General features: G+C 73.2%; 87 protein-coding genes, 4 tRNA genes and 1 pseudogene. 28 read left to right on the top strand and 64 right to left on the bottom strand.

Annotated features, from left to right (window positions below; genetic code table 11):
• Window positions 1–115: 115 nt before the first annotated feature.
• Window positions 116–1,879 (bottom strand): malate synthase A, encoded by a 1,764-nt coding sequence (gene aceB, locus KVS67_RS05875; protein WP_135040325.1) that lies wholly within the window; start codon window positions 1,877–1,879, stop codon window positions 116–118.
• Window positions 1,880–1,912: 33 nt separating this feature from the next.
• Window positions 1,913–3,220, bottom strand: a complete 1,308-nt coding sequence (gene aceA, locus KVS67_RS05870; RefSeq protein ID WP_036384372.1) for an isocitrate lyase — start codon at window positions 3,218–3,220, stop codon at window positions 1,913–1,915.
• 268 nt (window positions 3,221–3,488) lie between these two features.
• Between aceA and KVS67_RS05865 the strand changes: the two genes are divergently transcribed.
• Window positions 3,489–4,955 (top strand): helix-turn-helix domain-containing protein, encoded by a 1,467-nt coding sequence (locus tag KVS67_RS05865; protein WP_063189668.1) that lies wholly within the window; start codon window positions 3,489–3,491, stop codon window positions 4,953–4,955.
• 58 nt (window positions 4,956–5,013) lie between these two features.
• On the opposite strand, the gene fbaA is transcribed toward KVS67_RS05865, so the two are convergent.
• On the bottom strand, window positions 5,014–6,036 hold the full coding sequence (gene fbaA, locus KVS67_RS05860; protein WP_063189670.1) for a class II fructose-bisphosphate aldolase: 1,023 nt from the start codon (window positions 6,034–6,036) through the stop codon (window positions 5,014–5,016).
• Between the two features lie 196 nt (window positions 6,037–6,232).
• Here fbaA and KVS67_RS05855 point away from each other — a divergent pair, with 196 nt between their 5' ends.
• On the top strand, window positions 6,233–7,588 hold the full coding sequence (locus KVS67_RS05855; protein WP_063189672.1) for a lipase family protein: 1,356 nt from the start codon (window positions 6,233–6,235) through the stop codon (window positions 7,586–7,588).
• Window positions 7,589–7,639: 51 nt separating this feature from the next.
• Complete coding sequence (locus tag KVS67_RS05850) at window positions 7,640–8,536, top strand: SMP-30/gluconolactonase/LRE family protein (protein ID WP_102708215.1); 897 nt, start codon at window positions 7,640–7,642, stop codon at window positions 8,534–8,536.
• A 127-nt stretch (window positions 8,537–8,663) separates the two neighbouring features.
• On the opposite strand, the gene KVS67_RS05845 is transcribed toward KVS67_RS05850, so the two are convergent.
• Window positions 8,664–9,272: an RNA methyltransferase gene (locus KVS67_RS05845; RefSeq protein WP_317676951.1), complete on the bottom strand. Its 609-nt coding sequence runs from the start codon at window positions 9,270–9,272 to the stop codon at window positions 8,664–8,666.
• Between the two features lie 29 nt (window positions 9,273–9,301).
• Window positions 9,302–9,670, bottom strand: coding sequence for a hypothetical protein (locus KVS67_RS05840; RefSeq protein ID WP_036316791.1), 369 nt, complete (start codon window positions 9,668–9,670; stop codon window positions 9,302–9,304).
• A 63-nt stretch (window positions 9,671–9,733) separates the two neighbouring features.
• On the opposite strand from KVS67_RS05840, the gene KVS67_RS05835 reads away from it, so the two are divergent.
• Window positions 9,734–10,825, top strand: coding sequence for a magnesium and cobalt transport protein CorA (locus KVS67_RS05835; RefSeq protein WP_323662797.1), 1,092 nt, complete (start codon window positions 9,734–9,736; stop codon window positions 10,823–10,825).
• Window positions 10,826–10,851: 26 nt separating this feature from the next.
• On the opposite strand, the gene pyrE is transcribed toward KVS67_RS05835, so the two are convergent.
• Complete coding sequence (pyrE, locus tag KVS67_RS05830) at window positions 10,852–11,448, bottom strand: orotate phosphoribosyltransferase (protein WP_041103612.1); 597 nt, start codon at window positions 11,446–11,448, stop codon at window positions 10,852–10,854.
• Between the two features lie 58 nt (window positions 11,449–11,506).
• On the opposite strand from pyrE, the gene KVS67_RS05825 reads away from it, so the two are divergent.
• The 6 genes from KVS67_RS05825 to KVS67_RS05800 all read left to right on the top strand — a co-directional run bounded on the left by KVS67_RS05825 (window position 11,507) and on the right by KVS67_RS05800 (window position 18,321).
• Window positions 11,507–11,950, top strand: a complete 444-nt coding sequence (locus KVS67_RS05825; protein ID WP_036340247.1) for a MarR family winged helix-turn-helix transcriptional regulator — start codon at window positions 11,507–11,509, stop codon at window positions 11,948–11,950.
• 58 nt (window positions 11,951–12,008) lie between these two features.
• Window positions 12,009–12,917 (top strand): ammonia-dependent NAD(+) synthetase, encoded by a 909-nt coding sequence (gene nadE, locus KVS67_RS05820; protein WP_141843958.1) that lies wholly within the window; start codon window positions 12,009–12,011, stop codon window positions 12,915–12,917.
• Between the two features lie 44 nt (window positions 12,918–12,961).
• Window positions 12,962–13,789, top strand: coding sequence for an exodeoxyribonuclease III (locus tag KVS67_RS05815; protein WP_217565079.1), 828 nt, complete (start codon window positions 12,962–12,964; stop codon window positions 13,787–13,789).
• 18 nt (window positions 13,790–13,807) lie between these two features.
• The gene (locus KVS67_RS05810) at window positions 13,808–14,710 is read left to right on the top strand and encodes a hypothetical protein (RefSeq protein ID WP_060973769.1); all 903 of its coding nucleotides are present in this window, start codon (window positions 13,808–13,810) and stop codon (window positions 14,708–14,710) included.
• 114 nt (window positions 14,711–14,824) lie between these two features.
• A complete protein-coding gene (locus KVS67_RS05805) occupies window positions 14,825–16,648 on the top strand; it encodes an alpha-amylase family glycosyl hydrolase (protein WP_158184156.1) in 1,824 nt (607 codons plus the stop codon).
• A 206-nt stretch (window positions 16,649–16,854) separates the two neighbouring features.
• Entirely contained in the window at window positions 16,855–18,321 is a 1,467-nt protein-coding gene (locus KVS67_RS05800) for an amino acid permease (protein WP_134416819.1), read from the top strand.
• 82 nt (window positions 18,322–18,403) lie between these two features.
• Here KVS67_RS05800 and KVS67_RS05795 read toward each other — a convergent pair whose 3' ends face one another.
• Window positions 18,404–20,263, bottom strand: a complete 1,860-nt coding sequence (locus KVS67_RS05795; RefSeq protein WP_217565077.1) for a BCCT family transporter — start codon at window positions 20,261–20,263, stop codon at window positions 18,404–18,406.
• Between the two features lie 201 nt (window positions 20,264–20,464).
• Between KVS67_RS05795 and KVS67_RS05790 the strand changes: the two genes are divergently transcribed.
• Window positions 20,465–20,731 carry a hypothetical protein gene (locus KVS67_RS05790; RefSeq protein WP_049147831.1) on the top strand — a complete coding sequence of 89 codons (267 nt, stop codon included), beginning with the start codon at window positions 20,465–20,467 and terminating at the stop codon, window positions 20,729–20,731.
• Between the two features lie 7 nt (window positions 20,732–20,738).
• Here KVS67_RS05790 and KVS67_RS05785 read toward each other — a convergent pair whose 3' ends face one another.
• The 4 genes from KVS67_RS05785 to KVS67_RS05770 all read right to left on the bottom strand — a co-directional run bounded on the left by KVS67_RS05785 (window position 20,739) and on the right by KVS67_RS05770 (window position 21,856).
• Window positions 20,739–21,353, bottom strand: a complete 615-nt coding sequence (locus KVS67_RS05785; protein ID WP_217565075.1) for a cysteine hydrolase family protein — start codon at window positions 21,351–21,353, stop codon at window positions 20,739–20,741.
• 92 nt (window positions 21,354–21,445) lie between these two features.
• Window positions 21,446–21,521: transfer RNA gene (locus KVS67_RS05780), tRNA-Phe, on the bottom strand.
• A gap of 72 nt (window positions 21,522–21,593) precedes the next feature.
• Window positions 21,594–21,667 (bottom strand) — tRNA-Asp (locus KVS67_RS05775).
• A gap of 116 nt (window positions 21,668–21,783) precedes the next feature.
• Window positions 21,784–21,856 (bottom strand) — tRNA-Glu (locus KVS67_RS05770).
• A gap of 118 nt (window positions 21,857–21,974) precedes the next feature.
• On the opposite strand from KVS67_RS05770, the gene KVS67_RS05765 reads away from it, so the two are divergent.
• Window positions 21,975–22,364 (top strand): metallopeptidase family protein, encoded by a 390-nt coding sequence (locus tag KVS67_RS05765; RefSeq protein ID WP_217565073.1) that lies wholly within the window; start codon window positions 21,975–21,977, stop codon window positions 22,362–22,364.
• A gap of 7 nt (window positions 22,365–22,371) precedes the next feature.
• On the opposite strand, the gene KVS67_RS05760 is transcribed toward KVS67_RS05765, so the two are convergent.
• The 7 genes and pseudogenes from KVS67_RS05760 to KVS67_RS05730 all read right to left on the bottom strand — a co-directional run bounded on the left by KVS67_RS05760 (window position 22,372) and on the right by KVS67_RS05730 (window position 28,431).
• The gene (locus KVS67_RS05760) at window positions 22,372–23,346 is read right to left on the bottom strand and encodes a universal stress protein (protein ID WP_036383528.1); all 975 of its coding nucleotides are present in this window, start codon (window positions 23,344–23,346) and stop codon (window positions 22,372–22,374) included.
• Between the two features lie 60 nt (window positions 23,347–23,406).
• Entirely contained in the window at window positions 23,407–24,336 is a 930-nt protein-coding gene (locus tag KVS67_RS05755) for a spermidine synthase (RefSeq protein WP_036383529.1), read from the bottom strand.
• On the bottom strand, window positions 24,333–24,896 hold the full coding sequence (locus KVS67_RS05750; RefSeq protein ID WP_036383531.1) for a GNAT family N-acetyltransferase: 564 nt from the start codon (window positions 24,894–24,896) through the stop codon (window positions 24,333–24,335). Before KVS67_RS05750 ends, KVS67_RS05755 begins: the two co-directional genes overlap by 4 nt.
• Before the next feature lie 107 nt (window positions 24,897–25,003).
• Window positions 25,004–25,381: a thiamine-binding protein gene (locus KVS67_RS05745; protein ID WP_063189969.1), complete on the bottom strand. Its 378-nt coding sequence runs from the start codon at window positions 25,379–25,381 to the stop codon at window positions 25,004–25,006.
• A gap of 31 nt (window positions 25,382–25,412) precedes the next feature.
• Window positions 25,413–26,753 carry an Nramp family divalent metal transporter gene (locus tag KVS67_RS05740; protein ID WP_036383535.1) on the bottom strand — a complete coding sequence of 447 codons (1,341 nt, stop codon included), beginning with the start codon at window positions 26,751–26,753 and terminating at the stop codon, window positions 25,413–25,415.
• 84 nt (window positions 26,754–26,837) lie between these two features.
• Window positions 26,838–27,499: pseudogene (locus tag KVS67_RS05735) on the bottom strand (ATP-binding cassette domain-containing protein); the annotation flags it as partial.
• 8 nt (window positions 27,500–27,507) lie between these two features.
• A complete protein-coding gene (locus KVS67_RS05730) occupies window positions 27,508–28,431 on the bottom strand; it encodes a glycerophosphodiester phosphodiesterase family protein (RefSeq protein WP_036383537.1) in 924 nt (307 codons plus the stop codon).
• Between the two features lie 100 nt (window positions 28,432–28,531).
• Between KVS67_RS05730 and KVS67_RS05725 the strand changes: the two genes are divergently transcribed.
• Window positions 28,532–29,809 carry a DUF445 domain-containing protein gene (locus KVS67_RS05725; RefSeq protein WP_044658638.1) on the top strand — a complete coding sequence of 426 codons (1,278 nt, stop codon included), beginning with the start codon at window positions 28,532–28,534 and terminating at the stop codon, window positions 29,807–29,809.
• Window positions 29,810–29,937: 128 nt separating this feature from the next.
• On the opposite strand, the gene KVS67_RS05720 is transcribed toward KVS67_RS05725, so the two are convergent.
• The 3 genes from KVS67_RS05720 to KVS67_RS05710 all read right to left on the bottom strand — a co-directional run bounded on the left by KVS67_RS05720 (window position 29,938) and on the right by KVS67_RS05710 (window position 31,718).
• The gene (locus KVS67_RS05720) at window positions 29,938–30,825 is read right to left on the bottom strand and encodes a hypothetical protein (protein ID WP_095695214.1); all 888 of its coding nucleotides are present in this window, start codon (window positions 30,823–30,825) and stop codon (window positions 29,938–29,940) included.
• A 33-nt stretch (window positions 30,826–30,858) separates the two neighbouring features.
• The gene (locus KVS67_RS05715) at window positions 30,859–31,584 is read right to left on the bottom strand and encodes an alpha/beta hydrolase (protein ID WP_041103593.1); all 726 of its coding nucleotides are present in this window, start codon (window positions 31,582–31,584) and stop codon (window positions 30,859–30,861) included.
• A 61-nt stretch (window positions 31,585–31,645) separates the two neighbouring features.
• A tRNA-Lys gene (locus KVS67_RS05710) sits at window positions 31,646–31,718 on the bottom strand.
• Window positions 31,719–31,876: 158 nt separating this feature from the next.
• On the opposite strand from KVS67_RS05710, the gene KVS67_RS05705 reads away from it, so the two are divergent.
• The 3 genes from KVS67_RS05705 (at window position 31,877) to KVS67_RS05695 (ending at window position 34,358) form a co-directional block, all read left to right on the top strand.
• On the top strand, window positions 31,877–32,551 hold the full coding sequence (locus tag KVS67_RS05705; protein WP_002856103.1) for a hypothetical protein: 675 nt from the start codon (window positions 31,877–31,879) through the stop codon (window positions 32,549–32,551).
• 139 nt (window positions 32,552–32,690) lie between these two features.
• Entirely contained in the window at window positions 32,691–33,317 is a 627-nt protein-coding gene (locus KVS67_RS05700) for a hypothetical protein (RefSeq protein ID WP_036314859.1), read from the top strand.
• Window positions 33,318–33,332: 15 nt separating this feature from the next.
• Window positions 33,333–34,358, top strand: coding sequence for an inorganic phosphate transporter (locus KVS67_RS05695; RefSeq protein ID WP_036384207.1), 1,026 nt, complete (start codon window positions 33,333–33,335; stop codon window positions 34,356–34,358).
• Between the two features lie 92 nt (window positions 34,359–34,450).
• Here the strand turns inward: KVS67_RS05695 and pstB are convergent, their stop codons facing one another.
• The 4 genes from pstB to pstS all read right to left on the bottom strand — a co-directional run bounded on the left by pstB (window position 34,451) and on the right by pstS (window position 38,703).
• Window positions 34,451–35,230, bottom strand: a complete 780-nt coding sequence (gene pstB / locus KVS67_RS05690) for a phosphate ABC transporter ATP-binding protein PstB (protein WP_036384205.1) — start codon at window positions 35,228–35,230, stop codon at window positions 34,451–34,453.
• 86 nt (window positions 35,231–35,316) lie between these two features.
• Entirely contained in the window at window positions 35,317–36,498 is a 1,182-nt protein-coding gene (gene pstA, locus KVS67_RS05685; RefSeq protein ID WP_036384203.1) for a phosphate ABC transporter permease PstA, read from the bottom strand.
• Between the two features lies 1 nt (window position 36,499).
• Window positions 36,500–37,456 (bottom strand): phosphate ABC transporter permease subunit PstC, encoded by a 957-nt coding sequence (gene pstC, locus KVS67_RS05680; protein ID WP_044658633.1) that lies wholly within the window; start codon window positions 37,454–37,456, stop codon window positions 36,500–36,502.
• A 134-nt stretch (window positions 37,457–37,590) separates the two neighbouring features.
• Window positions 37,591–38,703 carry a phosphate ABC transporter substrate-binding protein PstS gene (pstS, locus tag KVS67_RS05675; RefSeq protein ID WP_036384202.1) on the bottom strand — a complete coding sequence of 371 codons (1,113 nt, stop codon included), beginning with the start codon at window positions 38,701–38,703 and terminating at the stop codon, window positions 37,591–37,593.
• Between the two features lie 226 nt (window positions 38,704–38,929).
• Here pstS and KVS67_RS05670 point away from each other — a divergent pair, with 226 nt between their 5' ends.
• Window positions 38,930–40,099, top strand: a complete 1,170-nt coding sequence (locus tag KVS67_RS05670) for an aromatic acid exporter family protein (RefSeq protein ID WP_182488542.1) — start codon at window positions 38,930–38,932, stop codon at window positions 40,097–40,099.
• A gap of 88 nt (window positions 40,100–40,187) precedes the next feature.
• The gene (gene radA, locus KVS67_RS05665; RefSeq protein WP_036384198.1) at window positions 40,188–41,624 is read left to right on the top strand and encodes a DNA repair protein RadA; all 1,437 of its coding nucleotides are present in this window, start codon (window positions 40,188–40,190) and stop codon (window positions 41,622–41,624) included.
• 13 nt (window positions 41,625–41,637) lie between these two features.
• Here the strand turns inward: radA and KVS67_RS05660 are convergent, their stop codons facing one another.
• A complete protein-coding gene (locus tag KVS67_RS05660; RefSeq protein WP_036339123.1) occupies window positions 41,638–42,501 on the bottom strand; it encodes a hypothetical protein in 864 nt (287 codons plus the stop codon).
• 41 nt (window positions 42,502–42,542) lie between these two features.
• On the opposite strand from KVS67_RS05660, the gene KVS67_RS05655 reads away from it, so the two are divergent.
• Window positions 42,543–43,475, top strand: coding sequence for an A/G-specific adenine glycosylase (locus KVS67_RS05655; RefSeq protein WP_169577770.1), 933 nt, complete (start codon window positions 42,543–42,545; stop codon window positions 43,473–43,475).
• 37 nt (window positions 43,476–43,512) lie between these two features.
• Here KVS67_RS05655 and KVS67_RS05650 read toward each other — a convergent pair whose 3' ends face one another.
• The 7 genes from KVS67_RS05650 to KVS67_RS05620 form a co-directional block, all read right to left on the bottom strand.
• The gene (locus tag KVS67_RS05650) at window positions 43,513–44,028 is read right to left on the bottom strand and encodes an amino-acid N-acetyltransferase (protein WP_036314832.1); all 516 of its coding nucleotides are present in this window, start codon (window positions 44,026–44,028) and stop codon (window positions 43,513–43,515) included.
• Window positions 44,029–44,124: 96 nt separating this feature from the next.
• Entirely contained in the window at window positions 44,125–44,307 is a 183-nt protein-coding gene (locus tag KVS67_RS05645) for an Rv0909 family putative TA system antitoxin (RefSeq protein WP_041104640.1), read from the bottom strand.
• Between the two features lie 326 nt (window positions 44,308–44,633).
• Entirely contained in the window at window positions 44,634–47,189 is a 2,556-nt protein-coding gene (locus tag KVS67_RS05640) for an ATP-dependent Clp protease ATP-binding subunit (RefSeq protein WP_166437726.1), read from the bottom strand.
• A gap of 156 nt (window positions 47,190–47,345) precedes the next feature.
• A complete protein-coding gene (locus KVS67_RS05635) occupies window positions 47,346–47,648 on the bottom strand; it encodes an Lsr2 family protein (protein ID WP_036314827.1) in 303 nt (100 codons plus the stop codon).
• Window positions 47,649–47,812: 164 nt separating this feature from the next.
• Window positions 47,813–48,052: a hypothetical protein gene (locus KVS67_RS05630; RefSeq protein ID WP_036384193.1), complete on the bottom strand. Its 240-nt coding sequence runs from the start codon at window positions 48,050–48,052 to the stop codon at window positions 47,813–47,815.
• Between the two features lies 1 nt (window position 48,053).
• Entirely contained in the window at window positions 48,054–49,568 is a 1,515-nt protein-coding gene (lysS, locus tag KVS67_RS05625; RefSeq protein WP_036384191.1) for a lysine--tRNA ligase, read from the bottom strand.
• A 32-nt stretch (window positions 49,569–49,600) separates the two neighbouring features.
• A complete protein-coding gene (locus tag KVS67_RS05620; protein WP_063189122.1) occupies window positions 49,601–50,590 on the bottom strand; it encodes a D-glycerate dehydrogenase in 990 nt (329 codons plus the stop codon).
• A 165-nt stretch (window positions 50,591–50,755) separates the two neighbouring features.
• Between KVS67_RS05620 and KVS67_RS05615 the strand changes: the two genes are divergently transcribed.
• Window positions 50,756–52,624, top strand: a complete 1,869-nt coding sequence (locus KVS67_RS05615; protein WP_069941094.1) for an MDR family MFS transporter — start codon at window positions 50,756–50,758, stop codon at window positions 52,622–52,624.
• Entirely contained in the window at window positions 52,617–53,126 is a 510-nt protein-coding gene (locus KVS67_RS14020; protein WP_036380863.1) for a MarR family winged helix-turn-helix transcriptional regulator, read from the top strand. The genes KVS67_RS05615 and KVS67_RS14020 overlap by 8 nt, the downstream gene beginning before the upstream one ends.
• 40 nt (window positions 53,127–53,166) lie before the next feature.
• Here KVS67_RS14020 and KVS67_RS05605 read toward each other — a convergent pair whose 3' ends face one another.
• The 11 genes from KVS67_RS05605 to KVS67_RS05555 all read right to left on the bottom strand — a co-directional run bounded on the left by KVS67_RS05605 (window position 53,167) and on the right by KVS67_RS05555 (window position 65,272).
• The gene (locus KVS67_RS05605; protein WP_036380860.1) at window positions 53,167–55,230 is read right to left on the bottom strand and encodes a M13 family metallopeptidase; all 2,064 of its coding nucleotides are present in this window, start codon (window positions 55,228–55,230) and stop codon (window positions 53,167–53,169) included.
• Window positions 55,231–55,379: 149 nt separating this feature from the next.
• Complete coding sequence (locus KVS67_RS05600) at window positions 55,380–55,862, bottom strand: SRPBCC family protein (RefSeq protein ID WP_166437727.1); 483 nt, start codon at window positions 55,860–55,862, stop codon at window positions 55,380–55,382.
• 47 nt (window positions 55,863–55,909) lie between these two features.
• Entirely contained in the window at window positions 55,910–56,608 is a 699-nt protein-coding gene (locus KVS67_RS05595; protein ID WP_217565071.1) for a DNA-3-methyladenine glycosylase, read from the bottom strand.
• The gene (gene panC, locus KVS67_RS05590) at window positions 56,605–57,636 is read right to left on the bottom strand and encodes a pantoate--beta-alanine ligase (protein WP_217565069.1); all 1,032 of its coding nucleotides are present in this window, start codon (window positions 57,634–57,636) and stop codon (window positions 56,605–56,607) included. Before panC ends, KVS67_RS05595 begins: the two co-directional genes overlap by 4 nt.
• 154 nt (window positions 57,637–57,790) lie before the next feature.
• Window positions 57,791–58,489 carry a DUF3618 domain-containing protein gene (locus tag KVS67_RS05585; RefSeq protein ID WP_069941095.1) on the bottom strand — a complete coding sequence of 233 codons (699 nt, stop codon included), beginning with the start codon at window positions 58,487–58,489 and terminating at the stop codon, window positions 57,791–57,793.
• Complete coding sequence (locus KVS67_RS05580) at window positions 58,486–58,953, bottom strand: phage holin family protein (protein WP_217565061.1); 468 nt, start codon at window positions 58,951–58,953, stop codon at window positions 58,486–58,488. The genes KVS67_RS05585 and KVS67_RS05580 overlap by 4 nt, the downstream gene beginning before the upstream one ends.
• Window positions 58,950–59,765: a hypothetical protein gene (locus KVS67_RS05575; RefSeq protein ID WP_217565059.1), complete on the bottom strand. Its 816-nt coding sequence runs from the start codon at window positions 59,763–59,765 to the stop codon at window positions 58,950–58,952. The genes KVS67_RS05580 and KVS67_RS05575 overlap by 4 nt, the downstream gene beginning before the upstream one ends.
• A 157-nt stretch (window positions 59,766–59,922) precedes the next feature.
• A complete protein-coding gene (locus tag KVS67_RS05570; RefSeq protein WP_217565052.1) occupies window positions 59,923–61,149 on the bottom strand; it encodes a glycerophosphodiester phosphodiesterase in 1,227 nt (408 codons plus the stop codon).
• A gap of 174 nt (window positions 61,150–61,323) precedes the next feature.
• Window positions 61,324–62,793, bottom strand: a complete 1,470-nt coding sequence (locus KVS67_RS05565) for a GntP family permease (RefSeq protein ID WP_101965649.1) — start codon at window positions 62,791–62,793, stop codon at window positions 61,324–61,326.
• A gap of 39 nt (window positions 62,794–62,832) precedes the next feature.
• Window positions 62,833–64,326 (bottom strand): CoA-acylating methylmalonate-semialdehyde dehydrogenase, encoded by a 1,494-nt coding sequence (locus KVS67_RS05560; RefSeq protein WP_230277961.1) that lies wholly within the window; start codon window positions 64,324–64,326, stop codon window positions 62,833–62,835.
• Window positions 64,327–64,366: 40 nt separating this feature from the next.
• Entirely contained in the window at window positions 64,367–65,272 is a 906-nt protein-coding gene (locus KVS67_RS05555) for an NAD(P)-dependent oxidoreductase (protein WP_101965651.1), read from the bottom strand.
• 126 nt (window positions 65,273–65,398) lie between these two features.
• Between KVS67_RS05555 and KVS67_RS05550 the strand changes: the two genes are divergently transcribed.
• Window positions 65,399–66,274 (top strand): LysR family transcriptional regulator, encoded by an 876-nt coding sequence (locus tag KVS67_RS05550; protein WP_254629237.1) that lies wholly within the window; start codon window positions 65,399–65,401, stop codon window positions 66,272–66,274.
• Between the two features lie 35 nt (window positions 66,275–66,309).
• Here the strand turns inward: KVS67_RS05550 and KVS67_RS05545 are convergent, their stop codons facing one another.
• Together KVS67_RS05545 and KVS67_RS05540 are read right to left on the bottom strand one after the other, a co-directional pair.
• Complete coding sequence (locus tag KVS67_RS05545; protein ID WP_217565050.1) at window positions 66,310–68,454, bottom strand: alpha/beta fold hydrolase; 2,145 nt, start codon at window positions 68,452–68,454, stop codon at window positions 66,310–66,312.
• A 95-nt stretch (window positions 68,455–68,549) separates the two neighbouring features.
• Window positions 68,550–68,999, bottom strand: a complete 450-nt coding sequence (locus tag KVS67_RS05540; protein ID WP_020625300.1) for a DUF3806 domain-containing protein — start codon at window positions 68,997–68,999, stop codon at window positions 68,550–68,552.
• A gap of 261 nt (window positions 69,000–69,260) precedes the next feature.
• Between KVS67_RS05540 and KVS67_RS05535 the strand changes: the two genes are divergently transcribed.
• Complete coding sequence (locus KVS67_RS05535) at window positions 69,261–69,737, top strand: low molecular weight protein-tyrosine-phosphatase (protein WP_020625299.1); 477 nt, start codon at window positions 69,261–69,263, stop codon at window positions 69,735–69,737.
• A 157-nt stretch (window positions 69,738–69,894) separates the two neighbouring features.
• On the opposite strand, the gene KVS67_RS05530 is transcribed toward KVS67_RS05535, so the two are convergent.
• The 9 genes from KVS67_RS05530 to ftsH are packed head-to-tail and all read right to left on the bottom strand — an operon-like array spanning window position 69,895 to window position 78,234.
• Window positions 69,895–70,845 (bottom strand): Rossmann-like and DUF2520 domain-containing protein, encoded by a 951-nt coding sequence (locus tag KVS67_RS05530; protein ID WP_020625298.1) that lies wholly within the window; start codon window positions 70,843–70,845, stop codon window positions 69,895–69,897.
• Complete coding sequence (locus KVS67_RS05525; protein ID WP_020625297.1) at window positions 70,842–72,533, bottom strand: PH domain-containing protein; 1,692 nt, start codon at window positions 72,531–72,533, stop codon at window positions 70,842–70,844. The genes KVS67_RS05530 and KVS67_RS05525 overlap by 4 nt, the downstream gene beginning before the upstream one ends.
• Window positions 72,530–73,042, bottom strand: a complete 513-nt coding sequence (locus tag KVS67_RS05520) for a PH domain-containing protein (RefSeq protein WP_020625296.1) — start codon at window positions 73,040–73,042, stop codon at window positions 72,530–72,532. Before KVS67_RS05520 ends, KVS67_RS05525 begins: the two co-directional genes overlap by 4 nt.
• Window positions 73,023–73,550, bottom strand: a complete 528-nt coding sequence (locus KVS67_RS05515; protein WP_060974197.1) for a DUF3180 domain-containing protein — start codon at window positions 73,548–73,550, stop codon at window positions 73,023–73,025. Before KVS67_RS05515 ends, KVS67_RS05520 begins: the two co-directional genes overlap by 20 nt.
• Entirely contained in the window at window positions 73,547–74,191 is a 645-nt protein-coding gene (gene folK, locus KVS67_RS05510) for a 2-amino-4-hydroxy-6-hydroxymethyldihydropteridine diphosphokinase (RefSeq protein WP_166437730.1), read from the bottom strand. The genes KVS67_RS05515 and folK overlap by 4 nt, the downstream gene beginning before the upstream one ends.
• Window positions 74,188–74,568, bottom strand: a complete 381-nt coding sequence (folB, locus tag KVS67_RS05505) for a dihydroneopterin aldolase (protein ID WP_002858274.1) — start codon at window positions 74,566–74,568, stop codon at window positions 74,188–74,190. The genes folK and folB overlap by 4 nt, the downstream gene beginning before the upstream one ends.
• The gene (folP, locus tag KVS67_RS05500; RefSeq protein ID WP_002858273.1) at window positions 74,565–75,479 is read right to left on the bottom strand and encodes a dihydropteroate synthase; all 915 of its coding nucleotides are present in this window, start codon (window positions 75,477–75,479) and stop codon (window positions 74,565–74,567) included. The genes folB and folP overlap by 4 nt, the downstream gene beginning before the upstream one ends.
• Before the next feature lie 26 nt (window positions 75,480–75,505).
• The gene (gene folE / locus KVS67_RS05495) at window positions 75,506–76,126 is read right to left on the bottom strand and encodes a GTP cyclohydrolase I FolE (RefSeq protein WP_002858272.1); all 621 of its coding nucleotides are present in this window, start codon (window positions 76,124–76,126) and stop codon (window positions 75,506–75,508) included.
• Between the two features lie 17 nt (window positions 76,127–76,143).
• The gene (gene ftsH / locus KVS67_RS05490; protein ID WP_166437731.1) at window positions 76,144–78,234 is read right to left on the bottom strand and encodes an ATP-dependent zinc metalloprotease FtsH; all 2,091 of its coding nucleotides are present in this window, start codon (window positions 78,232–78,234) and stop codon (window positions 76,144–76,146) included.
• A gap of 394 nt (window positions 78,235–78,628) precedes the next feature.
• Here ftsH and KVS67_RS05485 point away from each other — a divergent pair, with 394 nt between their 5' ends.
• Window positions 78,629–79,693, top strand: a complete 1,065-nt coding sequence (locus tag KVS67_RS05485; protein WP_036316222.1) for a type IV toxin-antitoxin system AbiEi family antitoxin domain-containing protein — start codon at window positions 78,629–78,631, stop codon at window positions 79,691–79,693.
• 35 nt (window positions 79,694–79,728) lie between these two features.
• Here the strand turns inward: KVS67_RS05485 and hpt are convergent, their stop codons facing one another.
• Genes hpt through dacB form a run of 4 tightly spaced genes read right to left on the bottom strand, consistent with a single transcriptional unit; the run spans window position 79,729 to window position 84,075 of the window.
• Window positions 79,729–80,280, bottom strand: coding sequence for a hypoxanthine phosphoribosyltransferase (gene hpt, locus KVS67_RS05480; protein ID WP_002858265.1), 552 nt, complete (start codon window positions 80,278–80,280; stop codon window positions 79,729–79,731).
• Window positions 80,281–80,329: 49 nt separating this feature from the next.
• Window positions 80,330–81,511, bottom strand: a complete 1,182-nt coding sequence (tilS, locus tag KVS67_RS05475; protein ID WP_102708240.1) for a tRNA lysidine(34) synthetase TilS — start codon at window positions 81,509–81,511, stop codon at window positions 80,330–80,332.
• Entirely contained in the window at window positions 81,498–82,730 is a 1,233-nt protein-coding gene (locus KVS67_RS05470; protein ID WP_069941983.1) for a zinc-dependent metalloprotease, read from the bottom strand. The genes tilS and KVS67_RS05470 overlap by 14 nt, the downstream gene beginning before the upstream one ends.
• A 34-nt stretch (window positions 82,731–82,764) precedes the next feature.
• Window positions 82,765–84,075: a D-alanyl-D-alanine carboxypeptidase/D-alanyl-D-alanine-endopeptidase gene (dacB, locus tag KVS67_RS05465; RefSeq protein ID WP_336627747.1), complete on the bottom strand. Its 1,311-nt coding sequence runs from the start codon at window positions 84,073–84,075 to the stop codon at window positions 82,765–82,767.
• Window positions 84,076–84,295: 220 nt separating this feature from the next.
• Here dacB and KVS67_RS05460 point away from each other — a divergent pair, with 220 nt between their 5' ends.
• Both KVS67_RS05460 and KVS67_RS05455 read left to right on the top strand, forming a co-directional pair.
• Window positions 84,296–84,883: an inorganic diphosphatase gene (locus KVS67_RS05460; RefSeq protein WP_002858260.1), complete on the top strand. Its 588-nt coding sequence runs from the start codon at window positions 84,296–84,298 to the stop codon at window positions 84,881–84,883.
• Between the two features lie 89 nt (window positions 84,884–84,972).
• Entirely contained in the window at window positions 84,973–85,602 is a 630-nt protein-coding gene (locus KVS67_RS05455) for a hypothetical protein (RefSeq protein ID WP_002858258.1), read from the top strand.
• A gap of 27 nt (window positions 85,603–85,629) precedes the next feature.
• Here the strand turns inward: KVS67_RS05455 and KVS67_RS05450 are convergent, their stop codons facing one another.
• Window positions 85,630–86,439: an HAD family hydrolase gene (locus tag KVS67_RS05450; RefSeq protein ID WP_036337172.1), complete on the bottom strand. Its 810-nt coding sequence runs from the start codon at window positions 86,437–86,439 to the stop codon at window positions 85,630–85,632.
• A 115-nt stretch (window positions 86,440–86,554) separates the two neighbouring features.
• On the bottom strand, window positions 86,555–87,838 hold the full coding sequence (gene serS / locus KVS67_RS05445; RefSeq protein WP_036337171.1) for a serine--tRNA ligase: 1,284 nt from the start codon (window positions 87,836–87,838) through the stop codon (window positions 86,555–86,557).
• 43 nt (window positions 87,839–87,881) lie between these two features.
• On the opposite strand from serS, the gene KVS67_RS05440 reads away from it, so the two are divergent.
• On the top strand, window positions 87,882–89,060 hold the full coding sequence (locus KVS67_RS05440) for a diacylglycerol kinase family protein (RefSeq protein WP_122054846.1): 1,179 nt from the start codon (window positions 87,882–87,884) through the stop codon (window positions 89,058–89,060).
• A gap of 313 nt (window positions 89,061–89,373) precedes the next feature.
• Here KVS67_RS05440 and pheA read toward each other — a convergent pair whose 3' ends face one another.
• Both pheA and KVS67_RS05430 read right to left on the bottom strand, forming a co-directional pair.
• Window positions 89,374–90,324, bottom strand: a complete 951-nt coding sequence (gene pheA / locus KVS67_RS05435; protein WP_020625278.1) for a prephenate dehydratase — start codon at window positions 90,322–90,324, stop codon at window positions 89,374–89,376.
• A complete protein-coding gene (locus tag KVS67_RS05430) occupies window positions 90,321–90,647 on the bottom strand; it encodes a rhodanese-like domain-containing protein (RefSeq protein WP_010079684.1) in 327 nt (108 codons plus the stop codon). The genes pheA and KVS67_RS05430 overlap by 4 nt, the downstream gene beginning before the upstream one ends.
• Before the next feature lie 83 nt (window positions 90,648–90,730).
• Between KVS67_RS05430 and KVS67_RS05425 the strand changes: the two genes are divergently transcribed.
• Entirely contained in the window at window positions 90,731–92,239 is a 1,509-nt protein-coding gene (locus KVS67_RS05425) for an amidase (RefSeq protein ID WP_217565039.1), read from the top strand.
• 9 nt (window positions 92,240–92,248) lie between these two features.
• On the opposite strand, the gene KVS67_RS14015 is transcribed toward KVS67_RS05425, so the two are convergent.
• Window positions 92,249–92,798: DUF4190 domain-containing protein (locus tag KVS67_RS14015; RefSeq protein ID WP_254629236.1), on the bottom strand; the 550-nt coding region annotated here is incomplete at its 5' end.

Here is a 92,798-nt window from a genome sequence, read left to right as displayed (position 1 = left end):
GCCGCCCCGGCCCCCCCCCCCCCCCCCCCCCCCCCGGCGGGGGGCCGCCCGCCCCGCCGGCACGCGGGCCGCCCCCCGGGGGGGGGGCCCGCCCGTCGTCGTGGGGCCCGGCGGATCAGGCCTTCGCCGCGGCGTCGTCCTGACTGGCGAAGTGCCGGCGGTACGCGCCCAGGGTGAGGAACGCCGGGTACTCCGGCGGCAGGGCCGACTCGCAGAACACGCGCACCGCGTCCTCGAACCTGTGGCCCTCGGGCAGCGGGCCGGCGAGGATCCGAGCGTGCTCCTCGCGGATCAGCTGCTCCATCCAGCCGCGGTTGGCGGTCCGCACGCCGCCCTCGGTCAGCTGCACACCGGTGCCGTTGTGGGCCCACTGCCAGATCTGGGACCGGGAGATCTCCGCCGTGGCGGCGTCCTCCATGAGTCCGTGGATCGCGGCGGCGCCGTTCCCCCGCAGCCAGGACTCGATGTAGCGGATCCCGACCTCGATGTTCATCCGCACGCCGGCCTCGGTCACCGAGCCCGTGGTCGCGGCGACGTCGAGCAGGGCGGCCTCGTCCGGCACCACGTCCTCGCGGCGGCGGGTGCGGATCTGGTTCGGGGCCTCGCCGAGCACGGCGTCGAACTCCTCCCGGGCGACCGGCACGAGGTCCGGGTGCGCCACCCACGAGCCGTCGAAGCCGTCGCCGGCCTCGCGGGCCTTGTCCGCGCGCACCTTCTCCAGCGCGGCGGCGTTGGCCTCCTCGTTCCGGCGGTCCGGGATCACGGCGGACATGCCGCCGATCGCCGAAGCGCCGCGCCGGTGGCAGGCCCGGACCAGCTGCTCCGTGTAGGCCCGCATCATCGGCTGCGTCATGGTCACCTCCGAGCGGTCCGGGAGGACGAACTCGGCCCCGCGGTCCCGGAAGTTCTTGATGATGGAGAAGATGTAGTCCCAGCGGCCGGCGTTCAGGCCAGCGGCGTGGTTGCGCAGCTGGTACAGGATCTCCTCCATCTGGAATGCCGCGGTGATCGTCTCGATCAGCACGGTGGCCCGGATGGTGCCCTGGGGGATGCCCAGCTCGTCCTGCGCCGCCACGAACACGCAGTTCCACAGCCGCGCCTCGAGATGGGACTCGAGCTTGGGCAGGTAGAAGTACGGGCCGTGGCCGCGGCGGATCAGCTCGTCGGCGTTGTGGAAGAAGTACAGGCCGAAGTCCACGAGGGCACCGGCCATCGGCTCGCCGTCCACGCGGATGTGGTCCTCGATGAGGTGCCAGCCGCGGGGGCGGACGATGATGGTCGGCCGGTCCGTGAGCTCGCGCTCGCGCAGCCGGTACTCCTTGCCCTCGGGGGAGGTGAAGTCGATCTGGTCGCGGATCGCGTCGAACAGGTTGACCTGCCCGTCCAGCATCCGGTCCCAGGACGGCGTCGAGGAGTCCTCGAAGTCGGCGAGCCAGCCCGAGGCGCCCGAGTTGAGGGCGTTGATCGTCATCTTCCGATCCACGGGGCCGGTGATCTCCACGCGGCGGTCCTGCAGGCCGGGGGCCAGCGGCGCCACCCGCCAGGAGTCGTCCTCGCGGACCCGGCGGGTGGACCGCAGGTAGTGCGGGTTCCAGCCGTCGGTGATGCGGCGCCGGGTGTACTCCCGCTCCTCGAGCAGCCGCCGGCGGCGGTCCTCGGCCAGCCGGTGCAGGCGGCCGAGGAACGCCAGCGCCTCGTCCGTGAGGATCTCGGCCTGCCGCCCGTCGACCGGCCCGTGGACGGTCACCACGGGGGCGGCGCCCTCGGGGATGACGACGGGGATGGCCTGGGTGCTCACGTCATGCGGCAGGGGCGTGTGCTCCCGAACGTCGTCGGCATGGATCTCGTGCAGGGTGGGGGTCGTGGTCTGCGGGCTCATGGGACTGCCTCCTCGCGGTCTCGGCTGAGCGGATCAGTGGAACTGGCCGGACTCCGTGGAGCCCGCCAGGGCCACCGTGGAGCTGTCCGGGTTGATGGCGGTGGACACGGCGTCGAAGTAGCCGGTGCCGACCTCGCGCTGGTGCTTGGTCGCGGTGTAGCCGCGGGCCTCGTCGGCGAACTCGCGCTCCTGCAGCTCGACGTACGCGGACATCTGGCGCTCGTGGTAGCCCTTGGCCAGGTCGAACATCGAGTGGTTCAGGGCGTGGAAGCCGGCCAGCGTGATGAACTGGAAGGTGTAGCCCATGGCGCCCAGCTCGCGCTGGAACTTGGCGATGGTGTCGTCGTCGAGGTTCTTCTTCCAGTTGAACGACGGCGAGCAGTTGTAGGCCAGCATCTGGTCCGGGAACTCGGCCTTGACGGCCTCGGCGAACTTCCGGGCCAGCTCGAGGTCCGGCGTGCCGGTCTCCATCCAGATCAGGTCCGAGTGGGGGGCGTAGGCCTTGGCGCGGGCGATGCAGGGCTCGACGCCGTTGCGGACCTTGTAGAAGCCCTCCGCGGTGCGCTCACCGGTGATGAACTCGGCGTCGCGCTCGTCCACGTCCGAGGTGATCAGGGTGGCCGCCTCGGCGTCGGTGCGGGCGATGATCACGCTGGGCACGTCGGCGACGTCGGCGGCCAGGCGGGCGGCGTTGAGCGTGCGGATGTGCTGGCCGGTGGGGATGAGCACCTTGCCGCCGAGGTGGCCGCACTTCTTCTCGGAGGCCAGCTGGTCCTCCCAGTGCACACCGGAGGCGCCGGCGGTGATCATCCACTTCATGAGCTCGTAGGCGTTGAGCGGGCCGCCGAAGCCGGCCTCGGCGTCGGCCACGATCGGCACGAGCCAGTCCTCGACGCTGCTGACGCCCTCGGCGTGCTCGATCTGGTCCGCGCGCAGCAGGGCGTTGTTGATGCGGCGCACCACCTGCGGCACGGAGTTGGCCGGGTACAGGGACTGGTCCGGGTACGTGTGGCCGGAGAGGTTGGCGTCCGCGGCGACCTGCCAGCCGGAGAGGTAGATGGCGCGCAGCCCGGCCTTGACCTGCTGGACGGCCTGGTTGCCGGTGAGGGCGCCGAGGGCGTTGGTGAACTCACCGCGGGCGTTCTCGTCCTTCAGCTGGGTCCACAGCTTCTCGGCGCCGCGGCGGGCCAGCGTGTGCTCCTCCTGGATGCGGCCGCGGAGACGGACGACGTCCTCGGCGGTGAAGCTGCGCTCGACGCCGGCCCAGCGGGGGTTGTTGTCCCAGTCGTGCTGGAGCTGTTCGGCGGAGGCGGGAGTGGAGTGGTGGGGCTGGGTGGTCATGACGTCCTCCTGAGGATCGGTCCGGTTCGTGAAGGGTTCGGTGCGACGTGTCCGTCGCTGCCGTTGACATCCACCTTGGCCCCGGGCAAGGCCCTCTGGAGCACAAAATCGGTGGAAACTCCGGCCGTTCCTGCCACTGGGTCAGAACGTGACAGTCCTTGCACCCCCATGTGGCCTGGATCACGACAACGGCCCCCCGGTTGTCAAGAATGTGACTTTCTTTCCGTCACACGTGATCTCCTCCCCGGTTCCGTCTACAGTTCCGCGCATGATGACCCGCCCGCTTCCCGAGGACAGCGCGACCGTGGACGCCGTCGCGCTGGGCCGCCGCGTCCGGCACCTGCGCAAGCAGGCCGGCCTCACCCTGGACCAGCTCGCGGAGCGCACGGGAGTGAGCGGCTCTCACCTGTCCCTCGTGGAGAACGCCCGCCGCGAGCCGCGGCTCTCGCTGGTCCAGCGGATCGCGGAGGTCCTGGGCGTGCCGGTCGAGGACCTGCTCACCGGCCGGGCCCCCACCCGTCGGGCCGAACTGGAGATCGAGGTCGAACGGTTCGCGCGCTCGGAGCACTACGCCTCCCTCGGCCTGCCCCCGCTGCGCATCGGGCCCCGCACCCCCACCGAGGTCCTCGAGGTGATCGCGGGGCTGGAGGCCGAGCTGCGCCGTCGCCTGGAGGAGCAGGCCGCCACCCCCGAGGAGGCGCGCCGCGCCAACGCCCAGCTGCGCGCGCAGATGCGCGCGGTGGACAACCACTACCCCGATCTCGAGGCCGAGGCGCATCGGCTGCTCGACGCGATCGGCCACACGGGCGGGCCGCTGGGCCTGCACGCCGTCTCGGAGCTGGCCGAGCACCTCGGCTTCACCCTGCGCTTCGTCCCGGACCTGCCGCACTCCACGCGCTCCGTCACGGACCTCAAGCACGGGCGCATCCACATCAGCGGCTCCCGCTCCTCGGACCACGACCGCCGCACCGTGGTGCTCCAGGCCCTCGCCGCCGCCGTCCTGGGCCACGGCGAGCCGCGGGACTACGAGGACTTCCTCGCCCAGCGTGTGGCGGTGAACTACCTGGCGGGCGCGCTGCTCATGCCGCAGCGGGCGGCATCGTCGCTGCTGCGGGCCGCCCAGAAGCGCCGGGACCTGTCCGTGGACGACCTGAAGGACGCGTTCGGCGTCTCCTACGAGGCCGCCGCGCACCGGTTCACCAACCTGGCCACCGTGGACCTGGGCATCCGCTGCCACTTCCAGAAGGTCCACGAGACCGGGGTGATCCACAAGGCCTACGAGAACGACGGGATCGTGTTCCCCGCCGACCACACCGGTGCGATCGAGGGCCAGCAGGCGTGCCGGAAGTGGGGCGCACGGCAGGCCTTCTCCCGCAACGACCGGTTCCGCGCCCACACGCAGTACACGGACTCGCCCAACGGGACGTTCTGGTGCACCTCGATGATCGAGAACGGCCCCGACGGGCTGTTCGCCCTCTCCGTGGGCACCCCGTTCGAGCATGCCCGGTACTTCCGCGGCGCGGACACCCGCCACCGGGTCACCTCCACGTGCCCCGATCCGCGCTGCTGCCGCCGCCCCGACCCCGAGCTCGAGGCCGCGTGGGGCGGGCACGTGTGGCCCGCGGCCCGCATGCACGCGCATCTGCTGGCGGCCATGCCCACGCAGACCTTCCCCGGTGTGGACGAGCGTGAGGTCTTCGAGTTCCTCCAGGCCCAGGAGGAGCGGGAGGGCTGAAACGACGCCGGCCCGCACCCTCACGCGAGGGTGCGGGCCGGCGCGGCGGACGGCGGGGTCAGCCGATGCTCTTGCCGGCCGAGTTCAGCTCGGTGCAGGCCTGGACCACGCGGGCGGCCATGGCCTCCTCGGCCTTGGCGCCCCACACGCGGGGGTCGTACTGCTTCTTGTCGCCGACCTCGCCGTCGACCTTCAGGACGCCGTCGTAGTTCGCGAACATGTGCCCGGCCACGGGGCGGGTGAACGCGTACTGGGTGTCCGTGTCCACGTTCATCTTCACAACGCCGTACTCCACCGAGTCGGCGATCTCCTGGGCGGCGGAGCCGGAGCCGCCGTGGAACACGAGGTCGAACGGGCGCTCCCTGCCGAACTTCTCGCCCACGGCCTGCTGGATCTCCTGCAGGATCTCCGGGCGCAGCTTCACGTTGCCCGGCTTGTAGACGCCGTGCACGTTGCCGAAGGTCAGCGCGGTGAGGTAGCGGCCATGCTCCCCGAGGCCGAGGGCCTCCACGGTGGCGATGCCGTCCTGGACGGTGGTGTAGAGCTTCTCGTTGATCTCGTGGGCCACGCCGTCCTCCTCGCCGCCCACGACGCCGATCTCCACCTCGAGGATCTGCTTGTTGGCGTGGGTGCGCGCGAGCAGCTCGCGGCCGATCCGCAGGTTCTCCTCGAGGGTCTCGGCGGAGCCGTCCCACATGTGGGAGTTGAAGATCGGGTCGCGCCCGGCCTTCACCTCCGCCTCGGAGGCGTCCAGCAGGGGCAGGACGAAGCCCTCGAGCTTGTCCTGGGGGCAGTGGTCCGTGTGCAGGGCGATGTTCACGGAGTACTTCTTGGCGACCTCGCGCGCGAACGCGGCGAAGGCCAGCGAGCCGGCGACCATGTCCTTCACGGAGGAGCCGGAGAAGTAGGCGGCGCCGCCGGTGGAGACCTGGACGATGCCGTCCGAGCCGGCCTCGGCGAAGCCGCGGATGGCGGCGTTCAGGGTCTGGGAGCTGGTGACGTTGATCGCCGGGAAGGCGAAGGCGCCGTTCTTGGCGGCGTCGATCATCTCGGCGTACTTCTCCGGGGATGCGATGGGCATGCTGCAGCTCCTAGGCGTCGTCGACTCGGGCAGGCGGGGGAGCGCGGCGGACGCGCCGCCCTCGGGCTCATCCTATCCGCGCGGCCGGACCCGCCCCAGGGTCCCGGACCCGACGGCGCCGCCGGCCTGGGCACGACCCCGCCGTTTGCCTAGGGTGAGCGGCGTCACATTTGCATCCGAGAGACCGGAGACCGCCATGGCCCCCGCCCACCGCCCCTCCCGCCCCCTCGCCCTGGCCGCCGCCCTGGCTGTCGTCGCCGGGTTCGGCGCGCCGCACGCGGCCCTGGCCCAGGAGTCCGCCCCAGCCCCGGACGCGCCGGAGGTGAGCTCCGCCGTCGCGGACCTCTCGCAGCCGGCCACGACGGCCGAGGACGCCCGCTGGAACGCGGCCCGGGACGCCCTGGCGGCCGCCTCGGCCGACGACCCCTTCTACCTGCCGCCCGCCACCGTGCCCGCGACCCCCGGCGCCCTGATCCGCACCGAGCCCACCGCCTTCTACCTGGACCCGGTGCGGCTGGTGCAGGTGCCGGCGCACGCCACGCGCATCATGTACGCCTCGCAGGACGCCCAGGGCCGACCCATCGCCGTGACCGGCACCGTGCTGACCCCCACCGCCCCGTGGACGGGCGGCGGTGAGCGCCCCGTGATCGGCTACGCAGTGGGGACCCAGGGGGCGGCGGACCGCTGCGCCCCCTCCCGCACCCTCTCCACCGGCGTGCAGTACGAGGGCGTCGGGATCACGTCCCTGCTGAGCCGCGGCCACGCCGTGGTCGTCACCGACTACGAGGGCCTGGGCACCCCGGGCGCTCACACCTACATGGTCCGGGAGGCCCAGGCGCACGCCGTCCTCGACGCGGTGCGCGCAGCCGCCCAGGTCTCGGGGTCGGGCGTCGCCGCGACCGCGCCGGTCGCGCTCGCGGGCTACTCGCAGGGCGGCGGGGCGTCCGCGGCCGCGGCCGAGCTCGCGTCGGAGTACGCCCCGGAGCTGGACCTCAAGGGCGCCTACGTGGGCGCCCCGCCGGCCGACCTCGTGCAGGTCGCGGACCGGATCGACGGCGGCCTGTACGCGGCCTTCCTGCTCTACGCGATGGCCGGGCAGCTCGCCGCGTACGACGTGGACCCGGCCACGCATCTCAACGAGACCGGCCTGACGGCCCTCGCCGGCGCGGCCGAGACCTGCATGGTGGGCAGCCTCGCCTACGCGCACCTCGACTCCGCCACACTGACCCACACGGGGCAGGACTTCCCTGAGCTCGTCCGCTCCGATGCCGAGCTGGCCGGGATCCTCGCCGAGCAGCGGATCGGCGCACCGGGCCGCCGTCCGGACGTGCCGGTGATGATCGCGCACTCCGTCACGGACGACGTCATCCCGTACCGCACCGGCCGCGACCTGGGCCGCCGCTGGTGCGCGGAGGGCGCGCGGGTGCGTTTCGACCCGCTCCTCACCCCGACCCACGTGGGCGGCCACGTGGCCTCGCTGCCGCGGATGGGGGCGTTCCTGGACGCGACCCTCGCCGACCGCTGGACCGCCGACTCGTGCGGGTGGTTCTGAGCCTCGGCTAGCGTCGGGGCCAGGACCGTCCCGCCCACCGAAGGAGCAGTCATGCGCGCCGAGCAGGTCACCGATCCCATCGCCTACCACGGCGAGGGCCCCGTCTGGGCCGCCTCGTGGGGCAGCGCCGCCGAGGGCGTGACCGCCGGCGGCGGCCTGCGCTGGGTGGACATGCTCGCCGGGGACGTCCTGTCCCTGCGCGCCGACGGCACGGTGGACCGCACGCACGTCGGCGACGTGGCCGCCGCGCTGCGCCCGCGTGCGGGGGGTGGCGCCGTCGTCGCGGTGGAGCGGGGCTTCGCCCTGATCTCGCCCGAGGGCGAGCTGACGACGCTGCCTGAGCTGTGGGGCGCGGACGCCGGGATCCGGATGAACGAGGGCGGCTGCGACCCGGACGGCCGGTTCCACTGCGGCACCATGGCGTACGCCAAGACCCCCGGCGCCGCGAACCTCTACCGGCTCGCCCCCGGACCCGACGGCGGCGCCGGCGAGGTGGACGTCGTGCTGACCGGCGCGACGACGTCCAACGGCCTGGAGTGGAGCCCGGACGGCACGCTGGCCTACTACAACGACACCCCCACGCGGCAGGTGGCCGTGTTCGACTACTCCCGCGAGGAGGGCCTGACGAATCGGCGCGTGCTCGTGGACGTGCTCGACGGGGAGGGCAAGCCGGACGGACTCACCGTGGACGCCGAGGGCGGGATCTGGGTGGCCGTGATCAGCCACGGGCAGATCCACCGGTACACGCCCGAGGGGACGCTCGACGAGGTGGTCGAGGTGCCCGTGCAGAAGACCACGGCGTGCACCTTCGGCGGCGACGACCTCGGCACCCTCTACATCACCACCTCCTGGGAGAACCTGGAGCGCGGCGAGGACCCGCTGGCCGGGGCCCTGTTCGCCGTCCGCCCGGGGGTGACGGGCCTGCCGGCCCGCCCCTTCGCGGGCTGACGCCGTCACGCCGCACGTCATCGGCGGCGCGGTCCTGCGCGGTCCTGCGCCATCCTGCGCCGCGAGCCAGACGAATCTGCGGTCCAGAGGCTCCTTTCAGCGCGGAATCGTCTGGCTCGCGCCGGACTCAGGGGACGGCCGCGTGCTGCCGGATCCACGCGTGCATCGCGATGCCGGCGGCCACGCCCGCGTTGATCGAACGGGTGGAGCCGTACTGCGCGATGGACAACACCGCGCTCGACGCCGCCCGCACCTCCGCCGAGAGCCCCGGCCCCTCCTGCCCGAAGACGAGCACGCAGGCACGCGGGAAGTCGAAGGTCTCCACCGGCACCGACTCGGGGAACAGGTCCACGCCGAGCACGGGCAGCCCCTCCCCCGCCGCCCACTCCGTGAACGCCGCCACCGTCTCGTGGTGGCGCACGTGCAGGTACCGGTCGGTGACCATGGCGCCGCGCCGGTTCCAGCGGCGCCGCCCGATGATGTGCACCCCGGCGGCGTTGAACGCGTTGGCGGTGCGCACGACGGTGCCGATGTTCAGGTCGTGCTGCCAGTTCTCGATGGCCACGTGGAACGGGTGGCGCCGCGCGTCGAGGTCCGCGACGATCGCCTCGAGGCTCCAGTAGCGGTAGCGGTCGAGCACGTTGCGGCGGTCGCCGTGCGCGAGCAGCTCCGGGTCGTAGCGGGGGTCCTCCGGCCACGGGCCGGTCCACGGCCCGACGCCGACCTCGCGGGGCACGGCGCCGTCCTCGGCCGGCGCGGGCTCGCTCAGCGGCCGGCCTCGGACCGGTCGACGGCGGCCCAGGCGGCCCCGGCGGACACCGCGGCCACGGAGAGCACGGCCGGCCACGCGCCGATCTTCTTGGCCAGCGGGTGGGAGGCGCCGAAGCCGCCGAGGTACAGGGCGGCCAGGCCCCCGGTGACGGCCGGCCCCCGCGTGGCCAACCACGTCCGGCCGGCGTACAGGCCGGCGGCGGCCAGCACGACGCCGCCGAGCGGCCGGATGCCGGTCTCACGGGCGGTCAGGTAGCCGCCGATCAGACCGAACGCGGTGACCGGGGCCGTGGAGACGGCGTGGGCGGGGAGCAGGGTCTTGCCGTCACGGACGACGGGCGGGGCATGACGCGGAGTCTTCATGGCGCCACCGTAGCGCGCGCATCCTGGAATACGCCGGGGGCCGCCGTCGGGGAGAATGTCCCAGTGAGCATGATCGACAACGCCGTGTACGTGGACGGGCGGCGCGTCCACGCCCCCTCCACCCTCGAGGACACCTGGGGGGAGTGCGAGCGCACCGGCGGCATGGCCTGGCTGGGCCTGTACCGCCCGGACGTGGCCGAGCTCCAAGCGGTCGCGGAGGAGCTGCGCCTGCACCCGCTCGCCGTCGAGGACGCCCTCGCCGGAGGCGAGCGCGCCAAGCTGGACCGCTACGGCGAGGACTCGTTCATGGTCCTGCACCCGGCCCGCTACATCGACCGCACCGAGACCGTGGAGTTCGGCGAGCTGAGCGTCTTCACCGGCGAGCACTACGTGGTGACGGTGCGTCACGCGGAGGAGCCGGACCTGGCCGCCGTGCGTCGGTCCCTGGAGACGGAGGGCCGCGAGCGCCTCGCGATGGGGCCGTGGCAGGTCACCCTGGAGATCCTGGACCGGGTCGTGGACGACTACTTCCCGGTGGCCGACGGCCTCGAACAGGACATCGCGGAGATCGAGGACCAGGTCTTCGCCGGCGACGGGCACGTCTCCCGGCGCATCTACGAGCTCTCCCGCGAGGTGCTGAACTTCCAGCACGCCATCCGCGCGCTGCCGCACATCGTGGAGCAGCTGCAGGAGGAGGTGCGCACCCGCCTGCACGAGGACACCCGCCGCCTCGACGCCGACGGCCTGCCCCGGCGCGACGACGCCCACGCCTGGGAGGACGAGGAGCTCAGCGAGCAGGCGCGCCTCGAGGTGGAGAACCTGCGCCGCCTGCGCGACGTCCACGACCACGCCGTCCAGATCAACGAGCGCGTGACGACCATGCGCCAGATGCTCAACAGCGCCCTCGAGCTGGACTCGACGCTGGCGTCGAAGCGGCTGGCCGAGCAGTCGATCGCCCAGAACGAGCAGGTCAAGCAGATCTCGTCCTGGGCGGCGATCATCTTCGCGCCGCAGCTGGTGGGCTCGGTCTACGGCATGAACTTCGACGGCATGCCCGAGCTGCACTGGGCGTTCGGCTACCCGTTCGCCCTGGGACTCATGCTGGCGGTGGCCCTCACGCTGTTCGTGCTGTTCAAGCGCGCGGACTGGCTCTAGGCGGGCGGCGCGGGGCCGGCCGAGGCTCAGTCGAGGCCGAGCTCGTCCTTGCCGAACGCGTACAGGTACGGCACCCCCGCCTCCTCGGCCACGCGCTCGGCGGCCCCGGTCGCGCGGTCCACGATCACGGCCACGGCCTGGACGTCGCCGCCCGCGTTGCGCACGCCCTCGACGGCGGTCAGCGCGGAGCCGCCCGTCGTCGAGGTGTCCTCCAGCACGACGACGCGGCGACCGTCCACGCCCGGGCCCTCCACCTGCCGGCCCATGCCGTACGACTTCTGCGCCTTGCGCACCACGAAGGCGTCGAGCGCGCGGCCTGCGGCGCCAGCCTGGTGCATCATCGCGGTGGCCACGGGGTCCGCACCCATGGTCAGCCCGCCCACCGCGTCGCACCCGATCCCGTTCTCCTCGAGCAGGCGCAGCATCACGCGGCCGATCAGCGGGGCGGCCTCGTGGTGCAGGGTGACCCGACGCAGGTCCACGTAGTAGTCCGCCTCCTTGCCGGAGGACAGGGTCACCCGGCCGTGCACCACAGCCAGATCCTGGATGAGCTGCTTGAGCCGCTCGCGGTCCTGCTCGGGCGTGGGGACGGTGGGGGTCTGCGCGTCGGTCATGCCGCCCATGCTAGTGCGGGCCCGACCGCCCCTGCCGCTTCCGTCCCGGACTGGCTAGGCTCAGGCCATGAGCGAGATCCAGCACGACGACGCCGTCCAGCATCCCTCCGGCCTGCCCCTGGCGCACTGGCTCACCCTCACCGAGGGCCTGATCGCGGCGCGCGTGGCCGAGAGCCTCGAGGAGCACGGCCTCACCCGCGCCCAGTGGCAGTTTCTGAACACCCTCACGGTGGCCCCGCAGTCCCGCGCCGAGCTCGAGGCCGGCTTCGAGGAGGAGCAGCGCGGCGCGGTGTCCGGTCAGATCGAGGAGCTGGTCGAGTCCCGCTGGGTGACGGTCGAGGGCGACCTCTACACCCTCACCGCCACGGGCCGCACCGCGGGCGCCCGCGTCGGTGAGGCGGTCGAGGCCCTGCGTGCCGAGGCGACGGCGGACGTCCCGCGGGACCAGATCGACGACGCCGTCCGCGTCCTGCGCCGCATCGCCCGCAACCTGGGGCACCCGGACGCGTGAGCCGTCGTCGCCGACCGACCCTGTCCCCGTGCGCGGGGCCGGTCCTACGCTGACCGGCATGCGTGAACTCCAGCAGCGGATCATCGCCCAGCAGGGCGTCCTCCCCGAGATCGACCCGGCGGCCGAAGTCGAACGGCGCGTGGCCTTCCTCGCCGACTACCTCGCGGCCACGGGCGCGTCCGGCTTCGTCCTGGGCATCTCCGGCGGCGTGGACTCCACGGTGGGTGGCCGGCTGGCCCAGCTCGCCGCCGAGCGTCGCCGCGCCCAGCTCGGCGTCACGGACGCCGTCGCCCTGGGCGGCCCCGGCACCGCCCCGCCGGGTGAGGCGGGGGTGGGCGCCGACGTCGTGCCCTCCCGCGAGAACCCCCGGTTCACCGCCGTGCGCCTGCCCTACAAGGTGCAGCACGACGAGGCGGATGCCCGGGCCGCCATGGACTTCGTGGGCGCGGATCAGGACGTCACCCTGAACATCGCGGAGGCCGTGCAGGGTCTGGCCGCCGCCTTCGCCGAGGCCGTGGGGGAGCCGATCTCGGACTACAACCAGGGCAACGTCAAGGCCCGCATCCGCATGACGGCCCAGTACGCGGTGGCCGGCGCCCACGGGCAGCTGGTGATCGGCACGGACCACGCGGCCGAGGCCATCACCGGCTTCTACACGAAGTTCGGCGACGGCGGCGCGGACGTCCTGCCGCTGGCCGGCCTGAACAAGCGGCAGGTGCGGGCGCTGGGCCGCGAACTCGGCGCCCCCGAGCCCCTGTGGAACAAGGTGCCCACCGCGGACCTGCTGGACGGCACGCCGGGCCAGACGGACGAGGCCGAACTCGGGATGACGTACGAGGACATCGACGACTACCTCGAGGGCAAGGACGTCCCCACCGAGGTCGCGGAGAAGCTCGAGGGCATCTGGCTCCGCAGCCGCCACAAGCGCACCACGCCGGTGACGATCCACGACGACTGGTGGCGCTGAGGCGCCGATCCCACGGTGTCCGCGCCCTTCGATAGCCTGGCCGGGTGAAGATCGCCACCTGGAACGTCAACTCCCTCCGTGCCCGCGCCGACCGCGTCGAGGCCTTCCTCGAGCGCCATGACATCGACGTCCTGGCCATCCAGGAGACCAAGTGCCGGGACGAGAACTTCCCCTGGGAGCTCTTCGAGCGCGCCGGCTACGAGGTGGCGCACAACGGCACCTCGCAGTGGAACGGCGTGGCCATCGCCTCCCGCGTCGGCCTGAGCGACGTGCAGCGCGGCTTCCCCGGCCAGCCGCACTTCGGCAAGGGCGGCGTGGACCCGCAGGAGGAGTCCCGCGCCATCGGGGCGACCGTGGGTGCCGAGGCGGCCGACGGCGTCGCCCCGGTGCGCCTGTGGAGCCTGTACGTGCCCAACGGGCGCGGCCTGGAGAACGAGCACATGGGCTACAAGCTCGAGTGGCTGCGCGTGCTCCAGGAGCACGCGGCCGCTCGCCTCGCCGAGGACCCGGACACCCGGCTCGCCCTGGCCGGCGACTGGAACATCGCTCCGCAGGACGAGGACGTGTGGGACATCGAGCTGTTCCAGCGCGAGGGCTACACGCACGTCTCCCCGGCCGAGCGCGCGGCGTTCCACGCGTTCGAGGACGCCGGGCTGGTGGACGTGGTGCGCCCGCGCCACCCCGGCCCCGGCGTGTACACGTACTGGGACTACACGGGCCTGGCCTTCCCCAAGAAGAAGGGCATGCGCATCGACTTCCAGCTGTGCTCCCCCGCCCTCGCACGGACGGTCACGGACGCCTGGGTCGACCGCGAGGAGCGCAAGGGCAAGGGCGCCTCGGACCACGCGCCCGTGGTCGTCGAGCTGGGCTGAACCACGGACGAGCCCGCGATGACCCACGACGACGGCGGCCCGCCCCCGGGTGTCGCGCGCGGCACCGCGCACCTGCGCGTCTTCCAGCCGCTGGCCGCGTTCCCGGACGCGGTCCAGGCGCGGCTGATCGCCGGCGGCCACCGCACCCGTGCCGAGGTCGAGGCCGAGGCGGCCGAACGGGCCCGGCGTCGCCTGGCCCGGCCCGTGGCCGACCCGTTCCCGGAACCCGGTGAGGACGACCTGGTGCGGGTCCTCCAGGACGAGCACCGCTCCGCCTTCTACTGCCCGGACGAGCGGGGCCTGCGCGCCGAGATGGCCGCGGCCATGCTCGAGGAGACGATGCTGCCGCGGCTGCACGAGGCCGCCATCCCGCCGGCGGCGCGCGCCATGAACCGCGGCCGCGCGCTCGTGGCGCTCGAGGACGAGTGGGGCCTCTCCCCCGACCCGGACGCGGCGGGCCAGGACCCGCAGGACGAGGGCGGCGCGCCGGAGCACCACCGCGTGCAGACGCGCACGGCCACGTGGGGTGTGCCGCACGGCTGGCTCACGGTGTTCGACCCCGAGGAGCCGGTGAAGCGCCTCGTGGACGGCGAGCGCACGGCGTACCGGCGCGCCCCGATCGTGGCCGCCCGGGAGCGGGCCGGGCACGCGGCGGCGGTGCTCGCGCGGCACGCCCCGGATGCGGAGCTGATCGGCGAGCTCACGGTGATGGTGGAGTGGCTCGGCGCGTTCCACCCCGACTCGTGGATCGAGCTGGACTACGGCGGCCTCACGCGGCACGTGTGGCCGGACGACTCCGTCTTCGACCTGTGGACGCTCATCGACGCCCTCGAGGAGGGCGACGAGGCGACCGCCGGCGTCGCGCAGGAACGGCTGAACCGTCGCTGGGCCGCCGTCGGGATGCTGGCCCGGCTGACCTGAGCCGGCCGCCGGCGCACCGGGGTGGGGCCGACCCGGGTGCTCGAGACGCACACCACGCCGCCGACGCCGCTCACGCGGGGCGCGCGCTCCCGCGTCGGGCCTAGGGTGGATCCCATGACCACGCAGCGCCTGAGCACCCCGCCCTCGGAAGCCCGGAACCGGCCCGTCACCCCGTGGTGGGTGGACGCCGTGATCTACCAGGTGTACCCGCGCTCCTTCGCGGACGCGGACGGGGACGGCATGGGCGACCTGCGCGGCGTCACCTCGCGCCTCGACTACCTGGCCCAGCTCGGCGTGGACGCGATCTGGCTCTCACCCTTCTACCTCTCCCCGCAGCACGACGCCGGCTACGACGTCGCGGACTACCGCGCCGTGGACCCGCGGTTCGGCACGCTCGCGGACGCGGACGAGATGATCGCCGCCGCGCACGAGGCCGGCATCCGCGTGGTCGTGGACCTCGTGCCGAACCACACCTCGTCCGAGCACGCGTGGTTCCAGGCCGCCCTGGCCGCCGGCCCCGGCTCCCCCGAGCGCGCCCGCTACCACTTCGCCGAGGGCCGCGGCGAGCACGGCGAGCTGCCCCCCAACAACTGGGAGTCCACGTTCGGCGGCGGGGCCTGGACCCGCGTGACCGAGGCGGACGGCACCCCGGGCCAGTGGTACCTGCACCTGTTCGACACCACGCAGCCGGACCTGAACTGGGAGAACGAGGAGGTGCGCGAGGAGTTCCGCTCCATCCTGCGGTTCTGGCTGGACCGCGGCGTGGACGGCTTCCGGGTGGACGTGGCCCACGGGCTCATCAAGCAGCCCGGCTACCCGGACGCCGAGCACTCCCGCATGGGCATGGTCACGGACGCGGGCGAGGACGCCGACCCCACGTTCGACCCGGACACCTTCGAGCCGCTCACCCCGTTCATGGACCAGGACCGCGTCCACGAGGTCTACCGGCACTGGCGGCGGGTCCTGGACTCCTACGACCACGAGCCGATGATGGTGGCCGAGGCGTGGGTGGCCCCGCTCTCGCGGATGTTCCGGTACGTCCGCCCCGGCGAGATGCACCAGACCTTCAACTTCACCTACCTCATGGCCGGCTGGGACGCGGAGTCGCTCACCAGCGCCATCGACCGCTCGTTCGAGCACGCCGAGCGCGTGGGCGCCCCCAACACGTGGGTGCTCTCCAACCACGACACGGTGCGCCACGCCTCCCGCTACGGCCTGGCGGACCCGAGCTCCTACCCGGCCGGCATCACCGCCGAGGACGAGCAGCCGGACGAGGAGCTGGGCCGCCGCCGGGCCCGCGCCGCGGCCCTGGTCGAGCTGGCCCTGCCCGGCTCGGCGTACATCTACCAGGGGGACGAGCTCGGCCTGCCCGAGCACACCACCCTGGCCGCCGAGCAGCGCACGGACCCCTACTTCTTCCGCACGGACGGCAAGGAGCCCGGCCGCGACGGCTGCCGCATCCCTCTGCCGTGGGCCGCGGACGAGACGTCCTACGGCTTCTCGACCCCCGCGGACGACGACGGCCCCGCGTCCGCCGCCGAGGGCGTCGCCGCGCCGTGGCTGCCCCAGCCCGCGTCCTTCCGGGCGCTGGCGGCGGACCGGCAGGTCGGCGTCGAGGGCTCCGTGTTCGAGCTGTACCGGCGTCTGCTGCAGATCCGCGGCGAGCTCGACCTGGGCACGGGCACGTTCGCGTGGTCCGAGCACCACGACCCCGCACGCGGGGTGCTGGCGTTCACGGTCACCTCGGGCGGTGGCCGGCACCTGGGCTCGGGCGAGCCGATCCCGGCGCGCACCGTGCTCGTGATGGCGAACCTGTCGACCGATCCCGTCGACCTGCCCGCGGGCCATTCCCGGGCCCTGTTCTCCCTCGAGGAGGCAGAGGCCGTGCAGGACGGGCAGCTCGCGCACGACGCCGCCGCGTGGCTGCTCATGGACTGAGCCGGGCACGCCCCGGGACCCGCCGGGGCGCCACAGATCTTCCGCGAGGAATCAGCGGTGGCCGAGGCCACATCATCCGGCACGGTCGGATGAACTCGACGTAACGTCCACGATGACTCGCATCACACCGGACAAAGTGGCATGAACGCTGTGTCACGAGTCACCATGGCGTGTCCTGATCCACCCCCTTCGAGCGGAGACTTCACGTGAGCACCTCCCCCTCCGGCTCCCGCGTCGCCGAGCCCGACGCGGCCACCACGGACCGCGGGCAGCTGCACCGCGGCCTGAGCCAGCGGCACATCATGTTCATCGCCCTGGGCACGGCGGTGGGCACCGGCCTCTTCTACGGCTCGGCCGGCGGCATCCAGGCCGCCGGGCCGGGCGTGATCCTGTCCTTCCTCGTCGCCGGCGCCGCCGTGTTCCTCGTGATGCGCGCCCTCGGCGAGATGACGCTCCGTGAGCCCGTCTCCGGCTCCTTCGCCGCCTATGCCTCCCGTTATCTCGGCCCCTTCGCCGGCTACGTGACCGGCTGGACCTTCGTCTTCGAGCTGGCCGTCGTGATCATCGCGGACACCGCCGCCATCACCACGTACATGGCGTTCTGGTTCCCGGGGGTCCCGGCCTGGGCCTGGGTCGCCGCCACGATCCTCGTGGTCGGCCTGATCAACTTCACGCACGTCGGGAACTTCGGCGAGGCCGAGTTCTGGCTGACGCTCGTGAAGGTCGGGGCCATCGTGGCGATGATCTTCGGCGGTGTGATCCTGCTCTTCACCGGCGCCTCCACCGCGGACGGCACCCAAGCCAGCCTGGCGAACCTCGTGGACCACGGCGGATTCCTGCCGCACGGCATCCTGGGCGTGCTGACCGCGCTCACCATCGTGACGTTCTCCTTCGGCGGCATCGAGACCCTCGGCGTGGCCGCGGGCGAGGCCAAGAACCCGGAGAAGGTGCTGCCCAAGGCCATCAACACGGTGCCGATCCGCATCCTGTTGTTCTACGTGCTGACGATGGCGGTCATCATGGCCCTCGTCCCCTGGAACCAGGTGGACGGCAAGGCCAGCCCGTTCGTGCAGATCTTCGAGGGCCTCGGCGTCCCCTTCGCCCCGCACCTGCTGAACTTCGTGGTGCTCACGGCCGCCGTCTCCGCGATCAACGCCTGCATCTACGCGTCCGGTCGCCTGCTCTACGCGATGGCCCATGACGGCCAGGCGCCCCGGGCCTTCACCCACACCAACCGCGGCGGCGTGCCGTGGCTGTCCGTGGCCGTGACGCTGGGCGTGATGGTGCTCGGCGCGGTGCTGATCACCGTGGACCCGAACGCCTTCAGCCTGGTGGCCGGCGTCGCCTCGTTCGCCGTGGTGCTGACCTGGGCCATGATCTTCCTGTCCCACCGCGCCATGCGCAGGCGCGTCGCGGAGCAGGGCGCGGAGCCGTCCCCCTTCCCCATGCCGCTGGGCAACGTCGGCACCTACCTGGGCCTGGCGTTTGTGGCCACCGTGGTGATCACCATGGCTACCATCCCGGATTCGCGCCGCGCGCTCATCATCGGTCTCGTGTGGGTCGCGGTCCTGACCCTCGCCTGGTTCGTCACGGGCACCCGCACGTCGGCCGCGGCCCACAGCCGCACCGGCACCCTGCCGGTGGTCCGCACCCGCCAGTCCCACGAGGACTGACCCCCACGACGACGACGGCCCCTGTCCCGCGCGGGACAGGGGCCGTTCTCGTCGGGGCCGGGAGGGCGCCCGGGGGCGGACGTCAGTGCTCGTGGCGGCGCAGCCGGGTGCGGCGAGGCCCCTCCGAGGCCGGGACGCCGGCGGCCGCATCGGCGATCCGCTGCTGGTGGTCCCGACTGAGCGAGGCCCACCACTGCGAGGCCGCCACGGGGCCGGAGTCGACCACCTCGTCGTCGTCGGACTCGAGGCCCAGGCGGTCCTTGATGGAGGCCAGCATGGCCTGGCGGCGCACCGCCTCCACCCGCGCTACGGAGTAGCCGAGCGAGCGGAACGTGGCCAGGCAGATCAGCAGCATCATCACGGAGAACGGCAGGCCGATGGTGATGGCCAGGACCTGGATCGCGGACAGGCCGCCGGCGGCCAGCAGGGCCGCGGCCATGAGCGAGGTGGCGATGGCGAAGAAGATCTTCACCGTGGCCTTCGGGTTCACGTCGCCGCCCGTGGCGAGCATGCCCATCACGAGCGAGCCCGAGTCGGCGGAGGTGATGAAGAAGATGCCCGAGAGGATGATGGCGCCGACCACGAGCATCGTGCCCGCGGGCAGCTGCTCGAGCACCTGGAAGAGCGCGGTGTTCGAGTCGATGGCGCCGTCCGCGCCCACCACGGAGGTGTACCCGGCCGGGCGGGTGGTCTCGAGGAAGATCGCGGTGCCGCCCAGGATGCCGAACCAGACCACGCCCACCATGGTGGGCACCAGCAGCACGCCCGCGATGAACTCGCGCACGGTGCGACCGCGCGAGATGCGGGCGATGAAGATGCCGACGAACGGCGTCCAGGACATCCACCAGCCCCAGTAGTACGCGCTCCAGCCGGCCTGCCACGCGTCGCCCTCGGCGCCGTAGAACGCGGAGACGTTGAGCGAGTTCGCGAAGAAGTACTGCATGTAGGAGCCGAGGGACTGCACCATCTCCTTGAACAGGAACGCGGTGGGTCCCACGATCGCGATGAACAGCAGCAGGCCGGCGGCCAGGATCAGGTTGGTGTTGGACAGCCACTTCATGCCGCGCTCCACGCCGGAGACCACGGTGTAGAGCACCACGCAGGTGACCGCGCCGATCATGGCGTACTCGAGCCAGGGGCTGTCCTCGGGCACGATGCCCAGCGCGCGCAGGCCCGCGGACATCTGGGTGACCCCGAGGCCCAGCGAGGTGGCCACGCCGAAGACGGTGCCGATGAGGGCGATGTTGTCGATCAGGTGGCCCCAGCCGCCGCGCACGCGGCGCTCGCCGATCAGCGGCTCGAAGGCCCAGCGCAGCGCGAGGGGACGGCCGCGCCGGTGGATGGCCAGCGCGACCGCCACGCCCACCACCGCGTAGATCGCCCAGGGCTGCAGGCCCCAGTGCAGGAACGTGGTGGCCAGCGCCGACTGGGCGGCCTCCGCCTGGGTGGGGTTGGCGGCCGCCACGTCGGGCCGCGGATCGGTGAAGTGCATGAGCGGCTCGGTCATGCCGAAGAACACGAGGCCGATGCCCATGCCCGCCGCGAAGAGCAGGGAGAACCAGGACAGCGTGGAGAACTCGGGCTTCTCATCGGGCTTGCCCAGCGTGATCCCGCCCTTGCGGGAGAACGCGAGGTAGCCGCAGAACAGCACGAAGAACAGAGCGACGAGCGCGTACCACCACGAGAAGTTCGTGATGATGGCCTGCTGGACCAGGCCGATGCCCACGGTCATCTGGTCGGGGGCGAGCAGCGTGGCCCCCACGAAGGAGAGCACGATGACCGCGGAGGGCCAGAACACCCACGGCAGCAGGACGCGGTCGCGGGCGGCCGCGGCGGAGGTGGCAGGGGCGACGCCGGCGTCGGGGGCGGTCGCCGAGGACGGATGGTTCCCGGGTTGCTCGGGGATCATGGGCTCGGTCGAGGGCGGTGTCGGATCGCTCATCCTCCCGACCTTACGTGGTCCCGCACGCCGGCTCCCTGCCTGAGACGCGGCCGAGTGGACGGTCTCACCCGGCGGGGTGACCGCGCCCACGGCCCCGGCGCGGGCGTCCCCTGGTGAGGCGTGGGCGGCCTCACTAGGGTGTGGGACACCACGACGACGGCGGCGCCGGACGGGCCCGCCCGCGAGAGGAAGGACCGCACCATGACCGACGTCCCCTTCGAGGACCGCGAGGACGAACGAGAGCTCGAGACGGACCTGCTCGCCGATCCCAACGCCGCCGGCGACCCCGCGCCGCAGGACGGCCGCGACGGCCAGCCCGTGCGCGGCGGCTCGGACGACCCGCAGCACTGGGCCGGGGAGGGACGTGCCCCGGACTCCCTGCGCAATGCGGAGTCCGCCGCCATGCACATCGAGGAGGACGCCCAGGACCGCACGCGTGCGGACGAGGGCGACGTCGAGATCCTGTGACCGCCCCTCAGCCCCGGTCGGGGACGAGGCCGGTGCGCAGGAGGGTGAGTGCCTCGTCCTGCCCGAGGAGCGGCTGACGCATCTCGTCGCGGAGGAAGTCGAGCATCGCCGAGGCCAGCGCCGGCTCTTCGGAGGCGATCGCGTCCGTCGCGATCGCGGCGTGGAAGTCGAGGGCGAACGCGGCCGTGGCGGTCGCGGCGATGCAGCTGTGGGTGGAGACGCCGCACAGCAGGAGCCGATCCACCCCGCGGCCCCGCAGCTCGGCCGCCAGTCCCGTGCCGTGGAAGGCGGAGTCCCGGGTCTTCACGACCTCGACGGCGTCCGGGGCGGCCGCCGCGACCCCGTCGAGCAGAGCCGCCTGCCGGGTGCCCGGGAAGGCGAAGCCCTCGCCGTCGGCCAGCATGTTCAACGTCCACGTGGAGCGGTCCCGCGCGTGCTCGGTCCGCACCAGGAAGACGGGACGGCCGGCCTCGCGGGCGGTCCGGAGCAGTTCCACGACCGCCGCCGTCAGCTCGGCCTGATGGGCGGCCAGCGCGGGATGCTCGAAGTAGCTGTGCTGGACGTCGATCACCACAAGCGCGGTCTCGCCGCCGGTCGCGCGGGCGGAGGGGGAATCGGGCATCGACCCAGTGTGCCCACCGCGTCGCCGCCTGTCAGTGGCTCGTCGCCCCGGACGACGAAGGCCCCCCGCGTCTGCGGGGGGCCTTCTCGAAGTGGTGGCTCCGACCGGCGTCGATCCGGTGACCTTACGATTTTCAGTCGTACGCTCTACCAACTGAGCTACAGAGCCCGGCGACCTTCGTCACCAGGACCATGCGTCACCGGACTCCATTTCCGAATGCCGGTGATCGGATGATCCGAGCGACCCTGACGGGACTTGAACCCGCGACCTCCGCCGTGACAGGGCGGCGCGCTAACCAACTGCGCTACAGGGCCATGTTCTGTTGTTCTCGCCGCTTTCGCAACGAGTGGAAACTCTAGCAGAGCCTCCGCGCGTCGTGCAAACCCAGTCGGCGAGTGCCGTTCCGGCCGCCGAGGGCGGCCGGCCTGCGTACCCCCAACGGGATTCGAACCCGTGTCGCCGCCGTGAAAGGGCGGTGTCCTAGGCCTCTAGACGATAGGGGCAGGTCCGGTTCGAGATTCCCGAGGTGGACCCTGGGAGTCTATGGTGGCCGCACGCCCCCCGGCAAGTTCCCGCCGGAGCCGGTCCGCCGTCGTCGTGCCCCGCCGTCAGGAGCCCTCCGTGAGCCATCGCCCCGACCGCCCCGCCGCCACGTGGATGAGCGAGCAGGAGTTCGACGACGCCGTCTCCGCGGCCCTCACCCGCATCCCGGACGAGCTGGCACGGCTGCTGACGAACGTCGTCGTGGTGGTGGAGGACGAGTACGAGCCGCAGCGCTGGGAGGACCCGGCCACCGAGCTGTTCGGCCTCTACGAGGGCGTGCCGCTGACCGAGCGCGCCGAGTTCGCGTGGCAGATGCCGGACCGGATCGTGGTGTTCCGCGGCCCGCTCACCCGCCACTGCACCTCCCGCGCCGAGCTCGAGGACGAGATCACCGTCACCGTCATGCACGAGGTGGGGCATTTCTTCGGCATCTCCGAGGAGCGCCTCCACGAGCTCGGCTGGGGCTGAGCGCCGGTCAGGACTCCGGCTGGTCCTGGACCGGGCCGAACGAGGCGCGGCGGCCGAGGCGGACGTCCTTGCGGAACGGGACGACGAGCACCGGGCCCTTCGCGTGGTCCGCGACGCCGCGGCTCGTGGAGCCGACGATCGCACCGGCGAAGCCGCCCAGACCGCGCGTGCCCACCACGGTGAGGCGGGCGGTGGCGGTCTGGTCCACCATCACGTCCACGGGGGTGCCGTCCACGAGCTCGGTGAGGACCTCGAGGCCGGGGAACTCGGAGCGGATCCACGCGGCGCCGGCGTCGAGACGCTCGCGCAGCTCCCGCTCTCGGGCCTCCTCGTCCAGGCTGACGGCCAGCCACGCGGCGTTCGCGCCCAGGGGCGGGACGGCGCACACGAGCTTCAGCGGGGCCTGGCGGAGGCGGGCCTCCTCAGCGGCCTCGAGAGCGGCGGCACGGCCCTGCTCGGAACCGTCGACGCCCACCACGACGGCGGTCCTGTCCCCCGCGCGGCTGGCCTCGACCCCGGCGGGGATGATGGCGACCGGGCAGTGCGCGTGGCCGGGCAGCGCGGCGGCCACCGAGCCGAGCAGGCGGCCCATGAAGCCGCCGCGGCCGCGCGCGCCCGAGACGAGCAGGGAGGCCTCGGCGGAGAGCTCCACGAGGACGCCGGCCGCGTCCCCGATCTCCACACGCAGCTCCGGACGCACCCCGTCGGCGTCGAGCTTGCCGGCGACCTCCTCCAGGAGGGCCTGCACGCCCTCGCGGAGACGGGAGTCGTCCAGGACGGCGCCGCCGGCGTCCGCGCCGTAACCCCAGTACGCGGGGATCGAGTAGGCGGTGACGAGGGTCAGCGGCTCGCCGCGCAGGCCGGCCTCGCGCTGGGCCCAGCGGGCGGCGGAGACGGACTGGTCGGAGCCGTCCACACCCACCAGGACGCCGAGCGGTGCGTCCTCACGGCGGGTGGCGGCGGGCTGGGTCTGGGCGGACATGGCGACCTCCTCGAGTCGGACTCGACGGGCCCCGGGCGGACCCGGCCGAGTGCCTCCAGTCTACGCCTCGGGGCCCGGGATGAGTCCCGTGATCCCGGGCGAGACGCCCGCGGGGAAGCCGCGTGGATCCTCCGCGAGCCGGGCCGGGAAGGCGTCCATGCGCAGGGCGCGGGCCAGGCGGTCGCGGGGGTCGGCGCCGGGCGGGGCGTCCGCGGCGGGGCGGGCCACGGGGGCGTCCGAGGCCGCCACGATGACGTTGCCGCGGCGCCGCCCCTTGAGCATGGGCGGATCCGCGATCACCTCGACGTGCTCGAACGCGGCGACGACGGCAGCCACGTCCGCCCGCACCGACGTCAGGTCCGGCCCGCCGCCCACGTTGAGCACGTACAGCCCGCCCGGGGCGAGGACCCGCGCGGCGGCGCGGGCCGCGTCCAGGCCGGTGAGGCCCGGCGGGGTGATGTGGCGGGCACCGGTCAGGTCCGTGGGGTCCGGGGCGAAGACGTCGCGGATGATCAGGTCGCGGCTGGCCGGGTGGGCCGTGGCCAGGACCTCGGCGGCGTCTGCCACGCGGATGCGCAGGGCCGGGGCGCGGGGCAGGCCGAAGCGCTCGCGGGCGAGGGCGGCCAGGCCGGCGTCGATCTCCACCGCGGTCTGGTGGGAGCCCGGGTACGCGTGGTCCACCCAGCGGGCGAGCGCGCAGCCCGCGCCGCCCAGGTGCAGGGCCCGCAGGGGCGTGGGCTCCGGCCAGTGCGCCCGGACGGCCGCGGCGGCCCAGCGCATGTACTCGAAGGCCATGCGCTCGGGGCGCTCGGGGTCCAGCGGCGAGGACTCGACGCCGTTGACGTAGAGGATGAACGCGCCCGGCTCGAAGGCGTCCTCGCGGATCTCGGCGGTGCCGTGGGTGATCGCGTGGACGCCCGGCTCGATCCCGGCGGGGCCGGCGGATCCGCCCGCGGCCCGGCCCCGGCGCGCCGACGACCGGCGGCTCACGCCGCACCGCCGTCGTGCGGGAGACGGCGCACCATCAGCTGCTCGTGCAGGCCGGCCCACGGGCCGTTCATCGGCTCCGGCGCCCCCACGGCCGCGAACCCGTGCTTGGCGTAGAACGCCACGGCCCGCGGATTCTCGGCGAGGACGCGCAGCAGCGCGGGGCGGCCCCCGACGACGGCGTCCAGCAGGCGCGCTCCCAGGCCGGTGCCGTACGCCTCGGCCAGGACGTAGAGCACCATGAGCTCGACATCGGGCAGGTCGGCGGGCGATGCGGCCGCGTCGTCCGCACCCGTCCGGGCCGTCTCCGCCGCCGAGCGACGCGGGCCCGCGAGCGCCACGCCGAGCAGCCGGCCGCCGTCGTCGGCGACCCAGAGGTCACGGTCCGGTCCGATCAGCGCGGTCCACGCGGGTACGTCCTCCGGGATCCGGGCCTCGATCGCGTCCAGGTACGCGGACGGCAGGAGCGCGCCGTAGGCCTCCCGCCACGACCGCGCCTTGACGCGCAGCAGCGCCTCGACGTCCCCGGGTGCGGCGGGGCGCACGGCCACGGGCTCAGGCACGGACTGCTCCTCCGGGCCGCCGGCGCGGCGGCCATGTCTCGAACGAAAGCGCCTCGACACGCCGCCGTTTCTCGAACGAAAGCGTCCGGGGGCAGCGGGGAGGGGGGTCACCCGGCGTCGCCGTCGCGCGGGGCCGGGGCGGCGCGCCGCCCCTCGTCCTCGGCGAGGGCCGACTCGAGGCGCTCGAGCTTGCCGTCCAGCTCGCCGGTGCGGCCGGGGCGGATGTCCGCCTTCAGCACGAGCGAGACGCGTGTGCCGTACGGGGACACGGCGTCCACGGCGGCGCGCACGACCTCCATCACCTCGTCCCACTCCCCCTCGATCTCGGTGAACATCGAGGAGGTGCGGTGCGGCAGGCCGGAGGCGCGCACCACGGCGACGGCGGCCGCGACCGCCCGGTGCACGGACGCGGTGTCCGCGTCGCCGGGCAGGTGGTTGGCGTCGGCGGGTTGGCCGGAGGGGGCGACGGAGAAGGCGACGATCATGGCACCAGTGTGCCCCGCTCCCGCCGCCGGCTCACCCCCCGAGCACCGGCTGCAGGGCCTTGAGCAGCTCGTTCACGCCGATCGCCACGAACACGGCCGCGGTCAGGCCCAACAGGGTGTTGCGGACCCAGCCGTTGCGGAACTGCCGCGGCACGTCCTTCGTGTTGTTGAGGAACAGCAGGGTCACGGCCAGGAACGGCATGAACAGGGCGCCGAGCGTGCCGTAGAGCAGGATCAGGAAGATCGGCCGGTCCAGGAACAGCAGTGCCATGGGCGGCAGGGTCAGCCACAGCAGGAAGAAGCGGCCGGGCTTCGAGGACAGCGACGGCGCGTCGTCCTGGTCCAGCTCCGCGGCGGGCCGGCGGAAGTTCGTCCAGAAGTCCGCGAACATCAGCGAGACGCCGTGCCACACACCCAGCAGGGAGGAGAAGGACGCGGCGAAGAATCCGATGAGGAACACCGTGGACCACGCCGAGCCGTAGCGCTCGGCCAGCACGTCGCCGACGTCGAGCAGGCCCTTGTCGCCCGAGGAGATCGCCAGCCCCGCCGAGTGCAGCAGCTCCACGCCCATGACCATGGTGGCGATCACGAAGATGCCCGTGAGGATGTACGAGGTCGCGTTGTCGAACCGCATGACCTTCAGGTACTTTGGGACGTTCCAGCCCTTCTCGCGCAGCCAGTAGCCGTAGGCCGCGAGCGTGATGGTGCCGCCGACGCCGCCGGCCAGGCCGAGCACGTAGAACATGGCCTGGGGATCGCCGGAGGGCAGGCGCGGCACGAGACCGGCGAGGATCTCGCCCAGGTTCGGGGCCGTCAGCGCCGCGGAGAGCAGCACCGTCACGAACATGACGCCGATCAGCACCGTCATGAGCCACTCGATGAGCCGGTACTTGTCCAGCCAGACCAGTCCCAGGCCGATCAGGCCCGCGGCGATCGCGAACACCTTGCTGTCCACACCGGGGAACAGCGCCGCGAGCGGCAGGGCGGTGGAGGACATCGCCGTCGCCCCGTACACGATGCCCCAGATGAGGATGTACGGGCCGAAGTACCAGGACGTCCAGGCCCCGAGGGTGCGCCAGCCCTGGAAGATCGTCTTGCCGGTGGAGAGGTAGTAGCGGCCCACGCCCTCCACGAGCACGATCTTGAAGATCACGCCCAGCACCACGGCCCACAGCAGCATGTAGCCGTAGCGGGAGCCGGCGGTCAGGGTGGCCACCAGGTCCGCCGCGCCCACGCCCGTGGCCGCGGCGACGATGCCCGGGCCGAGGGAGTTCCAGCGCGGGCGGATCGGCGTCTCGTTCAGTTCAGCGTCGGTGAACCCGACGATGTCCGGGTTGTGCACGGGGCGCCCGGGGTCGACGGCGTGGGCCATGGGATGCTCCTGCGATCGGGGATGCGAGTGATGCAGCAAGTATCACGCACGGGAGCGATGCCGCTCACATCACTCCGCGGTGCTTCACACGTGCGTCCCGTCCGCCTCCACCGCGATCCCCAGCTCGTTGCCCGGGATCGAGGCGAGCAGCCGCCGCGTGTACGGGTGTCGGGGGTTGGTGAAGACCTCCTCGGAGCTGGCCGCCTCCACCACCCGGCCGTCCTTCATGACGCACACGTAGTCGGAGATGAGCCGCACCACCGCCAGGTCGTGCGAGATGAACAGGTAGCTCAGCCCCAGCTCGTCCTGCAGGCGGCGCAGCAGCGTGAGGATCTGGTCCTGCACGAGCACGTCCAGCGCGGAGACCGGCTCGTCGCACACGATCAGCTCGGGGTTCAGCGCGAGCGCGCGGGCGATCGCCACGCGCTGGCGCTGTCCACCCGAGAGCTCGGCCGGGTACCGGCGGTGGAAGTGGGAGGGCAGGGCCACCTGGTCCATGAGCTCGAGCACACGTGCCCGCCGCTGCGTGGCGTTGCCCCGCCGGTACGTCTGCAGCGGCTCCTCGATGATCCGGCCCACCGTGAACGAGGGGTTGAGCGAGGAGAACGGGTCCTGGAACACGGCCTGCACGCGCTGCCGGAAGTCCTTGAGCCCCTCCCCCCCTTCAGCGCCAGCACGTCCTTGCCCTCGAAGCTGATCTCGCCCGAGGTCGGCTCGATCAGCTTGAGCAGCATGCGCGCCGTCGTCGGCGCCCTCAGGCCCCGGTGGGCACCCGCTCCCGACGCGCGGCGGCCCGCTCGCGGACCCAGCGCAGCACGTCCTCCGGACGGTTGGTGGTGAGCTCCTGCACCCCCTGGGCGAGGAGGAAATCGGCGTCCTCGCGCTCGTCGACGGTCCACACCCGCAGCCGCCGCCCCGCCGCCAGCCACGCCTTCACGTCCGCCAGGTGCTCCCGCACGTAGGCCACGGAGGGCCCCGCCATCCCGGCCCGGCCGCGCCAGACGAGCGCCTCGGACCCCGCCAGCGACTGACGCGCCGCCGCACGCACCGCCGCCCGGCTCAGCGGCCCCCGCGCGAGCCGGGTCGGCAGCTCCGTCGGCATGAGGTCCATCAGGGGGCAGAGGGGGTCCGTGCCGGCCAGCGGCGCCACGTGGCGCAGCGCGTCCGGATGGAAGCTCATGAGGGACACCTGCACCTGACCCAGTCGGCCGGTCTCCGGGTCCCAACCGGCCCGCAGCAGCTCCCGCAGCACCCGCTCCTCGAGCTCATGCCCGAACGGGGAGGGGTGCTTGAGCTCCACGGCCAGGCGCAGCGGCCGGTCCGCGGCCGCCGCGATCGCCAGGAGGTCGGCCAGGGTGAGCACCTGCTCCCCCGCGCCGCCGTACACGGCGGGCGGCGCCGTCGTCGTGGCGGGCTCGGCCCCCGGACGCCGGGCGTGCCACGAGACGACATCGAGGCCGCGCAGACGATCCAGCGTGTGGTCCGCGACCGCGCCGCGCCCGTCCGAGGTGCGATCCACGGTGGGGTCGTGCCAGCAGACGACCTCACGGTCCCGCGTGAGCTGGACATCGCATTCGAGACCGTCCGCGCCCACGGCGAGGGCGTGGAGCATGGCGGCGCGGGTGTGCTCGGGGAAGGCGGCGGAGGCACCGCGGTGGGCGATCACGAGGGCGGGCACGCCGCCAGGCTAGGGAGCGCGAGTGCCGGCCACGTCACCGCAGGGTGCCCGGCTGGTTAACTGGTGGGGACCATTCGGTGCACGCGATCAGGAGCCTCCCGTGTCCTTCTCCCCCGACCCCGCCCAGCAGCTGCTCAGCGCCGGTGCCCTCGAACGCGCGGCGGGCCTGCGGCGCATGAAGGCCGTCGCCCTGGGGCTGCTCATCCTGCTGGCCGTGGTGTTCGTGGTCGCGTTCCCGTTGCAGGACACCCACCCGGTGTGGGGCTACGTGCGCGCCGCCGCGGAGGGCGGCATGGTCGGCGCACTGGCGGACTGGTTCGCGGTCACGGCGCTGTTCCGCCACCCGATGGGTGTGCCCGTGCCGCACACCGCCCTGATCCCGCGGAAGAAGGACCAGCTCGGCGCCGCGCTGACCGAGTTCGTGCAGGAGAACTTCCTGGACTCGGAGGTCGCCCACGAGAAGGTCGACGGACTGAAGGTGGCCGAGGCCGCCGGCGGCTGGCTGCGCCGTGAGGAGAACGCGGCCCGCACCGCCCGGGAGATCGCGACGGCGGCCCGGGGCGCCATGGCCGCGGCCGACGACGACGCCGTCCAGGAGCTGCTGCGTCAGCTGATGGAACGCCACATGGTGGCCCCGGACTGGTCCCCCACGCTCGCGGGCGTGCTGGAGGACGTGGTGGCCGGCCGGCACCACGAGCGCGTGGTGGACCTCGTGGTCGCCCACACCGGGGACTGGGTGGCCGCCCATCCCGAGCTGTTCGTCGAGACGGTGCGCCGTCGCTCCCCCGAGTGGAGCCCGGACCTCGTGGACCGCCTCCTCGCCGAGCGACTGCACGCCGAGACCCTCAAGTATCTCGCCGGCATCCGCCGCGACCGGCAGCACGAGGCCCGCCGCGCTGTCGACGACTGGCTCGACCGCCTCGCCGACGAGATGCGGAACGAGCCGGCCACCCGCGCCTCGGTGGAGCGGTTCAAGCGGAACCTGTTCGCGGACGAACGGCTGCGTGCGTGGGCCGGGCGGGCCTGGGTCTCCCTGCGGGACTCGCTCCTGGACGCGCTCGAGGACCCGTCCTCCGACCTGCATCGCGCGCTCGTGGCCGCCCTGCGCGACCTCGGCGCCCGCCTGCAGGAGGACCCCGAGCTGCGCGACCGCGTGGACGGCCACGCCCGCCGCGCCGCGGCGTATGCGCTGAGCTCCTACGGCCCGGCGCTCACCGGGGTGATCGAGGAGACGGTCGCCCGCTGGGACGGCGAGCAGACCGCGCGCACCCTCGAGCTGTTCGTGGGCAAGGACCTGCAGTTCATCCGCATCAACGGCTCGGTCGTCGGCGCGCTCGCGGGCCTGGCGATCCACGGGGTGGCGACACTGTTCCTCTGAGACGGACCCGCTGCCCCGCACTTTCGAACGTGACATGGGGCGAATGGGCGCTTTCGAACGTGAGATAGGGCCTCTCTCACGTTCGAAAGCGCGGGGGCGGGGGCGACGGACGCGCGGGGGCGGGGCCGTCAGGCGGCGGGCTTGCCCTTCTTCTGCCTGTCGTCCTTCTCGTCCTTGCCGCCGGGCAGGGCGCGACGGATCGCACCGAAGACGCCGCCGTCGTCCTTGGTGCCATCGGCGCGCCCCTGTGCGGCGCCCTCGCGGATCTCGCCGGGGATCACCATCGGCAGGGGGCTGAAGAGCTCCGCGGCGTTCTCCATCACGGCCTTGCCCATGGCGCGGTTGCCCACGCCGCCGATCACGGCGCCCACGCCGAACGGCACGGCGCGGCCCACGAAGCCGGCACCCTGCCGCAGGCGCATCTTGCGCATGAACGTCCTCTTGAGGCGATCCACCACGAACGCGCTGATGCCGGTGCCCGATGCGGTGCCCGCGAGCGCGTTGAGGCTGGACTGCGGGTCGTAGGGACGGCCGGCCTTGGCGGCGGCCTCGCGGAGCAGCTCCTTGGCGTCGTCGCCGAGCATGAGGCCCATGACGAGGGCCTGGGCGCGCTGCGGGTCCTGCGTGGTGATGCCGTGCAGCTCGGCGAGGGACTGCGCGTAGAGGGCGGTGGCCTCCATGAAGCCGGCGACCGCGACACCGGACAGGCCGAGCGCGGCCACGGTGCCGATGCCCGGGACGATCGCGGTGCCGCCCACGGCGGCACCGGCCCCCGTGACGGTGGTCAGGTACTGCTGCCCGAGCCGCTCGGCGAGACGCTCCGGGCTCTCCCCCGGGTGCTTCGCCGCCATGCGCTGGATGTTCTTCAGGACCAGGGGGCGCTGGACCGCCAACACCGTGGAGAGGGCCTTCTCGAAGCCCTCCGTGGGCTCGCCGTTCTCATCGAGTGCCGACTTCAGCCCGAAGTCCTTCACCTTCCCGGACGCGTACCGGCCGATCGTCGAGTTCTTTGCCATGCGCGCCACAGTATCGGCGCGCGACCCCCGCGGTCAGGACCCGGGCGTCGCCGCGCGCAGGGAGTGCTCGAGGAAGATGCGCACGTCACGGACCTCGTCGGGGCCGGTCCCGTGCAGGATCCCGGGGTAGGTGCGCACGGTCAGGCGGGTGTGCTCCTCGGCCCACGCGCGGGTGTGGGCGACGGCGTCCGGATGGATCACGGGATCCTCGGCGTCCCGGCCCCAGAAGAACGGGCGCGGGCCCGGTCCCTCGGCCGGGGAGTCGAGCATGGCCAGCAGCTCGTTGTCGACGGCGAAGCCGCTCAGGCCCACACCGCAGGTGAACGCCTCGGGGCGCAGACGCAGGACCGTCGTCGCCATGGCCATGCCCTGGGAGAAGCCGAGCACCGAGACCGTGCGGAAGCCGGCCGCCACGACCTCCTCGGCGGAGAGCACGTCGAACACGCGGTGGGCGGCGGCGAGCACCTGGGCGAAGTCGGACTGCAGCAGCAGGTCGAGCAGGAACCAGCCGTGCGCGCCGGGGTCGCCCGGGCCTTCGGACGCCGTCTCGTCGATCTCGAAGCCGCCGCGCACCGCCAGGCCGGTGCACCGCTCCGGGAGCATCGGGAAGTGGCGGCGCGCCGCGCGGACCTCGTTGGAGCCGTAGCCGTGGAACACGAGCACCAGGTCCGTGCCCGCGCGCTCCGCCGGCGGGCGCGACCACACCACGCTGTGGCCGGAACTGATCGTCTCGGTGACTGGTGGGGGCGTGGGGCTCATGGCTCCATCCTAGGGAGGGCCCCCGACCGGGCATCGCGCCTAGTCAGGGGCCGCTCTCGGGTGGGCCCTGCGGGGATCGAACCCGCGACCGGCGGATTAAAAGTCCGATGCTCTGCCAGCTGAGCTAAAGGCCCCCACCCGCGGCCGACGACGACGGCGTGCGGCCGACGACGGCGACCCTCGCGGGTGCCCTCCGATGGTAGCCCAGGCGTCCGGGGCACTACCGTGGACGGGGCCGCCGCCTCCGGCGACCACATCCCCACCCCGATGCGCCCTCGAAGGGAGCCCGCCCATGGCACGTCACCGCCTGCCCGCCGGCCGCGGCGCCAGCTCGAGCGCCTCGGGCGTGCTGCGCCCGCACCGGCCCCGCCTCTCGGAGCCGCAGGAGCTCACGCACTTCGCCGGCGGCGAAGACCCGCAGGAAGTGGCCGCGGCGGCCTCGCGCCTGGCCCACGCCCTCGTGGCCGGCGGCCGCGCGGAGGAGGACCCGGCCGTCGTCGAGCGGCTGGTCGGGCTGGTCCGCGAGCTCGGCGTCGAGACGCTCGCCGAGCTGTGGGCGGACGCCCCGCCCGTCTCGCTCGCCGGCGCCCTGTGGCGCCTGTACGCACTCCAGGAGGCGACGACCCGCGACGGCGAGCGCTGGGCCGCCTGGTACCGCGCCGGGCACGCCGCCTACGCCTCGCGCGTCGTGGCGGGGGCCGTCGAGCCGCCGGGGCCGGCCGAGCTGCGCCGCCTCACGGACACGATCCTCACGGGCGCCTACCGCTCCGAGATCGACGTCGCGTTCGAGCGCGCCGCGGCCTACGCCCGCGTCGTGGCCCTGGGCCAGGTCGAGCACGCCGAGGGCTCCGAGGCCGCCGCCCCGGACCGCGCCGCCGCCCTCACCCGCCGGGCCGCGCGCCTGGTCAGCACCGCCGACGCCCTGGAGGCGGCGGGTCGAGCGTTTCGGGACGGATCGCTAGACTGAAGGGGACGGCGCCGGGCCGCTGGTAACCCCGGGCTCCAACACATAGCCGCTGCGAGCGGCCTTCCGCCGAGAGGCGTTCCCGGTCCGGCGTCGTCGTCGACCCCTTCGCCACCCGTCGACGAGAGAGCGACCGCTGCCCATGTCCCCCCGCATGCCCTGGCTCGTCACGCGCGACACCCCGGCGCTGCGCCACATGGCGGACCTCGCCGAGGCCCTGCACCGGTCCGTGCATCTGGTGGCCCAGGTCGCGGGGACCCGCGGACCCGAGGCGGACCGTGCCGCCCGTGAGCTCGAGGAGCTCGACTCGTCCTCGAGCGCCACCCTCATGGCCTTCCTCACCGCGCTGCGCAGCGCCTACGTGACGCCGCTGCCCCGTCAGGACCTCTACCGGCTGGCCAGCGGCGTGCACGCGACCACCCGGCGCGTCGTGTCGGCGGGCGTGCTGATCCAGCGGGCCGACCTCGAGGAGCTGCCGACGCACGCCCTCGACGTCCTCGAGACCGTGGGTCGTCAGGCCGAGCTGCTCGCCCGCGGCGCCGCCGAGATGCGCGACCTCGACGCACTGGAGGCCACGTGGATGCAGCTGCTGCGCGCCTCCCGCCGCACGGAGCGGATCATGGTCGAGTGGCTCGCCGACCTCGGCATGGACCTGCTGCAGCGCGACTACAACCGCCAGCGCGAGGTCGCCTGGGCGCTGCACGCGGCGCTCGAGGCCCTCTCCCGCGTGAACATGGACCTGGGCATGGTGCTCGTCCGTGAGTCCTGAGCCGGTGGAGGCGCCGTGACCGCGGGGCTCGCCGTCGTCCTCGTGCTGCTGTGCGCCGTCGGCGCGCTGATGGGGTTCCGCGACGCCCCCAACGCCGCGGCGCTGCCTGTCCGGTACCGGGCGCTGACCCCGCGCGGGGCCCTCCTCCTGACCGGAGCGGTCAACACCGTGGGCGCGCTGCTGGGCATCGGGCTCATCACGCTGAGCGTGCACTACTTCACCTCGCCCGCGGTGCGCAGCGAGATCGGCCCCCTGGCCGTGGGCGTGTCCTGCGTGGTGACCCTCGTGTGGGGTCTGCTGCTGTGGTGGCGGCGCCTGCCCGGCTCCAGCACGCACGCGCTGATCTCCGCGCTGGCGGGCAGCCACCTCGCCGTGCGCCTGAGCCTGCACATCGACGTCGCCCACACCATCTTCGACCTCGTCCGCGCCGAGGTGCTGCTCAGCCTGCTGCTCTCGCCCCTGATCGCGTGGGCGCTCGCCCGCCTGCTCACCGCGCCCGCCACGCGGCTCGCCACCCGCGGCACCACGGTCAACGTCCAGCACCGGGCCCGCGTCGCGTTGGGCATCTCCGCCAGCGCCATGGCCATGGGCCACGGCCTGCAGGCCGGTCAGCGCATGGGGGTGCTGTGGGCCGCCGTGCTGGTGGGGTCCGGGTCCGTCCTGGCGCCGGACGCCCTGACGGCCGAGTTCGTGGGGGGCGCGTTCCTGTTCGCCCTCGCGGTCGGGCTCGGCACGCTGGGCGGCGCCTGGCGGATCGCCTGGACCCTCACCGAGCGTCTCGTGCGCCTCGACCCCCTGCGGGCGTCCGTGGCCGCCGTCATCCCCGCGGGCCTGCTGTTCGTCGGATCCCTGGTGTTCCACCTGCCCCTGTCCTCCACCCACACGGCGACGGCGGCCATCGTGGGCGCCGGCCAGACGCAGACCTACGCGTCCGTGCGCTGGCCCACCGTGCTGCGCGTGGTCGGCTGGTGGCTGCTCACGCCGGTGGCCTGCGCCCTCCTCGGCCTCCTCGGCACGCTGGCCCTCCTCCCGCTGGCCTGAGGCCGCGCCCGACGACGACGCCCGGCCCCGCAGACGCCGCGACCCCGCCCGGCGTGCGGCCGGACGGGGTCGGGGACGGAGCGCGGGGCGGCTCAGCCGAAACGGCCGGAGACGTAGTCCTCGGTCTGCTGGCTCGAGGGGTTGTTGAAGATGACGTTGGTGTCGTCGTACTCGATCAGCTTGCCGGGCTTGCCGACGCCCTGGATGTTGAAGAACGCGGTCTTGTCCGCCACGCGCGCGGCCTGCTGCATGTTGTGCGTGACGATGATGACCGTGTACTCCTCCTTGAGCTCGTTGATCAGGTCCTCGACGGCGAGGGTGGAGATCGGGTCGAGCGCGGAGCAGGGCTCGTCCATGAGGATCACGTCGGGCTGCACCGCGATGGAGCGGGCGATGCACAGACGCTGCTGCTGACCGCCGGAGAGGCCGGAGCCGGGCTTGTCGAGGCGGTCCTTGACCTCGTTCCACAGGTTGGCGCCGCGCAGGGACTTCTCCACGAGCTCGTCCGCACGGGACTTGTTCAGGCGGGTGCCGTTGAGCTTGTAGCCGGCCAGCACGTTGTCCCGGATGGACATCGTGGGGAACGGGTTCGGGCGCTGGAAGACCATGCCGATCTGGGAACGGACGCGGACCGGGTCCACACCGGGCCCGTAGATGTCCTCGCCGTCGAGCAGGAGCTGGCCGTCCACGGTGGCGCCGGGGAGCACCTCGTGCATGCGGTTGATGCTGCGCAGGAAAGTGGTCTTGCCGCAGCCGGAGGGGCCGATGAAGGCGGTGACGGAGCGGGGGGCGATGTCGATGTTGACGCCCTCGACGGCCTTGAACTTGCCGTAGAAGACATCGACGTCGATGGCCTGGATGCGCTTGGACATGAGTGGTTCTGTTCCTTCGTGGAAGTCTCTGGGGGGGTGCGACGGGGTCGGGGCCGGCCGCCCGGGGGATTCCGGGCGGCCGGACCTCATCGGCCCTTCTTGGGGGCGAACGCCTTGGCGATGAACCGTGCCGCCAGGTTGAGCAGCATGACGATGGTCACGAGCAGCAGGGCGGCTGCCCAGGCGCGGGCGGTCGAGGGGTCCGCCGCCGTGGGCGAGGTCGGGGCGACCAGCTGGCGGTAGATGTACACCGGCAGCGCGGTCATCCAGTTGTCGAACGGGTTCCAGTTGATGCTGGTGGCGAAGCCGGCCGTCACGAGGATCGGCGCGGTCTCGCCGGCCACGCGGGCGATGGCCAGGGTGACGCCGGAGGCGATGCCGGAGATCGCGGTGGGCAGGACCACCTTGGCGATGGTCTGCCACTTGCGCACGCCGAGGGCGTAGGCGCCCTCGCGCAGCTCGTTGGGCACCACACGGAGCATCTCCTCCGTGGATCGGACGACCACGGGGATCATGAGCACCGAGAGCGCGATCGCGGCCGTGAGACCCATCTGCACGGACTGCAGTGCGGTGGACTTGCTGCCGGTGACCAGGGTCAGGACCCACGTGATCGCGGCGTAGGCGAAGAGGCCGGCCACGATCGAGGGGATGCCGGTCATGACGTCCACGAAGAACACGATGGCGCGGGAGAACCAGCCGCCGCGGCTGTACTCCACCAGGTAGATGGAGGTGAGCATGCCGATCGGCACGGAGATCAGGGTCGCGATGATCGTGATCACGACGGTGCCGATCAGGGCGTGGCCGAAACCGCCCGCGAGCCCGCCGGCGGGCTTGCCGTCCTCCACCCACGCCGAGTCGTCGATGCCGGTGATGCCCTTCATGTCGTACGCCATGATCTGCGGGTTGGCGATCAGGGTCGGCAGACCGGCGGAGAGGACCGACCACAGCACGGAGACCAGCGGCACCAGGGCCACGAGGAACGCCAGCCACACGAGGTTGCGGCACAGGCCGTCTGCGGCGCGGCGCCGGTTCTCCATCACGCGGGTGGCCACGTAGAGCCCCGCGATGTAGAGGATGGCGGCGATGATCACGAAACCGACGACGTTGAAGGCGCCGCTGAGCAGCACGGTCAGGCCGGCGGCGACGACGGCCGCGGCAGCTGCGACGGCCATCCAGGTCCAGCCGGGCTTCTGACCCTCGGTCAGGGAGTGACGCCGCGGCGTCACGCTGTCCTCGGTGGCCCGGGGAGAAGTCGAGACAGTGCTCATGTCAGTTGGCTCCCGAGAATTCCTTGTGCTTGTTCACGATCGCGCGGGCGATCATGTTCACCGCCAGGGTGATGATGAAGAGCATGAGACCGGCAGCGATCAGCTCGTGCAGGCGCATGTTGAACGCCTCGGGGAAGTTGAGCGCGATCTCCGACGGGATCGTCTGGTTCCTGCCGGACTCCACGAGCGACCAGGAGAAGACGCCGCCGGAGAGCACCATGGTGACCGCCATGGTCTCGCCGAGCGCGCGGCCGAGGCCGAGCATGATCGAGGAGACGATGCCGGCCCGGGCGAACGGGAACACGGTCATCTTGATCATCTCCCAGCGCGTGGCGCCGAGGCCGAGCGCGGCCTCCTCGTGGAGCTTCGGGGTCTGGGTGAAGATCTCACGGCAGAGCGCGGTGATGATCGGCAGGACCATCACGGCCAGCACGACGCCCGAGGTCAGCAGGGTACGGCCCGTGGTGGTGGCCGAGCCGCCGAAGAACGGGATGAAGCCCAGGTTCTCGTTGAGCCAGCCGTAGATCGGCACCATCAGCGGAGCGAGCGTCAGCCAGCCCCACACGCCGTAGACCACGGAGGGGATCGCGGCCAGCAGATCGATCACGAAGCCCACCGACTGCGCGATGCGCGGGGGCGCATAGTGCGAGATGAACAGGGCGACACCGATCGCGACCGGGGTGGCGATGAGCAGAGCGATGATCGACACCATCACGGTGCCGGCCATGAGCGGCCACACGTACTGGAAGAAGGAGTCCGCGGACACGAGCTCCGCACCCGGCTGCAGGGCAGGCCATGCCTCCGTCAGGAGGAAGACCGCCACGAAGGCGAGCACGAGCAGGATCAGGACGGCGGCCGCAAGGGCCCCGCCGGAGAGGAGCTTGTCTCCGGCGGCTCCGCGGCGGGGGCCGCGCAGGCTGGACGGCTTCGGTGCCGCCTCGTTGGTGGTTGAGGACACAGTGCCTTCCCTCAGATCGACGTGCGTGGTGATGGGCGGGCCGCGACGAACGAGAGCCCTGACGCGGCTCCAGCCGCCGGGCCCGTGGGGCCCGGCGGCCGAAGCGGCGGTGGGTCAGCCGACAAGAAGCGACATCAGCCCTTGACCGAGATGGCCTCGATGCGCTCCATGGCCTTCTTGCGGGTGTCCTCGGAGATCGGGGCGTTGCCCGCGGACTCCTCGGCGGTCTTCTGACCGTCCTCGGACACGACGTACTCGGCGAAGGCCTTGACCTGGTCCACGGTCTCCTGCGACTCGTACTGGTTGCAGTAGATGTGGTAGGAGACCAACACGACGGGGTACACGCCGGACTCGTCGGTGGCGCGGTCGAGCTCGATCGAGCCGTCCTCCTTGGCCTCGGACTTCTCGACGGTCGCGGCCGCGGCCTCGGCGGAGTACTTCACGTACTCCTCGCCGACCTTCACGGACACGGTGCCCAGCTCGCCCACGGCGGAGGCGTCGGCGTAGGTGATGGCGCCCTCGGTCTGGGAGGCCAGGCCCACGACACCCTTGGTGCCCTGGGCGGACTCGGCGGTGATGTCGGACGGCCAGGTCTCGACCTCGTCGTAGGACCAGGCATCGCCGGCGGCCTCGGTGAGGTAGGCGGTGAAGTTCTCGGTGGTGCCCGAGTCGTCGGAACGGTGCACGACGGTGATCGGGGTGTCGGGCAGCTCGACGCCCTCGTTCTGCGCGGCGATGGCCTCGTCGTTCCAGTTCTTGATCTCGCCGGAGAACACCTTGGCGATGGTCTCGGCGTCCATCTTGACCTCATCGACGCCCGGCAGGTTGTAGGCCACGGCGATCGGGGAGATGTAGGCCGGCACGTGGAACGCACCCTCGTCGCCGCAGTTCTCCTTGGCGGACTCAGCCTCCTCCTCCTTGAGGGCGGCGTCGGAGCCGGCGAAGGAGGTGGCGCCGGCGAGGAACTTCTCACGACCGGCACCGGAGCCGTCCGGGGAGTACTGCACGGTCAGGTTCGGAGCGGTCTCGGTGACACCCTGGGTCCAGGCGGTCATGGCCGCCTCCTGCGAGGAGGCGCCGGCGCCGACCAGGTTGCCCTGGACCTCGGAGGTGGTGCCCTGCTCGCCGCCGGCGGAGCCGGAGGCATCGGAGCCGCCGTTGCCGCTGTCCGCGGAGGAGCAGGCGGTCAGGGCGATGGCGGCCACGGACAGGAGGGCGGCGGAGCGGCCGAAGCGGTGAGCCTTCACGAAGAGCCTCTTTCAATCGGATGACGACGGTGAGGGCAGAGCGTCCGGCTGGCCCGGTTCTGCACCGCACCCGACCGTACGGTCCAGAGGTGAATCGAGTGCTCGGCCGGGGTGAACAGATGGTGAACGGGAGCGGCATTCGCAGGAATGATCTGTGCCGTGGACCACAATGCTTGGTTGAGCCTCGCACGGCGAGGGCTCCCCGGCGTCGGACTAGGCTGGCCGCATGACGGACCGCTTCGCCACCGCCACGGGCACGGTGCCGATGGTCGACCCCCAGACCCGCGGGGAGCGCCTCGGCCGCTTCCTGCGTCGGCGCGCCCGTGCGGGTTGGTCCCGCGTCCGCTCCTCCGTGGGCCAGGCCGCCCTCGTCGCGGTCTGCGCGGTGGGCGCCTATTGGTTCGCGGAGACCATCCTGGGCCACCAGCAGCCCCTGTTCGCCTCCACCGCCCTGCTGATCGCCCTCGGCTTCCAACGGGAGCCGAAGCTGCGCAAGGTGGCCGAGGTCGCCGTCGGCTGCACCGTCGGCATCCTGATCGGGGACCTGCTCATGGTCGGGCTCGGCCGCGGCCTGTGGCAGGCCTCGGTGGTCGTGTTCGTGTCCGTGATGGTGGCCCGGTTCCTGGACTCCGGCGCCACGTTCACGATGCAGATGTCCCTGCAGTCCGTCCTCGTGGTCCTCCTGCCCATCGGCACGGGAGGGCCGTTCGTCCGCAGCCAGGACGCGATCGTGGGCGGCGTCCTGGCCCTGCTCGTCACGTTCCTCTCGCCCCAGGACGTGCGCCGTCCCGCGGTGCGTCAGCTGGGTGGGCTCTACGACTCGATCGCCACGGTGCTGCGCGACCTCTCCCGGGCCCTGCGGGAGGACGACTCCCGCACCGCCTGGATGGCGCTCGTGGCCAGCCGCGGCACGCACACCACGCTGGAGGCGCTGCGCAAGGAGCTGCGCGTCACGCATGAGCAGACCGTGTTCAACCCGCTGCACCGCTCCTCGCGCTCCTTCGTGGACGACGCGGTGAACGCGGCGGACCGCTCGGACCTGGCGGTGCGCTCCCTGCGGATCGTGGCCCGGCGCGTGGTCTCGGTCCTGGACGAGGGCGTGTTCGACGACGACGACCGCGAGCGCCTGGCCGCCTGGTTCGACGACGCCGCGGACGCCGTCGAGATCCTGCACCGCTCCCTCGTGGAGCCGCAGGCCGAGGGCCGCCATCGCTCGCTGTCCGTGGCGCGGGACGCCCTGGGGGCGGCCGCGTCCGCACTGGACCCGCACCAGCTGGGCGGCGGGTCCGTGCACGGCGAGGCGCTCGTGATGCTGTTGCGGCCCATGATGGTGGACCTCATCGAGGCCACGGGCGCCGAGCACGACGAGGCGCGGGCCTACCTGCCCCGCGTCTGAGCCCGACGGCGGCGCGCGGCCCCGGCGGTCGACGTCGGGCCGCCTGCGGGCCGGTTAACACGTCCGCCCCGGATCCTAGAGTGGGCGCATGGCCACCAAGACCGCCCCGAAGCGCGCCCCCGGATACCGCTGCACCGAGTGCGGCTGGACCACCGTGAAGTGGGTCGGACGCTGCGGGGAGTGCCAGTCGTGGGGCACGGTCGAGGAGATCGGCCTGACGTCCACCACCGGCCGCACGCGCGCGGCCACGGTCGCGGAGGTCGCGCCGCGCATCGCGGACGTGGACGCCACGCTGGCCTCGTTCCGCTCCACGGGGGTGCGCGAGCTGGACCGCGTGCTCGGCGGCGGCCTCGTGCCGGGCGCGGTGATCCTGCTGGCCGGCGAGCCGGGCATCGGCAAGTCCACGCTGCTGCTGGACGTGGCCGCCCAGACGGCGCGCGGCGCGGGCGGCGGCGGTCCGCGCTCGGTGCTGTACCTGACGGGTGAGGAGTCGGCGGCGCAGGTGCGCTCCCGGGCAGACCGGATCGGGGCGATCGCGGACACCCTGCGTCTGACGGCGGAGACGGACCTGGGCCGGGCGCTGGGGCAGATCGAGCGGACGGACCCGGAGCTGGTGGTCGTGGACTCCGTGCAGACCCTGCAGTCCACCGAGGTGGACGGGATCGCCGGGGGCGTCAGCCAGGTGCGCGAGGTGGCGGCCAGCCTCATCCGCACGGCCAAGGAGAAGGGGATCACCACGGTCCTGGTGGGCCACGTGACGAAGGACGGGACCATCGCGGGTCCGCGGCTGCTCGAGCACCTCGTGGACGTGGTCTGCCAGTTCGAGGGGGACCGCCACTCACGGCTGCGCCTGGTGCGTGCGGTGAAGAACCGCTTCGGGCCCACGGACGAGGTCGGCTGCTTCGACCTGCGGGAGGACGGCATCGAGTCCCTGGACGACCCCTCCGGCCTGTTCCTCTCGGGCGTCTCGGAGCCGGTCGAGGGCACATGCGTGACGGTGACGCTCGAGGGCCGGCGCCCGCTCGTGGCCGAGGTGCAGTCCCTGCTCACCCCGTCCGCCGGCGGCAGCCCGCGCCGCACCGTCTCCGGCGTGGACGCGGCGCGCGTGAACATGCTCCTGGCCGTGCTCCAGCGCCGGGCCCGTTTCGCCCTCGCCCAGGACGACTGCTACGTGGCCACCGTGGGCGGCGTGCGACTCTCGGAGCCCGCCTCGGACCTGGCCGTGGCCGTCGCCGTGGCCTCGGCGAAGCTCTCGGCCCCCGTCCCGCAGGGGATGATCGCGGTCGGTGAGCTCGGGCTGGCCGGGGAGGTGCGCCCCGTGCCCGGCATCGGGCGACGGGTGCGTGAGGCCGCCCGCCTGGGCTTCACCCGCGCCCTGGTCCCCCGCTCCCCCGAGCCGCTCGGGGACGTCCCGGCGGGCTTCACGGTGGCGGAGGTCGGCTCAATCGGCGAGGCCCTCGCCACGATCCCCACGTGGACCGGCGGCGGCCCGGCCGCGCGTCCGGAGGTCGGCCCCGGCCGCTGACGACGCGCCCGGCTCAGCGGGACGGCGACGGCGACGGGTCGGTGGTCGTGGCCGGTGCCGCGGACGGCGAAGCCGACGCCGATGCTGAGGCGGACGCCGAGGCTGAGGCCGACGCCGGAGCTGAGGCGGACGCCGACGGGGAGGCGCTGCCGCTCGAGGAGGGGGTGGCCGAGGAGGGGGTGGCCGAGGAGCCGCCGTCCTGGGCCCCCGGGGCGAGCTCCTCGAGGATCTTCAGCGCGACGGGGCGGGAGGTGACGTCGCCGAGGCTGACCGTCAGCAGATGGGGTCCGGGCTCCGCGAGAGCGCCGAGTCGGCCGCAGTCCTGGCTCGAGGCACGGCCGGACCAGCGGTACACGGCGGTGAGCTCCTCGTGCGGGTACAGCACCCGCTGGGCCTCCGCGGGGTCCGCCTGGCAGATGCGGGTGGAGAAGACGTCGTCGCCCTCGGCCGTGCGGATCCTGAACTCCTGTCGGGCCGTGCCCACATCCGTGCGGCACGGGGTCGAGGAGAGGTTCGTGATGCCCAGGCGCAGCTCGGCCTCCTCGCCCCGCTGGTACTCGGACCGGTCCGCGGAGGCGGTGATCCGCAGGTCCGAGGGCTGGCACTCGGCCGCGTCCTCGAGGGCCACGGTGGGCGAGGCGGAGCCGGACTCGGCGTCCGTCGCCGGGGCGGGCGACGGGGAGTGCACCGGCGTCGGGGCGGCGGAGGGGTCGGCGTCCTCGGAGGAGAAGGCGCCGATCCCGGCGCGGACGAGCGCCACGACGGCCCACCCCACCAGGAGCAGGAGCACGAGGGCGAGCAGGGCGGCCACGAGCCGCCGGCGGCGGTAGACGGCGGGGGACGGCTTCGACCCGGGGGAAGTCGGACGAGACGGCATGCGATCCAGGGTAGGCGGCGGCGCACCCTACAGTGGACGCCATGCCCGCGCCCGCCCCCCTCGTCCCGCCCACGGTGGACGTGCCGCGCCTGCACGACGCGGTGCTGGGCTGGTTCGCCGTCCACGCCCGGGACCTTCCCTGGCGCAGCCCGGACTGCTCCCCGTGGGGCGTGCTCGTCTCGGAGATCATGCTCCAGCAGACACCGGTCGTGAGGGTGCTGCCCCGCTGGCGGGAGTGGCTGGAGCGCTGGCCCACCCCCGCGGACCTGGCCGTCGCCCCCACCGCAGACGTGCTCACGGCCTGGGACCGGCTCGGCTACCCGCGCCGGGCCCTGCGCCTCCAGGAGGCCGCCCGGGCCGTCGTCGAGCGCCACGACGGCCGGGTGCCGGCCGACCCCGCCGCCCTGCGCGCCCTGCCCGGCATCGGCGAGTACACGGCCGCGGCGGTCGCGAGCTTCGCGTTCGGCATCCCCGAGACCGTCGTGGACACCAACGTGCGCCGGGTGATCGCGCGCGCGGTCGCGGGTGAGGCCCTGCCCGGCAGGTCGCTGACCCGCGCCGAGATGCGCCGCGCCCAGGACCTGATGCCCGAGGACCCTGCCCGCGCCAACGCGTGGAACGCGGCCGTCATGGAGCTCGGGGCCCTCGTCTGCACGGCCCGCTCCCCCGCCTGCGACCGCTGCCCCCTGGCGGAGACGTGCGCGTGGGTCGCGGCGGGCTCCCCGCCGCCGGCGGAGGTGTCGCGCGGCCAGGCCTGGGCCGGCACGGACCGTCAGGTGCGCGGGGCCGTGATGGCCGCCGTCCGCGAGCACGGGCGCGTGGCCGAGGCGGAGGTGCCCGCCGTCGTCGTGACCGGGGGGCGGCTCGGGTCGCACCGCCCCGACGACGCGCAGTGGGCGCGCTGCGTGGCTGGGCTCGTGTCGGACGGGCTGCTGGCCCGGGACGACGACGGCGGCCTCACCTTCCCGGCCTGACCTCGCCGGGGTACGGGGCGGCCCGCGGTGCGGCGGCTCAGAGGCGGCGGATCATCCGCGTGTTGCCGAGCGTGTTCGGCTTGACCCGGGCGAGGTCCAGGAACTCGGCGACGCCCTCGTCCGTGGAGCGCAGCAGTTCCGCATAGACCTCCGGGTCCACGGCGGACTGGTCCGCCATCACCTCGAAACCGTGCCGGCGGAAGAACTCGACCTCGAAGGTCAGGCAGAAGACCCGCTCGACGCCCACGGCCCGCGCACGGTCCAGCAGCTCCTCGATGAGCAGGTGCCCGACGCCGGCCCCCCGGTGGGCCTCCGAGACGGCGAGGGTGCGGACCTCGGCGATGTCCTGCCACATCACGTGGAGGGCGCCGAAGCCGGCCAGGGTCCCGTCCGCCTCCTCGGCGACCACGAACTCCTGGATGGCCTCGTAGTAGGCCACAGCCTCCTTCTGGAGCAGCACGCGCTCCCGCGCCAGTGGCTCCACGAGCGCCTGGATGACCGGGACGTCCTGGGTCCGCGCCGAGCGGAGGGTGAGGGGGCGGTCGGCAGGCATGGGGTCCAGTCTAGGCACGGACATCCCGACCCCGGAGAGACGGGAGCCCCCGTCCCGGCGGACCGGGCGGGGGCTCCCGCGGCGTCGACGGCAGGCTCAGGCCTGCTGCTCGCCCTCGTCCCCGGACAGGAACTTCTCCTGCGCGCCGTCGACACCCTTGTTCACGGTGTCGCCGTGCTCGCCGAGCTTGTCGCCGTGCTGCTCCTGAGCGTTGTCCACGGCCTCGTCGATCTTGTCCGAGTGCTGGTTTGCGAGGTTGTTCAGGTCACCGATACCCATGGGCGGCCTCCTTCTTCTCGGGGCTGTTCCGCGGCCGTCCCGGCGAGCGCCGGGTCGAGGCGGAGACAGGACCACCGTCGAGCGGTCACAGACCACAGTGGCACCGATCCCGCCGCGAGGGAACCCCTCTCGCGCCTGCGGGGAGGCGGGCCGGTTCAGCGGTCCTTCGCGAGGCCGTCCTTGATGCCGGCGGCGGTGTCGCGGACCTCGGCCCCGGCGTCCCCGCGGGGGCACGACGACGGCCCGCCGCCTCCTCCCGAGGGGGAGGGGCGACGGGCCGTGGCCACCGGACGCGCGGTCCGGCGTCGTGGGTCAGGCCCCGCGGGTCACGCGGAGCGGTCGGCGTCCACCGGATCGCCGGCACCGGGCTCGAGCTCGGCCAGGTCCGCACCCTCCAGGGCCTCCCGGCCGCCGGAGAACGTGAACGTCAGCTCGGCGCCCTCCCCCTCGCCCGTGGTGTCCACGGTGATGAGGGAGCCGGCCGGGATCTCACCGAAGAGGATCTTCTCCGAGAGCTGGTCCTCCACCATCTGCTGGATGGTGCGGCGCAGCGGGCGGGCGCCCATGGCCGGATCGTAGCCGCGGTCCGCGAGCAGTTCCTTGGCGGACTGGGTGAGCTCGATGGACAGGTCCTGCTCCGCCAGGCGCTTGCCGAGGCGGGAGACGAACAGGTCCACGATCTCCACGATCTCGTGCTTCTGCAGCTGCGGGAACACGATCACGTCGTCCACACGGTTGAGGAACTCGGGGCGGAAGTGCTGGCGCAGCTCCTCCTTGACCTTGCCCTTCATCCGCTCGTACCCGGTGGTGGTGTCCGTGGCCGACTGGAAGCCGGTCATGACGCCCTTGGAGATGTCCCGGGTGCCGAGGTTCGTGGTCATGATGATCACGGTGTTCTTGAAGTCCACCACACGGCCCTGCGAGTCGGTCAGGCGACCGTCCTCGAGGATCTGCAGCAGGGAGTTGAACAGGTCCTGATGGGCCTTCTCCACCTCGTCGAACAGCACCACGGAGAACGGACGGCGGCGGACCTTCTCGGTGAGCTGGCCGCCCTCCTCGTAGCCCACGTAGCCGGGAGGGGCGCCGAACAGACGCGAGACGGTGTGCTTCTCCTGGAACTCGGACATGTCCAGCGTGATGAGCGCGTCCTCGTCCCCGAAGAGGAACTCCGCGAGGGACTTGGCCAGCTCCGTCTTGCCGACGCCGGTGGGGCCGGCGAAGATGAACGACCCCGAGGGGCGGTTCGGGTCCTTCAGGCCCGCGCGGGTGCGGCGGATGGCGCGGGACAGGGACTTGATGGCCTCGTCCTGGCCGATCACGCGGCGGTGGAGCTCGTCCTCCATGTTGCGCAGGCGGTCCGTCTCCTCCTCGGTGAGCTTGAACACCGGGATGCCGGTGGACTTGGAGAGCACCTCGGCGATGAGGTCCTCGTCCACCGTGGCGACGTCGGCGTCCGCGCCGGTGCGCCACGCCTGCTCCTTCTCGCGGCGCTCGTCCCCGAGCTGCTGCTCCTGGTCCCGCAGGCGGGCGGCGCCCTCGAAGTCCTGGCCGTCGATGGCGGCCTCCTTCTGGGTGCGCACCTCCGCGATCCGGGACTCGTAGGCCTTGATCTCCGGCGGCACGGTCATGCGACGGATGCGCAGACGCGCGCCGGCCTCGTCGATCAGGTCGATGGCCTTGTCCGGCAGGTGCCGGTCGGAGACGTAGCGGTCCGCCAGGCCGGCGGCGGCCTTGAGCGCGCCGTCGGTGATGGAGACCTTGTGGTGCGCCTCGTAGCGGTCCCGCAGGCCGCGCAGGATCTCCGTGGCGTCCTCGACGGACGGCTCGGCGACCTGGATCGGCTGGAAGCGGCGCTCGAGCGCGGCGTCCTTCTCGATGTGCTTGCGGTACTCGTCCAGCGTGGTGGCGCCGATGGTCTGCAGCTCACCGCGGGCCAGCATCGGCTTGAGGATGCTGGCGGCGTCGATCGCGCCCTCGGCCGCACCCGCCCCGACGAGGGTGTGGATCTCGTCGATGAACAGGATGATGTCCCCGCGCGTGCGGATCTCCTTGAGCACCTTCTTCAGGCGCTCCTCGAAGTCGCCGCGGTAGCGGGAGCCGGCCACGAGGGAGCCGAGGTCCAGCGAGTAGAGCTGCTTGTCCCTGAGCGTCTCCGGGACGTCGCCGCGGTCGATCGCCTGGGCCAGGCCCTCGACGACGGCGGTCTTGCCGACGCCGGGCTCGCCGATGAGCACGGGGTTGTTCTTGGTGCGGCGGGAGAGCACCTGCATGACGCGCTCCATCTCGCCCGCACGCCCGATGACGGGATCCAGCTTGCCGTCGTGCGCGGCCGCGGTGAGGTTGCGTCCGAACTGGTCCAGCACCACGGAGCCGGCGTTCTGGCCGGCCTCGCCGCCCTGGCCCACCCCGGCGCCGGCGGTCTCCTTGCCACCCTGGGCGCCGCCCTGGTAGCCGGAGAGCAGCTGGATGACCGTCTGACGGACGCGGTTCAGGTCCGCGCCGAGCTGCACGAGCACCTGGGCGGCCACGCCCTCGCCCTCGCGGATCAGGCCGAGCAGGATGTGCTCGGTGCCGATGTAGTTGTGGCCGAGCTGCAGCGCCTCGCGCAGGGACAGCTCGAGCACCTTCTTGGCGCGCGGCGTGAAGGGGATGTGGCCGGGCGGGTTCTGCTGGCCCTGGCCGATGTCCTCCTGCACCTTCTCTCGCACGGCGCCCAGGGAGATGTCCATGGACTCCAGTGCCTTGGCTGCGACGCCCTCACCCTCGTGGATCAGACCGAGCAGGATGTGCTCGGTACCGATGTAGCTGTGGTTGAGCATGCGCGCCTCTTCCTGGGCGAGCACGACCACCCGCCGGGCGCGGTCGGTGAATCTCTCGAACATGGGCACACTCCTTGCGTACGGTCGTGGTCGACACTACGCACCCGGACCGCATGCCGCGCGGCTGTTCGCCAGCGGGAGAAGCGGCCCGGCCGTCGTCGGGAGGGGCCGGAACGAGCCCCGGGGACGCCGATTCCTCGACGCACCCGGGCGGGGCGCTCACTTGCGCTTCGCGTTGCGGTAGGCCTCCACCACGTCGCGGTGCAGACGGCCCCGGCTCGAGACCTCGTAGCCGTTCTCGGCCGCCCACTTGCGGATCTGGGCGGCCTCGACCTTGGGCGACGGCGGCGCCACGGCGCGGCCCTTCTTCATGTAGGGCTTCAGGAACTCACGGAGTTCCGCGGCGTGCTCCTTCGACAGGTCGATCTCGTAATTGCGACCGTCCAATGCGAAGTTCACGGTCTCATCTGCAGGCGAACCGTCAAGATCATCCACGAGGACCACTTCTACCTTCTGTGCCAACGGTGATTCCCACTTTCTTCTCTCGTGCGCGTGTCCCTGGGTTCCGGTCTTCGCTCTCGGGGTTCTTTCCCGCGTGCTCACGATTCCGGCCGTGCACTTGTGGTGATTCAAGAATACCGCAACAAAGCCGGGCAGAAGGATTCTTCAACGCCGGGGAAGGAATCTCACCGGGCGCGGTCCTCCGGATCAGCCCCCGGCCCTCCCTCGGCTCGGCGTCGGGCCGCCCACTCACGGGCCTCGGCCTCCTCGCGGGCCGCCCGCGCGTCCGCGCCCGAGAGCCGGCGGGCCTGACTCTCGCGCTCGCCCGTGTCCGAACGCAGCAGGGAGCGCATCACCAGCCAGAAGATGAGCCCGAGGCCGATCGAGGGGGCGAGGACGGAGAAGTAGTCCCAGAAGTCGGCCATGTCAGGCCTCCGGCTTGAGCAGCGGGAAGAGGATGGTCTCGCGGATGCCGGCGTCCGTGAACAGCATCACCAGGCGGTCGATGCCCAGGCCGATGCCGCCCATGGGCGGGGCGCCGTACTCGAGGGCGCGCAGGAAGTCCTCGTCCAGCTGCATCGCCTCGTCGTCGCCGGCGGCCGCCATCGCCGACTGGGCGGTCAGGCGCTCGCGCTGGATGACGGGGTCGATCAGCTCGGAGAACGCGGTGCCGCGCTCCATGCCGCCGATGATCAGGTCCCAGGCCTCGATGACCCGGTCGTCCGAGCGGTGCGGGCGCGCGAGCGGCTGGGCGGCCGGCGGGTAGTCGTACACGAACGTGGGGTTCATCAGGGTGGGCTCCACGATCTCGCCGAACAGCTCGATCACGAGCTTCTCCGCGTCCCACGCGGGGTCCACCTTGACCTCGTGCTCCGCGGCGATCGCCCGCAGCGTCTCGGCGTCCGTCTCCGGGGTGATCTCGCGGCCCACGGCCTCGGACAGCCCCGGGTACACGGCGACCCAGGCCCACTCGCCGTCGAGGTCGATGACGCCCTTCGCGGTCTCGAGCCGACGCCCGGCGCCCACCGCGTCCGCGGCGTTGAGGATGATCTCCTGCATGCGCTCGGCCATGACGTGCATGTCCGCCCACGCCTCATAGGACTCGAGGGTGGTGAACTCGGGCGAGTGGGTCGAGTCCACGCCCTCGTTGCGGAACACGCGGCCGATCTCGAACACGCGGTCGATGCCGCCGACGACGGCGCGCTTGAGGTACAGCTCGGTGGCGATGCGCAGGGTCATCGGCTGGTCGAACGCGTTGAGGTGCGTCTCGAAGGGACGCGCGAGGGCGCCGCCGTGGACGAGCTGGAGCATCGGGGTCTCCACCTCCACGTAGCCGTGGCCCTCGAGGGTGCGCCGCACCGCCGAGGTGACCTTGGCGCGGGTGTAGACCATGCGGCGGGCCTCCTCGCGCACGATCAGGTCCGCGTAGCGCTGGCGGACGCGGGTCTCCTCGTTCAGGTCCGCGTGCAGCACGGGCAGGGGGCGCAGCGCCTTGGAGGCCATCTCCCACGCCGAGGCCATGATGGACAGCTCGCCGCGGCGCGAGACGATCACCTCGCCGGTGACGGAGAGGAAGTCGCCCAGGTCCACGACCTTCTTCCACTCGGCCAGGGACTCCTCACCGACGGCGGCCAGGGACACCATGACCTGGAGGCGGACGGCCTCCCCGTCCGCGCCGGACTCCTGCAGGGTGGCGAAGCAGAGCTTGCCGGTGTTGCGGAGGAAGACGACGCGCCCGGTCACCGACACGGTCTCGCCCGAGGTCCAGTCGGGCTCGTGGCCGTCGAACCGCTCACGCACCTCGGCCAGCGCGTGGGTGCGCGGCACCTGCACGGGGTAGGCCTCGCGGCCCGAGGCGAGCAGCTGCTCACGCTTGGCGGCGCGGACGGCCTGCTGATCGTGGTGGTCGACGGCGGCGGAGGCGGAGTTCTGGGTGGTCACGGTCCCCGAGTCTACCGACGGCGCCCCGCCGGTCAGCCGCGCACCTCGGGGTTGACGAGGGCCGGGGCCTCCGCGCCCGTGGCCATGGCGATCGCGTTGCGCGCGGCCAGCTCGGCCATCGCGGCGCGGGTGTCCCGGGTGGCGGAGCCCAGGTGCGGCAGGAGCATCACGTTCTCCAGCTCGGCCAGGCCCGGGGCGAGGGCGGGCTCGTCCTCGTAGACGTCCAGACCGGCGCCGAAGAGCCGCCCCTCGCGCAGGGCCGTGACGAGGGCCGCCTCGTCCACCACGGGGCCGCGGGCCGTGTTGACGAGGACGGCGTCGTCCTTCATCTTCGCGATCACGTCCGCATCCACGAGGTGGTGGGTATCGTCCGTCAGGGGCACGTGGAGGGACAGGACGTCCGCGGCCTCGACGAGCTCCTCCCAGCGGACCTGACGGACGCGGCCGGCGAGGTCGCCGAGCTCCGCGGCCGCGACCTCCCGGTGCGCGGGCGGCCGCGGCGCGAACACGACGTCCATGCCGAAGGCGAGCGCACGCTCGGCCACCGCCTTGCCGATCCGCCCGAAACCGGCCAGGCCCAGGGTCGCGCCGCGCACGTCCCGGCCCACGAGCAGGTCCGGCGCCCAGCCGTGGAACCGCCCCTCGCGCACCATCCGCTCACCCTCGGGGGCGCGGCGGGTCACACCGAGGATCAGGAGCATCGCGATGTCCGCGGTGGCGTCCGTGAGCACGTCCGGGGTGTTGCCGACGGCGATCCCCCGCCGCGTCGCGGCGGCCACGTCCACGTTGTTGTAGCCGACCGCGTAGTTGGCGATGCCCCTGATCCGCGCGTCGGCGAGCACGTCGGCGGTGAACTTCTGGTCCAGGGCCGCGACGACGACGTCGTAGTCCCCCGAGGCCACCAGCCGCGCGAGCGCGGCGTCCCCTCCGACGTCGGCGCCGTCCACCACCTCTCCGGCCTCGCGCAGCATCCCGAGCCCGGGCTCAGGGAGGCGGGTCATGAGCAGGAAACGGGGGGTCACGGCGGGGCCTCACTCTCGGATCGGGGGGAGGACGCGGCGTCGTCCGGCGTGACCAGGCTAACCGCGGACGGCGGGTGCGGCCCGGGCCGACGCCCCTTATGATTGACTCTCGTCAATCATTGACTTATGTCAATCACCGCGCCGCCCCTCCCGCCGAAGGACCCCATGACCCCAACCTCCCCCGCCCCCGAGGCCGTCGCGCCGGCCGGCGCCCCCTCGCTCGAGCGCGCCGCCGCCGACGCCGCGCGCCACCGCTCCGTGCTCCAGGCCCTGACCGGCCTCCTGCTGGGCATGTTCGTCTCGATGATCGCCAACACGGTGGTCTCGACCTCGATGCCGGTGATCATCCACGACATCGGCGGCGACCAGACCGCCTACACCTGGGTCATCACCTCGGCCCTGCTCGCCACGGCCATCGCCACCCCGATCTGGGGCAAGCTGGCCGACCTCGTCAACCGCAAGGTCCTCTTCCAGGTCGCCCTGGCGATCTTCGTCGCCGCCTCCGCGGCGGCCGGGTTCACCCACGATCCGACCTTCCTGATCGTCTGCCGCACCGTGCAGGGCCTGGGCGGCGGCGGCCTCGTCGCGCTCAGCCAGGTGATCATGGCGGACATCATCAGCCCGCGTGAGCGCGGCCGCTACATGGGCCTGTTCGGCGCCGTGATGGCCGTGGCCACGGTGGGCGGCCCGCTCGCCGGCGGCGTGATCACCGACCTGTGGGGCTGGCGCTGGAACTTCTTCGTGGCGGTGCCCTTCGCCGTCGTCGCCCTGGTGATGGTGCAGCGCACCCTCCACCTCCCGCACCGCGAGCGCCAGAAGGTGTCCATCGACTACCTCGGCATCGTGTTCCTGACCGCGGCCACCGCGCTGCTGCTGATCTGGGTCACCAGCGCCGGTCGCGACTTCGACTGGGCCAGCACCACCACCGCGTGGATGCTCGGCGGCGCCGCCGTCGCCACCGTCCTGTTCGTCGTGACCGAGCTGCGCGTCGCCGAGCCGCTCATCCCGCTCACCCTCTTCCGCGACCGCACCTTCACCCTCGCGACGATCGCCTCGATCGCCACGGGCCTGGCCATGTTCGGCTCCTCCGTCTACCTGGCCCAGTACATGCAGCTGGCCCGCGGCGCGACGCCGACCCAGGCCGGCCTCATGACCATCCCGATGATCCTCGGCCTGCTCGTGTCCTCCACGGTGATCGGCGGCCTCATCACCCGCACCGGCGTGTGGAAGCGCTGGCTCGTGATCGGCGCCGTCCTGCTGATCGCCGGCACCGCCCTGCTCGGCACCCTGCACTACGACACCTCCTTCTGGCTGGTGTCCCTCTACATGTTCCTGCTCGGCGCCGGCGTCGGCATGACCATGCAGAACCTCGTGCTCGTGGTGCAGAACACCACCGACCCGCGGCAGATGGGCGTCGCCAGCTCCGGCGTCACCTTCTTCCGCACCCTGGGCGGCAGCATCGGTGTCGCCGTGATGGGCGCCGTGGTCTCCAACGTGGTCCCGGACCGCATCGAGGAGCGCCGCGCGGACCTCGCCGCGGCCCTGCGCAGCCTGGGCCCGGACGCCGCCGAGTGGTCCGAGAGCCTGCAGTCCAGCACCCTGCCACGCGTGGCAGAGATGCCCGACTCGCTGCGGGTGATCTTCGAGGACGTCTACGCGCAGGGCATCGCCCTCGCCTTCCTCGTGGCCGTGCCGCTCGCGATCGTCGCGTTGATCGCGATCCTGTTCCTGCCGAACCTCCCACTGGGCCGCATGACCACCTCCGAGCGCCTCCACGCCACCCGCGCCGACCTGGCCACCCATGCCACGGCCGAGGCCATGCAGACGCTGCCCGCGACCGGCCCGATCCCCGTGGTGACCGCGGCGCAGGGGCAGCATCCGGCCGAGGACCCGGAGGAGTCCCGGTCGGTGTCGGCCGAGCGCCCGGCGACGGCGGTGGCCGACCGGCCCGTCGTCCCCGCGGCGCTGGCCGTGGCAGGGACGGCCCTGCTGGCGGCCGTCGTCACCGCGCTGGTCCGGGCCCGCCGTGGCTGACGGCGCCCCGGACCCGGGCGGAGGCGGCGACGACGCGGGCTTCGAGGCCGCCGTCCAGGGGCTCGAGCAGGCGTTCTCGCGTCTGGTCCTGCAGCACCGCCAGGTGATGGTCCGCTACGCGGCGGCCCTCAGCCCGGCCCTGTCCGTCGGGGCGATGAAGGCGTTCATGATGCTGGCCAACGAGGGGACCATGACGCCCTCGGCCGTGGCCGAGGGCCTGCTGGTGGACCGCGCGCAGGTCTCCCGCATGGTCCGCGACCTCGAGGCCGCCGGGCTGATCACCCGAGAGCCGGACCCGCGGGACCGCCGCTCCGCCCTCCTGAGCGCCAGCCCCGAGGGGCTCGCCCGCCTCGACGCGGTGCGCGGCGGCCCGGCGGGTCGCGGGCTGCGCGACGACCTGGCGCGCTGGGACCGCGAGGACATCCGGACGCTGACGCGCCTGCTGGACCGGCTGGCCGCCGAGCGTCAGACCCGGATGCAGGACCCCGCCGAATCCGAGTGAGCCGCCGGCCGGACCCGCGGGGCCCGGCCGGCGGGCGGGATCACCAGATGGTGACGCGCTCCTCCGGGGCCAGCCACATGGGATCCCCCTCGCGCGTGCCGAACGCCTCGTGGAAGGCGTCGAGGTTCTTGACCACCTGGTTGCAGCGGAACTCGTTGGGCGAGTGCGGGTCCGAGGCGATGCGGGTGACCATGGCCTCCGGTCGCGTGAGCTGACGCCACACGGTGGCCCAGGCGGTGAAGAACTCGCGGTCCCCCGCCGCGGCGTCGAGGGAGGCGCCGTCGCCCTCGTCCCGCCAGATCTCCAAGGCGCGGTGGGCGATGCCCAGGCCGCCGAGGTCGCCGATGTTCTCCCCCAGGGTGAACTCGCCGTTGACGCGGTGGTCCGGGGCCTCGGCCGGGGAGAGCGCGTTGTACTGGGCCACCAGCCGGGAGGTGCGCTCGGTGAACGCCGCGCGGTCCTCCTCGGTCCACCAGTCCTCGAGCCGACCGGCGCCGTCGTACCGCGAGCCCTGGTCGTCGAAGCCGTGGCCGATCTCGTGGCCGATCACGGCGCCGATCGCCCCCAGGTTCGCGGCCATCGAGGCCTCGGGGTCGAAGAACGGGGGCTGCAAAATGGCGGCCGGGAAGACGATCGCGTTCTCGAGCGGGGAGTAGTACGCGTTCACCGTCTGCGGCGTGATGTGCCACTCCTCCGGGTCCGGCCCGTCCGCGATCTTGCGCAGGTCCCGCTCCCACTCGAGCTCCGAGGAGGAGCGGGCGTTGCCCAGCAGGTCGCCGGCGTGGACCTCGAGGGCGGAGTAGTCCAGCCACTTCGAGGGGTAGCCCACCATGGGGCGGAACATCGCCAGCTTCTCGAGCGCCCGCTGACGGGTCTCCTCGCCCATCCACTCGAGCTCCTCGATGGACCGGCGATAGGCCTCCTGGAGCAGGCCCACGAGCTCGTCCATCGCGGCCACGTGGCCCTGCGGGAAATGGCGGGCCACGTAGAGCTGCGCCACGTCCTCGCCGGCCGCCCCGTTGACGAACGCGACCGCGCGCTTCCAGCGGGGGCGGACCTCCTCGGTGCCGGCCAGGCGGCGGCCGTAGAAGGAGAAGTTCTCCTGCACGAACGCGTCCGGCAGGAAGCCGGCGAAGGAGCGCAGCACCTGCAGGATCAGCCAGTGACGCCAGTCCTCGAGGTCGGCGGCCTCGGGTCCCTCGAGCAGCCCCTGCACACCGGAGAGGAAGTCCGGCTGCCACACCACGACCTCCGCGGCGCGCTCGCCGGCGGCGTCCACGCCCTCGAGCCACGCGTCGGCCAGGGGGAAGAGCTCCGTCAGCCGGTCGTGGGTCATGGGGTTGTAGCGGGCCACGGCGTCCCGGCTGCGGACCAGGTCCCAGTGCAGGGCGGCGATGCGCTTCTCCAGCTCCACCACCCGGACGCCCAGCGCGGCGGCCTCGTCCCGGTCCGCGCCGATCCCGGCCAGCGCCAGCAGACGGCCGGTGTGCTCGGTGTACTGCTCGAGGATCTCGGCGTAGGCCTCGTCCCGGTAGTAGGACTCGTCCGGCAGGCCCAGGCCGCCCTGGAGCAGGTGCAGGAGCATGCGGTCCGGGTTCCCGGCGTCGTTGAGGGCGCCGGTGTTGATGAGGCCGGAGACGCCCTGGCGCTGCAGTCGCCCGGACAGGGCGAGCAGCTCCGCGGGGGTGGACACGGTGGCCACCGCCGCCAGGTCCGAGGCGATCGGCTCGAGGCCGCGGGCCTCCACGGTCTCGTCGTCCATGAACGAGGCGTACAGCGCGGCGATCCGGCGCTTGAGCTCCGGATGCTCCGTGCCCTCCGCGTCCTCCTCGTCCAGCGGGGCGAGCGGGACGTCCCGGTGCGCGCCGGCCGCGGCCGTGGCCTGCACGCGCGCCTGGGCGGGGTCGAAGCCCGTGCCGACCTCGCGCACGGCGTCCTCGCACAGGTGCCGGACGGCGAGCTCGGCCGCGTCCCGCAGCTCGAGGAACGCGCCGTAGGCGCCCTGGTCCGCGGGGATCTCATGGGTGTCCAGCCACCCGGCGTTGACGTGGCGGTACAGGTCCTCGCGCGGCGACGGGACTTCGGGCTCGGCGGTGGCGGTCACGGCGGATCCTCCTGGACGTGGGGGTGGACGGTCTCGCACGGCACTCTAGCCGTGACACCGGACACGACGACGGGCACCGCACCCTGGCCGGGTGCGTGCCCGTCGTCGAGGGGACGGCCAGCCCGGAGGCCGCCGTCGGGAGGCGGGGGTCAGCCGACCTCGGCGGCCAGCTTCGCGAGCGACTCCTCCATCTGCTCCTCGGACACCATCGGGAAGAGGTTCTTCGCCAGCAGCTCCGGGTCGGTCACGTCGGTCCAGTCGTAGGTGAGGGACACGTCCGTGCTGCCCGAGCCGTTGTCCTCGAGCCGGTAGACCCACTGCCAGCCCTTGGGCTCGGTGCCGGCGGGGGCGGTCTTCCAGCCGACCAGCTTGTTCGGGTCGTAGGCGACCACGTGGTTGTCCGTCTGATAGTCGCCACCCATGTGCTCCGCGTGCATGTTCATGGTGAACACGTCGCCGACCTTCTGGATGCGCTGGGTCTTGTCGTCCGACTGCACCATGCCCGAGCCGTCGAACTTCGCGTGGTTCGCGGGCAGGGTCAGGAAGTCGAACACGTCCTTGGCGGACGCGTCGATGGTCCGGGTGACGGTCTGCTGGGTCTCGCCGTGGGCGGTCTTGTTCATCTCGGTCATGGGATCAACCTAGGCACGGGGCCGGGGCGGTCGACAAGGTCTGGGGCTCAGTCCGGCACGTTGCGCCCACGCCGGAACGCGGACACGCTGCGGTGGCCGGCCACGCTGAACCGCCACGGGAAGCGCACGGAGCCGCCCTCCCCCGAGACGCCGACGCGCGGGCCCGTCACGACCTCGATCGGCGGCTCGGCCGGATCGCGGGGCGCGGGCGGGGCCAGGAGGAAGCGGGCGGGCGCGGCCGGCGCGGCGAGGCGGGCCGGGGTGCCGCCGTCGTCGGCCACCTCCGGCAACGCGGCGACGATCTCCACGGGCGCGTGGCCCATCTCCAGGGTGATGCCGAGGCCCTGGCCGAGGTTCCCCGGGCCGGAGAGCAGCTTGAGGCCGGTGTCCCGGCCACGGCGGGCCACCGCGAGGTCCCCTCCCGCGAGCACCTCGGCCGCACGCAGCAGCACACCGCCGGCCTCCCCCTCGGGGTGGCCCACCAGGTTCAGGCAGCGGTGGATGCCATAGTTCAGGTACACATACGTACGCCGCGGCGGCCCGAACAGCGCGGCATTGCGCTCGGTGCGACCGCGGAACGAGTGGGCGCCGGGGTCCGCGCCCGCGTTCCCGTACGCCTCGGTCTCGGTCAGCCGCACGGTGACGGCGCCGTCCGGGGCGACGACGGTCAGCCGGCACCCCAGCAGCGTCGCGGCGAGCGCGGGCGAGGGGCCGTCGAAGGCGGCGGCGAGACGCTCCGGGGTCACGGCAGCGGCCCCGCGGCGGGCAGCACCATGGTGTCGATCAACCGGACGGGCGGCACGTGCGCGGCCACGAGGGCGAGGGCCTCGCGGCGCAGCGGCTGGCACAGCAGCTCCGGACCGAGCTCGGCGAAGGTGTCCCGGTCCACCACCACGAGGTGGTCCAGCTCGACGCCCGGCTCGTCCTCGACCATCCGGCGAGCGGCCTGGACGTCGACGGGCTCACCGGCCGCCGCGGCGTCGGCCAGGGAGCGCAGGGCGCGGCTGAGGACGAGCGCGTGCTCCAGGCCCGCGGCGTCCAGGCGGGTGTTGCGGCTGGAGAGCGCGAGGCCCTCGGGCGAGCGGACGATGGGTACGGCGCGGACGTCGACGTCGATGTCCAGGTCCGTGGCCAGGCGGCGCAGGACGGTGAGCTGCTGCGCGTCCTTCTGGCCGAAGTAGCTGCGCAGGGCCGGCACCGCCGGGCGCACGATGTTCCACAGCTTCGCCACGACGGTGGCCACGCCGTCGAAGTGGCCCGGGCGGGAGGCGCCCTCGAGGACCTCCCCCATGCGGCCGGCGGAGACGGTGACGATCGGCGCGTCCGGGTAGCCCGGGTACATCTCCTGCACGTCCGGGGCGAACACGACGTCGGCGCCCGCCGCCGCCAGCAGGTCCAGGTCCGCGTCCAGGGTGCGCGGATAGTGCTCCAGGTCGGCCGGATCGCCGAACTGGAGCGGGTTCACGAAGATGCTGACCGCGACGACGTCGTTCTCGGCGCGGGCCCGCCGCACCAGGGCCGCGTGGCCGCCGTGGAGGGCGCCCATCGTGGGGATCAGGCCGACGGTGACGGGCTCGGCGTCGCCGTCGTCCGTGGCGTGGGCGACGAGCTCACGGAGAGCGGAGCGCATCTCGGCGACGGTCCGGGCCAGACGCGGGCGCGCGGAGACGCCGTCGGCCTCGGCCGTCACGGGAGCGGGGAGGGCGTCCTCGAGGGTCAGGCCGGTGCCGGCGGGGACGGGGCGCTGGTCGGGGACGCGGTCGAGAGGGGTCACCCTCCGAGTCTAGGCACGGGGCCTCGGGGAGGACTTCCGCCTCACCACGCGCATCTGGTCCAAGGCCTGAGCCGCGGGCCGGATTCGGCCCCGCCACGCGCGACGCCGGCCGGTCCCGTCAACGGGACCGGCCGGCGTCGTGCTCGAGTCGGGCTCAGGCGTCCTTCGCGGTGTCCTTCACCTGGCGGGCGGCGTCCTGGGACTCCGCCTTGAGGCCCTGCGCCGTGTCCGTGCCCTGCTCCTTGAGGTGGGAAGCGGCCTCGGCGGCCGACTCCTTCACGCTCCCGGCGGCCTCGCGGGCGGCGGGCTCGAGGTCCTCGCGCAGCTGCTGGGCGGCCTGCTTGGCCTCGTCCACCAGCGGGGCGGCCTGGTCCTTGAGGCCCTCCGCGGCGCGCTGCTCCGCGCGTGAGGCGGGGATCAGCGAGCTGAGCAGCAGGCCGGCACCGAAGGCGATCAGCCCGGCGGCCAACGGGTTGCCCGCGGTGCGGCCGCGCAGCTGAGCCGGGGCCTGGTGCAGGGCGTGCTGGGCGTCGTCGGCCCACTCGGACACCCGGTCGCCGGCGTCGCCCAGGCGGTCCTGGGCCTGGCCGGCCGCGTCGTACGCGGAGGCCCGGGCGTCGTCGATCACCCCGTGGGCGCGATCGCCCAGCGAGGGCTCGTGGCGGTGCTGCTCCGGGGAGCCCATGATGTTCTCCTTCGCGTGGATGAAGCCGTCCTTGATGCGGTTGGTCTGCCGGGACACGGCCTTCGTGGGGCTCACCTTCTCGGCGAGGGCGTCCACGTCCTGGCCGAGCTCGCGGCGCGTACGCTCGATGTCGGCGCGGATCTCATCGGGGTTGTTGCTCGTGGTCATCGCGTCTCCTTCGCGGGGTTCAGGGTCTCGGGGATCTCCTGAAGCGTCTCCTGGGTCTGCGGCAGACCCTTGATCTTCTCGATGTCCTTCTTGCCCTGCACGGCCAGCACGGCCGCCACGACGCCCCACAGCACGGCCACGATCAGCGCGGCCCAGCCGATCGGCAGGAACACGTCGAGCAGGTGCATCAGGGCGAGGGACAGGAACATCAGCAGGAAGAAGCCGCCGACGGCGGCGCCGGCCAGCAGCCCCGCCCCCTTGCCGGCCTTCTTCGCGGACTCGGTGGCCTCGGCCTTGGCCAGGGCGATCTCCTGGCTGACCAGCGTCGACAGCTTGGCCAACAGGCTCTGGAACATCTCGCCGAGGCTCTCGTGCTCGGCGCGGAACTCCGCCTGCGTGGGCGGCGGGGTGTGCGCGCCGGAGTGCGGCGTCGCGTCGCGGAACGGTTCGTGGGCGGTGCTCATGCGTCACCCCCGGGCCGGGTCTGGTCGAACGGCCGCTCGGCGGTCAGGCCCTGCTGGACCGGCGCCTGCGTGCCGTACGGGGTGTCCCCGACGCCGGCCGCGCGGCGGGGCCCGGCGCCGTCCGTGACGCGGCCATCGGCCTGGGAGAGCGAATCGCTCGAGTAGGCCGGGGCCTGCGAGTCCAGGTGGTGCGGGGTCACGTCGGCGTGCACCGCGTCCGGACGGGTCTCGCGACGGCGCGGCGCGGTGGAGGCGGCGGAGCCGGGCTGGGCGGCGTCGCGGATGCCGCGCGTCAGTCGACCGGCCACCAGCCCGGCGCCCAGGGCGAGGGCCAGGAACGTGCCCGGGCGGCGAGCGGCGAAGCCGCGCACGTCCTGCAGCAGGTCCTGCGGGGAAGCGGTCTCCAGGCGCTGGGTCAGGGCCTCGGCACGGTCCGCCACCGAGGCGACGCCCTGGCGCACCAGGTCGGTCTGCGGCTGCTCACCGGAGACCACGCGGTGCAGGTCGTCGGTGTAGCTGCGCACCTGGCCCGCGAGCCGCTCCTGCTGGGTCTGCACCTGCGCGCCGACCTGCTCCTGGGCGGAGCCGACCAGCGACTGCACCTGGTCAGCGGCCTCGTCCTTCACCTGGCCGGCCTCGTGCTTGGCGGTGGCCGCGAGGTCCTGGGCCTTGTCCTTGGCGTCGTGGGCCACGGCCTTCGCCTGGCCCTGGGCCTCGCCCGCGGCCTGCTGGGCCTTGTCCTTCGCCTGGTCCTTGGCGTCACGGCCCTCGGCTGAGGAGCCGTGGGCGTTCTTCGGCGTGTTCGTCGTCATGCTGTGCCTTCCTTCGTCCGGGTCGGCGGCCCTCATGGCCGGCCCTTCTGGCCGTCCACGTCACCGGGCCCACCGGTCTTGAGCGCCAAGGTAAGCACCGCCGGGACCGTGCCGGAAGACCTCGGGTCCGCCGGGATCGTCTCCGGTCAGGACGGGGTCAGCGCGCCTTCAGGCCCCGCTGGGCGGTCTTGCCGACGCCCCGGCCCGGGTGCTCCTTCTTGCCCTGCATCCAGGTGTCCACGGCCTGCACGCCGAGGTCGGGGTGGTCGGTGAAGAAGCCGTCGATGCCGGCGTCGAGGAACGGCTGGATCATGCCGACCATGTCGCCCCGCGCGTTCGGGTCCGTGGAGGAGCGGAACTCCGTGTAGAGGAACTGGTTCTCGGCGCGGAAGGTGTACGGCACCACCTCAAGGCCCGCGCGGTGGGCGAGGGAGACGAACGCGGTCTCCTCGCCCATCGAGCCGTCCTTCTCCTTGGTGATGATCTGCGCGAAGGCCGGGCCGAGCGTGTCGACGCCGGCCGCGCGGACCTCGCGCATGCCCGCGGCGGTCTCGTAGAAGTCGTAGTCGCGGAGTTCGTCGCCGGCGGCCACGGAGTCATAGGGTGCGCCGGTGACGCTGGAGAGGAACACCGTCTCGGCCTTGAGGCCGAGGTTCTCGTTGAGATCGCGCAGGTTGGCGAGCTCGAAGGACTGCACGGTGGCGGGGGCGTTGCGCTTGTTCAGGCCGTGCTCGTCGAGCAGCTCGACGACGCGCTCCTCCATGGACAGGCCGATGGAGTCGAAGTAGGTGGGGTGCTTGATCTCGGGGATGACGCCGATCTCGCGGCCGTACCGGGCAGAGAGGCGCTCCCGCAGCTCGAGCACCTCCTCGAAGGTGGGCACCTGGTACCGGCCGTCGTAGGACGCGGACTCGGGGCGGACCTGCGGCAGGCGCTCCTTGGCGCGCAGGGTCTTGAGCTCGGCGAGGGTGAAGTCCTCGGTGAACCAGCCGGTGAGGGCCACGCCGTCGACGACCTTGGTGGTCTTGCGGTCCGCGAACTCGGGTCGCTGGGCGACGTCCGTGGTGCCGTCGATCAGGTTCTCGTGGCGGACCACGAGCACGCCGTCCTTGGTGGAGACCAGGTCCGGCTCGATCACGTCCGCACCCTGGGCGGCGGCCAGCTCGTAGGCGGCCAGGGTGTGCTCGGGGCGGTAGCCGGAGGCGCCACGGTGGCCCACGACCTCGGGGCGCGCCACGGGCTTGCCCGTGACGGACTGCGCGGCGGCCGGGGCCGTCGGTGCGGCGGGGGCGGCGACGGCCGGGGCGGCCAGCGGGGCGCTGACGGCGACGGCGGCGGCGAGGGCCACGAGGCCTCGGGCGGCGTGACGACGGACGGAGGTCATGGGACGGTCCTTTCCGGGAGGGGGATGACCGCTCCAGTGGGCCAGATCCGGGTGTCGGCCGGGTGGCCCCCCTCCGGCCACAGACGGCCCGTCCGGTGAACAGCCGGTGACGGTTCCAGGCGCGGCACGGTCACGCAGCGCCGCGCCCGGCCGCGAGGACAGATCGGATCGGCGTCAGCCGACGGCGAGTGCCCCAAGGACGATCACAGCGACGGCCAGTACAGGGATCACGAGTGTGATCATCGCCACGTCCTTGTACGACTCGCGGTGCGTCATGCCACACACGAGGAGCAGAGTGATCACGGCCCCGTTGTGGGGCATCGAGTCGAGACCTCCGGATGCCATCGCGGTGACTCGGTGGAGCAACTCGAGGCTGTAGCCCTGCTCGACCGCCAGAGACCGGAGGTCCTCGCCGATGGCGTTCAACGCGATCGTCATGCCGCCCGAGGCCGAGCCCGTGATGCCGGCGATGACCGAAGTGGAGATCGCCGTCGCCGCCAGGGCGTTCATGCCGGGCGCCAGGATGCCGTTCTTGACGATGGCGAAGGCCGGCAGAGAGGCGATCACCGCTCCGTAGCCCACCTCCGACGCGGTGCTGAAGATGGGCACCAGTGACCGCTGGGCACCCACGATGAAGTTCTCCCAGATCACACGCAGATGGCGGAGGTTGAGCAGGACGATGATCGCCACGGCGGCCAGCAGTGCCGAGAGGACGGCCCAGACCGCAGACCGGCCGGCCAGAGTGGCCCCACCGTACTTCTCCTCCTGGAGATACCCCCAGTCCATGGCCGGGAAGACAACCGTCGTCGCCAGCAGGTTGACCACGAAGACCGCCAGGATCGGCAGGAAGGGCAGCAGCGCGTTCCGTGGCTCGGGAAGGAGCACCTCCCCGGCCTCGGACTCCTTCACCAGAGTGCCGACGGCGGCGTCACCGGTCGGGCCGGCGGCCTTCCCCGCGTTCGCCTCGCCCACGCCCGCTGCCCGCTCCAGGTCGGTCAGGTGGCCGAACCGTTCCCCTGCCGCGACGAGCCGTCCGACCCGGAAGTGCAGCCAAAGCAGGCCGAGGCCGAGCATCAGGACGCTTCCCACCACGCCGACGATCGGCGCGGCAAACGTGCCTGTGCCGAAGAACTGCCCCGGGATGATGTTCTGGATCTGAGGCGTCCCCGGGACGGCCGTCATCGTGAAGGTCAGGATGCCCAGCGCGATCGTGGCGGGGATCATCCGCCGCGGCAGGTCAGCCATCCGGAAGAGTTCCTTCGCGAGGGGGAACATCACGAACACGGCCACGAACACACTCACGCCGCCATACGTCAGGATGGCGGCGGTGAACACCGTCGCCAGGATGGCCCGCTGAGGGCGCAGCCACCGGGTGATGACCTGGGCGACGGCGCGGGCGTACCCGGTGATCGACATCAGCCGTCCGAAGATCGCTCCGGTCACGAAGATCGGGAAGTAGCTGGTGATGAACTTGCCCAGCGCGGGCATGAAGATGTCCGTGTATGTCGCCAGGAACGGCGCCCCCGAGAAGACCATCGCCACGGCGGCGCACACCGGGGCCGCGATGACCACCGAGGTCCCCCGGTAGGCCATGGTGATGAGGAGGAGCAAGGAGAGGATGATGCCCAGGAATCCGATGATCATGGAGTGTTCATCTCACGAGGTTGTCAGTGAGCCGACGGCTCAGTGGGAGGGGAACCCGAGGTCGACTTGGGACTCGCTGGCCTCGGGCCAACGAGAGGAGACGACCTTTCGCCGGGTGTAGAAGTTGAACCCCTCGGGGCCGTACATGTGCGTGTCCCCGAACAGCGAGTCCTTCCAGCCTCCGAAACTGAACGAGCCCACCGGGACGGGGATCGGGATGTTCACCCCGACCATGCCGACTTCGATGTCGTACTCGAACGAGCGCACGGTCTTCCCATCGCGGGTGAACACCGACGTGCCGTTCGCGAACCGGTTCTCGTTGATCAGGTCGACCGCGTCCTCATACGTGTCCACGCGCACGATCGCCAGCACGGGGCCGAAGATCTCGTCGTCGTAGACCTTCATGCCCGGCCGGACATGGTCGACGATGCTGGGCCCAATGAAGAAGCCCTCGGTCGGCACGTCGTGGGTCCTCCCGTCCAGCACGAGCGTTCCACCCTCCTGCGCGGCGCCGTCCACATAGGACGTGACCCGCTCCAGCGCGTCGCGGGTGATGAGCGGGCCCATCTCGGCTTCGGGCTGGTCGCCCGGACGGACGACGAGTGCCCGGGCCAGTTCCGTGACCCGGTCGACGAACTGGTCGGCGATGTCGCCCACCACCACCGCCACCGAGATCGCCATGCAGCGCTCGCCGGCAGAACCGAAGGCGGCCGAGACAGCCGCGGCGGCCGCGCTCTCGAGGTCGGCGTCCGGCATGACGACCATGTGGTTCTTGGCCCCGCCCAAAGCCTGAACGCGCTTCCCCTCGTTCGCGGCCGTCGTGTAGATGTGATGGGCCACCGGCGTCGAACCCACAAAGGAGACAGCCTTGACCTGCGGGTGGCTGAGGAGCGCGTCCACCGCCTCCTTGTCGCCGTGGACGACATTCAGGATGCCCTCGGGCAGGCCCGCCTCCAGAAAGACCTCAGCCAGCCAGTTGGCGGCTGAAGGGTCGCGCTCGCTCGGCTTGAGGACGACGGCGTTGCCGGCAGCGATCGCCGTGGTGAACATCCAGAGCGGCACCATGGCAGGGAAGTTGAAGGGCGTGATGCACGCAACCACCCCCACCGGCTGCCGGATCTGCTTGACGTCGACACCGTCGGCCACCTGCTCGGCGAACTCCCCCTTCATGTGGTGCAGGAGCCCGGCGCAGAACTCGACGTTCTCCATCCCCCGCGCGATCTCGCCGAGTGCGTCGGAGTGGACCTTGCCGTGTTCTCTCGTGATGATCCGAGCCAGCTCGTCCTTCCGCGCGTCGATGATTTCCCGGGCCCGAAACATGATCTTCGAACGCTTCACCAACCCGACGCGCCGCCACTCCCGCTGTGCGCGCACCGCGTCCCGCACGGCTTCGTCGACCCGAGACGCCGGCGCCTGGACGAGCTCAGCGATCTGCTGGCCCGTCGCCGGGTTGTAAACGGGGGTGGTGCGGTCGCCGCCCCGAGCCTTCCCCCCGATGAAGTGTTCGATGACGGTGGTCTTTCCTGCGGACATGGTGGTCATGCTCAGCTCCTGCGTGTATGCGTGGAATCGTTCAGATCTCGGCCTGGCTCTTGCCAGGCGTCACGTACTTCACGACGAGGGTGCAGTCCTTGTCACCCAGGCCTTCGTCACGCAGCCGGTGCAGTTGCTCTTGGGCGAGAGACGCCGCCTCGAGGTGAAGGCCAGCGGCCTTTCCCGCATCCACCGCCAAGGTGACGTCCTTGATGGCCAGGTCCGCTCGGAAGCTGGCCTCGAAGTTGTTGTTGGCGGCGGCACTCGGAACGACCCCCGCGACGGGATACCACGTCTGCTGCGACCAGGACATGCCGGATGAGGCCGTCGTGATCTCCCAAAAGGTCTTCGGGTCCAGTCCCAGGTGTTTCGCGAGCTGGGACCCTTCGGACGCCGCCATCTGCGTGATGAACAGCATCATGTTGTTGGCGATTTTGGCGGCGATGCCCGCCGTCGGCCCGCCCGCGGCGAACGCCTTGCCCGACATCGGCTTCACGTGCTCCAGGGCTTCGGCGACATCGGCCTCGCTTCCGCCGATCATGAACGCGAGGGTCGCGGCAGCGGCCCCGGACGTGCCCCCGCTCACCGGGGCATCGACGAAGCGCACGCCGTGCTTGGGCGCTTCCTCGTGACACCAGCGGGACGTCTCGATGTCCACGGTGGACGAGTCCATGATGAGCGTCCCCGGACGTGCGTTGCTGAACACCCCGCCGTCCTGGGAGAGCACGTCGCGCACGTGCTGGCCCTTCGGAAGCATCGTCACCACCACGTCGGCGTCGGCAACCGCCTCCGCAATGGAGCCGACGACGTCCACGCCCACCTTCCGCGCGTCCTCCCGCGCCGCGTCACTCAGGTCGTAGCCCCTGACTGGATGGCCGGACGCGACCAGGTTGCCAGCCATGGGTGCACCCATGTTCCCGAGTCCGATCCAAGCGAAACGAGTCATCTCAATCCAGCCTCCTGCGTTGCTGTCCTGTGGTGCAGCTCACACTAAGGGGGGTGCGTGCGGGTATCAATGCATCTTCGAGAGGGGAAATTGCACGGATGATGTGCATTCGTGCATCATCAGCCGATGGAGCGCTGGAAAGCCGTCACCCAGATGGAAGGGCTGGTCACCCTCCTCCTCGTCGTCCGAGAGGGTCGCCTCGATGCAGCCGCGGAGGAACTGCAGGTGAATCGGACGACGGTCACACGCCGCTTGAAGGCGCTCGAGGCGGCCCTGGGCGGCCGGGTCGTCGTCCGGGGTCCTGCAGGGATGGAGGTGACGCCACTGGGCGAAGAAGCGCTCGCTGCCGCGCGCGCGCTCGAAGCCGCCGTGGAGCCTCTGACGGGTCGGCACCGAGGCGACCTCCACGGGGTCATCCGTCTCGGAGTTCCCGAGGCGTTCGCCGTGGCATTCGCGGCGCCGAGCATCGCCGAGCTCCAAACCGCTCATCCCCGCCTGCAGGTCCAGATCCGGACGAACCCGGCGCGGGGCCGCATGTCACACACGGACCTGGACATGGTGGTCACCGTCGGCCACCCCGGGCAGTCCCGTGCCCTGACCCGCTTCCTCCGCGACTACGAACTCCGGCTCTACGCGTCCGAGGACTACGTCCGACGGCACGGTGCTCCACAGGACCTGGCCGACCTGGGCGACCACCCGCTCGTCTACTACGTGGAGACGGAACTGAGCACCGAATCCCTGGACGCCGCGCGCGAATCGCTTCGACACATGCGGACCGGTGCCAGCTCGACCAGTGTCATGGCCCAAGTGGCGGCGACCCGGGCCGGGGCCGGCATCGGGCTGCTGCCCGACTTCTGCGCAGGCGATGACCCCGACCTGGTCCCCATCCTGCCGAACGTCTTCCGCCACCGGATGGAGTACTGGCTCATGGTCACGGTCGAGGCATGGCGCAATCCGACGGTCCGCGCTGTGCACGAGCGCCTAGCCCTGCACCAGGCCTGACGTGCTCCAGCGCCGCGGCGGCCACACCCGGCGGCTCAGCCCGCCGTCGACGACGGCCGCGTCAGTCCCAGCGTCTCCGGGGCCGTCGGGGCGCCGTCGCCGAGGACGTGCTCGCCCAGGAAGCCGAGGACGACCTCGTACCAGACCTTCGCGTGCTGCGGGGCGAGGATCCAGTGGTTCTCGTGCGGGAAGTAGAGGAACCGGTGGTCGGTGGTGCCGTCCGCGGCGGCCGGCCGCCCGGACTTCGCCAGCAGGTCCGACCACAGGCGCAGCCCCTCGCCGATCGGCACGCGGTAGTCCTTGTCGCCGTGGATGACGAGCATCGGAGAGACGATCTCCCCCACGAACCGGTGCGGAGAGTTCTCCTGCTGCATCTGCTCGTCCATCTCGCGGGCCCAGTAGAACGCGGCGTCCGTCGTCGGGCCGAAGCCGTCCAGCGCCCACAGCGAGGCGTGCGTGACCACGCACCGGAACCGATCGGTGTGCCCGGCCACCCAGTTCGCCATGTAGCCGCCGAACGAGCCGCCCATGGCGGCGGTGCGGTCGCCGTCGACGTCCTCACGCGCCACGACGGCGTCCGTGAGCGCCATCAGGTCCGTGTAGGGCGCCTGACCCCAGCGGCCCCAGCCGCGTTCGATGAAGTCCTGGCCGTAGCCCGTGGACAGCGCCGGGTCCGGCAGCAGCACCGCGTAGCCGCGCGCCGCCATGATCCACGGGGTCCAGCGCCAGCTCCACGCGTTCCACGAGCCCAGCGGACCGCCGTGGATCCACAGCAGCAGCGGGTGGCCGCCGGCCGGCGGCTCCCCCTCGGGGAGCACGAGCCAGCCGCGCACGCGCGTGCCGTCCTCGGCGACGGTCTCCACGTCCTCGAGGGTGCCCGGGATCGCGGGGCGCTCCACGGGGTTCGGCAGGCGCCTGGCCTCGCCCGTGGCCAGGTCGATCCGCGCCACCTCCGGCGGGAACAGGTAGGAGGAGCGGACGCCGTAGGCCGTGGCCCCGTCCGGGGAGAGCACGACGTCGGTCCACGCCTCGTCCTCCCGGGTCACCTGCGCGACGGCGCCGGTGGCCACCTCGATGCGGAACACCGGGCGGCGACCCTCGGAGTCCGCGAGCGCGATCACCGCGGAGTCGTCCGGCAGCCACGCGACGACGTCGGCCCACCGGTCCCAGCCGTGGGCCAGGGGCGTGGTCTGGCCCGTGGCCGTGTCCATCACATACAGGCGCGGGTGCACGGCGGAGTGCGGCGTGGAGTCGAGGGTGCGGACGACGACGGCGCGCGTGCCGTCGTGGCTGACGGGACCGACGGAGACGTCCTCGCCGGGGACGTCGTGCAGGACGCGGTGCTCGCCCGTGGCCAGGTCCACGCGCACCACCGTGCCCTCGCGCACGTTGCCGCGGGCCTCGGCGGTGGCGGCCGTGGTGAGCAGGAACGAGCCGTCCGGGGCCACCTGCGCGCCGATCCCGAACGCGTGGGAGCGCGGGAATCCGGAGACGTGGCGCAGGTGGTGCGCGACGTCGTCGGCCTCGGGAGCCAGGCCGGAGGCGGCGGGGCCGGGCTCGGCGGCGTCGGCGTCCGTGGCGGGCTCGCCCTGCGGGTCCGGGCCGGGCTCGAGGACGAAGAGCTCGGGGCGGGCGGGGCCGAGGTCGTGGTCCCAGAAGCGGATGGGGTAGCCGGTGTGCAGGATGGCGTCCACACCGGCGTCCTTGCGGGTCTGCGCGAGGGCCGCGTGCTCGGCCTCGGTGGTGGCGCCGAGCAGCCGGTCCGCCGTGACGACGACGCGGTCCGCCGCGGAGGCGCACGTGACCGCGGCGACGCCGCCCGGGCGGGAGAGCACCACGCGCGCCTCGCCGCCCCGGGCCGGCAGGGCCCACAGGGCGCTGCGCTTCTCGGCCTCGGCGTCGGCGGGGTCGGGACGGGCGGAGGTGAAGAAGAGGGTGCCGTCCGCGGCGAACTGCGCGCCGGCCTCGCCCTCGCGGGAGCGGGTCAGGCGGTGGGCGGGGCGCTCGCCCGCGGGGTCGACCTCCCAGAGGGCGGTGGCGTAGCCGGTGCCCTTCGCGTCCCGGGTGGCGACGGTGGTCACCAGGCGGGCGCCGTCCGGGCTGAGGGTGAGACCGGCGACGCGCGGCAGGGCGGTGAAGGCGTCGAGGTCGTGGAAGGGGGTGTCCGGGGTGGAGGTCATGCGTTCGTTTCTATCGGCCCGCACGTGATCCGGGCAACACGGAGGACGGCGGGGTGGCGGCCTTGACGGCGGGCCGCCCCGGTGCCCGCCGCGCCTCAGGCGCCGGGCCGCGTGCCGGCGTCGGCCCGGATCTGCTGGAGCTGCTCGCCGAGCCAGTCGACGTACTCGCCCATCCACTCCCCCGTGGCCTGATGGTTCCAGCTCTGGCCGACCACCGGCTGCGGGAAGACGACGGCGTCCGAGAGGGTATCCCGCAGCGCGAGGGCGGGCCCCTCCTCGTCCGCGACCGTCACCCACTGCATGCCGTGGCGCGCGCCCAGGTGCTCGCCGAGCAGCACCGCGACGACGTCCAGCAGCACCGCCAGCTCCTCGGGGTCCAGCTCCTCGGCTTCGGCCTGCGAGCGGGCCAGCACGGCGTCGTAGTAGGCGGCGACCGCGTCCAGGTCCAGGTGGTCCACGCCCTCCTGCGCGGCGAAGTCGCGGCGGACGCGTACCCACTCCCGCTCGGGCTCGGTCAGGGGGCTCATCTCGGGCTGGTCGGTCATGGCCTCCATCCTGCCAGGCGCGTCCGGTGCCGCCGTCGCCGGAACGGGCGGCGCCGGCCGCGCTTTCGTTCGAGAAACGGCGGCGTGTCGCAGCGCTTTCGTTCGAGAAACGGCGAGGAGCCGGGGGACGGACCGCCGGAGGCCTCTGATCCCCCAGCGGGAGCACTCGTGGACGCAACCGACGTCGCGCCGCCAGCGACGAGGCGAGCGTGCGGACCGTCGTCGTCCGCCGCCCCCGCCCGGACTTGAGACACTGGCCCCATGCGCATCATGACCGTCTGCCTGGGGAACATCTGCCGCTCGCCCGCCGCCGAGGCCGTGCTGAACCGCAAGCTCGCGGAGGCCGGTCTCGACGACGTCGAGGTCACCTCCGCCGGCACGTCCGACGAGCACGTGGGCGCCCGGCCGCATCACCTCACCCGCGAGGTCGGCGGGGAACTGGGCTACGAGTTCCCGACGGTGGGGGTGCAGCTGTCCGCCGACCTCGTGGACGACGCCGACCTGATCCTGGTGATGGACGAGGCCAACCTCGCCGACGCGCGGCGGCTCGCGACCACGGACGAGCAGCGGGACCGGATCCACCTGATGGGCGAGTTCGCGTCGGATGCGGACCGCGCCGGGGTGCGCGAGGTCCCCGATCCGTACGGGTATCCGCGGCCGCAGTTCGAGGAGATGTACCGGCAGATCGAGGACGCGGCAGACGGCGTCGTCGCCGCGATCCGCGACGGGCGCCTCTGACGGCCGGGGCGCGGTCCCGGGGTCTCGTCCCAGCGACGCGAACGCCGCCGGACCCGCCGTTTCCCGAACGAAAACGGCTCGGGGCCCGCCGTTTCCCGAACGAAAACGGCCCGGGACCCGCCGTTTCCCGAACGAAAGCGGGGGCGGCGGGGGTCGATCAGTCGTCGTGGGGGTCGTCGGAGTCGTCGAGGACCTCGCGCAGCCGCGCCGCCGTGTCCGCGCGCAGGGCGCCGCGGGTCTCGGCGCGGTCGGTCGTCGCGCGGGCGAGGGTCTCCCACACGGCCCGCACGTCCGCCGACAGTCCCCCGGCCTCGAGCTCGCCGAGGGTCTCACGGTGGGTCCGCAGCGTGTCGACGTCGCCGCGGGCCACGGGGCCGGTGAGGGCGCCGTCGCCGTCGGTGAGCGCGTTCTCCAGCGCGGCGGTCATGAGCGAGCGCAGCACCCGCTCCGGGTCGGCCACCCCGATCGTCTCGAGGATCTGACGGGCCTGCGCCGTCAGCGTCACCAGGTGGTTCGACCCGTGGGACAGCGCCAGGTGGTAGGCCGCCCGGTCGGCCTCCTTCACGACCACGGGCTCGCCGCCCATCTCCACCACGAGCGCCTGGGCCACGGGCAGCACCACGGGGTCCGCGGTCACGCCGAACACGCAGTCCTGCAGCCGGGCGACGTCGAGGCTCAGCCCCGTGAACGTCATGGCCGGGTGGATCGCCAGGGGGATCGCCCCGTGCGCGCGCACCGGCTCCATCACCCCCACCCCGTAGCGGCCGGAGGTGTGCACGAGCAGGTGGCCGGTCTGCACGTGGCCCGCGGCGGCCAGGCCGGCCACGAGCTCGCCCAGCGCGTCGTCCGGGACGGCGAAGACGACCATCTCGGAGCGGCGCAGGATCTCGGGGATCTCCAGGACGGGCACGCCCGGCAGGAGCATCTCCGCGCGGTCCCGCGAGGCCTCGGAGACGGCGTGCACGCCCGTGATCGTGTGGCCCGCAGCCCGCAGCGCCGAGCCCAGCACGGCCCCCACTCGACCCGCGCTCACCACGCCGACGCCCAGCCGCCCGGGCCGCTGCGCCGGGTCATGCGGGTCCAGGCTCAGGTCGAGTCCGCCGGTCATCGCTCCTCCTCGCCGCGCACGGCGGGGACGTGCGCCCCGCTCTCCTCCCCGACGACGGCGCCGCCGACGACGCCGGCCCGGGCCAGTTCGCGGCGGCCCACCTCGGTGGCCGCGACCTCGCGCGTGCGCTGCTCGAAGCGGGCCAGCTCCTCGGGGCGCATCCACTGGTCGCGGTCGGCGAGGCGACGCGAGACGGCCGCGTGCCGGGCCTCCCGGGCGTACAGGTCCACGGCCACGTCCTCGTCGAGGTCGCGGACCACGGCGTTCGCCCCCGCGACCCACACGCGCACCGTGGCCAGGCCCAGGCGTCGCTGCACCGGGCCCTGCGCCAGCTCGGCCGCCTGCATGCGCTCGTGCTGGAGGGTCTGCAGCCGGCGGTTCAACCAGCCGCTGCGCACCACCAGCAGGGACCGCGTCGTCGTGAAGCCGGTCCGCCGCCAGGCGAACCAGTTGAACCACCACCTGCCGCGCCGCGGCACGTGCTGGAAGCCGCCCTCCGTGCCGGTGCCGTGCACGCCGAGGTGCATGAGCCCGGCGGGGGTCAGCCCCTGCGCGGCGCGCGGATCGCCGTCCAGGCCCGGGTCCGGGGCCACGACCGTGAGGACGCGGAGCACGTCCTCCCACGGGCCGACGGGCAGCGCGACGTCCCGGGCGCCGTCGGACTCCTGCAGGTACCCGGCCACCGCCATGTTCACCCGATACCAGCCGAAGGGCCGCCAGAACAGGGGCTGGGAGACGGTCACCCCCTGCACCCGCCCCGGCGGGACGGTCTGGTGGGTGGTCTCGGTGAGCCCGTGCCGCAGTCGCAGCCCGTCGGTGGAGCGGCGCACCTGGAAACCCCAGCCGGCGTTCAACCGGGACCACGCGACGCCGGCCACGGAGAACAGGGCGGGCAGGGACGCGGCCGCGCCGATCCCGGTCAGGGTCTCCCCCTCGTCCAGCACCGCCTCGGGCAGCAGCGCGACCACGAGGGCGAGACCGCCCAGCCAGATCAGGGACCCGGCCAGCACCCCCAGCACGCCTCCGGAGAGCAGGACGGAGCCGAGGAGCCGCCCCGCGGGCACCTGCAGCAGGAGTTCGCCGGCGTCCGCGTCCACGGCGTCGGGATCGGCGTCGGCGAGGCCGGGCTCGGCCGCGCGCTCCGGGGCGGACGCGTCCGCCCCGGCTCCCCCGAGCACCCCCGACGCGCGGTCCAGGATCTCCCGGCGCACCGCTTCGGCCTCGGCGCGGCGCAGGAAGGACAGCTCGAGCGCGGACTCGCCGCCGTCGGCCGCCTCGACCTTCACCGTGGCCAGCCCGAGCAGCCGGGCCACGAGGGGGTGCTGCAGGTCCACCGCCTGTATGCGGTCGTAGCGCATCTGCCGCCGGCTGCGGAAGAGCCAGCCCTGGCGCAGCTCGATCCGATCCTCCCCACAGCGGAACCGGGTGAACCACCAGGAGAAGAAGAACACGAGGCTGATCAGCAGGGTGACCCCCAGCAGGATGCCGCCGGCCACGAGCAGGCTGCCGTCGCCGCCGCCCGGGGCGTCCTCCCCGCTGAGCCGGCCCGCCGCGAAGTCCTCCACCGCGTTGCGGCCCGCGAAGAACAGGATCAGCAGCAGGAAGGTCCAGCCCCGCACCCAGGGCGAGGCGGGGTGGACGCGGACCCAGCCGGCGTCGTCGGCGGGGGGCGGGGCGGCCGCGCTCACAGGCCCGCCAGCCGCGCCTGGCCGCGCGCCATGAGGACTTCGCGCAGCTCCTCGGCCCTCTCGCGGGGCACGCCCTCCAGGGTGACGTCCCCGCCCGCGGCGGCGGTCTTCAGGGTGAGGGTCTGCAGCCCGACCCGGCGCAGCAGCGGACCGTCCGAGACGTCCACGTACTGCAGGCGGCCGTACGGCACCGCGTGCACGCTGCGGAACAGGATGCCCTCGCGCCACAGGACGTCGTCCTCGCGCTCGGCCCAGCCCATCGCGCGCACGCGCCGCGGGATCAGGATCAGGTCCACGATCCAGGACACGACGACGACGGCCGGCAGCCCCCACGCGACCCACGCGGCCATCCCCGCCCACGGGCCGGTGAGCTTGAGGATCAGCGGCACGGAGAACGCGGCGAGCCAGATCAGGTGGCCGATGGTCGTGGCGATGAGCTTCACCGTCGCCAGCCGCGGCGAGGCCGGCGTGAAGGCCACGCCGCTCAGGTCAATGCCGGGCACGGGCATACCCTCCTTCCGTCTCGGGACGGGCCGGTCGGCCCGGGGACCCATCCTGCCCACGACCGCCCTCGGGCGCATCCTCCTCAGGCGGGATCCGGCACCACCGTTCGACGATCAGCCCCACCACCAGCAGGACGAGACCGCCGACGGCCTGCAGGGCGGCCTCCCGCACGGTCGGTGCCTCCACGCCGGCCCGCAGCAGCACCTGCACCGCCACCCCGGCGTGCCACCCGCCGAGGGCCGCTCCCGCGAAGCCGGAGGCCTGGCCGAGCACGAGGGTGCGGGCCGCGGCGAGCGGGTCCATCCGCGCGGCGGCGGGCTTCTCCCGGTCGCGGCGCACCCGCCAGCCCAGCGCGAGGCACAGCACGGAGACCGCGGCCACGGTGATCAGGCCGCCGCGGCCCACCACGGGCGCCGGCCAGCCCAGGGACGGCGCGGCGAGCCCGGCCAGCCAGCCGAGCACGGCGGCCATCAGCACCACGAGCAGGGTCCACCCGGAGCGCAGCGCGATCACGTGGCCTCCCTCCCGAGGGCGTCCGGGCGTGCCGGGCGGAGCGGGGCGACGTCGTCGGTGCCGGCCAGCAGCCGGTGCCGCTCGGGCTCCTGACGGCGCACCCCGGGGGCGTCCGCGGCGACGGCGGCGAGGTCGGCGACGGGCGTGCCGGCGAGCGTGGCGTCCGCGTCGAGCCACAGCCACGGCAGCAGCACGAAGGCCCGCTCGGCCGCGCGGGGGTGCGGCAGGGTGAGGTCCGGGTGGTCGCTGCGCACGTCTCCGTAGGCGATCACGTCCACGTCCAGGGTGCGCGCGCCCCAGCGGACCTCACGCCGCCGATGGTGGTCCTGCTCGAGCCGGTGCGCCACCGCGAGCAGCTCCCACGGCGCGAGGTCCGTGCGCAGCGTGACCACCTGGTTGAGGTAGTCGGGCTGGCCCGGCGGCCCGCCCACGGGTGTGGTGACGGCCCGGGGCGAGGCCCGGACGTCCGTGATGTGCGGCAGCGCGGACAGGGCGGCGACGGCGGCGTCGAGCGTCTGCGCGGGCTCGCGCAGGTTGGCGCCGAGGGCCAGCACGGCCGGGACGGGCGCGTCCGGACGGGCGCCCAGCTCCGGGACGGGCGCGGGGCCCTCGGCCGGGTGTGACCAGTCGACGGTGCTCACGCGAGGTCCTCCCGGGTGCGGTGCACGGTGACGGCGGCGTCCGCGAAGTCGTGCGGGATGGGCGCCTGCGGCTTGTGCACGGTGACCTCGACGGCGGCCACCACGGGCTGCTCGGCGAGGACGGCGCGGGCGATCCGGTCGGCGAGGGTCTCGATCAGGTCCACCGGCTCCCCGGTGACCAGGCGGACCACCGTGTCCGCGACCTCGGCGTAGTTGGCGGTGCGGGCGAGGTCGTCGCCGGCCGCGGCGGGGCCGGCGTCGAGGTGGAGGACGACGTCGGTGACGAACGGCTGCCCGTCCCGGCGCTCGTGGTCGAAGACCCCGTGGTGCCCGACGGCGGACAGCCCGGTCAGGCGGATGCGGTCCCGGGCACTCACGGCAGCACGTCCTCGGAGACGGGCTCACCCGGGGCGTGCGCCCCGACCCAGGCCGCGGCCGTGCGGACGGCGTCGGCGCTGGCGCGCACGTCGTGCACGCGCACGCCCCACGCGCCCTGGGCGGCGGCGAGGGCGGAGATCGCCGCGGTGGCGGCGTCGCGCGCGGCGGGCGGGGCCGGGGTGCCGTCGTCGTCCGCCAGCAGGGTGCCCAGGAACCGCTTGCGCGAAGCGGCGACGAGCACCGGGTGGCCCATGGCGCGGAGCCACTCGAGGCCGCGCAGCAGCTCCCAGTTCTGCTCGCCGGCCTTCGCGAAGCCCAGGCCCGGGTCGACGATCAGCTGCGCGGGTTCGACGCCCGCGGCGAGGAAGCGGCCGGCCACGTCCCGCAGCTCGCACACGACGTCCGGGACGGTGTCCTCGTAGACGGCCAGCCCGTCCATGGTCTGCGGGTTCCCGCGGTTGTGCATGAGGATGTACGGCGCGCCCGACGCGGCGATCAGCGCCGGCATCTCCGGCTCGTGGGCGAGGCCGGAGACGTCGTTGACGATCACCGGCCCCAGCGCCAGGGCGGCCCGGGCGGTGGCGGTGTGGCGCGTGTCCACGGAGAGGATGACGTCCTCGGCCAGCAGCGCCTCGATCACGGGCAGGATGCGTTCCTGCTCCTCGGCCGGCGGCACGGCGCGGGCCCCGGGGCGGGTAGACTCGCCGCCCACGTCCACGATGTCCGCGCCGTCCGCGACCATGCGTCGGGCGTGCTCGACGGCCGCGCGGACGGTGGCGTGCTCCCCGCCGTCCGAGAACGAGTCAGGGGTGACATTGAGGATGCCCATGACCAGGGTCCGGTCCGCGGGCAGCCGCCCCAGCAGGGCGCGGTTCGCCTCCCGCGCCGCCGCGTCGATGCTCTCGTCCACGTGTCCTCCTCCGCCGTCGGTGGTCCTCAGCCGTGCATGATGAGGCTCATCGCCTCCGAGCGCGTGGACGGATCCCGCAGCTGGCCGCGCACCGCCGAGGTGACGGTCTTCGCGCCCGGCTTGCGCACGCCGCGCATGGACATGCACATGTGCTCGGCCTCGACCACCACGATCGCCCCGCGCGGGGCCAGGTGCTCCATGAGCGCCTCCACCACCTGCGTGGTCAGCCGCTCCTGGACCTGCGGACGCCGCGCGTACAGCTCCACGAGGCGGGCCAGCTTGGACAGCCCCGTCACGCGGCCCTCGGCGGAGGGGATGTAGCCGATGTGCGCGGCGCCGTGGAACGGCACCAGGTGGTGCTCGCACGTCGAGTAGAACGGGATGTCCTTCACGAGCACGAGCTCCTCGTGCGCGATGTCGAACGTGGTACCGAGCACCTGGTCCGGGCTCTGGTGCAGGCCCGCGAAGAACTCCGCGTACGCCTTGGCCACCCGCGCCGGGGTGTCCGTCAGGCCCTCGCGGTCCGGGTCCTCACCGATCGCCAGCAGGATCTCCCGCACCGCCGCCTCGATGCGCGGCCGGTCGACCGCGGTCGAGTCCGGGTCGAACGTGCCGGGGACGGCGTCGTCGGGGGTGTGGGCTGTCATGCGGGCCTCCTGCGCGGTCAAAAGGTCGGTCCCTCGCCGGGGCCCGGCGTGTTGCTCGGACCGCCGTGCGGCGGCAGGCCGGGGCCGGCCGCGTCCCCGCCCAGCGACGACGGCGGGGCACCCTCCGGACGCACCGGCACCGTGGTGCCCTCGACGCCGACGGGGGTCTGATCCCCGCCGTCGTGGCGCGAGCGGCGCTCGGAGGGGGAGAGGACCGGCGGGATGTCCTGCGGGAGCCGGTCGTCCGAGGCCAGCCACACGCCGCGCTCGGGCCGCTTGCGGACGTCCGCGAAGATGGCGGCGATGGCCTCCTGGGTCAGCGTCTCCTTCTCGAGCAGCTCGTAGGCCAGCCGGTCCAGGACGTCCCGGTTCTCCGTGAGCACCCAGTGGGCCTCGGCGTGGGCCTGGTCCAGCAGGGTGCGGACCTCGGCGTCCACCAGGTACGCCAGCTCCTCGGAGTACTCGCGGGAGGAGCCGCCGGCGGCGCCGCCCACGAAGGGCTCGGAGCTGCCGCCGCCGAGCTTGACGGCGCCCACCTTGGCGGACATGCCGTACTCGGTGACCATCTTGCGGGCCGTGTCCGTGGCCTTCTGGATGTCGTTCGCGGCGCCCGTGGACGGGTCCTTGAACACGATCTCCTCCGCCACGCGCCCGCCCATCGCGTACGCGAGCTGGTCCAGGAGCTCGTTGCGGGTGACGGAGTACTTGTCGTCCTCCGGGACCACCATCGTGTAGCCCAGGGCGCGGCCGCGGGGCAGGATCGTGATCTTGGTGACCGGGGCGGAGTTGCGCAGCCCGGCCGCGACGAGCGCGTGGCCGCCCTCGTGGTAGGCGGTGACCTTGCGCTCGTGCTCGTTCATCAGGCGGGTGCGCTTCTGCGGGCCGGCCATCACGCGGTCCACGGCCTCGTCCAGGGCGTGGTTGTCGATCACATTGTTGTTCGAGCGCGCCGTGAGCAGCGCGGCCTCGTTGATCACGTTGGCCAGGTCCGCACCCGTGTAGCCGGGGGTGCGCTTGGCCAGGGAGCGCAGGTCCACGTCCAGGGCGATCGGCTTGCCCTGCGCGTGCACCTCGAGGATCTTGGCGCGGCCCTCGAGGTCCGGGGCGTCCACGGGGATCTGGCGGTCGAAGCGGCCCGGGCGCAGCAGCGCCGGGTCCAGGACGTCCGGGCGGTTGGTCGCGGCGATCATGATGACGTTCGTGGAGGCGTCGAAGCCGTCCATCTCCACGAGCATCTGGTTCAGGGTCTGCTCGCGCTCGTCGTTGCCGCCGCCGATGCCTGCGCCGCGGTGCCGGCCGACGGCGTCGATCTCGTCCACGAAGATGATGGCGGGGGCGTTGGACTTGGCCTGCTCGAAGAGGTCGCGCACGCGCGAGGCGCCGACGCCCACGAACATCTCCACGAAGTCCGAGCCGGAGATCGAGTAGAACGGCACGCCGGCCTCACCGGCCACGGCCTTGGCCAGGAGGGTCTTGCCCGTGCCGGGCGGGCCGTAGAGCAGCACGCCCTTGGGGATCTTGGCGCCCACGGCGCGGAAGCGGTCCGGCACGGTGAGGAACTCCTTGATCTCCTGGAGCTCCTCCACGGCCTCGTCCGCGCCCGCGACGTCCTTGAACAGCACGTCCGGGTTGTCCTTGTTGATCAGCTTGGCGCGGGACTTGCCGAACTGCATGACCTTGCCGCCGCCGCCCTGCATGCGGGACATCAGGAACCAGAACAGCAGGGCGATGAGCAGGAACGGGACCATGAAGCCGAGCAGCGAGAGGAACCAGTTGCTCCGCACCGGCTCGTCCGTGTAGCCGTCCAGGGCCGAGTCGTCCACCGCGGTGACCACGTCCGTGGCGCGCGCGCTGGCGAAGTAGAAGTAGACCTCCTTGCCGAGGTCCCGATCGTCCTGCTTGTAGGGCTCACGCAGGGTGAGGTCCACGCGCTGGTCCCCGTCCACCACGCGGGCCTGCGCGGCCTTGTCGTCCTTCAGCAGGGCCATGCCCACGTTGGTGTCCACCATGGTGCGGCCGCTCTGTGACGTGGTCAGCGGGATCGCGACGGCGAGGACCAGCAGGCCCAGCAGGATCCAGACGTAGGGCTTGTTGAACAGCTTCTTCACGGTCCGAGTGTCTCCTGGTCTGCCGCGGGGGCCGGGCTCCCCGGGGCGGCCGCCGTGCAGCCGGGGCCGGCGCAGGGCCGACGTCGCGCCCGGGTCAAGCCTCCACGGTACCGGCCCCGCCCGGGTGTCCGCTGACTGTTCGCGTCAGGTGGACAGGGCGCGGGCGGTCAGCCGGCGCCGACGTCGGCCAGCACCGTCCTGGCACCCACCGGGAATGCGAGGGGTCGGAATGGCGCGTGGATCGCACCTCAGAGCGACCGCTCGCGTGACAGGTCGCCGGCGCTGCGGCCACGCCCCTGCGTCCCCGCCTGCACAGACCCCCGCGCACCCGAACTCCTCCCCAGGCCGACGGCGGCCCAGGACGCCGCCCGCCCCACCGCGCCAGGCTGGCACCATGCGTCGCCCCACCCCGCTTCCCGCGTCCTTGCTGGACGGCCCCTTCACCGCCGCGCAGGCGAGGGCCGCCGGCATCGACCACAACCGGCTGCGTCGCTCCGACGTCGAACGCCTCGCCCGGGGCCTCTACCGCCGGCGTGAGGCCGCCCCGGCCGCCGTCGAGCGCCCCGCGGCCGGCTCCTCCCCCTACCGGTGGAGCACCCCGCTCTCGGCCACCCAACACGAGCTCCTGCTGCGACTCGCCCGGCACCGCGCCACCACGGTGGTGTCGCACCAGACCGCGGCCCGCGCCCGTGAGATCTGGCTGCCGGAGCGACTGGACGCGGGGGACGAGGTCCACGTGAGCCGCCCGCGGGACCGTGGCCGCCTCGCCCTCCCCGGCGTCACCTCCCACCGGACGGCGCTCCCGCCCGCGGACGTGGAGCGCGTGCGGATCGGCGGTCTGGCCTGGTACGTCACCGCCCCGCCCCGTCTCTGGGTCGACCTCGCGGCCCTGCTCGACGACGACGAGCTCGTCATCCTCGGCGACCATCTCGTCCGCCGGGCGGAACTGTCCGGCGGTCCCGACGCTGCCGAGCGGACCCGGGCGGCCCTGACCCAGGCGGCCGAGACCAGCCCGTCCGCGCACAACCGGCGACGACGGCTCCGCACCGCCGCCACGCTGGTCCGGGTGGGGGCGCACTCGCCGAAGGAGACGCGGCTCCGGCTCGCGCTGACGGCCGCCGGGCTCCCCGAGCCCGCACTGCAGCTCGAGGTCTGGGACCCGGAGTTCTCCCTGCACCACCCCGCGACGGCGGACCTGGGCTATCCGCAGGCGAGAGTGGCCCTGCACTACGACGGCGGCCACCACGGCGCGGATCGCCAGATCGACCGCGACGTGCAGCGCAACGCGGCCTTCGAGCGACGGGGCTACCGGAACATCACCGTGTCCTCCTCCGACGCTCGCCGCGGATTCACGCGCGTGATCGTGGAGGTGCGCCGTCACCTCGGGGACGCCGGCGGCCTGTCACGCAAGGAGTCGGAATGGGGCGGAGATCCGGCATCAGAGCGACACCACGCGTGACAGGTCGGCCACGCCGGGCCACGCCGGGCCCCCGGTCAGCTGTACACGTGCGGGGCGAGCGTGCCCACGAAGTCCAGGTTGCGGTACTTCTCCGCGTAGTCCAGGCCGTAGCCCACCACGAACTCGTTGGGGATGTCCCGCCCGACGTACTTCACGTCGATGTCCACCTTCATGGCCTCCGGCTTGCGCAGCAGGGTGCAGATCTCGACCGAGGCCGGGCCGCGGGACTCCAGGTTGGCCTTGAGCCAGGACAGGGTCAGGCCGGAGTCGATGATGTCCTCGACGATCAGGACGTGCCGGCCCGTGAGGTCCGCGTCGAGGTCCTTGAGGATGCGCACCACGCCGGAGGACTTGGTGCCGGAGCCGTAGGAGGAGACCGCCATGAAGTCCAGCTCCACGTGGGAGTGCAGGGCGCGGGTGAGGTCGGCGACCACCATCACGGCGCCCTTGAGCACGGCGACGATGAGCAGGTCCTTGTCCGCGTAGTCGCGGTCGATCTGGCGGGCCAGGTCCGTGATCGTGTCCTGCACGTCCTCGCGGGACATGAGGACGTGGGTGAGATCGTTCTGGACATCCTGTGCGTCCATGCGCCGCTCCTGGTGAGTGCTCGTGCGGGAATGCCGGGCCGGGCCGCAGTCAGGGACCGGGCAGGCAGGGGATGAGGTCCAGTCTGGCACACGCCCGATGCGCGGCCACCCCGCCGGGCAGCTCCACCGGACCGGCCGACGTGCACCCCGCGCGGGCGCCCGTCACGAGGGCGTCCACCGCGAGGATCCGTTCGCGGGGCGGGGCCTGCCCTCCCGCGGCGCGGGCGGCGCGCGCGATCACGCGGTGGCGCACGGCGGCGGGCAGCGCGGCCAGGGCGTCCAGATCCAGGGAGACGACGCGCGGGTCCCGGGCGGGCGGGTCGACGCGCAGCCGGGTGACCTCGGCGCCGGCCCATGCCTCGAGGGCCGCGGCGTCCTCGGCCGCGATGGCCGCGGTGCGCACCAGCCCGGCCCGCACGCCGGGGCCGAGGCCGGCGTCGGGGTCCTCGAGTGCGGGCAGCACGCGGGTGCGGACCCGCGAACGCAGCAGCGCGGGATCGCGGTTGTGCGGGTCCTCGAACCAGGTCAGCCCGGCCCAGCGGCAGATCGTCTCGGTGTCCGCCCGGGTCAGGCCCAGCAGCGGGCGGGCGACGGCGGCCCCGCCCGGCAGCGTCCCGCGCGCCGGGATCCCCGCGAGGGACCGCGTGCCGGAGCCGCGCGCGAGCCCGAGGAGGACCTGTTCCGCCTGGTCGTCGGCGGTGTGGGCGGTGAGGACGACGGCGGCGCGCCCCTGCCCCGCGTCCCGGGCGGCGGCGGCGAGGGCCTCCCGGCGGGCACGCCGGGCGTCGGCCTCGGGGCCGTCGCCGGTGCGGGCCACCTCGACCCGCGTGACGGTGACCGGGGTCAGACCGAGGATGCGGGCGACGTCGGCGGCGGCCGCTGCCACCGCGTCGCTGCCCGACTGCAGCCCGTGGTCCACCACGGCCGCGCCGATCGGGCCGAGCCGCGCACCGTCCCGGGTGCCCACGAGGACGGCGCAGGCCACGGCGAGCGCGAGGGAGTCGGCGCCGCCGGAGAGGGCGACGAGCCCGCGGGGGCGATTCCCCGCCCGGCCCGGCCCGGCATCCGCGCGACAGGACCCGTCGCCCGCGAGGGCCTCCCGCACCGCCGCGACGGCCCGGTGCAGGGGCTCGGGCCAGCGGGTGCGCGGCGGCCATGCGCCGACCGCGGGCAGGCCGCCGGCCCCGCCCGCCGGCGTCGGCCCCGGGTCCCGCGCCTCAGGCCTGGGCACGGATGCGCGCCACCCACGTCTCGGGGGCGTGGAGCTCGGCCTCGCTCGGCAGCAGCTCGGGGGCGTCCCAGACCACGTTGAACCCGGCCATGCCGAGCTGGGCCACGGCGGCGGCCACGAACCTCTGGCCGTCGCGGTACTGGGCCATCTTCGCGTCCATGCCCAGCACGCGGCGGAGCATGCGGTCCAGGGGCGAGCGGCGGTCGCCGCGCTCGTCGAAGCGGCGGCGGATGGTCTTGACGGAGGACACGACGGAGGAGTCGACGCCGTCCATCACCACGTTCGCGTGCCCCTCGAGCAGGGACATCACGGCCGTCAGCCGGGACAGGCGCTCCCGGTCCTCCTCGTCCTGGATCGCACCGAGCAGGCCCGGCGTGGGGCGGGCCGGGGCCGCGTCCTGCGCGTCGTGTCCGTCCCGCGCCCCAGTCCGGCCGGCGTCGGCCTCCCGACCCAGCGGGTTCGCCGCCGCGAGCGCGGTGCGCAGGCGCTCGGGCAGGGACTCGGCCTTGTCGAACAGGCCGACGGTGAGCGCCGTGATCTCGGCCCGCAGGTGCTCGCGCAGCCAGGGCGCGGCCGCGAACTGCACGCGGTGGGTCTGCTCGTGCAGGCACACCCAGAGGCGGAAGTCCGCCGGGTCCACGTTGATCTCCGCGCGCACCTGCGCGACGTTCGGGGCCACGAGCAGCAGGCGTCCGCCGGCGGGGCCGCCCGCCGTCCCCCCGGGGCCGGGCAGCGCGATGAACGGGTCGTACTGGCCGAGGATCCTCCCGGACATCCAGGCGAGGATCCCGCCCATCTCCAGGGCGGTGGCATGCCGGGTGACGCGGGTGGTGGCAGCGGCGTGCTCGCGGGGCCGGGTGTCCCGCAGATGCGCGAACGTGGGGTCCAGCAGCGTGGCGAAGGACTGGGTGGCGGCGCGCGACCAGGTGGGGCGGTCCACCACGAGCACCTGCGAGTCGCGCAGGTCCCGTGCCGCCTCGAGCCCGGTCAGGCGGTGGACGTGCGGCACGGCGGCCTCCGCGGCGGCGCGCAGGCCTTCTGCCTCGCGCGTCGCCTCGCGCGGCGTGAACCGGGGCCCGGCGGCGGCGAGGGACCGGGCGGTCCGTGCTGCGAAGGCCCAGTCCACCGGGTGGGCGACGGCGGGGCCCGGCTCGGCGGGGGCGCCCGGCTCGGCGTCCGCGGCGGCGCGGGGGCGGTCGGTCGCGTGGTCGTCGCTCATGGGCTCCATCAGATCACAGGCCCCGAACCTCGGATCAGAGCCCGGCGACGGCGCTGACGGCCTCGTCGACCGCCGCGCGCGCGGGCTCCAGCTTCCACTGCAGATCCGAGCAGATGATGCTGAACGCGAGGACCCGCCCGGACGTCGTGGTGACGGTGCCGGTGAGGGAGACCGTCTGGTCGAGCGTGCCGGTCTTCGCGGCCACGGCCTGCCGCGCAGGGGCATCCGGGAACCGGTCGCCGAGGGTGGAGTCCTCGCCGGGCCGCGGCAGGCCCTCCAGCACGGTGCCCAGGGCGGGCGTGCGGGCCACCCCGGCCACGACGCCGGCCAGCTGGCCCGCGCTGACGCGGTTGTCCGGGGACAGGCCCGAGGAGTCCACGAGCGCCATCCCGGCGGTGTCCACGCCGAGGTCCTCGGCGGTGGCCGTCAGCAGCTGCGTGGCGCCCTCGTGGGTGGCGGGCAGCTCGGCGGCGGGCGCGGCCGTGTGGGCCAGGGCCTCGGCCACCTGGTTCTCCGAGTGGGCCAGCAGGTACGCGACCTGCTCCCCCACGGGCGCGGACTCCACGGCCGCGACGGGGGCGGCGGCGAGGACCGTGGCGCGCGGCACCTCGGTGGCCGGGATCGTGTCCCGCAGACCCACCTCGAGGTCGGCGCCGGAGGCGGCCACCGCGTCGTCGAGCGCGGCCTGGAAGGTGAGCGCGGCGAACTGCGCCGGGGCCGCGATGCGGTCCTCCCCGGTGCCGGGGACCTCACGGCCGCCGTAGGTGGCCAACGGCTGCACCGGCGCGATGTTGCCGCTCTCCGGGATGTCCGACGTCCAGCGCGGGTTCAGGGCCGTGCGGTCCGCGAAGAGCCGCAGGTCCGTGCTGACCACCACCTGGCCGGTGACACCGTCCTCGACCAGCCCGGCCACGGTCCGCTCCGCGAGGGTGCGCAGGCCCGCGCGGCCGGAGACGTGCGTCGAGTCCGAGGCGCCCGTGCCCAGCAGCACGTCGCCGCCGCCCACGAGCACCAGCTCGGTGGCCGCGCCGTCCGCGGTGGGCTGGGCCACCACCGTGGTCTGCAGGGTCGTCTCAGGACCCAGGGCGGAGACGATGGCCGCGGCGGCGAGCACCTTGAGCGAGGACGCGGGGGCCACGGGCTCGTCCGCGTCCCGCGCGTACAGCACCTCACCGGTGGCCAGGTCGCGGAACTCAGCGGAGACGGTGCCCGGGGACCCCGCCAGCCCCGGCTCGACGGCGGCCGCCACCTCGGCCGCGGTGGGGCCGGTGGACGGGGACGACGACGTCGGCCCGGCGGTCGTCGACGAGGCGGGCGCGCTCGACGGGGCCGGCGGCGCGGTCACGGGCCCGCAGGCGACCAGGACGGCCGCGAACGCGGCCAGAAGGGCGGCGGGGAGCGAGCGGCTCCGGGGGCGTTCCGTGCGTCGATCCCGACGCCCAGCGCGCCCCGTGTCCACCTGTCCCATGCGTCCATCATGACGGACGCCCCCGGTAGGCTGACGGCAGCACCGCCGGTCGGCGCCGCGCCGCCCGGACACCCCACCCTCTGTGCGAAGGAGAGTCATGGCGCACGACGTCACCATCGAGATCCCCGCGGGCTCCCGCGTGAAGTACGAGTTCGACCACGAGACCGGCCGCCTGCGCCTGGACCGCGTGCTCTTCACCTCCATGCAGTACCCCACGCACTACGGCTACTTCGAGAACACCCTCGGCGAGGACGGCGACCCGCTGGACGCCCTCGTGTACCTGCCGGGCTTCGACCTGGTGCCGGGCTGCGTCGTCGAGGCCCGCCCGATCGGCGTGTTCAACATGACCGACGACGGCGGCGGCGACGCCAAGCTGCTGTGCGTCCCGGCGGACAAGCGCTACGACCACATCACCGAGCTCGAGCACGTGGAGGAGTCCCTCAAGCAGGAGATCGAGCACTTCTTCACCCGCTACAAGGACCTGGAACCGGGCAAGTGGGTCAAGGCCGAGGGCTGGGAGGGCCGCGCGGCGGCCGAGGCCGAGCTCGAGGCCTCCATCCAGCGCTTCAACGCCGAGGGCGACGAGTCCCCGACCGACGAGCCCCAGGGCCGCGAGGTGGACACCGAGGAGGCGCAGCCGGCCACCGAGAAGGGCGAGGAGACCGACGAGCCCCAGGGCCGCTGACCCCCGCACCGCTCACGCGCGCGACGCCGGCCGCTCACCCCTCGGGGTGGGCGGCCGGCGTCGTCTGCGGGCTGGCAGAATCGACGACCATGTTCGTGCTCACCATCAACCAGCGGGACACCCTCGACGCCGGCGACCGCGTGGACACGTTCCTGCGCGCCCTCCAGGACGTGCCGGGGCTGGGCGACGCCGTCGCGCTCCCGTTCCAGCGCGCCGTGGGCGATGAGCTGATCGGCGCCGTCGAGGACCCACGCGTCGCCGTGGACGTGGCGCTGCGCGCCCTGCGGCAGCGCCGCTGGAACGTGGGGGTCGGCGTCGGGACGGTGACGCACGCGGACGGTGCGGCGGGCGCGCCCGCCTCCGGGGACCTGCACGACGCCGGCGGGCCCGGTCTCGCGGCGGCGCGGCGGGCCGTGGAGGCGGCGGCCGTGTCCACCGCGCGGATCCCGTTGGCCGTGCGCGGCCGGGACGAGGAGGCGGCCGCCGAGGCCGAGGCCGTGCTGCGACTCGTCGGGCAGCTCGTGTGGTCCCGGACCGACGCCGAGTGGGCGGTGCTGGACCTGCTGGTGCCCGGGGTGCGCGGCCAGCAGAAGCCGGCGGCCGCCGCGCTCGGGATCACGGCGCAGGCCGTCTCGCAGGCGGTGCAGCGCTCCTACTGGAACGAGGAGCACGCCTGCCGCCCCGCCGCCGCGCGCCTGCTCACGCTGGCGGGGGGCTGACCCGGCGGCTCGGGCCGGTCGCGCCGCTCAGGCCGCGGTCGGCTCCTCGAGGAGCGAGCGCAGCACCGTGGCGAGCCCGTGCTCGTCCACGTGCCCGGTGACCTCGTCCGCGGCGGCCACGACCTCCTCCACGGCCTGGCCCATGGCCACGCCGCGGCCGGCCCAGCGGAGCATCTCGATGTCGTTGCGGCCGTCGCCCACGGCCACGGTGTCCTCGGGGGCCACCTTCAGCACGGTGCGCAGCGCCTCGAGCCCGGACGCCTTGGTCACGCCCGCCGCGGCGACGTCGAGCCACGCCGTCCAGCCCACGGAGTAGGTCACGCCGGACAGGCCGAGGCCCTCCACCGCGCGGCCGAACTCCTCGGCGGAGGAGTCCGTGGAGAACACCACGAGGCGCACGGCCGTGGTGTCCATCAGCTCCTCGAACGTGACGCCCTCCGCGGCCACGCCGAAGGACATGTCCTGGAACCGCTCGGTGGATCGGAAGGTGCCGTCCGGCAGCTCGAGCGCGTACTTGGCGCTGGGCAGGCGGTGGCGCAGCTGGGTCAGCACCGAGCGCGGGTCGAAGGTGCGCAGGTCCGTGACCTCGTAGCCCTCCTCCAGCTCGGGGTCCAGGCGCAGCGTGACCCCGCCGTTGGAGCACACCATGAAGCCGGCGTCGATCCCCAGGGAGCGGGCCACGGGCAGGGTGGCCCCGCGGGAGCGGCCCGTCGCGATGACCACGTGATGCCCGGCGTCCAGCACGGCCCGCACGGCCGCGCGCACGGGCTCATGCAGATGGCCGTCATGGTCCACGATCGTTCCGTCCACGTCCAGGCACACGAGCTTCTTCGTCATGACCCCCACCCAACCACACGGCCCGGACACGACGGCGACGCGCGGGTGAACGGCGAGGGCGCCGCAGGGCAGGCGGGCGAGGCGGCCGACGCCGCCGGGGGACGACGTCGTCCGCTCAGACCAGCTCGAAACGCTCCATCCCGCCGAGGTAGGGGCGCAGCGCGGCGGGCACGGTGACCGAGCCGTCCGCGTTCTGGTGGTTCTCCAGGATCGCCACGATCCAGCGGGTGGTGGCCAGGGTGCCGTTGAGCGTGGCCACCATGCGGGTGCCGCCCTTGGAGCCGTCCTCCGTGCGGACCCGCTCGCGGATGTTGAGACGGCGGGCCTGGAACGTGGTGCAGTTCGAGGTGGACGTCAGCTCGCGATAGGTGCCCTGCGTGGGGACCCAGGCCTCGCAGTCGAACTTGCGGGCGGCGGAGAGGCCGAGGTCGCCGGCGGCGATGTCGATCACGCGGTACGGCACCTCGATGGCGCCCAGCATCCGTTCCTCCCACGCCAGCAGGCGCGCGTGCTCCGCCTCCGCGTCCTCCTGTGCGGCGTAGATGAACATCTCCAGCTTGTTGAACTGGTGCACGCGGATGATGCCGCGGGTGTCCTTGCCCGCCGAGCCCGCCTCGCGGCGGTAGCACGTGGACCAGCCCGCGTACCGGACGGGGGCGGACACGTCCATGATCTCGCCCGCGTGGAAGCCGGCCAGGGCCACCTCGGAGGTGCCCACCAGATACAGGTCGTCGCGCTCGAGGCGGTAGATCTCGTCGTCGTGCTCGACGTCGAAGCCGGTGCCCTGCATGGTCTCCGGACGCACCAGGGTGGGCGGGATGACCGGCACGAAGCCGTTCTCCAGGGCCAGGTCCAGGCCCAGCTGCATCAGGGCGAGCTCGAGACGCGCGCCCACGCCCGTGAGGAAGCTGAACCGGGCGCCGGACACCTTCGCGCCGCGCTCCATGTCGATCGCCCCGAGCAGCTCGCCGAGCTCGAGGTGGTCGCGCGGCTCGAAGCCCTCGGCGGCGAAGTCGCGCGGGGTGCCGACCTCCTTGAGGACCACGAAGTCGTCCTCGCCGCCGGCCGGGACGCCGTCGACGATCAGGTTCGGGAAGGCACGCTGCAGCTCCGCGAGGCGGGCCTCGGCCGCGCCGGCGGCCGACTCGGCCTCCTTCACGCGCGCGGCCAGGTCCTTCACCTCGGCCAGCAGGGCCTGCTTCTCCTCGCCCTTCGCCTGGGCGACGCGCTTGCCGAAGGCCTTCTGCTCCGCGCGCAGCTGCTCGAAGCCCGCGATGGACGAGCGGCGGGACGCGTCCGCCTCGACCACGCGGTCCACGAGGGACGCGTCCTCCCCGCGGGCCTCCTGGGAGGCGCGGTACTTCTCGGGCTGCTCGATGAGGTCCTTGACGTCGATCACGTGCGCCAGCCTAGCGGGCGGGGCCGACGCCTAGACTCGGGGCATGACTCCCGAGTGGTGGATGGCGCTGGCCGCCCTGGTGCTCCTGGCCCTGCTGGTCGTCGTCGTGGTGGTGCTGGCGGCGCGCCAGGTCCGCCTCGGCGTGCAGCACAAGCGGATGCGTCTCCGGGTGGACGCCCTCGACGCGCGGGTGGGCGGCGTGCAGCGCCGGCTGGAGAAGGTGCCCGGGATCGGCACGGGCCGCCACGAGGTCGCGCTGGTGCTGAACCCCATCAAGACGAACGCGGGCCAGGTGCGGCGCGAGCTCGAGCGGCTCGCGGAGGCGGAGGGCCTCGGCGAGGTGCTCGTGCTCGAGACCCAGGAGGACGATCCCGGCACCGCGATGGCGCGGCAGGCCCTCGGCGCCGGCGCCCGGCTCGTGATCGCCGCGGGCGGCGACGGCACGGTCCGCACCGTGGCCGAGCAGCTGGCCGGCACCGACGTCGCCCTCGGCGTGGTGCCGCTGGGCACCGGGAACCTGCTGGCCCGGAACCTGGACCTGCCGATCAACGACGTCGAGCAATGCCTGCGGATCGCCGTGGGGGGCCGGCAGCGACGCATCGACACCGTGGACGTCCGCTTCACGCACGAGGACGGGCGCGTCACCCGGCAGACCTTCACCGTGATCGGTGGCGCCGGCTACGACGCGGACATCATGGGCGACACCAAGGATGAGCTGAAGGATCTGGCCGGCTGGCTGGCCTACAGCGAGGCCGGCATACGGCACCTGCGCGGCAAGCGGCACGAGGTGACCGTGGCCCTCGACGGCGGTCAGCCCCGCCGGTTCAAGGTGCGCACCGTGATGGTGGCCAACTGCGGGATGCTCACGGGCGGCGTCGAGCTGCTGCCCCAGGCCAAGCTCGACGACGGCCTCCTCGACGTCATGGTCCTCTCGCCCCGGCACGCGCTCGACTGGGCGCGGATCGCCGTGAAGACCGTGACCCGGCACCGCAGCTCCGTCCCCGCGATGCACACGGAGCAGGCCCAGCGCGTGAAGGTCGAGTTCGCCGAGCCGATGCCCTCCCAGCTCGACGGCGACGCCACGGGGGTCATCACCGCCCTCGACGCCCGGGTGCGGCCGGACTCGCTCGTCGTGATGCTCGTGGCCGAGGACGACGCCTCCGTCCGCGACGACGGCGTCTCCGCCGCCGCCCCCGTCCCGGAACCGGCCCCGCACATCTGACCCCCCGTCCCCGCTTTCGTTCGGGAAACGGCGGCTTCCCCACCGTTTTCGTTCGGGAAACGGCGGCTTCCCCAGCGCTTTCGTTCGGGAAACGGCGGCTTCCCCAGCGCTTTCGTTCGGGAAACGGGCGCCGGGGCGACGCGCGGACGGGAAGCACGACGACGGCCCGTCGTCGTGGTGATCGTCCCGTTTCGGCCACGAAAGGGGCCTAGGAACCTCCCGTTTCGTCAACGAAAGTCCCTCGGGGGCCGCCGTTTCCCGAACGAAAGTGGCCCGGGGGCCGCCGTTTCCCGAACGAAAGTGCTGCACCGCCTCAGCGGGAGCGGAGGGACTCCACCCAGGCGCGGCCGGAGCGATACGCGGCGTCGGTGAACTCGGCCGGCACCCTCGTGGGCACGGGCTCGGCCTGGGCGTAGGAGCCCAGGAACCGCAGGTCGGGGTACTCCCGGTACAGGGCCGCGAGCGCATCCCCCACGCGGGCCTCCGCCAGGTGCCCCTCGAGGTCGAGGGAGAAGAAGTACCGCCCGATGCCCTCGCCGGTCGGCCGGGACTCGATGCGGGAGAGGTTCACCCCGCGCGTGGTGAACTCGGCCAGGATCTGTCCGAGGGCGCCGGGCCGGTCCTCCGGCAGCGGCACCACCAGCGTGGTCTTGTCCGCCCCCGTGGGCGCGGGCAGAGCCGTCGGCCGGGAGAGCAGCACGAAGCGCGTCACGGCGCCCGGCACGTCCTCGATCCGCTCGGCGAGCACCGGCAGCCCGGTCTGCTCGGCCACGAGCGGGGCGCACACGGCGGCGTCGAAGTCGCCCTGGGCCACGAGGCCGGCCCCGGCCGCCGTCGACGGGGCGGGCGTGAACTCCACGCCCGGCAGCGCCGTCTCGGCCCAGCCGCGCACCTGCGCCCAGGCGTGGGGGTGCGTGGTCACGCGCCGCACGTCCTCGATCGCGACGCCGGGCCGGCCCACGAGCACGAAGCTGATGGGCACGTGCACCTCCGCGAGGATCTGCAGCGTCTCCCCGAGGGCGATCTCGTCCACGGTGGCGGAGACGCCGCCCTCCACCGAGTTCTCGATGGGCACGACGGCGCGGTCCACCTCCCCCCTGCGCAGCGCCGCCACGGCGCTCAGCACGGAACCCGCCGACACGAACTCGGCCTCGGCCGGGTCCGCCACCTTCCGCAGGGCGGCCTCGGTGAAGGTGCCGGCCGGGCCGAGGAAGGCGTAGCGCAGGCGCGACGGCGTCGCGTCAGCGGAGTCCGTCCCCGTCACTTGACGGTGGGCTCGGCGTCGCCGTCGGCCTCCATCGGCTTGCCGGCCTCGAGCCACGCGCCGGAGCCGCCGGCCACGTTGATGGCCGAGTAGCCGCGGCCGGTCATGAACTCGGCGGCGCGGGCGGAGCGGCCGCCGGTGCGGCAGATCAGGTAGTAGTCCGTGTCCGGGTCCAGCTCCTCGAGCCGGTCCGGCAGCTGGCCCAGCGGGATGTGCTGGGCGCCGGCGGCGCGGCCCAGGGCCCACTCGTCGTCCTCGCGGACGTCCAGGATGGCCGCATCGGCGGGGATCTCGTTCACATCGACGGTCTCGAAGGCGCTCATGGCTTCAGCGTAGCCACCCGCCCGGACGTCCCAGGAAGGCCCCGCCGTCCATGACCCTGCCCACGCCCGTTAGGCTCGGCCGCATGCAGACCTCCGACGCCGCACCCGCCGCCGACGACGACCGCACCCCCTCCGCCCCCGGCCCGGCCCGGCTCCTGGACCGCTCGGCCGTGCGCCTGCGGGAGGACCTCGCCGCCGGGGAGCTGAGCGCCCGGGAGGTCACGGAGGCCGCCCTCGCCGCGGCCCAGACCCACGCGGACCTCGGCGCGTTCGCCCTCCTCGACGCCGAGGGGGCCCGGGCCCGTGCCGCCGAGCTGGACGCGGCCCACCCGCGCGTCGCGCCCCGGGCCGTGCCCGGTCCGCGCACCTCCCCCGCCCCGGACGACGACGGCGCCCCCGCCTCCCTGCACGGCCTTCCGCTGGCGTACAAGGACCTGATCGACGTGCGCGGGATGCCCACGCGGTTCGGCTCCGCCCTGCTGGCCGACGCGCCGCCGGCCGCGCAGGACGACCCGCTCGCGCTCCGCCTGCGCGCGGCCGGCACCGTCACCCTCGGCAAGACGACCGTGCCCGAGTTCGGCCTGGACTCCTACTCGGAGAACCTCGTCACGGCGCCGGCCCGCAACCCCCTGGACCCCACCCGCACCGCGGGAGGCTCCTCGGGCGGGGCCGCGGCCGCCGTCGCCGCGGGGATCCTGCCGTTCGCCCCGGGCTCGGACGGGGGCGGGTCCATCCGCATCCCCGCCGCGGCGTGCGGGCTCGTGGGCCTCAAGCCCGGCCGCGGGGAGCTGCCGATGGACGAGCACGCGGACACGGTCCGCAACCTCACGGTGTCGGGCCCGCTGGCCCACACGGTCGAGGACGCCGCCCTGCTCTACGACGTGCTGCTCTCCCCCGAGGGTCTGCCCGGCCGGGTGCTGCCGGACCTGCGCCGCACCGTGGAGACCGCCCGGGCCGGGGGCGCCGTCGACGCCCGCCGGATCGGCGTCACCACGGCCTCGCCCTTCGCCTCCGACCTCGAGATCTCCCTGGCCCGGCCCGCCGTCACCGCCCTGACGAAGGCCGCCGCCGCCCTGGACGCGGGCGGCCACGCGGTCGAGGACCTCTCCCCCTACTACGGCGAGGACTACCACCGGGACTTCCGCACGGTGTGGACCGCCGGCCTGCTCCGGGCGCCGCTGCCGGAGGACGCCGAGGCCCACGTGGGCGCGGTGGCCGCGCACTTCCTGCGCACGGCCCGGGCCGCAGGGCGCGCCGAGCTCGACGACGCCGCCCACCGGCTCGAGGAGTGGGCGCGCGGGGTGCGGGCGCAGTTCGCCGCCGTCGACGTGGTGATGACCCCGGTGCTGGCCACCGCGCCCCCGCCGGTCGGCCACTTCCTGGCGATGGAGCCCGAGGACAACTACGAGGCGCAGTGCGCGTTCACGCCCTACACCTCGATGGTCAACGTGCTCGGCCTGCCCGCGGTCGCGGTGCCCGTGCTCCGGGACGAGCGGGGCCTGAACTGGTCCGTCCAGCTCATCGGCCGGCCCGGCACGTCCGCGCCCCTGCTCGCCCTGGCCGCGCACCTCGAGCTGCTGCTGGCCGGCTGAGCCGGCCGGTCAGGTCGAGGTGTAGTCGCCCAGGGAGATCCCGGCGATCACCAGGATCACGAGGAACACGACGGCGAGCAGCAGCAGGGCGAGGGACACGTAGTTCATCACGAGGCCGGCGATCGCCATGCCGCGGCCGTGGGGCTCGCGCCTGAGGCCGATGTGGCCGAGGACCACGCCCACGATCGGCGGGAGGAGGAACGTGAACCCGCCCACCACGGAGATGATGCCGAGGATCATGGACGCCACCGAGCGGCCGACGCCGTCGGTCTGGCCGGGCTGCAGCGGGGCTCCGAAGCCGTGGCCGGGCGTGCCCTGCCCGTAGGGCATGTCTGACAATCGTTTTGACCATGCGATCACAGCATTCAGGACCACAGCGGCCCTGTAGATGATCGCGTACTTGTCATACCGGGTCGCCAGGCCCCGCCACTGCTTCAGGTGCGCGTACTGGCGCTCGATGACGTTGCGGCCCTTGTAGGCGGCCGCGTCGAGGCTGACGGGGCGCCCGCCGCGGGCACCGCGCCGTCTGCGGTGGCCCTGCTGGTCGGCCGGTTCGGGG

Origin of the sequence: Micrococcus sp. GbtcB5 (genome assembly GCF_019091605.1) — a bacterium.
Taxonomy (GTDB): Bacteria; Actinomycetota; Actinomycetes; order Actinomycetales; family Micrococcaceae; genus Micrococcus; species Micrococcus luteus.
Note: the sequence above shows the minus strand (reverse complement) of the source record. Positions and strands in the feature narration are given on the sequence as shown.

Excerpts from the sequence above, each read along its gene's own strand:
- KVS67_RS05645 (WP_041104640.1), bottom strand. The coding sequence starts at position 44,307 with ATGGGTATCGGTGACCTGAACAACCTCGCAAACCAGCACTCGGACAAG.
- pyrE (WP_041103612.1), bottom strand. The coding sequence starts at position 11,448 with ATGGGCGGCATGACCGACGCGCAGACCCCCACCGTCCCCACGCCCGAG.
- KVS67_RS05790 (WP_049147831.1), top strand. The coding sequence starts at position 20,465 with ATGACCGACGTCCCCTTCGAGGACCGCGAGGACGAACGAGAGCTCGAG.
- KVS67_RS05540 (WP_020625300.1), bottom strand. The coding sequence starts at position 68,999 with ATGACCGACCAGCCCGAGATGAGCCCCCTGACCGAGCCCGAGCGGGAG.
- KVS67_RS05550 (WP_254629237.1), top strand. The coding sequence starts at position 65,399 with ATGGAGCGCTGGAAAGCCGTCACCCAGATGGAAGGGCTGGTCACCCTC.
- KVS67_RS05740 (WP_036383535.1), bottom strand. The coding sequence starts at position 26,753 with ATGGCCCACGCCGTCGACCCCGGGCGCCCCGTGCACAACCCGGACATC.
- KVS67_RS05560 (WP_230277961.1), bottom strand. The coding sequence starts at position 64,326 with ATGTCCGCAGGAAAGACCACCGTCATCGAACACTTCATCGGGGGGAAG.
- KVS67_RS05545 (WP_217565050.1), bottom strand. The coding sequence starts at position 68,454 with ATGACCTCCACCCCGGACACCCCCTTCCACGACCTCGACGCCTTCACC.
- aceB (WP_135040325.1), bottom strand. The coding sequence starts at position 1,879 with ATGAGCCCGCAGACCACGACCCCCACCCTGCACGAGATCCATGCCGAC.
- aceA (WP_036384372.1), bottom strand. The coding sequence starts at position 3,220 with ATGACCACCCAGCCCCACCACTCCACTCCCGCCTCCGCCGAACAGCTC.
- KVS67_RS05575 (WP_217565059.1), bottom strand. The coding sequence starts at position 59,765 with ATGACGACGAACACGCCGAAGAACGCCCACGGCTCCTCAGCCGAGGGC.
- folE (WP_002858272.1), bottom strand. The coding sequence starts at position 76,126 with ATGACAGCCCACACCCCCGACGACGCCGTCCCCGGCACGTTCGACCCG.
- KVS67_RS05700 (WP_036314859.1), top strand. The coding sequence starts at position 32,691 with ATGTCCCCCCGCATGCCCTGGCTCGTCACGCGCGACACCCCGGCGCTG.
- KVS67_RS05650 (WP_036314832.1), bottom strand. The coding sequence starts at position 44,028 with ATGCCTGCCGACCGCCCCCTCACCCTCCGCTCGGCGCGGACCCAGGAC.
- KVS67_RS05640 (WP_166437726.1), bottom strand. The coding sequence starts at position 47,189 with ATGTTCGAGAGATTCACCGACCGCGCCCGGCGGGTGGTCGTGCTCGCC.
- KVS67_RS05430 (WP_010079684.1), bottom strand. The coding sequence starts at position 90,647 with ATGAGCGCCTTCGAGACCGTCGATGTGAACGAGATCCCCGCCGATGCG.
- KVS67_RS05450 (WP_036337172.1), bottom strand. The coding sequence starts at position 86,439 with ATGACGAAGAAGCTCGTGTGCCTGGACGTGGACGGAACGATCGTGGAC.
- KVS67_RS05455 (WP_002858258.1), top strand. The coding sequence starts at position 84,973 with ATGTTCGTGCTCACCATCAACCAGCGGGACACCCTCGACGCCGGCGAC.
- KVS67_RS05585 (WP_069941095.1), bottom strand. The coding sequence starts at position 58,489 with ATGACCACGAGCAACAACCCCGATGAGATCCGCGCCGACATCGAGCGT.
- KVS67_RS05565 (WP_101965649.1), bottom strand. The coding sequence starts at position 62,793 with ATGATCATCGGATTCCTGGGCATCATCCTCTCCTTGCTCCTCCTCATC.
- KVS67_RS05850 (WP_102708215.1), top strand. The coding sequence starts at position 7,640 with ATGCGCGCCGAGCAGGTCACCGATCCCATCGCCTACCACGGCGAGGGC.
- radA (WP_036384198.1), top strand. The coding sequence starts at position 40,188 with ATGGCCACCAAGACCGCCCCGAAGCGCGCCCCCGGATACCGCTGCACC.
- KVS67_RS05715 (WP_041103593.1), bottom strand. The coding sequence starts at position 31,584 with ATGAGCCCCACGCCCCCACCAGTCACCGAGACGATCAGTTCCGGCCAC.
- KVS67_RS05855 (WP_063189672.1), top strand. The coding sequence starts at position 6,233 with ATGGCCCCCGCCCACCGCCCCTCCCGCCCCCTCGCCCTGGCCGCCGCC.
- KVS67_RS05840 (WP_036316791.1), bottom strand. The coding sequence starts at position 9,670 with ATGAAGACTCCGCGTCATGCCCCGCCCGTCGTCCGTGACGGCAAGACC.
- KVS67_RS05655 (WP_169577770.1), top strand. The coding sequence starts at position 42,543 with ATGCCCGCGCCCGCCCCCCTCGTCCCGCCCACGGTGGACGTGCCGCGC.
- KVS67_RS05825 (WP_036340247.1), top strand. The coding sequence starts at position 11,507 with ATGAGCGAGATCCAGCACGACGACGCCGTCCAGCATCCCTCCGGCCTG.
- KVS67_RS05580 (WP_217565061.1), bottom strand. The coding sequence starts at position 58,953 with ATGAGCACCGCCCACGAACCGTTCCGCGACGCGACGCCGCACTCCGGC.
- pstA (WP_036384203.1), bottom strand. The coding sequence starts at position 36,498 with ATGAGCACTGTCTCGACTTCTCCCCGGGCCACCGAGGACAGCGTGACG.
- KVS67_RS05425 (WP_217565039.1), top strand. The coding sequence starts at position 90,731 with ATGCAGACCTCCGACGCCGCACCCGCCGCCGACGACGACCGCACCCCC.
- KVS67_RS05720 (WP_095695214.1), bottom strand. The coding sequence starts at position 30,825 with ATGGCAAAGAACTCGACGATCGGCCGGTACGCGTCCGGGAAGGTGAAG.
- KVS67_RS05810 (WP_060973769.1), top strand. The coding sequence starts at position 13,808 with ATGACCCACGACGACGGCGGCCCGCCCCCGGGTGTCGCGCGCGGCACC.
- KVS67_RS05460 (WP_002858260.1), top strand. The coding sequence starts at position 84,296 with ATGGCGCACGACGTCACCATCGAGATCCCCGCGGGCTCCCGCGTGAAG.
- KVS67_RS05440 (WP_122054846.1), top strand. The coding sequence starts at position 87,882 with ATGACTCCCGAGTGGTGGATGGCGCTGGCCGCCCTGGTGCTCCTGGCC.
- KVS67_RS05630 (WP_036384193.1), bottom strand. The coding sequence starts at position 48,052 with ATGGCCGACTTCTGGGACTACTTCTCCGTCCTCGCCCCCTCGATCGGC.
- KVS67_RS05745 (WP_063189969.1), bottom strand. The coding sequence starts at position 25,381 with ATGATCGTCGCCTTCTCCGTCGCCCCCTCCGGCCAACCCGCCGACGCC.
- KVS67_RS05555 (WP_101965651.1), bottom strand. The coding sequence starts at position 65,272 with ATGACTCGTTTCGCTTGGATCGGACTCGGGAACATGGGTGCACCCATG.
- fbaA (WP_063189670.1), bottom strand. The coding sequence starts at position 6,036 with ATGCCCATCGCATCCCCGGAGAAGTACGCCGAGATGATCGACGCCGCC.
- KVS67_RS05535 (WP_020625299.1), top strand. The coding sequence starts at position 69,261 with ATGCGCATCATGACCGTCTGCCTGGGGAACATCTGCCGCTCGCCCGCC.
- KVS67_RS05615 (WP_069941094.1), top strand. The coding sequence starts at position 50,756 with ATGACCCCAACCTCCCCCGCCCCCGAGGCCGTCGCGCCGGCCGGCGCC.
- KVS67_RS05470 (WP_069941983.1), bottom strand. The coding sequence starts at position 82,730 with ATGAGCGACGACCACGCGACCGACCGCCCCCGCGCCGCCGCGGACGCC.
- KVS67_RS05760 (WP_036383528.1), bottom strand. The coding sequence starts at position 23,346 with ATGTCCGCCCAGACCCAGCCCGCCGCCACCCGCCGTGAGGACGCACCG.
- hpt (WP_002858265.1), bottom strand. The coding sequence starts at position 80,280 with ATGGACGCACAGGATGTCCAGAACGATCTCACCCACGTCCTCATGTCC.
- KVS67_RS05785 (WP_217565075.1), bottom strand. The coding sequence starts at position 21,353 with ATGCCCGATTCCCCCTCCGCCCGCGCGACCGGCGGCGAGACCGCGCTT.
- KVS67_RS05705 (WP_002856103.1), top strand. The coding sequence starts at position 31,877 with ATGGCACGTCACCGCCTGCCCGCCGGCCGCGGCGCCAGCTCGAGCGCC.
- KVS67_RS05485 (WP_036316222.1), top strand. The coding sequence starts at position 78,629 with ATGCGTCGCCCCACCCCGCTTCCCGCGTCCTTGCTGGACGGCCCCTTC.
- KVS67_RS05670 (WP_182488542.1), top strand. The coding sequence starts at position 38,930 with ATGACGGACCGCTTCGCCACCGCCACGGGCACGGTGCCGATGGTCGAC.
- nadE (WP_141843958.1), top strand. The coding sequence starts at position 12,009 with ATGCGTGAACTCCAGCAGCGGATCATCGCCCAGCAGGGCGTCCTCCCC.
- KVS67_RS05795 (WP_217565077.1), bottom strand. The coding sequence starts at position 20,263 with ATGAGCGATCCGACACCGCCCTCGACCGAGCCCATGATCCCCGAGCAA.
- KVS67_RS05600 (WP_166437727.1), bottom strand. The coding sequence starts at position 55,862 with ATGACCGAGATGAACAAGACCGCCCACGGCGAGACCCAGCAGACCGTC.
- pstB (WP_036384205.1), bottom strand. The coding sequence starts at position 35,230 with ATGTCCAAGCGCATCCAGGCCATCGACGTCGATGTCTTCTACGGCAAG.
- KVS67_RS05570 (WP_217565052.1), bottom strand. The coding sequence starts at position 61,149 with ATGACCTCCGTCCGTCGTCACGCCGCCCGAGGCCTCGTGGCCCTCGCC.
- KVS67_RS05660 (WP_036339123.1), bottom strand. The coding sequence starts at position 42,501 with ATGCCGTCTCGTCCGACTTCCCCCGGGTCGAAGCCGTCCCCCGCCGTC.
- KVS67_RS05530 (WP_020625298.1), bottom strand. The coding sequence starts at position 70,845 with ATGACCGGCGGACTCGACCTGAGCCTGGACCCGCATGACCCGGCGCAG.
- KVS67_RS05805 (WP_158184156.1), top strand. The coding sequence starts at position 14,825 with ATGACCACGCAGCGCCTGAGCACCCCGCCCTCGGAAGCCCGGAACCGG.
- KVS67_RS05865 (WP_063189668.1), top strand. The coding sequence starts at position 3,489 with ATGATGACCCGCCCGCTTCCCGAGGACAGCGCGACCGTGGACGCCGTC.
- KVS67_RS05520 (WP_020625296.1), bottom strand. The coding sequence starts at position 73,042 with ATGCCCGTGCCCGGCATTGACCTGAGCGGCGTGGCCTTCACGCCGGCC.